The sequence below is a fragment of the Pseudomonas fluorescens genome, assembly GCF_001623525.1.
Lineage (GTDB): Bacteria > Pseudomonadota > Gammaproteobacteria > Pseudomonadales > Pseudomonadaceae > Aquipseudomonas > Aquipseudomonas fluorescens_Q.
Window position 1 is genome coordinate 6,168,863 of sequence record NZ_CP015225.1, and the last position, 115,343, is coordinate 6,284,205.

94 protein-coding genes and 4 pseudogenes (2 of these 98 running past the window's edge) are annotated in these 115,343 nt (G+C 60.8%); 48 read left to right on the forward strand and 50 right to left on the reverse strand.

Annotated elements, in window-relative coordinates; all coding sequences use genetic code 11:
* A protein-coding gene (locus TK06_RS26795) for an efflux RND transporter periplasmic adaptor subunit (protein WP_063324495.1) crosses the window boundary here: on the reverse strand, nt 1-681 show its 5' portion. Its footprint begins 477 nt before the window's first position; the window shows 681 of its 1,158 coding nt (coding positions 1-681); its start codon is at nt 679-681; its stop codon lies beyond the left edge, outside the window.
* A gap of 236 nt (nt 682-917) precedes the next feature.
* On the opposite strand from TK06_RS26795, the gene TK06_RS26800 reads away from it, so the two are divergent.
* Entirely contained in the window at nt 918-1,175 is a 258-nt protein-coding gene (locus TK06_RS26800; protein WP_063324496.1) for a hypothetical protein, read from the forward strand.
* A gap of 27 nt (nt 1,176-1,202) precedes the next feature.
* Here the strand turns inward: TK06_RS26800 and TK06_RS26805 are convergent, their stop codons facing one another.
* The gene (locus TK06_RS26805) at nt 1,203-2,171 is read right to left on the reverse strand and encodes a LysR family transcriptional regulator (protein ID WP_003205334.1); all 969 of its coding nucleotides are present in this window, start codon (nt 2,169-2,171) and stop codon (nt 1,203-1,205) included.
* Between the two features lie 316 nt (nt 2,172-2,487).
* Here TK06_RS26805 and TK06_RS26810 point away from each other — a divergent pair, with 316 nt between their 5' ends.
* Genes TK06_RS26810 through TK06_RS26825 form a run of 4 tightly spaced genes read left to right on the forward strand, consistent with a single transcriptional unit; the run spans nt 2,488 to nt 7,345 of the window.
* Nucleotides 2,488-4,053 (forward strand): efflux transporter outer membrane subunit, encoded by a 1,566-nt coding sequence (locus TK06_RS26810; RefSeq protein ID WP_238992569.1) that lies wholly within the window; start codon nt 2,488-2,490, stop codon nt 4,051-4,053.
* 11 nt (nt 4,054-4,064) lie between these two features.
* A complete protein-coding gene (locus TK06_RS26815; RefSeq protein WP_063325225.1) occupies nt 4,065-6,281 on the forward strand; it encodes an FUSC family protein in 2,217 nt (738 codons plus the stop codon).
* Nucleotides 6,271-6,471 carry a DUF1656 domain-containing protein gene (locus TK06_RS26820; protein WP_003205331.1) on the forward strand — a complete coding sequence of 67 codons (201 nt, stop codon included), beginning with the start codon at nt 6,271-6,273 and terminating at the stop codon, nt 6,469-6,471. Before TK06_RS26815 ends, TK06_RS26820 begins: the two co-directional genes overlap by 11 nt.
* Nucleotides 6,472-6,481: 10 nt before the next feature.
* Nucleotides 6,482-7,345 (forward strand): efflux RND transporter periplasmic adaptor subunit, encoded by an 864-nt coding sequence (locus tag TK06_RS26825; RefSeq protein WP_063324497.1) that lies wholly within the window; start codon nt 6,482-6,484, stop codon nt 7,343-7,345.
* Nucleotides 7,346-7,617: 272 nt separating this feature from the next.
* On the opposite strand, the gene TK06_RS26830 is transcribed toward TK06_RS26825, so the two are convergent.
* From TK06_RS26830 to yaaA, 15 genes are all read right to left on the reverse strand, one after another.
* Nucleotides 7,618-8,442: an SDR family oxidoreductase gene (locus TK06_RS26830; protein WP_063324498.1), complete on the reverse strand. Its 825-nt coding sequence runs from the start codon at nt 8,440-8,442 to the stop codon at nt 7,618-7,620.
* Between the two features lie 37 nt (nt 8,443-8,479).
* Entirely contained in the window at nt 8,480-8,944 is a 465-nt protein-coding gene (locus TK06_RS26835) for a hypothetical protein (RefSeq protein WP_063324499.1), read from the reverse strand.
* A gap of 171 nt (nt 8,945-9,115) precedes the next feature.
* Nucleotides 9,116-10,567 (reverse strand): mannose-1-phosphate guanylyltransferase/mannose-6-phosphate isomerase, encoded by a 1,452-nt coding sequence (locus TK06_RS26840; RefSeq protein ID WP_063324500.1) that lies wholly within the window; start codon nt 10,565-10,567, stop codon nt 9,116-9,118.
* A gap of 150 nt (nt 10,568-10,717) precedes the next feature.
* Nucleotides 10,718-11,383, reverse strand: coding sequence for an alginate O-acetyltransferase AlgF (locus TK06_RS26845; protein WP_063324501.1), 666 nt, complete (start codon nt 11,381-11,383; stop codon nt 10,718-10,720).
* Nucleotides 11,384-11,397: 14 nt separating this feature from the next.
* On the reverse strand, nt 11,398-12,573 hold the full coding sequence (locus TK06_RS26850; protein WP_063324502.1) for an alginate O-acetyltransferase: 1,176 nt from the start codon (nt 12,571-12,573) through the stop codon (nt 11,398-11,400).
* Nucleotides 12,574-12,584: 11 nt separating this feature from the next.
* Nucleotides 12,585-14,150, reverse strand: a complete 1,566-nt coding sequence (locus tag TK06_RS26855) for an MBOAT family O-acyltransferase (protein WP_063324503.1) — start codon at nt 14,148-14,150, stop codon at nt 12,585-12,587.
* Between the two features lie 208 nt (nt 14,151-14,358).
* Nucleotides 14,359-15,495, reverse strand: coding sequence for a mannuronate-specific alginate lyase (locus tag TK06_RS26860; protein WP_063324504.1), 1,137 nt, complete (start codon nt 15,493-15,495; stop codon nt 14,359-14,361).
* An 11-nt stretch (nt 15,496-15,506) separates the two neighbouring features.
* On the reverse strand, nt 15,507-16,955 hold the full coding sequence (locus TK06_RS26865; RefSeq protein ID WP_063324505.1) for an alginate O-acetyltransferase: 1,449 nt from the start codon (nt 16,953-16,955) through the stop codon (nt 15,507-15,509).
* 11 nt (nt 16,956-16,966) lie between these two features.
* Nucleotides 16,967-18,556 carry a mannuronan 5-epimerase AlgG gene (gene algG / locus TK06_RS26870; protein WP_063325226.1) on the reverse strand — a complete coding sequence of 530 codons (1,590 nt, stop codon included), beginning with the start codon at nt 18,554-18,556 and terminating at the stop codon, nt 16,967-16,969.
* Nucleotides 18,557-18,582: 26 nt separating this feature from the next.
* Nucleotides 18,583-20,073 (reverse strand): alginate export family protein, encoded by a 1,491-nt coding sequence (locus TK06_RS26875; protein ID WP_063325227.1) that lies wholly within the window; start codon nt 20,071-20,073, stop codon nt 18,583-18,585.
* A gap of 5 nt (nt 20,074-20,078) precedes the next feature.
* Nucleotides 20,079-21,563 carry an alginate biosynthesis TPR repeat lipoprotein AlgK gene (algK, locus tag TK06_RS26880; protein WP_086936726.1) on the reverse strand — a complete coding sequence of 495 codons (1,485 nt, stop codon included), beginning with the start codon at nt 21,561-21,563 and terminating at the stop codon, nt 20,079-20,081.
* 15 nt (nt 21,564-21,578) lie between these two features.
* Nucleotides 21,579-22,748, reverse strand: coding sequence for an alginate biosynthesis protein Alg44 (locus TK06_RS26885; RefSeq protein ID WP_063324507.1), 1,170 nt, complete (start codon nt 22,746-22,748; stop codon nt 21,579-21,581).
* A 35-nt stretch (nt 22,749-22,783) separates the two neighbouring features.
* A complete protein-coding gene (alg8, locus tag TK06_RS26890) occupies nt 22,784-24,265 on the reverse strand; it encodes a mannuronan synthase (protein ID WP_371856190.1) in 1,482 nt (493 codons plus the stop codon).
* Between the two features lie 100 nt (nt 24,266-24,365).
* Nucleotides 24,366-25,682: a nucleotide sugar dehydrogenase gene (locus TK06_RS26895; RefSeq protein ID WP_063324509.1), complete on the reverse strand. Its 1,317-nt coding sequence runs from the start codon at nt 25,680-25,682 to the stop codon at nt 24,366-24,368.
* 810 nt (nt 25,683-26,492) lie between these two features.
* Nucleotides 26,493-27,272, reverse strand: a complete 780-nt coding sequence (gene yaaA, locus TK06_RS26900) for a peroxide stress protein YaaA (RefSeq protein ID WP_014340035.1) — start codon at nt 27,270-27,272, stop codon at nt 26,493-26,495.
* A gap of 310 nt (nt 27,273-27,582) precedes the next feature.
* Between yaaA and TK06_RS26905 the strand changes: the two genes are divergently transcribed.
* The 7 genes from TK06_RS26905 (at nt 27,583) to TK06_RS26930 (ending at nt 32,814) form a co-directional block, all read left to right on the forward strand.
* Nucleotides 27,583-28,713, forward strand: coding sequence for a polysaccharide deacetylase family protein (locus TK06_RS26905; RefSeq protein ID WP_063324510.1), 1,131 nt, complete (start codon nt 27,583-27,585; stop codon nt 28,711-28,713).
* Nucleotides 28,714-28,735: 22 nt separating this feature from the next.
* Nucleotides 28,736-28,963 (forward strand): hypothetical protein, encoded by a 228-nt coding sequence (locus tag TK06_RS32605; protein WP_161951745.1) that lies wholly within the window; start codon nt 28,736-28,738, stop codon nt 28,961-28,963.
* Nucleotides 28,964-29,049: 86 nt separating this feature from the next.
* Nucleotides 29,050-30,444 (forward strand): PhoH family protein, encoded by a 1,395-nt coding sequence (locus TK06_RS26910; RefSeq protein WP_063324511.1) that lies wholly within the window; start codon nt 29,050-29,052, stop codon nt 30,442-30,444.
* A gap of 168 nt (nt 30,445-30,612) precedes the next feature.
* Nucleotides 30,613-31,086, forward strand: a complete 474-nt coding sequence (gene moaC / locus TK06_RS26915) for a cyclic pyranopterin monophosphate synthase MoaC (RefSeq protein ID WP_063324512.1) — start codon at nt 30,613-30,615, stop codon at nt 31,084-31,086.
* Nucleotides 31,083-31,325, forward strand: coding sequence for a molybdopterin converting factor subunit 1 (gene moaD / locus TK06_RS26920; protein ID WP_053189805.1), 243 nt, complete (start codon nt 31,083-31,085; stop codon nt 31,323-31,325). The genes moaC and moaD overlap by 4 nt, the downstream gene beginning before the upstream one ends.
* 3 nt (nt 31,326-31,328) lie before the next feature.
* On the forward strand, nt 31,329-31,781 hold the full coding sequence (gene moaE, locus TK06_RS26925; RefSeq protein ID WP_063324513.1) for a molybdopterin synthase catalytic subunit MoaE: 453 nt from the start codon (nt 31,329-31,331) through the stop codon (nt 31,779-31,781).
* A 283-nt stretch (nt 31,782-32,064) separates the two neighbouring features.
* A complete protein-coding gene (locus TK06_RS26930; protein WP_238992642.1) occupies nt 32,065-32,814 on the forward strand; it encodes an ABC transporter substrate-binding protein in 750 nt (249 codons plus the stop codon).
* A gap of 128 nt (nt 32,815-32,942) precedes the next feature.
* On the opposite strand, the gene TK06_RS26935 is transcribed toward TK06_RS26930, so the two are convergent.
* From TK06_RS26935 to TK06_RS26955, 5 genes and pseudogenes are all read right to left on the reverse strand, one after another.
* The gene (locus TK06_RS26935) at nt 32,943-33,569 is read right to left on the reverse strand and encodes a helix-turn-helix transcriptional regulator (protein WP_063324515.1); all 627 of its coding nucleotides are present in this window, start codon (nt 33,567-33,569) and stop codon (nt 32,943-32,945) included.
* 89 nt (nt 33,570-33,658) lie between these two features.
* Nucleotides 33,659-34,787: pseudogene (locus tag TK06_RS26940) on the reverse strand (NAD(P)/FAD-dependent oxidoreductase).
* Between the two features lie 60 nt (nt 34,788-34,847).
* A pseudogene (locus TK06_RS26945) lies at nt 34,848-35,799 on the reverse strand (ornithine cyclodeaminase family protein).
* Nucleotides 35,800-35,936: 137 nt separating this feature from the next.
* Nucleotides 35,937-37,412 (reverse strand): ATP-dependent RNA helicase RhlB, encoded by a 1,476-nt coding sequence (gene rhlB, locus TK06_RS26950; protein WP_063324516.1) that lies wholly within the window; start codon nt 37,410-37,412, stop codon nt 35,937-35,939.
* Between the two features lie 99 nt (nt 37,413-37,511).
* Entirely contained in the window at nt 37,512-38,168 is a 657-nt protein-coding gene (locus TK06_RS26955; protein ID WP_063324517.1) for an alpha/beta hydrolase, read from the reverse strand.
* Nucleotides 38,169-38,641: 473 nt separating this feature from the next.
* On the opposite strand from TK06_RS26955, the gene TK06_RS26960 reads away from it, so the two are divergent.
* The 4 genes from TK06_RS26960 (at nt 38,642) to TK06_RS26975 (ending at nt 42,804) form a co-directional block, all read left to right on the forward strand.
* On the forward strand, nt 38,642-39,673 hold the full coding sequence (locus TK06_RS26960; RefSeq protein ID WP_003205302.1) for an amino acid ABC transporter substrate-binding protein: 1,032 nt from the start codon (nt 38,642-38,644) through the stop codon (nt 39,671-39,673).
* A 65-nt stretch (nt 39,674-39,738) separates the two neighbouring features.
* Nucleotides 39,739-40,920 carry an amino acid ABC transporter permease gene (locus TK06_RS26965; protein ID WP_063324518.1) on the forward strand — a complete coding sequence of 394 codons (1,182 nt, stop codon included), beginning with the start codon at nt 39,739-39,741 and terminating at the stop codon, nt 40,918-40,920.
* 10 nt (nt 40,921-40,930) lie between these two features.
* Nucleotides 40,931-42,028, forward strand: coding sequence for an amino acid ABC transporter permease (locus TK06_RS26970; RefSeq protein WP_063324519.1), 1,098 nt, complete (start codon nt 40,931-40,933; stop codon nt 42,026-42,028).
* Nucleotides 42,029-42,039: 11 nt separating this feature from the next.
* Entirely contained in the window at nt 42,040-42,804 is a 765-nt protein-coding gene (locus tag TK06_RS26975; protein ID WP_003178331.1) for an amino acid ABC transporter ATP-binding protein, read from the forward strand.
* Nucleotides 42,805-42,863: 59 nt separating this feature from the next.
* On the opposite strand, the gene TK06_RS26980 is transcribed toward TK06_RS26975, so the two are convergent.
* The gene (locus tag TK06_RS26980; protein WP_003178333.1) at nt 42,864-43,346 is read right to left on the reverse strand and encodes a type II toxin-antitoxin system MqsA family antitoxin; all 483 of its coding nucleotides are present in this window, start codon (nt 43,344-43,346) and stop codon (nt 42,864-42,866) included.
* Nucleotides 43,343-43,654 carry a type II toxin-antitoxin system MqsR family toxin gene (locus TK06_RS26985; RefSeq protein WP_053213349.1) on the reverse strand — a complete coding sequence of 104 codons (312 nt, stop codon included), beginning with the start codon at nt 43,652-43,654 and terminating at the stop codon, nt 43,343-43,345. The genes TK06_RS26980 and TK06_RS26985 overlap by 4 nt, the downstream gene beginning before the upstream one ends.
* Nucleotides 43,655-43,818: 164 nt before the next feature.
* Between TK06_RS26985 and TK06_RS26990 the strand changes: the two genes are divergently transcribed.
* The 5 genes from TK06_RS26990 (at nt 43,819) to TK06_RS27010 (ending at nt 47,763) form a co-directional block, all read left to right on the forward strand.
* Nucleotides 43,819-44,478 (forward strand): FadR/GntR family transcriptional regulator, encoded by a 660-nt coding sequence (locus TK06_RS26990; protein ID WP_063324520.1) that lies wholly within the window; start codon nt 43,819-43,821, stop codon nt 44,476-44,478.
* Between the two features lie 43 nt (nt 44,479-44,521).
* The gene (locus TK06_RS26995; RefSeq protein WP_063324521.1) at nt 44,522-45,826 is read left to right on the forward strand and encodes a CynX/NimT family MFS transporter; all 1,305 of its coding nucleotides are present in this window, start codon (nt 44,522-44,524) and stop codon (nt 45,824-45,826) included.
* Nucleotides 45,827-45,913: 87 nt separating this feature from the next.
* A complete protein-coding gene (locus TK06_RS27000) occupies nt 45,914-46,384 on the forward strand; it encodes a nuclear transport factor 2 family protein (protein ID WP_063324522.1) in 471 nt (156 codons plus the stop codon).
* A gap of 40 nt (nt 46,385-46,424) precedes the next feature.
* Nucleotides 46,425-46,748, forward strand: a complete 324-nt coding sequence (locus tag TK06_RS27005; protein WP_063324523.1) for a GIY-YIG nuclease family protein — start codon at nt 46,425-46,427, stop codon at nt 46,746-46,748.
* A gap of 79 nt (nt 46,749-46,827) precedes the next feature.
* On the forward strand, nt 46,828-47,763 hold the full coding sequence (locus TK06_RS27010; protein WP_063324524.1) for a glutathione S-transferase family protein: 936 nt from the start codon (nt 46,828-46,830) through the stop codon (nt 47,761-47,763).
* A gap of 121 nt (nt 47,764-47,884) precedes the next feature.
* Here TK06_RS27010 and TK06_RS27015 read toward each other — a convergent pair whose 3' ends face one another.
* Entirely contained in the window at nt 47,885-48,241 is a 357-nt protein-coding gene (locus TK06_RS27015; protein WP_063324525.1) for a glutaredoxin family protein, read from the reverse strand.
* The gene (yejK, locus tag TK06_RS27020) at nt 48,241-49,245 is read right to left on the reverse strand and encodes a nucleoid-associated protein YejK (RefSeq protein ID WP_014340016.1); all 1,005 of its coding nucleotides are present in this window, start codon (nt 49,243-49,245) and stop codon (nt 48,241-48,243) included. Before yejK ends, TK06_RS27015 begins: the two co-directional genes overlap by 1 nt.
* Nucleotides 49,246-49,641: 396 nt before the next feature.
* On the opposite strand from yejK, the gene TK06_RS27025 reads away from it, so the two are divergent.
* Nucleotides 49,642-49,923, forward strand: a complete 282-nt coding sequence (locus tag TK06_RS27025; RefSeq protein ID WP_003205289.1) for an HU family DNA-binding protein — start codon at nt 49,642-49,644, stop codon at nt 49,921-49,923.
* 468 nt (nt 49,924-50,391) lie between these two features.
* Here the strand turns inward: TK06_RS27025 and rlmF are convergent, their stop codons facing one another.
* The 5 genes from rlmF to TK06_RS27050 form a co-directional block, all read right to left on the reverse strand.
* A complete protein-coding gene (gene rlmF / locus TK06_RS27030) occupies nt 50,392-51,417 on the reverse strand; it encodes a 23S rRNA (adenine(1618)-N(6))-methyltransferase RlmF (RefSeq protein ID WP_063324526.1) in 1,026 nt (341 codons plus the stop codon).
* A gap of 163 nt (nt 51,418-51,580) precedes the next feature.
* Nucleotides 51,581-54,427 (reverse strand): valine--tRNA ligase, encoded by a 2,847-nt coding sequence (locus TK06_RS27035; RefSeq protein WP_063324527.1) that lies wholly within the window; start codon nt 54,425-54,427, stop codon nt 51,581-51,583.
* A gap of 261 nt (nt 54,428-54,688) precedes the next feature.
* The gene (locus TK06_RS27040; RefSeq protein WP_027911412.1) at nt 54,689-55,054 is read right to left on the reverse strand and encodes a hypothetical protein; all 366 of its coding nucleotides are present in this window, start codon (nt 55,052-55,054) and stop codon (nt 54,689-54,691) included.
* 8 nt (nt 55,055-55,062) lie between these two features.
* On the reverse strand, nt 55,063-55,491 hold the full coding sequence (locus TK06_RS27045; RefSeq protein WP_063324528.1) for a DNA polymerase III subunit chi: 429 nt from the start codon (nt 55,489-55,491) through the stop codon (nt 55,063-55,065).
* Between the two features lie 60 nt (nt 55,492-55,551).
* The gene (locus tag TK06_RS27050) at nt 55,552-57,042 is read right to left on the reverse strand and encodes a leucyl aminopeptidase (RefSeq protein WP_063324529.1); all 1,491 of its coding nucleotides are present in this window, start codon (nt 57,040-57,042) and stop codon (nt 55,552-55,554) included.
* A gap of 530 nt (nt 57,043-57,572) precedes the next feature.
* On the opposite strand from TK06_RS27050, the gene lptF reads away from it, so the two are divergent.
* The 8 genes from lptF (at nt 57,573) to pdxJ (ending at nt 66,096) form a co-directional block, all read left to right on the forward strand.
* Entirely contained in the window at nt 57,573-58,694 is a 1,122-nt protein-coding gene (gene lptF / locus TK06_RS27055) for an LPS export ABC transporter permease LptF (protein WP_063324530.1), read from the forward strand.
* A complete protein-coding gene (gene lptG / locus TK06_RS27060) occupies nt 58,687-59,748 on the forward strand; it encodes an LPS export ABC transporter permease LptG (RefSeq protein WP_063324531.1) in 1,062 nt (353 codons plus the stop codon). Before lptF ends, lptG begins: the two co-directional genes overlap by 8 nt.
* A gap of 246 nt (nt 59,749-59,994) precedes the next feature.
* On the forward strand, nt 59,995-61,794 hold the full coding sequence (gene lepA / locus TK06_RS27065; RefSeq protein WP_063324532.1) for a translation elongation factor 4: 1,800 nt from the start codon (nt 59,995-59,997) through the stop codon (nt 61,792-61,794).
* 5 nt (nt 61,795-61,799) lie between these two features.
* On the forward strand, nt 61,800-62,654 hold the full coding sequence (gene lepB, locus TK06_RS27070) for a signal peptidase I (RefSeq protein WP_063324533.1): 855 nt from the start codon (nt 61,800-61,802) through the stop codon (nt 62,652-62,654).
* A 183-nt stretch (nt 62,655-62,837) separates the two neighbouring features.
* On the forward strand, nt 62,838-63,527 hold the full coding sequence (gene rnc / locus TK06_RS27075; protein WP_057448995.1) for a ribonuclease III: 690 nt from the start codon (nt 62,838-62,840) through the stop codon (nt 63,525-63,527).
* On the forward strand, nt 63,520-64,422 hold the full coding sequence (era, locus tag TK06_RS27080; protein ID WP_063324534.1) for a GTPase Era: 903 nt from the start codon (nt 63,520-63,522) through the stop codon (nt 64,420-64,422). Before rnc ends, era begins: the two co-directional genes overlap by 8 nt.
* Nucleotides 64,423-64,613: 191 nt before the next feature.
* A complete protein-coding gene (recO, locus tag TK06_RS27085; protein WP_063324535.1) occupies nt 64,614-65,303 on the forward strand; it encodes a DNA repair protein RecO in 690 nt (229 codons plus the stop codon).
* Nucleotides 65,304-65,352: 49 nt separating this feature from the next.
* Nucleotides 65,353-66,096 (forward strand): pyridoxine 5'-phosphate synthase, encoded by a 744-nt coding sequence (gene pdxJ, locus TK06_RS27090; RefSeq protein WP_063324536.1) that lies wholly within the window; start codon nt 65,353-65,355, stop codon nt 66,094-66,096.
* 204 nt (nt 66,097-66,300) lie between these two features.
* On the opposite strand, the gene mltF is transcribed toward pdxJ, so the two are convergent.
* The gene (gene mltF / locus TK06_RS27095; RefSeq protein WP_086936728.1) at nt 66,301-67,761 is read right to left on the reverse strand and encodes a membrane-bound lytic murein transglycosylase MltF; all 1,461 of its coding nucleotides are present in this window, start codon (nt 67,759-67,761) and stop codon (nt 66,301-66,303) included.
* 288 nt (nt 67,762-68,049) lie between these two features.
* On the opposite strand from mltF, the gene purL reads away from it, so the two are divergent.
* Nucleotides 68,050-71,946: a phosphoribosylformylglycinamidine synthase gene (gene purL, locus TK06_RS27100; protein ID WP_063324537.1), complete on the forward strand. Its 3,897-nt coding sequence runs from the start codon at nt 68,050-68,052 to the stop codon at nt 71,944-71,946.
* Between the two features lie 4 nt (nt 71,947-71,950).
* Entirely contained in the window at nt 71,951-72,262 is a 312-nt protein-coding gene (locus TK06_RS27105) for a YqfO family protein (RefSeq protein WP_063324538.1), read from the forward strand.
* A gap of 530 nt (nt 72,263-72,792) precedes the next feature.
* Here the strand turns inward: TK06_RS27105 and TK06_RS27110 are convergent.
* From TK06_RS27110 to TK06_RS27120, 3 genes are all read right to left on the reverse strand, one after another.
* A complete protein-coding gene (locus TK06_RS27110) occupies nt 72,793-73,878 on the reverse strand; it encodes a scabin-related ADP-ribosyltransferase (RefSeq protein WP_063324539.1) in 1,086 nt (361 codons plus the stop codon).
* 347 nt (nt 73,879-74,225) lie between these two features.
* Nucleotides 74,226-74,732: a L,D-transpeptidase family protein gene (locus tag TK06_RS27115; protein WP_063324540.1), complete on the reverse strand. Its 507-nt coding sequence runs from the start codon at nt 74,730-74,732 to the stop codon at nt 74,226-74,228.
* 43 nt (nt 74,733-74,775) lie between these two features.
* A complete protein-coding gene (locus TK06_RS27120; RefSeq protein WP_063324541.1) occupies nt 74,776-75,327 on the reverse strand; it encodes an NUDIX hydrolase in 552 nt (183 codons plus the stop codon).
* Between the two features lie 145 nt (nt 75,328-75,472).
* Between TK06_RS27120 and TK06_RS27125 the strand changes: the two genes are divergently transcribed.
* The 4 genes from TK06_RS27125 (at nt 75,473) to TK06_RS27140 (ending at nt 78,405) form a co-directional block, all read left to right on the forward strand.
* Nucleotides 75,473-76,072 (forward strand): CoA pyrophosphatase, encoded by a 600-nt coding sequence (locus tag TK06_RS27125; RefSeq protein ID WP_063324542.1) that lies wholly within the window; start codon nt 75,473-75,475, stop codon nt 76,070-76,072.
* Between the two features lie 16 nt (nt 76,073-76,088).
* Nucleotides 76,089-76,613: a gamma carbonic anhydrase family protein gene (locus TK06_RS27130; RefSeq protein WP_063324543.1), complete on the forward strand. Its 525-nt coding sequence runs from the start codon at nt 76,089-76,091 to the stop codon at nt 76,611-76,613.
* Complete coding sequence (locus TK06_RS27135) at nt 76,610-76,819, forward strand: DUF1289 domain-containing protein (RefSeq protein WP_063324544.1); 210 nt, start codon at nt 76,610-76,612, stop codon at nt 76,817-76,819. The genes TK06_RS27130 and TK06_RS27135 overlap by 4 nt, the downstream gene beginning before the upstream one ends.
* Before the next feature lie 317 nt (nt 76,820-77,136).
* The gene (locus TK06_RS27140) at nt 77,137-78,405 is read left to right on the forward strand and encodes an IS110 family transposase (protein WP_063320322.1); all 1,269 of its coding nucleotides are present in this window, start codon (nt 77,137-77,139) and stop codon (nt 78,403-78,405) included.
* Nucleotides 78,406-78,525: 120 nt separating this feature from the next.
* Here the strand turns inward: TK06_RS27140 and TK06_RS27145 are convergent.
* Both TK06_RS27145 and TK06_RS27150 read right to left on the reverse strand, forming a co-directional pair.
* Nucleotides 78,526-79,193, reverse strand: a pseudogene (locus tag TK06_RS27145) (Pr6Pr family membrane protein).
* A gap of 3 nt (nt 79,194-79,196) precedes the next feature.
* Nucleotides 79,197-79,427, reverse strand: coding sequence for a VF530 family DNA-binding protein (locus tag TK06_RS27150; protein WP_003205228.1), 231 nt, complete (start codon nt 79,425-79,427; stop codon nt 79,197-79,199).
* 495 nt (nt 79,428-79,922) lie between these two features.
* On the opposite strand from TK06_RS27150, the gene TK06_RS27155 reads away from it, so the two are divergent.
* Nucleotides 79,923-82,337, forward strand: a complete 2,415-nt coding sequence (locus TK06_RS27155; RefSeq protein WP_063324545.1) for a glucose/quinate/shikimate family membrane-bound PQQ-dependent dehydrogenase — start codon at nt 79,923-79,925, stop codon at nt 82,335-82,337.
* A 246-nt stretch (nt 82,338-82,583) separates the two neighbouring features.
* Here the strand turns inward: TK06_RS27155 and purT are convergent, their stop codons facing one another.
* From purT to TK06_RS27175, 4 genes are all read right to left on the reverse strand, one after another.
* Nucleotides 82,584-83,765 (reverse strand): formate-dependent phosphoribosylglycinamide formyltransferase, encoded by a 1,182-nt coding sequence (gene purT / locus TK06_RS27160; protein WP_063324546.1) that lies wholly within the window; start codon nt 83,763-83,765, stop codon nt 82,584-82,586.
* 101 nt (nt 83,766-83,866) lie between these two features.
* On the reverse strand, nt 83,867-84,334 hold the full coding sequence (locus TK06_RS27165; RefSeq protein WP_063324547.1) for a hypothetical protein: 468 nt from the start codon (nt 84,332-84,334) through the stop codon (nt 83,867-83,869).
* A gap of 233 nt (nt 84,335-84,567) precedes the next feature.
* Nucleotides 84,568-85,353, reverse strand: coding sequence for a siderophore-interacting protein (locus TK06_RS27170; protein ID WP_063324548.1), 786 nt, complete (start codon nt 85,351-85,353; stop codon nt 84,568-84,570).
* The gene (locus tag TK06_RS27175) at nt 85,350-85,913 is read right to left on the reverse strand and encodes a PadR family transcriptional regulator (protein WP_063324549.1); all 564 of its coding nucleotides are present in this window, start codon (nt 85,911-85,913) and stop codon (nt 85,350-85,352) included. Before TK06_RS27175 ends, TK06_RS27170 begins: the two co-directional genes overlap by 4 nt.
* 428 nt (nt 85,914-86,341) lie before the next feature.
* On the opposite strand from TK06_RS27175, the gene TK06_RS27180 reads away from it, so the two are divergent.
* The 7 genes from TK06_RS27180 to TK06_RS27210 all read left to right on the forward strand — a co-directional run bounded on the left by TK06_RS27180 (nt 86,342) and on the right by TK06_RS27210 (nt 95,055).
* Nucleotides 86,342-86,836 (forward strand): CS1 type fimbrial major subunit, encoded by a 495-nt coding sequence (locus TK06_RS27180; RefSeq protein WP_063324550.1) that lies wholly within the window; start codon nt 86,342-86,344, stop codon nt 86,834-86,836.
* A gap of 127 nt (nt 86,837-86,963) precedes the next feature.
* Entirely contained in the window at nt 86,964-89,486 is a 2,523-nt protein-coding gene (locus TK06_RS27185) for a TcfC E-set like domain-containing protein (RefSeq protein WP_063324551.1), read from the forward strand.
* 73 nt (nt 89,487-89,559) lie between these two features.
* Nucleotides 89,560-90,303 (forward strand): hypothetical protein, encoded by a 744-nt coding sequence (locus TK06_RS27190; protein ID WP_063324552.1) that lies wholly within the window; start codon nt 89,560-89,562, stop codon nt 90,301-90,303.
* A 45-nt stretch (nt 90,304-90,348) separates the two neighbouring features.
* Nucleotides 90,349-90,831: a CS1 type fimbrial major subunit gene (locus tag TK06_RS27195; protein ID WP_063324553.1), complete on the forward strand. Its 483-nt coding sequence runs from the start codon at nt 90,349-90,351 to the stop codon at nt 90,829-90,831.
* Nucleotides 90,832-90,886: 55 nt separating this feature from the next.
* Nucleotides 90,887-92,131: a hypothetical protein gene (locus tag TK06_RS33635; protein ID WP_063325229.1), complete on the forward strand. Its 1,245-nt coding sequence runs from the start codon at nt 90,887-90,889 to the stop codon at nt 92,129-92,131.
* A 189-nt stretch (nt 92,132-92,320) separates the two neighbouring features.
* A complete protein-coding gene (locus tag TK06_RS27205) occupies nt 92,321-93,592 on the forward strand; it encodes a hypothetical protein (protein ID WP_371856962.1) in 1,272 nt (423 codons plus the stop codon).
* A gap of 191 nt (nt 93,593-93,783) precedes the next feature.
* Nucleotides 93,784-95,055 (forward strand): hypothetical protein, encoded by a 1,272-nt coding sequence (locus tag TK06_RS27210; protein ID WP_409077386.1) that lies wholly within the window; start codon nt 93,784-93,786, stop codon nt 95,053-95,055.
* 202 nt (nt 95,056-95,257) lie between these two features.
* Here the strand turns inward: TK06_RS27210 and TK06_RS27215 are convergent, their stop codons facing one another.
* Both TK06_RS27215 and TK06_RS27220 read right to left on the reverse strand, forming a co-directional pair.
* A complete protein-coding gene (locus TK06_RS27215; protein WP_063324554.1) occupies nt 95,258-98,365 on the reverse strand; it encodes a transglycosylase domain-containing protein in 3,108 nt (1,035 codons plus the stop codon).
* Nucleotides 98,366-98,677: 312 nt separating this feature from the next.
* On the reverse strand, nt 98,678-99,139 hold the full coding sequence (locus tag TK06_RS27220) for an REP-associated tyrosine transposase (protein WP_063324555.1): 462 nt from the start codon (nt 99,137-99,139) through the stop codon (nt 98,678-98,680).
* Between the two features lie 585 nt (nt 99,140-99,724).
* Here TK06_RS27220 and TK06_RS27225 point away from each other — a divergent pair.
* The gene (locus TK06_RS27225) at nt 99,725-101,146 is read left to right on the forward strand and encodes an amino acid permease (RefSeq protein ID WP_063324556.1); all 1,422 of its coding nucleotides are present in this window, start codon (nt 99,725-99,727) and stop codon (nt 101,144-101,146) included.
* A gap of 213 nt (nt 101,147-101,359) precedes the next feature.
* The gene (locus TK06_RS27230) at nt 101,360-102,871 is read left to right on the forward strand and encodes a glucosyltransferase domain-containing protein (protein ID WP_063324557.1); all 1,512 of its coding nucleotides are present in this window, start codon (nt 101,360-101,362) and stop codon (nt 102,869-102,871) included.
* Here the strand turns inward: TK06_RS27230 and TK06_RS27235 are convergent, their stop codons facing one another.
* From TK06_RS27235 to TK06_RS27260, 7 genes and pseudogenes are all read right to left on the reverse strand, one after another.
* Complete coding sequence (locus tag TK06_RS27235) at nt 102,872-104,491, reverse strand: FMN-binding glutamate synthase family protein (protein ID WP_063324558.1); 1,620 nt, start codon at nt 104,489-104,491, stop codon at nt 102,872-102,874.
* Nucleotides 104,492-104,707: 216 nt separating this feature from the next.
* Complete coding sequence (locus TK06_RS33640; RefSeq protein ID WP_428993589.1) at nt 104,708-105,376, reverse strand: ATP-binding protein; 669 nt, start codon at nt 105,374-105,376, stop codon at nt 104,708-104,710.
* Between the two features lie 57 nt (nt 105,377-105,433).
* Nucleotides 105,434-105,520 (reverse strand): annotated as a pseudogene (locus tag TK06_RS33645) (hypothetical protein); the annotation flags it as partial.
* Nucleotides 105,521-106,110: 590 nt separating this feature from the next.
* The gene (locus TK06_RS27245) at nt 106,111-107,913 is read right to left on the reverse strand and encodes a DAHL domain-containing protein (RefSeq protein WP_063324560.1); all 1,803 of its coding nucleotides are present in this window, start codon (nt 107,911-107,913) and stop codon (nt 106,111-106,113) included.
* Nucleotides 107,910-108,869 (reverse strand): cytochrome-c peroxidase, encoded by a 960-nt coding sequence (locus tag TK06_RS27250; RefSeq protein WP_063324561.1) that lies wholly within the window; start codon nt 108,867-108,869, stop codon nt 107,910-107,912. The genes TK06_RS27245 and TK06_RS27250 overlap by 4 nt, the downstream gene beginning before the upstream one ends.
* Before the next feature lie 42 nt (nt 108,870-108,911).
* Nucleotides 108,912-110,786 (reverse strand): putative bifunctional diguanylate cyclase/phosphodiesterase, encoded by a 1,875-nt coding sequence (locus tag TK06_RS27255; RefSeq protein WP_063324562.1) that lies wholly within the window; start codon nt 110,784-110,786, stop codon nt 108,912-108,914.
* Entirely contained in the window at nt 110,783-113,074 is a 2,292-nt protein-coding gene (locus TK06_RS27260; protein WP_063324563.1) for a GGDEF/EAL domain-containing response regulator, read from the reverse strand. The genes TK06_RS27255 and TK06_RS27260 overlap by 4 nt, the downstream gene beginning before the upstream one ends.
* A 227-nt stretch (nt 113,075-113,301) precedes the next feature.
* On the opposite strand from TK06_RS27260, the gene TK06_RS27265 reads away from it, so the two are divergent.
* Together TK06_RS27265 and TK06_RS27270 are read left to right on the forward strand one after the other, a co-directional pair.
* Nucleotides 113,302-114,669: an HD domain-containing phosphohydrolase gene (locus TK06_RS27265; protein ID WP_063324564.1), complete on the forward strand. Its 1,368-nt coding sequence runs from the start codon at nt 113,302-113,304 to the stop codon at nt 114,667-114,669.
* Nucleotides 114,670-114,940: 271 nt separating this feature from the next.
* Nucleotides 114,941-115,343, forward strand: partial view of an NUDIX hydrolase gene (locus TK06_RS27270; RefSeq protein WP_063324565.1) — the 5' portion only. 14 nt of this gene lie beyond the right edge of the window; the window shows 403 of its 417 coding nt (coding positions 1-403); the start codon lies at nt 114,941-114,943; its stop codon lies off the right edge, out of view.

Below are 115,343 nucleotides of genomic sequence, written 5' to 3' on the forward strand. Positions count from 1 at the left end.
CAAGGTGGGCAGCATTTGCTGGGGCAGGGAGAACTCCACGGCGATCGGGTCGATCTGGGTCACCGTGAACAGGCCTTCGGCGTCGCTGGTGCGCAGGAAGTTGCCTTCATCCACATTGCGAATGCCGACGCGACCGCTCACCGGGGAGCGGATCTGGGTGTAGGACAGTTGCACCTGCGCCGAGTCGATGGCCGCCTGGTTACCCTGGGCGGTGGCCTTGAGCTGCTTGACCAGCGCCTGCTGCTGGTCGTAGGTCTGCTTCGAGACGCCGTCATCGACGCTCAGCAATTTGTAGCGCTTGAGATTGACCTGGGCCACCGCCAGCTGCGCCTGGCTCTCGCCGAGCTGGGCCCGGGCCTGGTCGAGGCTGGCGCGGATCGAACGATCGTCGATGGTCGCCAGCAGGTCACCTTTCTTGACCAGTTGCCCTTCCTTGACCAGCAGCCGGGTGAGGATGCCGTCGATCTGCGGCCGGATGACCACGCTGTGCAGCGACAGGACCGTACCGATGCCGCTGGCAAAGCGCGGCACATCCTTTTGCACCACGCTGACGACCCGCACCGGAACGGCGGCGGGAGCGCTGGGCTTGGCGGTCACGGGCCTGAGCACAAACCAGAGGACAAGGGCCGCCAGGGCGACCAAAAGCACGACGAGCAGGACGGTTTTCTTCTGGGTGTGCATGGATATGAAGGGCCGGTTCGGGACACAGGAGTTTGAGCTTTCTTATATAGCGTTACGAGCCGGTCAGGAAGGTGACGGCTAACTGACAGGCTTGTCAGTTTTGTCCTGGCTTGCCGTCAGATGAATGGTCGTGCCAGATGAAACTGCCCTGCGCGCGGTGATATCGGGCAGGTATACTGCCGCCTTTCGCGGCTCGCCCTTCGGGCCCGACTTGCATGCATGACCCGGAGCCTCACATGACTTCCCCCACACCTTCGCCTGCGGATGAACTCCCCGGCGGCGAACAGGCCGATTTGTCCGACAGCGATGTTTCCTGCACCGAGGACGCCAAAGCGGCGATCCCTGCCTTCAAATTCCCGTTCAAACCCGGTGAACTGGCTGCGGCCAAGGGCGCCGGCCAACAGCCGTGGTACAAGAACGGCGCGAAGAATGGCCATACCAAGACCCCGGGCGCCGCGCCTCCCGGCACGCGTCGTTCGATGGGCAAGCGCTGACATCATCCTTCACGCACGGGGGCGACTTCAGTTCGCGACCCGTGCGCCTGCCAGGCTTCCACTCAATTCGTAAGCCGCCAGCTCAGACTGGTGCGCCGCGAGGATTTCAGGCAACGAGCCTCGCAGGTACTCGACCCAGGTCTTGATCTTCGCATCCAGGTATTGGCGCGACGGGTAGATGGCATAGAGGTTCAGTTCCTGGGAGCGGTAGTTGGGCATGACCCGCACCAGCGTGCCGTTGCGCAGGCCTTCGATGGCGGCGTACACCGGCAACACCCCCACGCCCATGCCGCTGGTGATCGCGGTTTTCATCGCATCGGCGGAATTCACCAGGAACGGTGAGCTATTGATGGTGACCATCTCCTGGCCTTCCGGGCCGTCGAACACCCATTTTTCCAGCGGAATGACCGGGCTGACCAGGCGCAGGCAGGCGTGGTTGAGCAGGTCGCCGGGTTTTTGCGGGCAGCCGCTGGCTTTCACATAGGCGGGCGATGCGCAGACGATGCTGTAGGTGATCCCCAGGCGCTGGGAGACGAAGCCCGAATCCGGCAACTCGCTGGCGAGCACGATGGAGACGTCGTAGCCCTCGTCGAGGATGTCCGGCACGCGGTTGGCCAGGGTCAGGTCGAAGGTCACATCCGGATGGGTCTTGCGATAACGGGCGATGGCGTCGATCACGAAATGCTGGCCGATGCCGGTCATCGTGTGGACCTTCAACTGCCCGGCCGGTCGGGCATGGGCGTCGCTGGCCTCGGCTTCCGCTTCTTCGACATAAGCCAGGATCTGCTCGCAACGCAACAAGTAGCGTTTACCTGCCTCGGTCAGGGCAATGCGGCGAGTGGTGCGGTTGAGCAGGCGGGTTTGCAGATGGGCTTCCAGGTTGGAAACCGCGCGCGAGATGTTGGCCGTCGTGGTGTCCAGTTGCGCGGCGGCAGCGGTGAAACTGCCAGCTTCGGCAACACAACTGAACGCGCGCATGTTTTGCAAGGTGTCCATGGAGGGCTCTCTTGGGAGGTGGCAAATTGTGACACGAAGTTACAGAGCAGCGGGACCCGACTAATGGATTATCGCGTTAACGGTAACAAAGATTCACAGAAAGGTCGGCTTATCGGCGGGGAGGGCGATGCCTAGAATTGCCACCAATCCTGGGTCACTGATTCCTGTGGGAGCGAGCTTGCTCGCGATGAGACCATCACATTCAACACCTGAAGTGAATGTTCGGACGCCATCGCGAGCAAGCTCGCTCCCACAAGTTTTGCGTTAACAGGCCGCCATCCTCGTCGTCATGCTCCATCTCAGGAATTTTGCGCAAGTGCCGCGTTGCATCAGCAGAGAGCTGAAGACTCTCAGTGTTTGGGTTCTGACATTAACCATCAGCGGGTGCATCGGGACAGGCGGGATTGGGCCGCAAAGCCAGGTACTGCCGGCCAATCAACTGGCGACCGATGCCGCCATCCGCGAGGCGGCTCGCGATGCCCGCTGGCCCACCCGCCAGTGGTGGCAAGCCTATGGTGATCGGCAGTTGGATCGCTGGGTGGACCTGGCCATGCAGGACAGCCCGAGCCTGGCCATGGCCGCCGCGCGGGTGCGCCAGGCCAAGGCCATGGCCGGTGTTGCCGAGGCTGCCGAGTCGCTGCAGATCAATGGCGAGGCGACCCTCAAGCGCCATAACTGGCCCACCGATCAGTTCTATGGCCCGGGCGAGCTGGCCGACACCACGACCTGGGACAACAATGCCGCCCTGGGCTTGAGCTACGCCCTGGACCTGTGGGGCCGCGAGCGCAATGCCAGCGAACGGGCGGTTGACCTGGCCCATGTCAGTGTCGCAGAGGCGCGCCAGGCGCAACTGGAACTGCAAAGCAACATCGTGCGCGCCTACATCCAGTTTTCGCTGTACTACGCCCAGCGCGATATCGTCGCCGCGACTCTCCACCAACAAGAGCAGATTCTCGACCTTGCGCAGAAACGCCTGGACGGCGGCATCGGCACCCATTTCGAAGTCAGCCAGGCCCAGGCACCGGTGCCCGAGAGCCATCGCCAACTCGACGCGCTGGACGAAGCCATCGCCTTGAGCCGTAATCAGTTGGCGGCCCTGGCCGGCAAGGGGCCGGGAGAGGGCGCGCAATTGCACCGTCCGACCCTGGCCCTCGGCGCGCCCTTGAAGCTGCCGTCGGCCTTGCCCGCCGAACTGCTCGGCCAGCGTCCGGATGTGGTCGCCGGGCGTTGGCAAGTAGCGGCCCAGGCCCGGGGTATCGATGTGGCCCGGGCCGGCTTCTATCCCAATGTCGACCTGGTGGGTAGCCTCGGCTACATGGCCACTGGCGGTGGGGCGCTGGAGTTTTTGACGGGCAAGAAGCTCACCTACAACGTCGGGCCGGCGATCACGTTGCCGATCTTCGACGGCGGCCGCTTGCGTTCACAGCTGGGTGAGGCGGCGGCCGGTTATGACATCGCCGTGGCGCACTACAACCAGACACTGGTGAACGCCCTCAAGGGCATTTCCGACCAACTGATCCGCCGCCAATCCATGGACAAGCAGCAGGCTTTCGCTGCCGAATCGGTGGCCGCAGCCCAGCGCACCTACGACATCGCAATGGTGGCGTTCCAGCGCGGGCTCACCGACTACCTCAACGTGCTCAACGCCCAAAGCCTGTTGTTCAAGCAGCAACAGGTGCAACAGCAAGTGCAGGCGGCGCGCTTGAGCGCCCATGCCGACCTGGTGACGGCGCTGGGTGGCGGGCTTGAGGCCGGCAACGACAGCCCTGACTTGAGCCATGCCCTGTGGCAAGGGAGCTTGCTCCCGCTGGACTGCGCGGCAGTCCCCTCAAGTGGATGCTGCGCGCCCAAGCGGGAGCAAGCTCCCTCGCCACGATGCTGAGTCTTTTTCCTGTGACGTCTTTACTTGCCCCCGCACGCTGGCTGTACCGTCTTGAATGGCGCCGGGGTTTCTTCGACTGGGCCCGCAGCGACGGGGTGACCTGGGTCTATATCTTCAAGGTCCTGTTTGCCGCGTTCCTGACCTTGTGGTTGGCGATGCGCCTGGAGTTGCCGCAACCGCGCACGGCCATGATCACCGTGTTCATTGTCATGCAGCCCCAGAGCGGGCAGGTGTTCGCCAAGAGTTTCTACCGCTTCCTTGGCACCCTGGCCGGCTCGGCGGTGATGGTGGCGCTGATCGCCTTGTTTGCCCAGAACACCGAGCCGTTCCTCGCTTGCCTGGCGGTCTGGGTTGGCCTCTGTTCGGCAGGGGCGGCGCGATATCGCAACTTCCGGGCCTATGGTTTTGTGCTGGCCGGCTACACCGCGGCGATGATCGGCCTGCCGGCCCTGGCCCATCCGGAAGGTGCGTTCATGGCGGCGGTCTGGCGGGTGCTGGAGATTTCCCTGGGCATTCTCTGCTCCACCCTGGTCAGCGCCGCGATCCTGCCGCAAACCGCCAGTGCCGCCATGCGCAATGCCTTGTACCAGCGCTTTGGGGTATTTGCCCTGTTTGTCACCGATGGCCTGCGTGGGCGCAGCAAGCGCGAGACCTTCGAAGCGCGCAACGTGGGCTTCATTGCCGAGGCGGTGGGCCTGGAAAGCCTGCGCAGCGTGACCGTGTTCGAAGACCCGCACATGCGTCGGCGCAACGGCCGGCTCAGTCGCTTGAACAGCGAATTCATGGGCATCACCACCCGCTTCAACGCCTTGCACCAATTGCTGGAGCGCTTGCGCGGCAGCGCCGCGGATCATGTGGTAGACGCCATCAAGCCGGGCTTGCAAACGTTGGCCGAACTGCTCGACGGTTTCAGTGGCCGCGCCCTGACCGATGCCGATGCGGCCCGTCTGGCGGCGGCGCTGGCCGAGTACAAGGCCGAGCTGCCGGCCCAGGTGCGAAGGCTGCGGGCGCTGTTCCAGGAAACGGCGCCCAGTGATGGGCAGCAACTGGATTTCCATACCGCCTACGAGCTGCTTTATCGCTTCGTCGACGACTTGCACGGCTATGCCCTGACCCACGCCTCGCTGGCCGATCATCGCCACGAACGTGAACGCTGGGACGAACCGTTCGTGCCGCAGACCAACTGGCTGGCCGCCACGGCATCGGGTGTTCGCGCCGCCTTCATCCTGTTGGTGCTGGGCAGTTACTGGGTCGCCACGGCCTGGCCGAGCGGCGCGACCATGACGATGATCGCCGCCGCCACCGTGGGCTTGTCGGCCGCGACGCCGAACCCCAAGCGCATGGCTTTCCAGATGGCCTGCGGCACGTTGTTCGGGGCGTTGATCGGCTTTGTCGAGATGTTCTTCATCTTCCCGCTGATCGACGGCTTCCCTTTGCTCTGCGTGATGCTGGCGCCGGTGATCATGCTCGGTTCGTTCCTCAGCTCGCGGCCGAAATACGCCGGGGTCGGGCTGGGGCTGCTGATCTTTTTCAGCACCGGTTCGGTGCCGGACAACCTGACGGTCTACAACCCCTACGCCTTTATCAACGATTACATCGCGATGATCCTCGGCATGCTGGTGTGTGCCGCGGCCGGGGCAATCATCCTGCCGCCCAACAGTCGCTGGTTGTGGCGCCGGCTCGAACAGGATTTGCGCGAGCAAGTGGTGTTTGCCATCAGTGGCAAGCTCAAGGGCCTGGCATCGAGCTTCGAAAGTGGTACCCGCGACTTGCTGCATCAGGCCTACGGGCTGGCGGCGGGGCAGCCGCGGGTGCAACGGGACTTGCTGCGCTGGATGTTTGTGGTGCTGGAGGTCGGCCACGCGATTATCGAGTTGCGCAAGGAACAGGCGATTTTACCGGTGCATCCGGCGTATGCCGAACGCCAACCGTGGCGCCAGGCGATTCGTGTGATGGGGCGGGCGCTGGTGCGGTTGTTCCGCCAACCGAGCCAGAGCAATCTGGAACGTGCCCTGGTGGCGGTGGACCATGCCATCGGCCGCGTGCAGGCCACCGACGAACCCTTCGCCCCGCATTTCGACACCTCGGCCCTGCGCCGCGTGAAAAGCTACCTGCATTTCATCCGCACCTCGTTGCTGGACCCGCAATCGCCATTGGCCGGCTATGTCATACCGCATGCCATGCCGCCTGCCACACCGCTTCCCCAGGAACCTGAACATGCCCCGTGAGATCGCCTTCCATGGTGTGTACATGCCCACCATGACCTTGATGTTTTTCATCGCCGCCGGCCTGGCCTGGGCCTTGGACCGCTTCCTGTCGGGGCTGGACCTGTACCGCTTCTTCTGGCACCCGGCGTTGCTGCGCCTGAGTCTGTTTACCTGTCTGTTCGGCGCGCTGGCGCTGACGGTCTACCGTTGAGATCGATGCGATGAGAAAGTTTTTCAGCCTGCTGGCGACGCTGTTGGTTCTGGCCCTGGCGCTGTGGATCGGCCGCACGTTATGGGTCCATTACATGAACGAACCCTGGACCCGCGATGGGCGGATTCGGGCCGACATCATCAATGTGGCCGCCGATGTCAGTGGCGAGGTGGTCGAAGTGCCGGTGCGCGACAACCAATCGGTAAAAAAGGGCGACCTGTTGATGCGCATCGATCCTGAGCATTACCGCATCGCCGTGAAGCAGGCGCGCTCCCTGGTGGCGTCGCGCAAAGCCACTTGGGAGATGCGCAAGGTCAACGCCCATCGGCGTGCCGACCTGGACAGCCTGGTGATCTCCCGGGAAAACCGCGACGACGCCAGCAATATCGCCGACTCGGCCCTGGCCGATTACCAGCAGGCCCAGGCGCAATTGGAAGCCGCCGAGCTGAACCTGTCGCGCACCGAAGTCCGCGCGGCGGTGGACGGCTACGTCACCAACCTCAATGTGCACCGTGGCGACTACGCCCGCATTGGCGAGGCGAAGATGGCCGTGGTGGACATGAATTCGTTCTGGGTCTATGGCTTCTTCGAAGAGACCAAGTTGCCCAAGGTGCGGGTCGGCGATTCAGCGCAGTTGCAGTTGATGAGCGGTGAGATGCTCAAGGGGCATGTGGAAAGCATCTCCCGCGGCATCTACGATCGGGACAACCCCGAAAGCCGCGAACTGATCGCCGACGTGAACCCGACCTTCAACTGGGTTCGCCTGGCCCAGCGGGTGCCGGTGCGCATTCATCTCGATGAAGTACCCGACGGGGTGTTGCTGGCGGCGGGGATGACTTGCACGGTGGTGGTCGAGCCACAAACCGAGCGCTGAGGCGACGCTGGCAGGGGGACAAAAAGGCTTGTCGTCACCCATTCCTGTGGAAGCTGTGGGCATGAGTTCCATGTGCACCCAAATCCCTGTGGCGAGGGGATTTATCCCCGTTCGGCTGCGCAGCAGTCGTCATCTGACTGATGCGGTTTCGACTCGTACACCGTGTTGCCTGGTTTGGGGCTGCTTCGCAGCCCAGCGGGGATAAATCCCCTCGCCACAGGTGTTAACCATGTCCTCGGGACAAAGGTTTAAGCCTGTTATCCCTCCATCCCTTACAACGATCCACCCAACCCAAACCGCCTCATCAACCCCTTCTCCAGCAACCCCTTGGGCAGCCAGGTCGCCATCAACGGCAATGCCCGGCTGCCATTGCCCAGGCGCAGCAAGCGGGGTGGCTTGGGTTGTTGCACGGCCTTGAGCAGCCCGGCGGCGAACTCGCTGGCCGGGGTTGGGTTGTCCTGGGACGCCTTGGCCCGGGCGCGGATGCTGTCGCGCAGGGGCCACCAGGGCGATTGTTCGCTGATCAGCTGTTCGGCTTCGTGGCCGGCATTCTTGGCGAAGCTGGAGGCGATGGCGCCGGGTTGGACCTCCATCACGCGGATGCCGAACGGCGCCAGTTCCATGCGCAAGGCATCGCTCAAGGCATGCACCGCGGCCTTCGAGGCGCAGTAGGCCCCGGCAAACGGCGTGACCAGCACCCCGGAAACGCTGCCGATGTTCACCACCAGCCCCTTGGCCCGACGCAACACCGGGAACAGCGCGCGGGTGACCCCGACGATGGCGAACACGTTGGTTTCGAACTGACGCTGCATGGCCGGCACGCCACCGTCCAGGAGAGGGCCCATGGCGCCGTAGCCGGCATTGTTGACCAGCACATCCAGGCCTCCATGCTGCTGGTTGATCCGTTCGTTGAGTTGTTCCAGGGCCTGGCCGTCGTTGACGTCCAGTTGCACCGCGGTGAACCCGGCAGCGCTGAGCGTCGCTACGTCTTCAACCTTGCGCGCCGTGGCCCAGACTTGATAACCCGCAGTCTTGAAGGCGTCGGCGAGGGCGCGGCCAATGCCGCTGGAACATCCGGTAATCAGCGCAACAGGCATGGCGCATTCCTTGTGCAAAAAGTGGAGGGGAGAGCAATCAGTTGGAAAAGCTGCCGTGCAATCGCTCGGCGCGAAACTCCAGGGTCTGCGGGCGATAACCCGGACGCAGGGGGGGCAGGGGCAGGCAGTCTTGCCAGTCAGCGCCGGCCTGCAATTGGCCGGGGCCCCGGTAGCGCGGTGCGTCGTAGGGGGTGTCGGCCAGGTTGATGGTGTCGCCAGGCGCATAGGCCGCGACCTGCCAGCGCAGTTCGATCAGCGGCACGTCATTGGTGTTCTTCAAGTTCAGCGACAGCGGACGGTCGGCGGGGCATTGTCCGGGGGTATAGGTTATGCGCATTTCCAGGCGCTCCAATTGCCGGGTCTCGCGGTTTTCCTGCCAGAGCACCCACGCAGCGACCAGCCCGAGACCGATGAACGCCGCCAGGGAGACCGGCAAGGCCTTGGCCGGGTAGCGCAACAGCAGGATGAGCCAGGTGATGACCAGCAAGACGCCGATAAGCATGGTGGAAGCCTCCGTTACCGTAGGCACATCCTACCGAAGGGGGCGGGCAATGTTGAAGCAATGATGCCTGGCCATCACCGACTGCAAAAAAAAGCCCCCACCCAACTCACTGCGGATAGGGACGCAGTGGGCTGGATGGGGGCTTCTTGTACAACTGATCGTTGTTGCTGGTTACTGTGCGATGGTCTTCACCGAGACGCCACGTTCGATCGGGGTAGAGCGACCGTAGATGTCTTCGAAACGCTCGATGTCGTCTTCGCCCAGGTAGCTGCCGGACTGCACTTCGATGATTTCCAGTGGGATCTTGCCCGGGTTGCGCAGGCGGTGGACCGACGCGATCGGGATGTAGGTCGACTGGTTTTCGCAGAGCAGGAACACGTTCTCGTCGCAGGTCACTTCGGCGGTGCCGCTGACCACGATCCAGTGTTCGGCACGGTGGTGGTGCATCTGCAGGGACAGGCACGCGCCCGGCTTGACCGAGATGTGCTTGACCTGGAAGCGACCGCCCATGTCCACCGAGTCATAGGAACCCCACGGACGATAGACCTCGCAGTGGTTCTGGGTCTCGGTGCGGCCCTGGGCGTTGAGGGTGTTGACCATCTGCTTGACGCCTTGGACCTTGTCCTTGTGGGCAATCATCATGGCGTCCTTGGTTTCGACCACCACGATGTTTTCCAGGCCGATCACCGACACCAGCTTGCCGTTGCCGTGGATCATGCAGTTGCGGCTGTCCTGGATCACCACATCGCCCTTGGTGACGTTGCCGTTGGTGTCCTTTTCGTTGACTTCCCACAGCGACGCCCAGCAACCGACATCACTCCAGCCGGCGGCCAGGGGAACCACGCAGGCGCGCTGGGTTTTTTCCATCACGGCGTAGTCGATGGAGTTGTCCGGGCAGCAGGCGAAGGTGGCTTCGTCGAAGGTAATGGTGTCGGCCGTCTGCTCACTGCGCTCCAGGGTCAGCAGGCAGGTGTCGTAGATGTCCGGATCGTGTTTTTTCAGCTCTTCGAGGAAGCGGCTGGCGCGGAACAGGAACATGCCGCTGTTCCAGAAATAACCGCCGGCCTCCAGGAACTCGGTGGCGCGCTTGGCGTCGGGTTTTTCGACGAAGTGCGAAACCCGGCTCACACCTTCAGGCAGCAGCGCATCGTTGGTCGACTTGATGTAGCCATAGCCGGTTTCCGGCTTGGTTGGCGGAATGCCGAACAGCACCATCTCGCCACGCTCGGCAGCCACGGTAGCGAGGGCCAGGGCGCGTTGCAGGGCCTTCTGGTCTTCGATCACGTGGTCGGCCGGCAGCACCAGCATCAGCTCGTCGCGACCTTCGTTGACCAGCATCATCGCGGTCAGCGCCACGGCCGGTGCGGTGTTACGCCCGAACGGTTCCATCAGGATGCGCTGGGCTTCAAGCTTACGGTTGCTCAACTGTTCGTTGACGATGAAGCGGTGGTCTTTGTTGCAGACCACGATCGGCGTGTCCATGCCTTCGAACACCAGGCGCTCGAGGGTCTGCTGGAACAGGGTGTGTTCACCGGTCAGGGCCAGGAACTGTTTAGGGAATTGCTTGCGCGAAAGCGGCCAAAGACGTGAGCCACTACCACCTGACAAGATCACCGGAATCATGTTTGTTACTCCTTGAAGCGAAATGGTTGTTAGAGCTACTGCGTTCTGTCGTTTCACTCTCTTGTTGTTGTTCCTGCGGCAGTGGCGAGCTTCAAGCTTCAAGCTGCAAGTAAAAGCTTGCCGCTTGAAGCTAGAAGCTCGCCGCTGCTCTTATCGTGTCGACACCGGGCGTTTCACCCACACTGGCGACAGGCTGCTGCCTGAGCCTGTGACGTACAGCACAGCCGCTTCGCCGCGCTCCAGGGCCACAGGCTTGAGGTCGCCGACTTTCTTGTCGCCTTCGAACAGTGCCAGGGTCACTTTCACCGGGTTGATTTCACGCTCGCCACGGCCCTTGGCCGCGACGTTCGGCACCACTTCGGTCTTGCCATCGGCGGTCTTGAGGGTCAGGGCCTTGTCGGTGAGGTTCTGCACGCGGACCAGGGACTTCTGCTTGTTCTTGAACGGCGGTTCTTCGATCAGCTGAGGCTGGCCGGTGGCGTTGTTGACCAGGGTGTAGTAGTGATCGGGGGCCAGTTTGACCGGGACGGTCTGGCTGCCGACCTTGGCGCTGTAGTCACCGCCAGGCATGAAGCTGAAGTCGCTGCTGGCCAGTGGGGCCACGTCGTTGACGTTGGTGCTGCCGACGGTGGCGCTGACTTCGGCGTTGCTGGCGTTGTAGATACGTACGAAGCTCGAGCCTTTTGGCGCGACCGGACCGTACAGGGCCGAGTCACCGGCAAAGGCGGACAGGGAAAGGGCGCTCATGCTGGCGACGAGGGCAACGGCCTTGAAGGAGCGAGCAGCGAGACGGCGAGGAGTAGTGTTGAAAGTCATGATGGACCTCTCTTTCAGTTTTGCGCCCGGTCGGGCGTCTCGGATGGGGTGTTGGCGGCTACGTTCTGTTGGCGCGCGCCGGCTTGCTTGAGCTCTGCGACCCACTGTGGGTCGGCGTCGCCGATTTCGTTGTTCACGGGCAGATAACGTTCAGGGAACTCCCAGATCAGCACCTGTGGCGGGCTGTTCTTGAAGGCATCACTCTTGAGGTAGCTGAGCATCGGCAGGATCGGGCCATGGCCGTCCTCGGCGTAGTTGACGACGTCGCTGTGCAGGGCTTGCTTGAGTGCACCGACGAAGTTCCAGTTGGGGTTGGCGCTGTAGCTGGTGCCGATCAGGGCCACGGGCACCTGGGCGTCGGCGAACAGCGCGTCGTCGCCGGCTGGCTGGTCGTCGGCTTCGCGGGTGTTGCGCTTGACCAGCGGCTCCTGGGCGGGCATCAGGTTTTCGAACAGCGGGTCCAGGGGCAGGAACTGGCGCAGGTCACCCTTGTGGGTGATTTTTTCCGCAGGCTCAGTGACGAAGCGCTGTGGTTCGCCATTGAGCGGCGCCTTTTCCGCGATGGCCTTGGCCAGGTTCTCGGCAGCGACCTGGGCACCTTCCGGGGTCCAGTGGGTGTCGGTGCGCAGGAACACTTGCTGGCCGCCTTGCTTGGCCTGTTGCAGCGGGCCGAGCAGGTCAGGCGCGAGGATCTTGTCGGCCGCCACGCGAGCATGGAAATCCTGGTAGAGATTGGCGTGAATGCTCGATGGCTTCACGTCACCCAGGTGCTCGGGGTACAGCCGCGCCTTGGCCGGCAGGATCGCCATGACCAGGGTGATGCCTTGTTCCTTGAGCTTCTGGCGCACGCCTTCGACCAGCGCGTAGTTGCCTTGCAGGTTCAGCTCTTCGTTGACGATCGGGTTGAACTCTTCGTCGCTGTACAGCCACTGGTCACGGCCCAGGACCACGCCCTTGCGGCCTTCGTTGAACAGCTTGTAGTCCAGCGCAGCCCAGATGTTGGTGCCCAGGCGCTTGATCGGGAACTCGTCGTCGTAGTGCGTTTCCACGGCCTTGGCCCAGCGCCCGTTGAGCACGGTGGCGTCGGGGTTGGTGCTGAAGCCGAAGAAACTGCGCATCGACCACAGGCCCAGTGCTGTCAGGATCAGCATGAACAGTGCGATGTAAAAGATGCGTAATGAGCGGGTCATGTTCAGATCCCTCAGAACTGGAAGTAAAGGAACGGCGAGAAGCTTTGCGCCGAGAGTTTGAGAATCGAAGCGATGAACAGCAGCAGCACCAGGGCGCGCATCACGTAGCGCGACCAGTCCACGGTCCAGTAGGCCGGTTGCACCTGGGCTTCGACACCCACGGTGTAGCCCGGCTCATGGATCGTCGATGGGTTGTCACCCGGTACGGCCTTGATCATCCCCGGTTGTGCGGTGGCCGGGCCGTTGGCCTCGGTATTGACCTCAGGCTTGGTCTTGACCGGCGGACGGTTGGTGTAGAAGTCCCGCAGGCCGAAGAAGGCGAGGGTGATGTAGGCCACCACCAGCGTGGCGATCTGCAGGCCGGTGAGGTTGGCGCGGGTCAGTTCCGACAGCGACCAGTCGCCGAAGCTGAACATGGCAGCGTACATGCGACCGGCCACGTGCAGGTTCTCGGCCCGGAAGATCACCCAGCCCATCACCACCAGCAGGAAGGTCAGCGCCCAGCGGATCGGGTTGATGCTGCGTGGCGTGGTGTTGATGCCCACCGCTTTCTCGATGGCCAGCCACATGCCGTGCCAGGCACCCCAGATCACGTAGGTGATGTTCGCGCCGTGCCAAAGACCACCGAGCAGCATGGTCAGGAACAGGTTGCGATAGGTCATCAGCGTGCCTTTGCGGTTACCGCCCAGGGTGATGTAGAGGTAGTCGCGCAGCCAGGTGGACAGGCTGATGTGCCAGCGGCGCCAGAACTCGGTGATCGACTGGCTGATGTAGGGCTGCTTGAAGTTTTCCATGAAACGGAAACCCATCATCAGGCCCAGGCCGATGGCCATGTCGCTGTAGCCGGAGAAGTCGAAGTACAGCTGCGCGGTATAGGCCAGGGCGCCGAGCCAGGCATCGCCCGTGGTCGGGTTCTGCAAGGCGAAGCAATGGTCGGCCACCACCGCCAGGGTGTCGGCGATGAACACTTTCTTGATGAAGCCCTGCATGAAGCGGGTGCAGCCTTCGGAGAACTTGTCCAGCGTGTGGGTACGGTTGTTGAACTGGTCGGCCAGGTCGCGGAAACGCAACACAGGGCCGGCGATCAGGTGCGGGAAAATCGCCACGAACGCTGCGAAGTCGATCAGGTTGCGGGTCGCCGGCGTGTCACCGCGATAGACGTCGATGATGTAGCTGATGGACTCGAAGATGTAGAACGAGATCCCGATCGGCAACAGCACATGGGTCAGGATGAACGGGTTGAGGCCAAAGCTGGTGATGATTGCGTTGAGGCTGTCCACGCCGAAGTTGGCGTACTTGAAGTAGCCAAGGATGGCCAAATCCACGCCCACGCCGAGCAACAGCCAGCGTTGGGCCGGTTTGGTCCGCACACCGGCGGCACCGACTTTCAGGCCGATCCAGTAGTTCCACAAGGTGACGCCGGCGAACAGCGCCAGGAAGTCCACCCGCCACCAGGCATAGAACACGTAGCTGGCGATCAGCAGCAGCAGGTTGCGATAGCGTTGCCCGCTCAAGTAGTACAAGCCGAGAAAGATCGGCAAGAACAGAAACAGGAACACATTGGATGAAAATACCATCCCGATCTCTCCATGTTGAATCAACAGTCAAGGGCCAGAGCCCCCCAAACCCCCCATGAAAACCGGGTGGTTGATTACATTTCCGACACTTACCTGTGGCGAGGGAGCTTGCTCCCGCTCGGCTGCGAAGCAGTCGCATCGTCAGGCTTGGGGGCGCTACGCACCCCAGCGGGAGCAAGCTCCCTCGCCACAGGAAATGTGTTGTGAATCAGCTTCCTTTTTCACCTTTCTCCCGCGAAGGGTCGTACACCCGGGTCAAGTCACCGCCTAGGCGGAAGGTCTTGAACGGTTGCATCTCATGCTTGCGTTCCAGCACATCCTCGCTGCAGGTGTAGAGGCTGCAGAACGGTTCGAGCCAGGCGAATTTCGAATCGACCTTCAGGTCCTTCATGTCCTGTTTGTCGCCGTTCTTCTCTTCGAAGATGTCCGGGTCTTCCACCCCGGCCAGCACCCGGTCACCCAGTCGCTTGAGGGCGCCGTTGTTTTCCTGGCGCAGGTCCACGCCATTGACCTGGGCGAAACTGGCGATCATCGCCAACGGCGGCAGGGCATAGTTGTGGTAGGACAGGGCGCGTTGCTTGCGCTTGAGTTCGTTGGGCAGGAAACCGTCGGCATCGATCTGGTTGACGCCGACCTTGTATTCCTTGACGGCCCAATCGAACAGGTCGCGGCGGTTGGTTGCCACGGAGGTGGCCATCACCGACCAGGCGGCCCAGTAGGAGTGGTTGTTGGTCTTGTCCAGCGGCAGGTTGTCCCAGTCGCTGACCACCTGGTCGGCCATCCGGCTGAACCAGCTCTCGATCAGTTGCGCCTGCTCCGGGTGATTGGCCAGTGGGCGGGACTCGGAGAACTTCAGGCGCACATAGGCCGAAGCCATGCTGCCCAATGCCCATTTGCGCATGGACTTGCCAGTGTGGTTGAAGTCCTTGGACATCAGCGCATCGGCCTGGGCCCACGCGGTCAGCCAGTTGAGGGTGCATTCCAATTGTTCGGGACGGCCGTCACGCATGAATTGCATCACTTGTTTGCTGACGCCACGCTCGATCTTGGTGATGTCGGCGGTGCTGTCGCGGAAGGCTTTTTCCGACTGCACGTTCAGGGTCGCACGGGCCTTGTCGGAGCCCTCGTACTTGCTGCGAAATTGCAGGGAGCCAGTGTAGGGCGTCGGCGTGGCGTCGCAGCCTTGGGCCGCTTCGCCGGCCTTGACCTTTTCGATCGGTGCGAAGTAACCCTGTGGCGGGCGCAGCGGGGCCGCGGCCTGCGTGGCCCCGGCGAACATTGCCAGGGTCAGCAGGGAGGGCGCCAGCAGCGTTTTCAACGTTCGGGTGCGCGTGGTACTGGTCATGAGACGAGACCTCATTGTCCGATTTGAGCCGTTTGTTCGGCTTGCGGAGATACGTTGCGTTTACAGATTTTCGCTTCGATCTGCTGCGGCTCTTTACCGGCTTCGGGTCCCTGGACTTCGACAGCCAGAAGGTTTTGCGAAGCCCAGTCCTCGTCGGTGCGCAGCTGGAAGGCGAAACGTCCGTCGGTTTCGGAGGTATCCGGTTTTTCGATCTTGATATCCTCGTGGCGCCCATTCATGTACCAGAGGGTGGCTTGCAAGGTTTTCACCGAGGTGTCGGCGAAGCGGATGTCGACCTGGTGGCTGCCGTTACGCAGATCCATGTTCTTGCTATTGACCATCAATTCGTTCTTGCCCGGCTTGAGCGCGGTCTTGCTGCTCATCAATGCCGGCTTGCCTTCGCAACCGTTGTTATCCAGCAGCGCCATCATCTGGCGATAGATGGTTTCCTGGTCCAGGCGATACAGCGGCGAGAATTCCCAGATGAGGATTTTCGGCGGGCTCTTCTGGAACTCTTCGCTGCCCAGGTACTGGATCATCGCGCCCTCGAAACCGCCGCCGGGGAAGGCTACGTTGAGGATGTCGGCGCCGATGGCTTCTTCAAGGAAGCCGGCGAAGTTGTAGTTCTTGCCGCTGTGACTGGTGCCCACCAGGGTGATCTGCGGGTTCCCGGAATCGCCGAACAGATCGCCGTCACCCGCCTCGCCCTTGGGCTCGGTGGTGAACTGGTCCATGTACTGGATCGCATAGCTGGTGCCGCACAGCTGCCCGGCCATGTTGTGCAGGGTGCCGGTCTTGCCCATGCGGCCGGACTTCTTGGTCTCGAACTCACGCTTGGGGATGTCGGCGAAGGCCGGGAGCTGCTTGACCTTCTCGGCGACGATCTTGGCGGTGCGCTGGGCGCCGTAAGGTGTCCAGTGTTGGTCGCCACGGAAATAGAAATCGTGGGCCGGCAGGGTTTCGGGCAGGTTTTCGTTGGTCAGCGGCGACAGGTCCGGCACCACGTAACCCATCTGGGCGAAACGCCCGAGCATGGATTTGTAGTTGGTCAGGGCTTTCTCATAGTCGAAAGCGGCCTTTTCCTGTGGGTTGAGCTTGTTGCGGTTCACCAGGCCCCGGGTCGGCTGGTAGACGAGCACCAACTCGACGCCTTTTGCCTTGAACGCATCGTGCAACTGCTGCAGGCGCTTGTAGCCGGCCGGGGTGGTGTTGAATTCGGTACGCAGGTCTTCCTGGGTCCGGAACAGCCAGTCACCCTGGGCTTGTACCAGCGTGGTGAAGTTCTGCTGGTAGCGCGTGGTGTAGTTCTTCGCATCATGGGCCGCCGGGCACAGGTTGCAGCAGGGCTCGGCAGTGAAGCTCGGGGCCTTGATTTCATCGGCGCGGGCGCCGCTTGCAGCGGCGAGAATGCCGGCAGTCAGGGCAGACAGGCCCAGGAGTTTGATCATCTGTGGGTTCATAAAGGTCATCCTCAGTCCCGCATTTCGGTCTGGCGTTCGACAGGGTCGATCAGCACGGCTTTCTGCTGGCGCACCAGCAGGTCGAGAATTTCATCCTGGCGCTCGCCAAGGATTCCCGTGAAGCTGATGCCGCTGGATTTGGTCGGCGCGAGCATGGACACGCGGTACAGCTCGACGCTCAACGGCGAGTCGATGGACAGCGGACCGCTGCCGTTGGCAGCCAGTTCGCCGCCGACCACGATCAGCGAGACCTCGGCGTCGAACGGGTCGAGCTTGATGTCCCGGTCGGTGTCGGACAGGTCCTTGATGTGACCGTAGAGACCGGTCAGGCCGTTGGCCATGGATACGTTTTCGTAGAGGCGAATGTTCACGCTGTTACGAACCCGGATGCCGTGGCGGCGGTTGCTGATCACTTTGTTGCCCCACAGCAGGTTGTCACCACTCTCGTAAAGCGTGATGCCGTCTGTGTGGTTCTTGTAGATCTCGTTGTAGGCGATCAGGTTGTTGACGCTGTTACGGTCGATCACCAGGCCCGAGAGTTTGTTGTCGTAGCTGCGATTGTTGAAAATGAAGCTGTCGTTGACCTCACGGGAAATAATGATCCCGTGCTTCTTCTTGGTCCCGTAGACGGTGTTGTCGGCAATGATCAGCCGATGGGAACGGTCGTGGGGGTCGATGCCGTAGACGATGTTGTCTTTGTAGGTGTTGCCCTTGACCACGAAGTCGCGGGTCTCGTAGCAGTAGAAGCCGTACCACATGTCCGAGAACTCGGAACCGATGATCCAGCCGGTCGGTTCCGGGCGCTTGAGGACCTTGGCCATGTTCGGCGTGTACTGGGAAATACTCACCCCGTACGACTTACTGTTGGCGTAGCCGAAACTGGCCATCTTGGTGTTGACGATGTAGGTCTCGGTGCCACCCCAGGCCAGCAGGAATGGACGGAACTCCTTGGGCGAGCGGAACGTGGCAGGGCCGTTGTCCTTTTCGCGCCAGCCGGTGACCTTGGTGTCGCGGATGAACATCTGGCCATCGTTGACCAGGAATGAGCCGCCCTCTTGGGACAGGCGCAGTTCCTGGGTCTGTTTGTCGATTTCCAGGATGCCTTTCTGGCCGACCACGATCGGAATCTTCGCCAGGTAGACACCTGGCGAAGTTTCGATGAGGTACTTGGGCTGTTTCTTGGCCAGGTCCTTGAGGTTCATGTAGCCATCGTCGAGGAAGATGGCCTGTGGGATACCGTGCTGACGCACGACCCACTCGGCCATCTTGTTGTCGCCGCCGATGAAGTCCTTCAAGGCGTTTTCCTGCATCATCCGGCGCACGCTGACCTTGCCGGGCTTGGTGCGCACGATCTTGGCCGCGACCGCTTCGGCGGTATAGCCTTTGAGGTCGGGCAAGGTCGGCTTGGCCAGTTCCAGCGGTGCGGTCGGCGCGCTGCTGACGGTATAGGTCTTGGCTCGTTGCAGTTCCTTGGCCACGTTGCCCGGCTTGACCACCGGTTCAACGTTGGCGAACGCCGGCGAGCCGGCCAGCAGCATCGCTGCGACCAACAGGCTGATCGAACCTTTCATCGCCTGGCTGTTCCTGAGGTAGCGGTTCATTTCGGGCACTCCCATGGCCATTCGCATCAGAAGCGCCAGATCACGTCGACAAAGGCGCGATGCATGTACGAATCGACCTCTTTGCCGTAGGCGTCGCCTGGCTTGAACACGCCGCCACGAAAGCGCACCAGCGCCGACGGCTCATCAATTGACTGACTCAGCGCGGCCGGCAGCAGGCCTTGCTTGAAGTACTTGGTGACGACCAGATCGACTTCCTGGCCCAGGTCCTTGTCGCCATCACGCAGCGGCAGGGTCGAGGTGGACAGGATTGCGCCGGTCACGTCGTCGGTGTTGTTTTCCACGGCATTGATACCGTTGCTGCCCACTGGCTTGTTGCCGTCCACGCGCCAGAACTTGTGATACACAAGGCTGGCGTCGTATTCGTCACGCAGTTGCCAGGAACCGAACAGGCTGGCGCTCTGGGTGTTGGCCATTTCGCCACGGAATGCTTCGCCGAAGCGGTGGACGCGCGAACGGGTGCCGGTGAAGTTCGAACGGTTGCTTTGCAGGCCGTTCTGTTCGTAGTCCTCGCTGGCGCGAGCATAGGCCGCACCGACTTGCCATTGCGGGTCAAGGCGCAGGCGGATACCCAGGTCAGTGGCCCAGCCGTCCACATCATCGCTGTGCTTGGCTTCTGTCGGGCGGGTGCCGTCGGCATTGAGCGGGTTGACGGTGTCGCGGTCACCGGTCATGCCCGTGAGGCTCGCCCAGTAGTTGACGGTGTTGGTGTTGCGCCAGTTGTAGGCGTCGCTGTTGGCTTCCAGGCCGAGCCAGGTCAAGTCACCGTTCTCGGTCTTGTCCAGGGTATCGGTGGGCTCGCCCGGGGTCGGGTAGTCGAGGCTGCCGTTGTCATGGGAGTGGTGGGCACGGATACCGGCCCATTGGCCTGGCATCCACTGGTAACCCACGTCGCCGTAGACGTGCATGCGGTCCTTGTCCTTGGGGGACAATTCCTTGAGGTCGGTGCGGTATTCGCTGAACCGTTCGGCCACGCCGAGGTTGGCCCGCAGCAAGGTGGTGTCGAAGGTCCAGTTCAGGGCTTCGATGTTGGTGTCGCGCCATTGGCCGTCGTCGTTGCGCAGGCGCTGGCGACCGAACTTCAACTGCTCGCCCGGGTAGGGGGTCAAGCCACGGTAGCCAATCCAGAACTCGCGCATGGCCAGGTAGCTTTTCTTGGCTTCGCGGTCACCGCTGTCGGTTTGCTGGGTGCTGCCATCGGACTGTTGCAGGGTGTCGGTCTCGATGATGTCGCTGGACGTCACGGCCTGGGCCATGGCGTAGGCGCTCCAGGCGCCGCTTTCACTTTCACCGTAGACCCATGGACGCAGGTCCAGGCCGACACCGTTGACGTCGCCACCGCTCTGGGTGCCGAGATCACGGTCATCTTCGGACTGCCCGGTGATCTTCACTTCCAGGCCGAAATTCTTGCTATCGGTCAGTGCCGCCAGGGTCGGACAGGACCACAGCAGGGCAAACGACAGGCCAATACCAGCCTGCACAAAAGGGTTGAGCTTCAAAAGCTTCATAGAGGTTCCTCGCCGTCATCTTCTTTTAGGGCTTGCAGTTCCAGCGTATCGGGGCTCATTGCGCCGCGAATGGCCTGCTCTTGTTGTAGCAGGCGTTGGGCTTGTGCAAGTTGCTGCGGCGGTAATTGTGCTTCGAGGGTTTGGGCAAGCTCGATGGCTTGCGGGGTGTTCTGCGCCTTGGCCAACTGGCTGAACACATACGCGTTGACCGGGTTGGGCTTGGTGCCCTTGCCCTGGGAGAACAGCTGGGCAATGGCGAAGTCGGCGCTGTTCTGGCCGTTGCGGGCGGCCTTGAGCAGGTGGTCCAGGGCTTTTTGCGAGTACACCTGGCCCAGGTAACCGCGGCGATAGATCTGGCCGAGGTAGTAATCGGCAGCCACTTCGCGGCCAACGGCGTTCTGGAAATGCGCCTCGGCGGCCTTGGCATCGGCCGGAACCCACTTGCCTTCGTAGTACAGCTTGCCCAGCAACAGCTCGGCACGAGGCTGGTCGGCGGCGCGGCCGTTTTCCAGGTATTGCATCATCTTGTCGACGTCACCCAGTTCCGGGAAGTCGTAGAGCAGTTGCGCCAGGCTGACCCAGGCAGCGGGGTAGCCAGGGGCGATGCCTTCGAGCAACGACTGGGCGGTCTTTTCATCGGTCTTGCCCAGGCTGGCGTCGGCCAGGACACGGGCGACGCTGTCCACGCGCTGGGCGGATACGACGCCACGGGCGTGACCGTCCTGCATCTGCTTGAGCAATGCGGCCTGCTGTTCCGGCTGGCCGCGTTTCTGATAGACCGTGGCGAGTTCGACGTAGCAGATGTCCGTGGTCGCCAGCGCGGCCTTGCAGACCTTCTCGACTTCATCCAGGTGCTGGTCGTAGGTGCCCTGGGTGCGGTAGAGCAGAATCTGCGCCAGGCCCGCTTCCGGGTAGCCGGCGCTGCGCCATTGGCTGATCTGCTGCTGGGCGTTGACGTTCGGGAAGCTGTGGGGATATTGCAGGTACAGCATCGCCAGCGGGATCAGGGTGTTGCCTTCCCCGTTGGCGAAGGCTTTCTTCAACAGGCCTTCGGCTTCGTGTTTTTCCGCTTCAGTGGAACCGGGCTTGGCCACCAGCAGGCGACCCAGGCGAGCCTGGGCCCGTGGCGAGATATCGGCGGCGGCGCGGTAAGTCGCCTCGGCTTTTCTCATCTGCTCGGGGTCGCGGCTGTCCACCTGGATATCGGCCAGGCCGACCTGGGCTTCGCTGTAGCCCAGGTCTGCCAGTTGCTGATAGTTCTGCTGCGCCAGCGCCGTGTCGCCGCGCTTGAGGGCTTCGTTGGCCAGGCGCTGGTCGGGCAGGCCGGCACAACCGGCCAGGCTGACGGCCAGTGCCAGGGCACACAGTGTTCCCATGTGGGAACGAGTTTGCGGCATAGCATCCTGACCGCGTTGATCCTTTCGCGAGCAAGCTCGCTCCCACAGAGCCTGTGGGGTGTTCAGGATTTTTATAATGGTCACGGGCATATCCTCGACTTAAATACCGACGGCCATGGCTTTGTCGATCAGCCAGTTCAGGTTCGGACCACGGTCGCTGGTGACTTCTACCGGCCGGCCGGCCAGCGAGCTGTCCAGGGGTTCGTCAGGTTGGATCAGCACACGGATATCGGAGGACAGGTCGGCACTTTTCAGGCTGGTGCTGCTGACGATCTTGCCGGTACGGGTGGTGTCTTCGCCGGCGACCTGGAAGTTGACTGGCGTACCTGGGCGCACGTCGCCGAACTGGCGATAGGAGAAACGGGCTTCGACGTTGGCTTCGGTGCCCCGTGGGACCAGTTGGAAGATCACGTCACCCTTGCTGGCGTACTGGCCGTTGGCGACCAGTTGCTGGGACACGATGCAGTCGCACGGCGACGTCAGGGTGCCAGTCATTTGCTTGCCGAACAGCTCCTCGACCTTGGCCGGCTGCAACTGGTTGTCGTCCAGGTGACCTTTGAGCACGTCGAGCATGCTGGTGCTGAAGGTCGCCAGCGGGGCGCCTTTGGCAGCCACGCCGTCGGCCTTGACCAGGCTCTGCACGGTGCCGTCGCGCGGCATGGTAATGGCCATGCCCGGCACGTTCACCAGGCCGGCCTGGGCGTGGCTGACAAAGTACATGCCGTACACCGACTTGAAGATGAAACCGAACGCCGCCAGGCCAACGGCGAAGACCCCCAGGCTGAAGGTCACGGCGCGTAGGCGACCCATGGCACTCATGCCGCCGTTTTCGTCTTTCTGCTTGCGGGCCTTGGTGAAGTTGTCGCGCTGCAGGGTAGCCAGCACGTCACCGACACCGACGATGTCGCCGGCCAGGTGCGAGGTGATGATGTGACGCAGTGTCGAGATGTCCCGCGGCTCCAGGTTCTGGAACTGGCAACCGGTGCGGCCGGTCTGGCGGTCGTAGGAACGGATCTGCAACTCCACGTCCATGGCCAGGCCAAGGTTGTCGATGACGAACTGCAGGCGACCTTTGTAGGACTCCCCGGTCTTGAGGGGCATCTGGCCGGCGTTGAAGCTCAGGCCGCCGGCGGACAAGTCCAGGACCTTGACTTCCATCGGCGTACGGTCAGGGCCGAAGAAGCGCAGCTTGGCCGGGATTTTGACCCGGGCGTGTTGGCGCTGGGCTTCGGATTCATGCACTACGTTGACATTCACGGCGGTGTTCATAGGGGCGATTTCCTAGTTAATTCATTCAAGTCCGGTCAGACCATCGTCAGCAGCACGGCGACAAAGATGCTGCCGGCGGAGAAGGTCATGGTCCGAGACGACCAAGTGTTGAACCAACGTTGAAAGCTGGCGAGATCACGGGTCAGTGAGGTGGGCTGGCGGGTCCAGGACTGCTGGTCGAGGCGGAAGAACACATAGATCTTCACCAGGGCACCGACGATCTGGTTGTAATAAAGAATCGCCGGGTAGGCAGGGCCGATCTTGTGTCCGGAGCACGACAGCAACAGGGTCAGCAGCAACCGGGTGATGCCGATCCACAGCAGGTACACCAGGATGAACGCGGTGCCGTACTTGAAGCTGGCGATCAGTGCCACGGTCAGGCCCAGCAGCGACGTCCACATCGACACACGCTGGTCGAGCAGCACCACCGAGGTGAACAGGCCCAGGCGGCGCAGACCCAGGCCCAGTGCCCGGGAGTTCTGCCGCAGGTTGTTGCCGTACCAGCGGAACATCAATTTGCGGCTGGCCTTGATGAAGCTCTTCTCCGGCGGGTGTTCAACGGTGTTGATCGCCGCATCGGGCACATAGAACGTGTCGTAGCCCAGGCGCATCAGGCTGAACCAGCTCGACTTGTCATCGCCGGTCAGGAACTTGAAGCGACCCAGGCGCCAGTGTTGCAGCGAGTCGCTTTCCACGTCGGCGATGAAGTCCGGGTTGGTGACCACGGTGGCGCGGAACACCGACATGCGGCCGGTCATGGTCAGCACGCGCTTGGACAAGGCCATGGAACACATGTTGATGTGCCGCTGGGCGAAACGCAGCTTGTGCCATTCGCTCATGATGTAGCCGCCGCGCACTTCGCAGAACTCGTTGGTGGTCAGGCCGCCGACGTTGCCGAACAGCTGGAACCACGGCACGGTCTTGCGCACGACGCCTTCGGCGAGCACGGTGTCGCCATCGATCACCGCTACGACGGCGCGGTCATCCGGCAAGTGGCGGGAGATGGCGCGGAAACCGTAGGCCAGGCCGTCGCGCTTGCCGGTGCCAGGGATACGCACGAAGTCCAGCTTGACCCGCGCTGGCGGGTTCATGCGGGCCCAGAGGCTCTTGACCAGCAGTTCGTCGGACATTTCCACGATGGAGCAGACCACGGTGGTGGGCAGCCCGCATTCGATGGCCTCGCGAATCACCGAGCCGTACACCTGGGCGGTGGTCAGCGCATCGATCCGGAAGCTGGTGACCATCAGGTACACATGGGACGGATCCGCCGCCTTGCCCAGCTTGCGTACCTTGCGGCGCAGGTGCGGGTAGACGATGTACAGGAAGATCATGCCGCGCACGAAATGCGTTGCTCCCATGGAGTAACGCCAGATGCCCACGGCGCCGATCAGGAAGATGAAGTCCTTGGATTCGGAGTCGAACGTGGACGTGGGCAGCGCCATGGCGATGCCCATCAATAAACTCAAGTAAAACAGCCAACCGGCGGCCTGAAGCAGGCCGTGCTTTAGCCTGTGCATAATCTGCATCCGTCTCTATCTCGGGCGGGCCTTGTGGGCGGCCCGATGGGTTAAGGCAGGCGAAAGGCCGGCCGGAGCATGCCCCGGCCGGCAAACAGACTTACCAGCAGATGCCTTCGGTCCGGCCACTCGGGTTGGTGGCCTTGGACATGAAGCCGACCAGGTCGATGACCTGCTTGCCTTCCGGTACGTTCTCGGTCAGCGCGCGGAACTTCTCGTCGCGGTTGCCCAGGATGATGATGTCGGAGCTGTCGATCACCGAGTCGAAGTCGGAGTTGAGCAAGGACGAGACGTGAGGGATCTTCGACTCGATGTAATCCTTGTTCGCACCGTGGACGCGGGCGTATTCGACGTTGCTGTCGTAGATCTTCAGGTCGAAGCCCTTGCCGATCAGCATTTCCGCCAGTTCTACCAGTGGGCTTTCGCGCAGGTCGTCGGTACCGGCCTTGAAGCTCAGGCCCAGCAGGGCGACTTTGCGCTTGTCGTGGCTGGAAACGATGTCGAAGGCGTTCTGCACCTGGGATTCGTTGCTGCGCATCAGCGAGTTGAGCAGCGGCGCTTCCACGTCCAGGGAACCGGCGCGGTAGGTCAGGGCGCGAACGTCCTTGGGCAGGCAGGAGCCGCCGAAGGCGAAGCCTGGGCGCATGTAGTACTGGGACAGGTTCAGGGTCTTGTCCTGGCAGACCACATCCATCACTTCACGGCCATCGACGCCGACGGCCTTGGCGATGTTGCCGATCTCGTTGGCGAAGGTCACCTTGGTGGCGTGCCACACGTTGCAGGTGTACTTGATCATCTCGGCGACGGCGATGTCCTTGCGGATGATCGGCGCATCGAGCTCTTCGTACAGCGACTGCAGAACGTCACCGGAGGCGGTGTCGAACTCACCGATAACGGTCATCGGCGGCTGGTCGTAGTCCTTGATCGCGGTGCTTTCACGCAGGAATTCAGGGTTGACCGCGACACCGAAATCGACGCCGGCTTTCTTGCCGGAGCAGTCTTCCAGGATTGGGATCACAACGTTTGCCACTGTGCCCGGCAATACGGTGCTGCGAACTACGATAGTGTGGCGGGTGGTCTTGTCACGCAGGACAAAACCAATCTCGCGGCACACCGCTTCGATGTAGTTCAGTTCCAGGTCGCCGTTCTTTTTGCTCGGTGTACCGACGCAGATCATCGACAGGTCAGTATCGCGAATCGCTTCGGCGAAGTTGGTCGTGCCGCGCAGTCGACCAGTTTGAATGCCTTGCGCCAATAGCTCACCAAGACCAGGTTCAACGATTGGCGATTTGCCAGCGTTGATCATGTCGATTTTGTCTTTGGCGACATCTACGCCAACTACATCATGGCCCCGTGCAGACAGGCAACCGGCACATACTGCACCGACGTAACCCAAACCAAATATGCTAATGCGCATCGCATTTCCCTCTGTTTTTCACGCCATTAAATGGCCGGAGTTAATAGTGTTCAGCGGTCATAGTGCACTCGGAAGTGTGGAATGCAGGCGCCACAATGCCGTGTGCAGGCATACTAAGTTCCGAGTGTCTAAATAAATGCACTCAAGTTGTGCGCAATGTGGCCTAGTTGTTATGACCTGCCCTGTTATGCAGCCAGTCCTCGTTATCGGGGACGCTCGTGCAAAGGTCCTTCACTTCCGATCCCTGGCAAAAAGCCCACAAAATCAAAAGTTTGTGTGCTCGGGTGAGCACGTTATAGGGGCGCAGCCTTGGCCTTGTAGGGGATAGTAATGGTGCTTTATCTCCCATCCTTTAAGGGTGGATCCAATTAGACGACCGTTTCGCTAAGTTGTCGTGACAACTTGGTTAATCCGTTCGACGTCCTTTGTAAGTTATCTCGTACACGCTCGCCGAGAATCGTTACGGATGGTATGAGCCATGCAATTTGACATAGTTCCGATCCGCTCATCGCGATTTTCGAAATTTTTCGAAATATTATCGAAGATGGCACTGGCCTCAATATGATGGCACTTGCCGTTTTGCCCTTTATTAATGGGGAGTTAGGAGGGGTAGATAGTTTTGTGCCACTACCGATGAAAAAAATCGGTGCCACTACGCAAAAAACTGACGAGTGTCGAGTGAAAGAAAAGTTAGCGCAGGGGTGGGGCGATTTATTGGCGCCATGAAACTGGCGAGGTGGGCGATGAACTAAGATGACAAATAGGCAGATGATCGAAGCCCCCGATCAGGGGGCGGTATAGGGTCATGCCTTATTCGGGGGCGTGATCGCGCAGGAAAACCAATTTGTCCCTGCTCGACTGTTGGGCGTTGAAGCGGTAGCCCTGTACATCGAATTGGCTGAGTGCCGCAGGGTCGTTGATCCGTTCCTGAATCACGAAACGACTCATCAGGCCCCGGGCTTTCTTGGCGTAGAAGCTGATGATTTTGTACTGGCCATTTTTCAGGTCGCGGAATTCGGTATCGATGACGCGCGCTTTCAGTGCGCTGCGCTTGACCGCCGAGAAGTATTCATTGGAAGCCAGGTTCAGCAGAACGTCGTCGCCCTGGTCGGCGAGGGCTTCGTTCAGCCATTCGCTGATGCGTGTGCCCCAGAAAGCATAAAGGTCCTTGCCCCGGGCATTGGCCAGCTTCGTGCCCATTTCCAGGCGATAGGGTTGCATCAGGTCCAGTGGCCGCAGCAGGCCATAGAGGCCAGAGAGCATGCGCAGGTGTTGCTGGGCGTAGTCGAAGTCGGCGTCACCAAAGCTTTGCGCATCGAGGCCCGTATACACGTCGCCCTTGAAGGCCAGCAGCGCCTGCTTGGCATTGGCCGGAGTGAACGCCGGTGTCCAACTGCCGAATCGCGCGGCATTGAGGCCGCCGATCTTGTCGGAGACATGCATCAGCTCGCTGATCTGTGCCGGGGAGAGTTCGCGCAGTTGCTCGATCAGTTCCTGGGAATGATCCAGGTACTGTGGCTGGGTAAAACGCTCGGTGGCCGGCGGTGTTTCGTAATCGAGGGTCTTGGCGGGGGAAATCACCATCAGCATGAAATCGTCTCCTTGAGGGTGCGGCGATTCTAGGGGGTTGTCCGGGTGGACTCCAGCTATTGGGGTGATAGGTGATCGGTGGTGATGCTTTTGTGGCGAGGGAGCTTGCTCCCGCTCGGTTGCGCAGCGACCGCAAAATTTTGGGGGCCGCTTCGCAGCCCAGCGGGAGCAAGCTCCCTCGCCACAAAAAGCACTTCCACCACAAAATCCTCCAACCGCAGAAGCCGCTTTGCCATGAGGCGTTCGCCGGCAGGTATTGCACCAGGATCGGCTATGATGCCGCGCGGGTTTCGTTATGGAGACATCCCTTTTGCGTATCGCTCTTGTGTTATCGGCCTGGCTGTTGAGCCTGGGTGCCATTGCCGCGCCTGCGCCCAATGATGTCGCGACCCTGGACCGCAGCACCTGGCCGGAACAACTCACCAGCCCGACGCTGTTCGACGTGGCCTCGCGGGCCGAGATCCTGATGTTCGCCCGGGTCCTGCTGGACGTCGATGCCATGGACGAGATCGCACTCAAGCAGTACTTGGGGCTGCGCTCGGTCAACATGGTTGCGATCGATGCGCTTCGCGCCCGGCTGTGGCAGCGGTTGTTGGCCAGCTACAACTTTGCCCAACGCAGTTGCGATCAGGACGCTTCCTTCTGTTACCTGGTCGAGGACATGGCGACCCTGCGCGAAGAAGCGCGCAGGTTTCATCTGGATGACGATTCCTACTACATCAAGTGGGCCGCGCCGAGCCAGATCTTTCATACCCAATACCGCGACGAACTGCTGCGTAAAGCCGCGCTTTTTCCGCAAACCAGCAGCGAAATCGAACGTTTCGGCGATTACGAACGCAACGGCGAAGACATGAACGACCGCCTGTTCCTGCTGACCTTCGACAGCGCCGCCAACGTGGTGCCGGACAACACTGCGTGGCTAACCGAATACCTGCGCAAGGCGAACATCAATGGCACCTTCTTCGTGCTGGGCAAGGACATCCAGGCGCGGCTGCAAGAGGGCTCGGTCAACAATCTCCAGGCGTTGTATTCGAGACAATGCGTGGGCGTGCAGGGCTGGGAGTTCCGCTCCCACAGTTATTGGCAGGACTGGCAAGACTCGGTCCGGCGCAGTGTCGAGCTGGTCAAGGGCAAGCTGCCCGAAAATTATGTGCCGCTGTTTCGTCCGCCCCAGGGCCAGCGTCGTGGCGATGCACAAGCGTTCTTTGAGCAGCAGGGCTTGCAAGTGGCGCTGTGGGACATCGATCCCCAGGACAGCAACAATCGACTCAAGCCTGAGCAAAGTGCCCAGCGTGTGCTGACCCTGATGCTGCTGTGGCGCCACGGGGTGATCAATTTCAATGCCAAGCAGGATGGGGTGAAAACGGCGATGCCCTGGTTGATGACGCAGACGGCACAAAGCGGGATCGGTTGGGCGGACTGCCAGGAAGCGTTTCGCTGAAACCTGAAAAGGCCCGGAAACATTGGGCGAAGAGGAAAAATCGGCGCATATTCATGACAACCGGACTTCCGACTTTAACGGCGCAATGGTGGTACGCCAAGGGTTATTCGTCACTCTGAAAAATAAACTTCAAAAAAGCGTCAAAGTGCTTTTTCCTGTCATGGTTTTTGGAGTATCAAGAAGACAGACCGCCGAAACCTGCAACACAGGTGGCGTCTTCCAAGACCCAGATTGTGTGCAGTTCACCTGAATCGTCGCGGGTGAATTCGGTGGCTACCTCGAGGCGCAGCACTGTCACGGTATTGCGTCGAATGGCCCCCACATAGGTGACCGAGTATGGATGACCACGGACGTAGCCCTTCCTCCAACCAGCCAATCCTCTATGTACTCGATACCAACGTATTGATCCACGATCCAAACGCCCTGCTGAACTTCGAAGAACACCACGTTGCCATCCCGATGACCGTGCTTGAGGAGTTGGACAAACTCAAGAGCGGACACCACAGCGTTGCGGCCGAATGCCGGCAGGCGATCCGCCTGATCGACAAGACCCTGGGTGACGCCTCTCCGGAGGACGTTGAGCTCGGCGTGCCGATCCAGCGTGGTAAAAGTGGTCCCAAGGGCCTGCTTTCGATCCTGATGAGCAAGCGCACCGAACCCAACCTGGTGCTGCCAGAACACCTGAACGACAACATCATCATCAACCAGTTGATCGACCTGCACGCGCGCACCAAGGACCAGGCCGTGGTGCTGGTGACCAAAGACATCAACATGCGCCTCAAGGCCCGCGCCTGCGGGATTGCGGCGGAGGACTACAGCACCGACCAGTTGGTCGACGACGTCTCGCTGTTGCCCAATGGCTACCACACCATGACCGGCTCCTTCTGGGACCGTGTGAGCAAGGTCGAGACCCGCCAGGACCACGGCCGCACCTGGCACCAGGTGCAACTGATCGACAACCTGCCGGCCGTGCACATCAACGAGTTCATCATCGACGAACAAGGCTTCGTCGGCTGGATCAAGGAAATCCAGGTCGACAAGCTGCTGATCCTCGACCTGCACCAAGAGCCTTTGCTGCACCAGGAAGCCTGGGGCCTCAAGCCCCGTGACATCTACCAGAGCCTGGCGCTGTTCGCCTTGCTCGACCCGGATATCCACCTGGTCAACCTGTCCGGCGCCGCCGGTTCCGGCAAGACCATCCTGGCCCTGGCCGCTGCCATCGAGCAGACCATGGTCAGCAAACGCTACCGGCGCATCATCGCCACCCGCAGCGTGCAGGGCCTGGACCAGGAAATCGGCTTCCTGCCCGGTACCGAAGCGGAAAAAATGGAACCTTGGCTCGGCGCCATCACCGACAACCTCGAAGCCTTGCACATGGATGACGAAAGCACCCATGGCAGCGTCGACTACATCCTCAGCAAAGTGCCGTTGCAGTTCAAATCCCTCAACTACATTCGAGGCCGCAGCTTCCAGCAGAGCCTGATCCTGATCGACGAATGCCAGAACCTGACCCCGCACCAGATGAAAACCATCATCACCCGTGCCGGTGCCGGTTCCAAAGTGGTGTGCCTGGGTAACCTGGCGCAGATCGATACTCCTTATCTGTCCGCGACCAGCTCCGGGCTGACCTACCTGACGGAACGCTTCAAGGACTTCCCCAACGGGGTCCACATCACCCTGCAGGGCGTACCGCGCTCGATCCTGGCCGAATACGCCGAATCCCACCTGTAACCCCAGCCAAACCGGGCGGCCTTCTAGCCGCCCGGTTTTTATGCTGTACAAAAAAAACTGTGGTAGCGCTGACTTTCGACTCCAAGACCCAAGTGGGGTGCGACAATCGACCCTGCCGGTTTCTGACTTACGGGTTTACAATCGACACTCCCGATCAGGAGTAACCCTGTGCTGACTCATCTCGATTCCCAAGGTCGCGCCAACATGGTCGACGTGACCGACAAGGCCGTGACGTTCCGTGAAGCCACGGCCGAAGCCTTTGTGCGCATGTTGCCCGACACGCTGCAGATGATCGTCAGCGGCGGTCACCCCAAAGGCGATGTGTTCGCCGTCGCACGCATTGCCGGCATCCAGGCGGCCAAGAAAACCAGTGACCTGATTCCGCTCTGCCACCCGCTGTTGCTCACCAGCGTCAAGGTCGAGCTCACGGCCGAAGGCGAGGACCAGGTACGCATCGTCGCCCGTTGCAAACTGTCAGGGCAGACCGGCGTGGAAATGGAGGCCCTCACCGCCGCCAGCGTCGCTGCACTGACCATCTACGACATGTGCAAGGCCGTCGACCGCGGCATGACCATCGAAGGCGTGCGGGTACTGGAAAAACTCGGCGGCAAGAGCGGCCATTTCCAGGCGGATGCGTCATGAAAATCAACGTGAAGTTCTTTGCCCGTTACCGTGAAGCGCTGGGTGTGGACTCGGTAAAGGTGGAAGGCGATTTCGCCACGGTCGACGATGTGCGCGTGCTGCTTGCCCAGCGTGACGGGGCCGAGGTGCTGAAGGAACAAAACCTGATGTGCGCGCGCAATGAAGACCTGTGCCAGCTCGACGAACCGCTGGCGGACGGCGACGAAGTGGCGTTTTTCCCCACCGTGACCGGAGGCTGAACCATGGCGATTCGTGTGCAGGTCGCACCGTTCGACGCAGGGGGCGAAGTCAACGCGATGCACGCGGCCAATGTCGGCGTGGGGGCGGTGGTGAGTTTTGTCGGCTACGTGCGCGACTTCAATGACGGCCTCGATGTGTCCGGGATGTTCCTGGAGCATTATCCAGGCATGACCGAAAAAGCCCTGGGCAAGATCGCCAGCGAGGCCGAGCAGCGCTGGCCGTTGCTCAAGCTGGAGGTGCTGCACCGTATCGGCGCCCTGGAACCGGGCGAGCCGATCGTCTTCGTCGGGGCCGCCAGTGCCCATCGCCAGGCGGCATTCGACGCCTGCGCCTTTGTCATGGACTACCTCAAGACCCGAGCACCGTTCTGGAAGAAGGAAAACACTGTCGACGGCCCGCGCTGGGTTGAAGGGCGGGACAGTGATCATGCGGCAGCGGATCGCTGGAAGCAGTAAACCCCCCCGTCTTTTTTTCGCAAGCCACGAGCCCGCCATCGCGAGCAAGCTCGCTCCAACACTGGATCTTCGTTGTACACAGGTCCTTTGTGGGCGCGAGCTTGCTCGCGATGAGGCCGGCAGCCTCCCATCACTTTCCCCTGTTTCCCCAATTGACGATTTGTACATAAAAGTCCAGTATGGATTTATAAGTACATAAAAGTCATCGCCCCACCTTTCTCTGCCAAACCAACAACAACCCGCGAGAGATCGATCATGAAGAAGCTCCCCCCTCATCACCGGCCTGGCCTTGAGCCTGTTGGCCTCCAGCAGCCTGTTCGCCGCTGAGAAAACCTTGCGCATCGGCATCGAGGCGGCGTACCCGCCTTTTGCTTCCAAGACCTCGGAAGGGAAGATCGTGGGGTTCGACTACGACATCGGCAATGCCCTGTGCGCGCAGATGCAGGTCAAGTGCGAGTGGATCGAAGGTGAGTTCGACGGGCTGATTCCGGCGCTCAAGGTGAAGAAGATCGACCTGGCGCTGTCGTCCATGACCATCACCGAAGAGCGCAAGAAGTCGGTGGATTTCACCCACAAGTACTACTTCACCTCGTCGCGCCTGGTCATGAAGGAAGGGGCGGTGGTCGATGACCAGTACGTCAACCTCAAGGGCAAGACCGTCGGTGTGCAGCGGGCCACCACCACTGACCGCTACGCCACTGAAGTCCTCGAGCCCAAGGGTGTGAGCGTCAAGCGCTATAGCAACAACGAAGAAATCTACATGGACCTGGCGTCCGGTCGCCTCGACGCGATTTTTGCGGACACCATCCCCCTGGAAGACTTCCTGTCGATGCCCCGTGGCAAGGGCTACGCCTTTGTCGGCCCCGAGCTCAAGGACCCGAAATACGTCGGCGAAGGCGCCGGTATCGCGGTGCGCAAGGGCAATACCCAACTGGTGGCGGATTTGAACAAGGCCATCGATGGGATTCGCGCCAATGGGGAGTATCAGAAGATCCAGGGCAAGTATTTCAAGTCAGACATCTACGGCGACTGATACATCGCCTTCGCGAGCAAGCCCGCTCCCACATTGGATCTTCGTCGAACATAGATCTTGAGTTCAGCGTAAATCCCTTGTGGGAGCGGGCTTGCTTGCGAAGGCGTCAGCAAAGGCAACCCAAGGTCTCAGCCCTTCAACTCCTTCAAATGCTTGTACACCGTCGCCCGCCCCATATTCAGCACATTGGCCACATAGTTGGACGCGCTCTTGCCCTTGAACGCGCCTTCGGCATGCAGCGCCAGCACCAGCTCGCGTTTGTGGTCGCGAGTCAGCAGGTTCAGGCTCAATTGACGCTCGCGCATCCAGGCATGCAGGAAGGTGTTGATCCGCTCCTGCCAGTCATCGCGAAACAGTGAGTCCGGCTGGGGGATCAACTTGCTTGGCGACAGGAACAGATCCAGCGCAGCCTTGGCGTTCTCGAACAGCGAAATATTCAGGTTGATGCACAGCACCGCCAGCGGATGTCCGTCGGCGTTACGCAGTACGCTGCTGAGGCTGCGAATCTTCTGTCCATCCCAGTTCAGCTTCTCGTAGGGCCCGATATTACGTTCGCTGACGTCCTCACTGAGCATGTCTTCCAGGGACGAGTCATCGCCAATTTCACGCTTGGACAGGTTATTGGCGATGTAATCGACTTTTTGGGTGCGCAGGTCGTGCAGCACCACTTCGGCGTGGGGGTAGAACAGCGTGGCGATAGCGTCGGCGATAGTGCGGAAGTTTTCCAGCGCCGGATCGGGTGGCGAGGCAGTCATGACAGGGCTCCAGGCAGCGTCAGCGCCCCGTGGAACAGGGGCGCGGGGGAGTGTGCCGCAATCGCGGCGATGCGTCACCTCAAGGTGGCTCAGCCCAGTCGTTCGGGTGACAGCATGGCGATGCTCAGGCCGAAACGGGCCAGGGTCTCGGGCAGCGGTTCGCCACGCACCAGTGCCGCGCTGGCCTGGCCCATGGCCGGCGACGTCTGGATGCCGTAGCCACCCTGGGCCGCGACCCAGTACAGTCCGGGCACCTGTGGATCGAAGCCGGACAGCAGGTCCCCATCGTGTACGAAACTGCGCAAGCCGGCCCAGGTGCGGGTCGGGCGGCGGATGGTCAGGGTGGTGGCTTCTTCGATCTGGTAGATGCCCATGGCGATGTCCAGCTCTTCGGGCTGTACATCGTGAGGTTCCACCGGGTCGGCGTTGGCCGGCGAGCCGAGGAACATGCCGGCGTCGGGCTTCATATAGAAGGATTCGTCCAGGCTCACCAGCATCGGCCAGTCATGGATGTCCACGCCCTCGGGCCCGGCAAAAATGAATGCTGCACGCCGCTTGGGTTGCAACCCAAGCTTCCGGGCGCCGGACATCTCGGCAACGTGATCGGCCCATGCGCCGGCGGCATTGATCAGGACCGGGGCTGTGAACGTCTGGTTGGCGGTTTTCACCTGCCACAGCCCCTGATCATCGCGGCTCAATTGCTGCACTTCGCTGTCGGTGTGCACTTCACCGCCATTGCGACGAATACCGCGCAAGTAGCCCTGGTGCAGCGCATCGGTGTCGATGTCGCAGGCCGTGGGGTCGTAGATCGCTCCGTGGACCTTGTCCCGTCGCAGGATCGGCAGCCTTGCACAGGCCTCGTCGGCGCTGAGCAGTTGCATCTGCGGCACCGTGGCCTTGGCACTGAGGTACTGGTTGTTCAACTCGGCCGGGTCACCGGTGAAATCCACCGTCATTTCGCCCCGTGGGGTCAGCAAGGGGTGTTCGCAGAAACCGGCCGGCGGGGCGTCGAAAAAATCTCGGCTGGCCTGGGTCAGCGCTCGCACCTGAGGGGGGGCCGTAGGCGGCGGTATACAGCGCCGCCGAGCGTCCGGTGGAGTGATAGGCCGGATGGGATTCGCGTTCGAGCACAATTACACGGCCGTGGGGAGCGAGCCAGTAACCGGTGGATGCACCGGCAATGCCGCCGCCGATGATGATGAAGTCTGCTGAGGTCATGAAGCTCTCCTGTGGAGCACATTGCCGGGCGTTCGCGGAACCTGTGGGAATCGAGTTGTGTCAGTGGTGGTGCAATCGGTAAAGGGCATTCGCCAGTGCAACATCCTCCAGCCCCAGACCGATGGAGCGGAAGAACACGTGGCGTTGGTAGTCGGGACGCGCCACCTGTTCGCTGAGCAATTCAGGCAAATCGCCGATGATCCTCGACGCCTGCCAGCCATGCTGTTCACCGGCGATCAGCATTTCACCGGCCGAGCCTGGGGTGGTCTGACGATAGTCGCAGAACACGTCCATGTCGTTGAGGCTTTGAGGGGGGGACTTCATGGGCCTGCGGAGCGTTGGTACTGATCGAGGTGATCAGCGCCGGTTTGCCCAGGGTCTGCGGGTCGAGTACCGCTTTGGCGGACGAGGTGCAGAGCATCACCACGTCGGCGTCGTGCAGCGCCGCTTCAAGGCTGTCGGCGATGTGCAGGCGAGGGTCCAGGTCGGTGATGGAGGCAAGTTCTTGTGCCGATTTGGTCTTCAGGCCTGGCGAATAGAGGCTGATCGCTTGCCAGTCCCGCAGGCCCTTGACGTATTGCACGTGTGCCCGCGCCACGGGGCCGCTGCCAATGACCACCAGGCGCCGGGCGTTGTGTGGGGCGAGGGCATCGACGGCAACAGCCGTGGTGGCAGCGGTGCGAGCGGTGGTCAACTCGGCGGCATCGCACAGCAGCAGCGGCTGGCCGGTCTGCATCGACATCAACAAGGTCCAGGCAGTCACCAGCGGGCCTTGCTCGCGCACGATGTAGGGCGAGGTCTTGATCCCGTAGACTTGGTCTTCAGCCAGCACCCCCAGGTAGTTGATGAAGTCCCCGGCGCCCTGGGGAAACACCACCAGTTGCTGGGATGGCTGCACCGCCTGTCCGGCGGCAAGATCGCGGAACAGCTTGCGCAGGATGTGCGGCACGTCGATTTGCCCGAGCAGTTCTCGTGCCTGGGCTTGGGTCATCACATAGGGCGTGCTGGACATGGGGGCTCCGGATGCTCACGTAAACTAATTTGTCCATTATGGACTTTTAGTTTAATCGAGCAATATCCCGAGGCAAAAAAAAGCGCAGCCTGTCTTGGCTGCGCTGTTCGTTCCTACGCTCTGCGTCCGTCTCGATGCTAAGGGCGCTTGCGCTCGACCGGACGTAACAGGTGGGTCGGGGGCATTTCGCAACTGATCTTGCGGCCCAGCAACGCTTCGATCGACGGCAACTGGTAGGAGTCATCTTCGCCAGCGAAGCTGATCGAAACCCCGGCGGCCCCGGCACGACCGGTACGGCCGATGCGGTGCACGTAGTCGTCCGGCACTTCCGGCAGGGTGAAGTTGATCACGTGGCTGATGCCGTCGATGTGGATGCCGCGACCGGCCACGTCAGTGGCGACCAATACGCGGATCTTGCCTTCGCGGAAGCCTTCGAGGGTCTTGATGCGCTTGTGCTGGGGCACGTCGCCCGAGAGCTGGGCGGCGTTGACACCATCGCGCACCAGGCGTTCTTCGATGCGCCGCACTTCGTCCTTGCGGTTGGCGAACACCATCACGCGCTCCCAACCGTTGTCGTTGACCAGGTTGTAGAGCAGCTTGTACTTGTCGGCACCGGCGACTGCGTAGATATGTTGTTCGACGTTTTCGCTGGCGACGTTCTCGGCTTCGATCTCGACGATGGCCGGGTCGGTGGTCCACTGCTTGGCCAGGTTCATCACGTCCTCGGTGAAGGTGGCGGAGAACAGCAGGGTCTGGCGTTCGCTTTTCGGTGGCGTCTGGCGAATGATCTGGCGCACTTGCGGGATGAAGCCCATGTCGAGCATGCGGTCGGCTTCGTCCAGCACCATCACTTCGACCATGTCCAGGTGCACGTCGCCGCGCTGGTTGAAGTCCAGCAGGCGGCCCGGTGTGGCGACCAGGATGTCGCAGTGACGGGCTTCGAGGTGCTTGAGCTGCTTGTCGAAATCCATGCCGCCCACGAACGTCATGACGTTCAGGCCGGTGTACTTGGTCAGGTCGGCGGCGTCCTTGGCGATCTGCACTACCAGCTCGCGGGTCGGCGCGATGATCAGTGCCCGCGGTTCGCCCATGTAGCGTTCCTTGGGCGGTGGGGTCTGGAGCAGCTGGGTGATGATGGAAATCAGGAACGCGGCCGTCTTGCCGGTGCCGGTCTGGGCGCGACCGATGGCGTCTTTGCCGGCGAGGGTGTAACCGAGCACTTGCGCCTGGATCGGCGTGCAATAGGGGAAACCCAGGTCTTGGATGGCATGCATCAGTTCCGGGGCGAGCTTGAAATCGTGGAAGCGGGTCTTGCCTTCCTGGGGTTCTACGACGAAGTCCTCGAGCTTCCAGGCGACGACCGGCGGTTTCGGTGCGCGTTCGCGGCGTGGCTTGGGGGCTTCGTTGCGTGGTTTTTCCGCTGCCGGGGCGGTGACAGGCTGTGCGGTTGGCGGTGTCATCGGCTCTTTTGTCACGCCTGCAACAGGTGCGGTGCGGTGCGGTTGTTGCGCATCGGTGCGGCTCGGGCCGTGGGTCGGCGCAGTGGAGCCAGGCGCGAGTTGCTCGGCCTCGCTTTTACCGAACATCTTCTTGAGTGCTTTGAGCACGGTCATCTCATCGATTGGTTAAGGAATGTACGCCGGCCAGTGTAATGCAAGAAACGGGCGCGGCGTAGTGTGATCGTCAAAGGACCGGCGTGGCGATCGGCGCTCTTAGCGCAACCGCTCGGCCAGCCAGGTACCGATGTCGCGAATCTCCTCGGGTAACACTTCGTGGCCCATTGGGTATTCTTGCCATGTCACGGTGACACCATGCTGCTTTAAATACTCTTTCGCGGTCCGTCCCATGGGGTTGAGTACCACTTCGTCGTATTGCCCGTGCAGCGCCAGGACCGGAATGCGTTGCTGGCTGGCCGACAATTGCAGCTCATCGCTGAAAGTCGGGGCATAAGTAGACAGCGCGACCACGCCGCCCAGCGGGCCCTGCCATTTCACGAATGCCGTGTGATAGACCACCGCGCCGCCTTGGGAGAAACCCGCCAGGAAAATCCGCGAGGCGTCTATTCCGCTGGCTCGCTGGGTTTCGATCAGGTCGATGACCCGTTGTGCCGAAGCTTCGAGCTGCTGTTCGTCAATGGCCCGGGCGGGGCTCAAGGCGCGGATGTCGTACCAACTGGGCATTTCATAGCCGCCGTTGATCGTTACTGGTTGGGTCGGTGCCTGGGGCAGAACGAAACGTGTGGTAAGCAAACTTTGCTGCAACATTTCGGCGACTGGCAGGAAATCAAAACGATCGGCGCCCAGGCCGTGAAGCCAGATAACGCACGCGTCGGCAGTGCTGCTGGGCTCGAGAATCAGGGGGTCGGTCATGGTTGTGCTCCAAATCTGTGCGGGCGCGCCCAATCAGTGCGTGATTACAGTGCGTGTCCGGTGTCTCAGTTAATTAGATGTCGCAAAGTTGAAAGTTTTTGTCTTGACGTGTTTTACAAGGGCTAAGCGCAGCGGTCTGGTACGGGCTTTGCTATGGGTGTACCTGAGTGATGATTCTTACGCTGTGCGGTAACACTATCAGTTCACCGCTACGCATGGGATATCAGAAATCCGGTGATGAATGTTCGCCAGCAGCCGCTACGGGCTTCGCGAACGTGAAGGGCTACAGCCCGTTCGGCCGATTGGTGAGAGATGGGCATGACCGCTGTTTACGGACATCCTCATTATTAGACTCATAGCGAAGGTCCAGACGTCGGTTGACCCTAAAAAAAGCCAACAAGGGTCGGCAATGCCCCAAAAGGGTGCGACAGGACTCGAGCTCCGACACAACAAGAGCAAAACTGGAGGTTTGAATGAAGTTACTGAAATCCACCCTGGCCGTCATGACTGCAGCAGCGGTCCTTGGTGTCAGCGGGTTCGCTCAGGCGGGTGCAACTCTGGATGCCGTGCAGAAAAAAGGTTTTGTGCAATGTGGTGTGAGTGATGGCCTGCCGGGTTTCTCGGTGCCTGATTCGACCGGCAAGATCGTCGGTATCGACGCTGACTTCTGCCGTGCCGTGGCCGCTGCTGTATTTGGCGATGCGACCAAGGTCAAATTCAGCCAGTTGAACGCCAAGGAGCGCTTCACCGCGCTGCAATCGGGCGAAATCGACATGCTCTCGCGCAACTCCACCATGACCAGCTCCCGTGACGCGGGCATGGGCTTGAAATTCCCAGGCTTCATCACCTACTACGACGGCATCGGCTTCCTGGCGAACAACAAGCTGGGCGTCAAGAGCGCCAAGGAACTGGACGGTGCAACCATCTGCATCCAGGCCGGTACCACCACCGAGCTGAACGTTTCCGACTACTTCCGCGCCAACGGCCTGAAGTACACCCCGATCACTTTCGACACCTCCGATGAAAGCGCCAAGTCGCTGGAATCCGGTCGTTGCGACGTGCTGACCTCGGACAAATCCCAGCTGTTCGCCCAGCGCAGCAAGCTGGCTTCGCCAAAGGACTACGTGGTTCTGCCGGAAACCATTTCCAAGGAGCCCCTGGGCCCAGTCGTGCGTAACGGCGACGACGAGTGGCTGGCCATTGTCCGTTGGACTGGCTACGCCTTGCTCAACGCTGAAGAAGCGGGTGTGACCTCGAAGAACGTCGAGGCCGAAGCCAAGTCCACCAAGAACCCTGACGTCGCTCGTATGCTGGGCGCTGACGGTGAATACGGCAAAGACCTGAAACTGCCGAAAGACTGGGTTGTGCAGATCGTCAAGCAGGTCGGCAACTACGGTGAAATGTTCGAGCGCAACCTCGGCAAGGGCACTCCGCTGGAAATCGATCGCGGCTTGAACGCTCTGTGGAACGCTGGCGGCATTCAATACGCACCACCAGTGCGCTGATGGTTCTATCACCCGGTGGGCCAACCACCGGGTGATGTTCTGTTCCATTCTTTGCGGGGCACTTCATGCAAAATTCAATCGGCGCACCTAAGCAGAGGCTCAGCCTCAGCGATCCACGAGTGCGTGCGTGGGTATTTCAAGTCGTCACTGTCGTGGCGGTTATCGCGCTGGGCTGGTTTCTGTTCGATAACACACAAACCAATCTTCAGCACCGAGGCATCACCTCCGGTTTCGGCTTCCTGGAGCGCAGTGCCGGTTTCGGCATCGCCCAACACCTGATCGACTACACCGAAGCGGACAGCTATGCCCGGGTCTTTCTCATCGGGTTGCTCAACACGCTGCTGGTCACGTTCATCGGCGTGATCCTGGCAACCATCCTGGGGTTCATCATCGGCGTGGCACGGCTGTCGCAGAACTGGATCATTTCCAAGCTGGCAACCGTTTATGTCGAGGTTTTCCGTAATATCCCGCCACTGCTGCAAATCCTGTTCTGGTACTTCGCGGTATTCCTGAGCATGCCAGGACCGCGGGCCGCCCATAACTTCGGCGACACCTTCTTTGTCAGCAGCCGGGGTCTGAACATGCCTGCCGCGCTGGTGGCCGAAGGGTTCTGGCCATTCGTGATCAGCGTAGTGCTGGCGATCGTCGCCATCGTGCTGATGACGCGCTGGGCCAACAAGCGTTTCGAAGCGACAGGCGAGCCGTTTCATAAGTTCTGGGTCGGCCTGGCGTTGTTCCTGGTGATCCCTGCGTTGAGCGCGCTGCTTTTTGGTGCGCCGGTGCATTGGGAAATGCCGGAGCTCAAGGGCTTCAACTTCGTCGGTGGCTGGGTGCTGATCCCGGAACTGCTGGCCTTGACCCTGGCCTTGACCGTGTACACCGCGGCGTTCATCGCCGAGATCGTGCGCTCGGGCATCAAGTCGGTCAGCCACGGTCAGACTGAAGCCGCCCGTTCCCTGGGACTGCGCAACGGTCCGACCCTGCGCAAAGTGATCATCCCGCAGGCCCTGCGTGTGATCATTCCGCCGTTGACCAGCCAATACCTGAACCTGGCGAAAAACTCCTCCCTGGCGGCCGGTATCGGCTACCCGGAAATGGTTTCGCTGTTTGCCGGCACAGTGTTGAACCAGACGGGCCAGGCCATCGAGGTGATTGCGATCACCATGAGTGTGTACCTGGCGATCAGTATCAGCATTTCGTTGCTGATGAACTGGTACAACAAGCGCATTGCGCTGATCGAGCGGTGAGGAAACGCGCATGACGACTCATACTTTCAAACCAGACATGCCCCCGCCGGGCAGCAGCATCGGCGTGGTGGCGTGGATGCGCGCCAACATGTTCTCCAGCTGGATCAACACGCTGCTGACCCTGTTCGCGTTCTACCTGATCTACCTGATCGTGCCGCCCCTGGTGCAATGGGCGATCCTCGATGCCAACTGGGTCGGTACCACCCGTGCCGACTGCACCAAGGAAGGCGCCTGCTGGGTCTTCATCCAGCAGCGCTTCGGGCAGTTCATGTACGGCTACTACCCGGCAGACCTGCGCTGGCGCGTCGACCTGACCGTGTGGCTGGCAGTGATCGGTGTGGCGCCGTTGTTCATCTCGCGCTTCCCGCGCAAGGCAATCTACGGCCTGAGTTTCCTGGTGCTGTATCCGATCAGCGCCTGGTGCCTGCTGCACGGCGGCGTGTTCGGCCTGGACGCCGTGGCGACCAGCCAATGGGGTGGCCTGATGCTGACCCTGGTGATCGCGACCGTCGGTATTGTCGGCGCCTTGCCACTGGGCATCGTCCTGGCGCTGGGGCGACGTTCGAACATGCCGGCGATTCGCGTGGTCTGCGTGACCTTCATCGAGTTCTGGCGCGGCGTGCCGTTGATCACGGTGTTGTTCATGTCCTCGGTGATGCTGCCGCTGTTCCTGCCTGAAGGCATGAACTTCGACAAGCTGCTGCGGGCGCTGATCGGGGTGATTCTGTTCCAGTCGGCCTACATTGCCGAAGTGGTACGTGGTGGCCTGCAAGCCATTCCCAAGGGTCAATACGAGGCGGCCGCGGCGATGGGCCTGGGTTACTGGCGCAGCATGGGCCTGGTGATTCTGCCGCAAGCCCTGAAGCTGGTGATCCCGGGTATCGTCAACACCTTCATTGCGTTGTTCAAGGATACGAGCCTGGTGATCATCATCGGCCTGTTCGACCTGCTCAACAGCGTGAAACAAGCTGCCGCCGACCCGAAATGGCTGGGCATGGCCACTGAAGGCTATGTGTTCGCCGCCCTGGTGTTCTGGATTTTCTGTTTTGGTATGTCCCGCTATTCCATGCATTTGGAACGCAAGCTGGACACTGGCCACAAGCGTTAGGAGCGTAGTTTATGAGTGAAGCGATCAAACAGCCTGTGAGCCCTGAAGGCATTATTCAGATGCAGGGCGTCAATAAGTGGTACGGCCAGTTCCATGTGTTGAAAGACATCAACCTGAACGTCAAGCAGGGCGAGCGTATCGTGCTGTGCGGCCCGTCGGGCTCCGGCAAGTCCACCACCATCCGCTGCCTCAACCGCCTGGAAGAGCACCAGCAGGGTCGCATCGTGGTCGATGGCGTGGAACTGACCAACGACCTCAAACAGATCGAAGCGATCCGCCGTGAAGTCGGCATGGTGTTCCAGCACTTCAACCTGTTCCCGCACCTGACCATCCTGCAGAACTGCACCCTGGCGCCGATGTGGGTACGCAAGATGCCCAAGCGCAAGGCCGAGGAAATCGCCATGCATTACCTGGAGCGCGTACGCATTCCAGAGCAGGCGCACAAGTACCCGGGCCAGCTCTCCGGTGGTCAGCAGCAACGTGTGGCTATCGCCCGTGCCCTGTGCATGAAGCCGAAAATCATGCTGTTCGACGAGCCGACCTCGGCTCTCGACCCGGAAATGGTGAAGGAAGTACTCGACACCATGATCGGCTTGGCCGAAGACGGCATGACCATGCTCTGCGTGACCCACGAAATGGGCTTTGCCCGCACCGTGGCCAACCGCGTGATCTTCATGGACAAGGGTGAAATCGTCGAACAGGCCGCGCCGAACGACTTCTTCGACAACCCGCAGAACGACCGCACCAAGCTGTTCCTGAGCCAGATCCTGCATTGATCCGGCCTTAGGCAGTGAAACAAACCCGGACTTGTCCGGGTTTGTTTTTAATAGGCCGCTCAGCAAGCCGTGAGGGTCTCGTGTTCCTTGTGCACCGTCGTCTTGAATTGCCGCAAGTCTGCGTCTTCAGCGAAGGCATGGACATCGGCAAGCAAATGCGGATAGCGATCAAGCAGGCGCATCAGCAAGATCAACGCCTTGGGTGGCACTACCTCGCCGCGCTCGTAGCGGGAAAACGCATTGTGTCCACCGCCCGATAGCAGCAGTACCGCTTCCTTTTGCGATAGATGCAGTTTGCGCCGGACACGTTTGATCTCTTCGCCGATCATTCGCCTGGCCGCGTTGACCAGCTCATCACCTGCGTGGTCGTAGCGATCCGAGCAGCTTGAATCGAGCTCGACTTCGCCGCACATCTGACATTCCCAGCCAGACAAGTCATCGACCCGGCGTTCCAGTCCCTTGACGCTCATGGTTTCGCCGCGACCTTCGAAATGCAACATGCCCTCCGGGGCACCACAGCTGAAGCATTGCTGGTGTTTCATGAGTTTTTCTCCTTGAAGGAAATTACCGGTGGGCCTCCGCTGGGGCGGTACGTCACCTTCAGGTAAATCTGCAGACCGTGTGAATTGGCGTGGTAGACGTCATGCCAGACTCGATGATCGTCATAGGTGGTCATCGATTTGTAGAACTGTTTTCGCTCCAGCCCATGGATGACCTGCTGCATGTCCGAGACGTTTAAACCGAGCGTCCGAGCAGTGTTCTTCGCAGTGCTGGTGAACGCTTTCCCTTTAAGCCGCCTGACATCTGCCTGTATCGCCGCCAGGGCGTAGTGGGGTGTGTTCTTTTCCATGGAACGGCGTGCCTTGTCCTTAAAATTACCCTCAAAGGGTAATTTTGACTAATCGAAAATCTCGTTTCTTTACCTCCCGTTGACCCTAGGCGGTTGCCGTCCTACGCGAAGCTGACTAACATGTCAGAAAATTCATCCTATGATTGGATGAAAGGGCGAATTCTATGTCAGCTATTTCTCCACTGATGAAACGCTCCCTCGTCGACCAGGCCTTGGAACAATTGCGTCGGCGTATCAGCGATGGTGTGTGGGGCGTCGGCCAGCGCTTGCCCACCGAGCCGGAGTTGGTGGCGGAGCTGGGTATCAGCCGCAACACCGTGCGTGAAGCCATGCGTGTGCTGGCGTTTTCCGGGTTGATCGAGATCCGCCAGGGCGATGGCAGCTACGTGCGGGCGGTGGTTGATCCGCTGGATACGCTCAAGGTGCTATCCCGTTGTTCGCTGGAACAGGCCCGGGAAACCCGGCATATCCTGGAGGTGGAGGCCATTGGCCTGGCGGCGCTGCGGCGCACCGATGAGGATCTACTTGCCTTGCGCCGGGCGCTGCAAGACAGCGGCGAGCATTATCACGGCGACCTGGAGCAGTACATCGCCTGCGACCTGGTGTTCCACCGCCTCTTGGTAGATGCCGCGCACAACCCTGCGCTCAGTGAACTCTATCGCTACTTCTCCAGCGTCATCGGCGCACAGTTGCGCCAGAGCCTCAACATCGCCCCGCGTCATCAGCATGTCTTCGACCTGCACGTCGAAATCCTGGACGCCGTCGAGCAACAGGACCCGCAACGGGCCAAGTCCCTGTGTCGCCAGTTGATCAATGAACCCTGAGCGCTTGAAACCCTGAGCCCCGAACCCCGAACCCGAGCTTTCCATGTCCCGCGACCTGCTTGACCCTGCCACTTCGACGACGCCCAAACGCGCCGCCGAACTCGAAGAACTGTTGATTGATGCCGAGGCCGACGATGAGCAGGCCCAGCAGCGCCCTCCGTTGGTGCGCCGGCCCTGGCTGTTGCTGCTCGGGCTGATCCTGGTGGCGCTGAACCTGCGTCCGGCATTGTCGAGCATGGCGCCGTTGCTCAGCGAAGTGTCAAGAAGCCTCGACCTGTCGGCTGCCCAGGCCGGTTTGCTGACCACATTGCCTGTGCTTTGCCTGGGCCTGTTCGCGCCGCTGGCGCCGGTGCTGGCGCGGCGCTTCGGTGCCGAGCGCGTGGTGCTGGGGATCTTGTTGACGCTGGCGGGCGGGATTGTCTTGCGCAGCGCCTTCGGCCAGGTCGGGCTGTTTGTCGGCAGCATCCTGGCCGGCGCGAGTATCGGGGTGATCGGCGTGCTGTTGCCGGGCATCGTCAAGCGCGACTTCGCCAAGCAGGCCGGCACCATGACCGGCGTCTACACCATGGCTTTGTGCCTGGGCGCGGCGATGGCGGCCGGGGCGACCGTGCCGCTGAGCGAGCAGCTTGGCCACAGCTGGGCCTTGGGCCTGGGTTTCTGGGTGGTCCCGGCGCTGCTGGCCTCGGTGTTCTGGTTACCGCAAGTGGGCGAGAAACACGGTGCCCACCAAGTGGCTTATCGAGTCCGCGGCTTGCTGCGTGATCCCCTGGCCTGGCAAGTGACGTTGTACATGGGGCTGCAATCGTCCCTGGCCTACATCGTCTTTGGCTGGCTGCCGTCGATCCTGATTGGGCGTGGCCTGACGCCGACCCAGGCCGGGCTCGTGCTATCCGGTTCGGTCATCGTGCAGTTGATCAGTTCCCTCGCGGCGCCCTGGTTGGCAACACGTGGCAAGGACCAGCGCCTGGCCATCGTGATCGTCATGCTCATGGTCCTGGGCGGGTTGTTCGGTAGCCTCTACGCTCCGCTCGATGGCTTGTGGGGCTGGGCGATCCTGCTGGGCTTGGGACAGGGCGGATCATTCAGCCTGGCGCTCACACTGATCGTGCTGCGTTCGCGGGACGCCCACGTGGCCGCCAACCTTTCCGGCATGGCCCAGGGTTTCGGTTATACGCTGGCGTCGCTGGGGCCGTTCGCGGTGGGTGTGGTCCACGACTTGACCGGCGGCTGGAACGCCCTGGGCTGGATCTTCGGCCTGGTTGGCCTGGGGGCGATCATCGCCGGCATCGGCGCAGGCCGGGCGTTGTACGTCGGGGTCAGCAGCGAAAGGGTCACTGATCTTCGTTGATATCATTTTCATGGCGAATGACGATAGTCTTCCCGGCGGCGGCAGATTATCGTGCTGGCCTACTGAAACGTTTTTCGGAGCCTGTCCATGAGTGATGCCCACAACGCCTTGATCAGCCGTTTTTACCAGGCCTTCCAACGCCTGGACGCCGAAGCCATGAGCGCTTGCTACACCGACGACGTGCTGTTCAGCGATCCGGCGTTCGGTGAGCTGCGCGGGCGCGATGCCGGCGACATGTGGCGCATGCTGACGACCCGGGCCAAGGACTTTTCCCTGACCTTCGATAACGTGCGCAGTGATGAGCGTACCGGTGGTGCTCATTGGGTGGCGACGTACTTGTTCAGCCAGACCGGCAACGTGGTGATCAATGATATTCAGGCACGCTTCGTTTTTCGCGACGGCAAGATCTGCGAGCACCACGACAGCTTCGATCTGTGGCGCTGGTCTCGCCAGGCATTGGGTGCCAAGGGCCTGTTGCTGGGCTGGACACCACTGGTACGTAACGCTGTCAGGGCCCAGGCGCTCAAGGGGCTGCGGGCGTTCCAGGCCAGTCGCTGATAAGATCGCGGCTTGTCTTTGCCAACCTGTTGAACATCTAGTGACGATCGCCACCCCCTCTCCCGATCTGCCAGCACAAGGCCCCGCCGAACCGGACAAACCCTGGTTCGTCTACCTGGTGCGGGCGGCCAACGGTTCGCTGTACTGCGGCATCAGCGATGACCCGGTGCGGCGTTTCGCCAAGCATCAAAGTGGCAAGGGTGCACGTTTCTTCCTTTCCAGCCCGGCAGTGGCTTTGGTGTACACCGAGGCCTGTCGCGACAAGGGCGAGGCCCTGCGCCAGGAGCGGCTGATCAAAAAACTCAAGAAAAGCGCCAAGGAATGCCTGGTGGCCAGTGCGCTGTCGCTCGATCAGCCGGGCTGATAGGCCTTTATCAGGCCGGTAGGCTGTCCCGATCAGGCGCGCTAAGCTGTAGGACTTCATTCCTGCAGTGGCTAATCTCATGTCAGAGCTGATCCTTCATCATTACCCTACGTCTCCTTTCGCGGAAAAGGCCCGGCTGCTGCTGGGCTTCAAGGGGCTGTCCTGGCGTTCGGTGAGCATCCCGCCGATGATGCCCAAGCCTGACCTGACGGCGCTGACGGGTGGCTACCGCAAGACGCCGGTGTTGCAGGTCGGCGCGGATATCTATTGCGATACGTCGCTGATGGCCCGCCGCCTGGAGCAGGAAAAAGCCTCGCCGGCGCTGTTCCCCGAAGGCCGGGAAATGCTTGCCGCATCCTTTGCTGCGTGGGCCGATTCGGTGGTGTTCCAGCATGCGGTGAGCCTGGTGTTCCAGCCGGAATCGGTGGCGGTGCGGTTCGCCAAGCTATCGCCCGAAGCGATCAAGGCGTTCATCAGCGACCGCGCCGGGCTGTTCAGTGGCGGCACGACGACACGCTTGGCCGCCGAGCAGGCCAAGCACCAATGGCCGACGATCATGGCGCGTCTCGAGCAACAGTTGCAGCGCGAGGAGGGCGATTTCCTGTTGGGTGATCCGTCGATTGCCGACTTCGCCATGGCCCATCCACTGTGGTTCCTCAAGGGTACTCCGGTCACCTCGTCGCTGGTGGATGCCTATCCGGCTGTCTCGGCCTGGTTGGCGCGGGTGTTGGGTTTCGGCCATGGTGCCTCGAGCCAGATGAGTGCCGAAGAAGCCTTGGACGTTGCCCGCAACGCGACGCCGCAAGCGCTGCCGGATGAGTCGTTCGAAGAGCCGAACGGGTTCACCGCAGGGCAGCAGGTAAGCATAGCCGCGACGGACTATGGCGTTGATCCGGTGGTTGGGGAGTTACTGTTTGCTGGCCGCGAAGAATTGATCCTGCGTCGCGAAGATGAGCGTGGCGGGGTGGTGCATGTGCACTTTCCGCGGTTCGGGTTTCGGATCGAGGCGCGCTGAGCAACGAATGACCTGTGGGAGCGAGCTTGCTCGCGATGGCGGCGACACATCCAGCATTGATGCAAGCTGACCCACCGCTATCGCGAGCAAGCTCGCTCCCACAGGGGATTTGCGGCGATGACTAGATGGCAGATAACGCCTTGAGAATATGCTCCGGCTCATACCCACGCATCAACGTGCCATTCACATCGAGGATCGGAATCCCCCGGCCTCCCAACGCCTCGTAGGCCTTGCGCGCTTCGGCATCTTTCTCGATATCGAACTCGCGAAACGGCACGCCTTTCTCATCCAGGAACCGCCGGGTGGCCTTGCAGTAGCCGCACCAGTCGGTGGCATACAGCACGACGCGGGCGTTGCTGCGAATCTGCTCGGAAACCATCTGTGACGGGTTGAATACCCGCTCGATCTTGCCCCAGTTCTGGTAGGCCACCACCACCAGCAGAATCAGCAGGAATTTCTTCAGCACCCTACCGAGCATCAATTACGCCGCTTGAGCTGGTCGGTCAGCGACGTGGGCAGGCCCTTGATGATCAGCGTGCCAGCCTCTTCGTCGTACTCGATCTTGGAGCCCAGCAAGTGCGCTTCGAAGCTGATGGACAAGCCCTCGGCGCGACCAGTGAAGCGGCGGAACTGGTTGAGGGTGCGTTTATCCGCCGGGATTTCCGGCGACAACCCGTAGTCCTTGTTGCGGATGTGATCGTAGAAGGCTTTCGGTCGATCTTCGTCGATCAGCTCGGACAGTTCTTCCAGGCCCATCGGCTCGCCGAGCTTGGCCTGGCTGCTGGCGTAGTCGACCAGGGTCTTGGTCTTTTCCCGGGCATCGTCTTCCGGCAGGTCTTCACTTTCGACGAAGTCACTGAAGGCCTTGAGCAGGGTGCGGGTCTCACCGGGGCCGTCGACACCTTCCTGGCAGCCGATGAAATCACGGAAATATTCCGAGACCTTCTTGCCGTTCTTGCCCTTGATGAACGAGATGTATTGCTTCGATTGCTTGTTGTTCTGCCATTCCGACACATTGATCCGTGCCGCCAGGTGCAACTGGCCCAGGTCCAGATGGCGGGACGGGGTCACGTCCAGCTCATCGGTCACCGCCACACCTTCGCTGTGGTGCAGCAGGGCGATGGCCAGGTAGTCGGTCATGCCTTGTTGGTAATGCGCGAACAGCACGTGGCCGCCTACCGACAGGTTGGACTCTTCCATCAGTTTTTGCAGGTGTTCCACCGCCACGCGACTGAAGGCGGTGAAGTCCTTGCCGCCGTCCAGGTACTCCTTCAGCCAGCCGCTGAACGGATGCGCCCCGGACTCGGCATGGAAAAACCCCCAGGCCTTGCCTTGCTTGGCGTTATAGCTCTCGTTGAGGTCGGCGAGCATGTTCTCGATGGCCGTGGACTCTGCCAGTTCGGAGTCGCGGGCATGGAGCACAGCAGGGGTGCCGTCGGGTTTTTTGTCGATCAGGTGGACGATGCAATGACGGATCGGCATGGATTTCTCGGCTGTTGAAAGAGAGGAGGGCGCGCTCCCCGAAAAAGGGTCCAGTGTACCGCAATCACTGGTTTTGGAACCCGGCAAAGGCCCTTTCAGACCCGTCCGACATCCTATATGCATTTTTTTAACGTTTTAGCGCAAGAAAGCTGACCAAATGGGTAGCTAGAGGCGGATATTTCAGAGGCGTTGTGCTAGTTTTGCCCGGTCTTACGCGAAGTCACTGCGTTAAGCGTGCATTCAGCATCTGTCAGGTCGAACCAATCCCGGTTTTCGGCATCTATTACCCCGATCCGTCGTGGTGATTGCCGAGGGTGCCTGATCAAGAGAGATCGGGCTCGATGGCTGACACTGCACTCTGCAATCCATATGAATTTGATAGGGAAGGAACACTACATGGCTCTTACTAAAGACCAACTGATCGCTGATTTGGCTGAATCTGTAGACGCACCAAAAGCTACCGTGCGTTCGCTGCTGGACCAACTGGGCCAAGTCGTTGCCGATCAGCTGGAAAATGGCGGCGAAATCACTCTGCCAGGTGTTGGCAAGCTGAAAGTCACCGAGCGTCCTGCCCGTACCGGCCGCAACCCTTCGACTGGCGCTGCCATCGAAATCGCTGCCAAGAAAGTGATCAAGCTGGTTGTGGCCAAAGGCCTGACCGACGCGGTCAACAAGTAAGACCGCAGTAAAAAAAACCGTGCCTCGGAGCGATCCGGGCACGGTTTTTTGTTGCCTCGAAGAAAGTGGCCTGTGGCGAGGGAGCTTGCTCCCGCTGGGCTGCGCAGCAGCCCCCTCTCAAACTCACTCAATCAACCTGATCCACTGCGTCGCCGGGTTTTAGGGCCGCTTCGCGCCCCAGCGGGAGCAAGCTCCCTCGCCACGGGGGATTGGGCGCGGCGTGGGTTAAGGGAGTGTCTCGAATCAGTGTCAGTTTCACGAGCAAATCGGTTGGTCGACCGGGATGCTTTTGAGCTTTTGAGCTTTTGAGCTTTTGTGGCGAGGGAGCTTGCTCCCGCTGGGCTGCGCAGCAGCCCCCCCTCTCAAGCTCACTCAATCAACCTGATCCACCGCGTCGCCGGGTTTTAGGGCCGCTTCGCGGCCCAGCGGGAGCAAGCTCCCTCGCCACAGGCGTGGCGCTATCGCGATTCAGTCCTTACGGACCCAGCGCGCCTGGCGCCAGGCCTGTTGCTGGGCCTCGGTCTGGAAGGTCCAGGCGACGAAGCGACTCTGCTTCTGGCCCTGGGACATCTCCACCACCTGGCTGTGCAGCGCCCCGGCCTTTTTCAGAGCGGTTTGAATCGCCGGCAGGTTCGATGCTTTTGAGACCAGGGTGCTGAACCACAGCACTTGCCCGGCCAACTGCGCGCTTTCGCCGATCAGTTGCGTCACGAACCGGGCTTCCCCACCCTCGCACCACAGCTCCGCAGCCTGCCCGCCGAAATTCAGCACCGGCAGCTTGCGCTTCGGATCGGCCTTGCCCAGTGCCCGCCACTTGCGCTGGCTGCCCTTGGTGGCTTCCTCCAGGGACGCATGGAACGGCGGGTTGCACATCGTCAGGTCGAACCGTTCGGTGTCTTCCAGCAGGCCCAGGAGAATCTGCTTGCGGTTGGCTTGCTGGCGCAACTGGATGGCTTTGTTCAAGCCATTGGACTGGACGATGGCCTTGGCCGAGGCGATGGCCGTCGGGTCGATCTCCGAACCGAGGAAGTGCCAGCGGTAGTCGCTGTAGCCGATCAACGGATAGACGCAGTTGGCGCCGGTGCCAATGTCCAGCACCTTGACTGCTGCCCCGCGGGGGATTTCACCGGCGTTGTGGCTGGCGAGCAAATCGGCGAGGAAGTGCACATAGTCCGCCCGACCTGGCACCGGCGGGCACAGGTAATCGGCCGGGATATCCCAGTGGGCGATGCCATAGAAAGCTTTGAGCAGCGCCCGGTTGAACACCCGTACGGCTTCGGGGCTGGCAAAGTCGATGCTTTCCTTGCCGTAGGGGTTGATGATCACGAACTTCGCCAGTTCCGGCGTGCTCTTGATCAACGCTGGGAAGTCATAGCGGCCCTGGTGGCGGTTGCGCGGATGCAGGCTGGCCTTCTCACGCGGCGCTACGGTTTTAGCCTCTGGGGTGGACTTGGGCTTCTGACGGGCTGGTTTGGGTGTGCGGGGGGCGGTCATGGGCGGGTCGATTCGGGATGGCTCAAAAGTGGCGGGCATTGTCCCACATCCGGCCTGGTCTTGATGACTGCACAGTTCAAATGTGGGAGCGAGCAGGAGTGAGAAAGTGCCAGGCAAAAAGAAGGAGGCCACCAGGGCCTCCTCCTTCAGCGACGAACCACCGTTACAGGCTGGAGATCCGCGCGTGCTGCTCGGCCAGTTTGCCCAAGGCCTGTTCCGCCTCGGCCAGTTTGGCCCGTTCTTTCTCGATGACTTCGGCCGGCGCCTTGTCGACGAAGCCGGCGTTGGACAGCTTGCCGCCGACCCGCTGCACTTCGCCTTTGAGGCGCAGGATTTCTTTGTCCAGGCGCGCCAGTTCCGCGGCCTTGTCGATCAGGCCCGCCATTGGCACCAGCACTTCCATCTCGCCGACCAGGGCGGTGGCCGACAGTGGCGCTTCTTCGCCGGCAGCCAGGACGGTCACCGATTCCAGCTTCGCCAGTTTCTTGAGCAGCGCCTCGTTCTCGTTGAGGCGGCGCAGGTCTTCGGCGCTGGCATTCTTCAGGAACAGGGTTAGCGGCTTGCCCGGGCCGATGTTCATTTCGGCGCGGATGTTACGCAGGCCGAGCATGAAGGTCTTGAGCCATTCGATGTCGTCTTCGGCCGCCGGATCGATGCGGCTTTCGTTGGCCACAGGCCAAGGTTGCAGCATGATCGTCTTGCCTTGGGCGCCGGCCAGCGGTGCGATGCGCTGCCAGATTTCCTCGGTGATGAACGGCATGAACGGATGCGCCAGGCGCAGGGCCACTTCCAATACGCGCACCAGGGTGCGACGGGTGCCGCGCTGGCGCTCGACCGGGGCGTTTTCGTCCCACAGCACTGGCTTGGACAGCTCCAGGTACCAGTCGCAGTACTGGTTCCAGATGAACTCGTACAAGGCTTGTGCGGCCAGGTCGAAACGGAACTGATCCAACTGGCGGGTCACTTCGGCCTCGGTGCGTTGCAGCTGGGAGATGATCCAGCGATCAGCCAGGGTCAGCTCGAAGGCTTCGCCGTTCTGGCCGCAGTCTTCACCTTTATCCAGTACGTAGCGCGCGGCGTTCCAGATCTTGTTGCAGAAGTTGCGGTAGCCTTCGACGCGACCCATGTCGAACTTGATGTCGCGACCGGTGGACGCCAGCGAACAGAAGGTGAAGCGCAGGGCGTCGGTGCCGTAGCTGGCGATGCCCTCGGCGAACTCTTCGCGGGTGGCCTTCTCGATCTTCTTCGCCAGTTTTGGCTGCATCAGGCCGGAGGTGCGTTTCTGCACCAGGGTTTCCAGGTCGATGCCGTCGATGATGTCCAGCGGGTCGAGGACGTTGCCCTTGGACTTGGACATCTTCTGGCCCTGGCCATCGCGTACCAGGCCGTGGACATAGACCGTCTTGAACGGCACTTGCGGTGTGCCGTCTTCGTTCTTCACCAGGTGCATGGTCAGCATGATCATCCGGGCGACCCAGAAGAAAATGATGTCGAAACCGGTGACCAGCACGTCGGTGGAGTGGAATTTCTTCAGGAACTCGGTCTGTTGCGGCCAGCCCAGGGTGGAGAAGGTCCACAGGCCCGAACTGAACCAGGTGTCGAGGACGTCGTTGTCCTGCGCCAGGGCGACGTCCGGACCGAGGTTGTGCTTGGCGCGGACTTCGGCTTCATCGCGGCCGACATAGACCTTGCCCGACTCGTCGTACCAGGCCGGGATGCGATGGCCCCACCACAGCTGGCGGCTGATGCACCAATCCTGGATGTCGCGCATCCACGAGAAGTACATGTTTTCGTATTGCTTGGGCACGAACTGGATGCGGCCATCTTCCACGGCGGCAATCGCAGGTTCAGCCAGCGGCTTGGTGGACACGTACCACTGGTCGGTCAACCACGGCTCGATGATGGTGCCGGAGCGGTCGCCTTTCGGAACTTTCAGGGCATGATCGTCGACGCTGACCAGCAGGCCGGCGGCGTCGAACGCCGCGACGATCTGCTTGCGTGCTTCGAAACGGTCGAGGCCGGCGTATTCAGCCGGGATCTGGCCGTCGATGCTCTCGTTCAGCGTGCCGTCCAGGTTGAACACCTGGGCTGCCGGTAGGACGTTGGCGTTCTTGTCGAAGATGTTCAGCAGCGGCAGGTTGTGGCGCTTGCCGACTTCGTAGTCGTTGAAGTCGTGGGCCGGGGTGATTTTCACGCAGCCGGTGCCGAATTCCGGGTCGCAGTAGTCGTCGCCGATGATCGGGATACGACGGCCAACCAGGGGCAGTTCGACGAACTTGCCGATCAGCGCCTGGTAGCGCTCATCGTTCGGGTTCACCGCCACGGCAGAGTCGCCCAACATGGTTTCCGGACGCGTGGTGGCGACGATCAGGTAATCCTTGCCTTCGGCGGTCTTGGCGCCGTCGGCCAGTGGGTACTTCAGGTTCCACAGGAAACCTTTCTCGTCGTGGTTTTCCACTTCGAGGTCGGAAATGGCCGTGTGCAACTTGGTGTCCCAGTTGACCAGGCGCTTGCCGCGATAGATCAGCCCGTCTTCGTGCAGGCGTACAAAGGCTTCTTTCACCGCTTCGGAGAGGCCATCGTCCATGGTGAAGCGCTCGCGGCTCCAGTCTACCGACGAGCCGAGGCGACGGATCTGGCGGCTGATGTTGCCGCCGGACTCGTCTTTCCATTCCCAGACTTTCTCCAGGAATTTTTCGCGACCCAGGTCATGGCGATTCTGGCCCTGGGCTTCGAGGCGACGCTCCACCAGCATCTGCGTGGCGATACCGGCGTGGTCGGTACCCGGCTGCCACAAGGTGTTGCGACCTTGCATGCGGCGGAAACGGATCAGGGCGTCCATGATCGCGTTGTTGAAACCGTGGCCCATGTGCAGGCTGCCAGTGACGTTAGGCGGCGGGATCATGATGGTGTAGGAATCGCCCGCGCCTTGCGGAGCGAAATAATTCTCGGACTCCCAGGTGTTGTACCAGGAAGTTTCAATGGCGTGCGGCTGGTAGGTCTTATCCATGCGCGGCGGGACCCTATTGGCATTTATTCAGGAAAAGCCGGGAAGTATAGCGGGGCGAAGGACGCAGGGCGAGCCAGTACGCAGTGAGCGCGTATTAACAGGCGCAACAAATCCTGTGGCGAGGGAGCTTGCTCCCGCTGGGGCGCGAAGCGGCCCCCAAAAGTGTCAAGGTGAGTGAGAGGGGGCTGTTCGCCAGTGTTACGGCTGCTTTGCAGCCGAGCGGGAGCAAGCTCCCTCGTCACAAAAAGCGGGGGAGTGCTTTTATTCGTACTGACTGAGCAAGCGCTCCATCCGTGCATCCAGCCGCCGCTTGATCTCGGTCTCGATGTGCGGGGCGAAGTCGTCGATGACGTCTTGCATGATCAACTGCGCAGCAGCACGCAGTTCGCGGTCCAGGTGCAACAGGGCGTCGGGCCCTTTGGCTTCTGTCTTGGCAGCAGGCTTGGGTTCCGGCTGGCCGTTGATCGGGTCGAACAGCAGGGGGATCTGTTCGTCATGCACCGGCTCGTGCACGACCGTGTCGGTCAGCAGTGGCGGTTGCAGGTTGTCGTCGCCGAGCAGTTGGCGGATCGACTCGAGGTCATCCAGCAGGTGCGCGGGTTTTTGTGGCGGTTTTGGAGTGTCCATCGTAGGGCTCAGAGTCGCTGTAAACGGTGGTCTTGCAGAGGATAGCCCTGTTCGCGGTAGAAACGGAAACTCTCCCGCGCGGCTTGTCGGATGGCCGGGTCTTCGACCACCACTTCCGCCACACGGGCGAAGCGCTGGGCAAAGGCCGGAACTTTCAGGTCGAGGTTGACCAGCAGGTCCTGGTGCTGGCCGCAGTCGTCCCCCAGTCCCAGCACGATCACCCCCTCGGGTTCGCTTTCGGCCGGGCCGTGGGGCACGAAGCTCTCGCCCTTGAAAGCCCACAGGCGTGCGTCCAGGTCCTCGCGCTGGGCGGCATCGCTGCAATGCAGGTAGATGCGGTGCCCCATGCGCCAGGCTTTTTCAACGAGCTTGCAGGCGAAATCCAGCCGCGCCGACGGGGCGGCGCTGGGCAGGATATAGAAATCGACTTTGGTCATTACGGTTCCTGAGCCGCCGATGACCCCACCCGAGGGTGAGGCCAGCGACGGTCATTGGTGTCAGGCCTTGGCGCGGTCCAGCAGGTACTGGGTCAGCAGGGGCACCGGACGACCGGTGGCGCCTTTGTCCTTGCCGCCGCTGGTCCACGCCGTGCCGGCGATGTCCAGGTGCGCCCAGTTCAGGTTCTTGGTGAAGCGCGACAGGAAGCACGCCGCGGTGATGGTCCCGGCTTTCGGGCCGCCGATGTTGGCGATGTCGGCGAACGGGCTGTCCAGTTGTTCCTGGTACTCGTCGAACAGCGGCAGTTGCCAAGCGCGGTCGTCGGCTTGTTGGCCGGCGCTGAGCAGTTGGCCGATCAGCTCGTCGTTGTTGCCCAGCAGGCCCGAGGTGTGGGAGCCCAGGGCGACGATGCAGGCGCCGGTCAGGGTCGCGATGTCGATCACCGCTTGCGGCTTGAAGCGCTCGGAGTAGGTGAGGGCGTCGCACAACACCAGGCGGCCTTCGGCGTCGGTGTTGAGGATTTCAACGGTCTGGCCGCTCATGGTGGTGACGATGTCACCCGGACGCGAGGCCGTGCCGCTGGGCATGTTCTCGGCGCAGGCGAGGATGCACACCAGGTTGATCGGCAGTTGCAGTTCGAGCACGGCGCGCAGGGTGCCGAACACGCTCGCGGCGCCGCCCATGTCGTACTTCATCTCATCCATGCCAGCGCCCGGCTTGAGGCTGATGCCGCCGGTGTCGAAGGTGATGCCCTTGCCGACCAGTGCGTACGGCTTCTCGGATTTCTTGCCGCCGTTGTATTGCATGACGATCAGGCGCGGTGGTTGGGCGCTGCCCTGGCCAACGGCGTAGAACGAGCCCATGCCCAGGTCCTTGATCTTCTTCTCGTCGAAGACTTCGACCTTCAGGCCCTTGAATTCCTTGCCCAGTGCCTTGGCTTGTTCGCCGAGGAACGTCGGGTGGCAGATGTTCGGTGGCAGGTTGCCCAGGTCGCGGGTAAACGCCATGCCGTTGGCAATCGCGGTGGCGTGGGTCACGGCGCGCTGGACTTCAGCCTGGGCGGCTTTGATGGTCAGCACGGTGATTTTTTTCAGGGTGCGGGGTTCGGCTTTCTGGCTCTTGAACTGGTCGAACCGGTATTCGCCGTCCACCAGGGTTTCGGCCAGCAAGCGGTTCTTGCCGTAGCTATCGCGGCCCTTGATCACCAACTCGTCCAACGCCAGGGCGGCATCAGCGCCGCCAAGGCCCTTGAGGGTGCCCAGCACGCCGGCAATGATTTTACGGAATGGGCGATCGCCCAGTTCAGCGTCCTTGCCCACGCCCACCAGCAGCACGCGCTCGGCCTTGAGGTTGGGCAGGTTGTGCAGTAACAGGCTCTGGCCGACCTTGCCGGCCAGGTCGCCGCGCTTGAGCACGGCGCTGATGGCCCCGCCGCTCAGGGTATCGAGCTGGGTGGCGACCACGCCGAGCTTGCGGTTTTCACCGACGGCAACCACCAGCGTGGCGGTTTTCAACGTTTCTGGGCTGACGCTTTTTACAACCAGTTCCATGTCCGGATCCCTGAGTCAATGGTCAAGATGCCAGGCGCTGACTTGTGGCGAGGGAGCTTGCTCCCGCTCGGTTGCGCAGCAACCGCAAAGAAGCGGGGTCTGCTGCGCAGCCCAGCGGGAGCAAGCTCCCTCGCCACAAGTCCTGAGTGAAACGGTCACGGTCGCGCCGGCGACAAAGGCCGCAGTTTGAACCTCGGCGCCCGAGCCTGACAACCCTCGACGGCGCTAACTTTTGGCTTTAAGCACCGGCTTAAAGCGTGCGAAGTGACAGGCGCCTCCAATCACAGGATAATGCGGCTCTTTTTTCGGCGGCTCGCGTTGGCGGGCCGACTCGATACGTTTGCTTGTTTGGCCGCCTTAAGGGTTTTTATGCAAAGTCGCCGAACGGCGATCAGGCAAGGCGAAAACAGGCGAGGAAGCGGAGTTGACTGGCTGTCAATGAGCATTCCGAGCCTGTTTTCAACGCAGCATGATCGTCGCGCAGGCACTTTTCATACAAAACCCAGCCTGACAACCCTGGAGTGTCTGGTGTGATCGTCTTTCGTTATCTATCCCGTGAAGTCCTGCTGACCCTGAGCGCCGTCAGCGCCGTGCTGCTGGTCATCATCATGAGCGGGCGCTTCATCAAATACCTCGCCCAGGCGGCCTCCGGCGCCCTGGACCCGGGCTCGCTGTTCCTGATCATGGGGTTCCGCCTGCCGGGCTTCTTGCAATTGATCCTGCCGCTGGGGTTGTTCCTCGGCATCCTGCTGGCCTACGGGCGCTTGTACCTGGACAGCGAAATGACCGTGCTGTCGGCCACCGGTATGAGCCAACAGCGCCTGTTTCGCATGACGCTGTTCCCGGCCACGTTGGTGGCGTTGGTGGTGGCCTGGCTGAGCCTGAGCCTGGCCCCCCAAGGCGCCAACCAGTTCCAGTTGCTGATCAACCAGCAGGACGCCATGACCGAGTTCGACACCCTGGTGCCAGGGCGTTTCCAGGCCCTGCGCGACGGTACGCGGGTGACCTACACCGAACAGCTCTCGGACGACCGGATCGACCTGGCCGGCGTCTTCATTACCCAAAAGAACCTGTCTTCGGATACCAAGAAGGACCGTGGCATTTCCGTGCTGGTGGCCGAGAAGGGCCGGCAGGAAATCAACCCCGACGGCAACCGCTACCTGATCCTGGAAAACGGCTATCGCTATGACGGCAAGCCGGGACAGGCCGATTACCGGGCCATCAAGTACGACACCTATGGCGTGCTGTTGCCCAAGCCCGAGGTCAGCGATGAAGTCACTGATCGCGACGCGATGCCGACCGCCAGCCTGCTGGGCAACAAGGACATTCGTGCCCGTACCGAGCTGCAATGGCGCCTGTCCTTGCCGCTGCTGGTGTTCATCGTGACCCTCATGGCGGTCCCGCTGTCGCGGGTCAACCCGCGCCAGGGGCGTTTCCTCAAGCTGCTGCCGGCGATTCTTCTGTATATGGCTTACCTGACCATCCTGATTTCCGCTCGCAGTGCGTTGGAGAAAGGCAAGATCCCGCCCGCCTTGGGCCTGTGGTGGGTGCACTCGATCTTCCTGGCCATCGGCCTGGGGCTGCTCTATTGGGAGCCGCTACGCCTGAAGCTGGCCAGTCGTCGCAGCGCGCTGGAGGTGGCCCGTGGTTAAACTCGATCGCTACATCGGCAGCAGCGTGTTCATGGCGATCCTTGCGGTGCTGGGGATCATCCTCGGCCTGGCGACCCTGTTTGCCTTCATTGATGAAATGAGCGATGTCAGCGACACCTATACGCTGACGGACGTGGCGAGCTACGTGCTGCTGACGGCGCCACGGCGTTTGTACGACATGCTGCCGATGGCCGCGCTGATCGGTTGCCTGATCGGCCTGGGCAGCCTGGCCAGCAACAGCGAACTGACCATCATGCGCGCCGCCGGCGTGTCCATTGGTCGGATCGTCTGGGCGGTGATGAAGCCCATGCTGGTGTTGATGCTGGTGGGTGTGCTGATCGGCGAATACATCGCCCCGGCCACCGAAAATACTGCCCAGGCCAACCGTTCCCTGGCCCAGGGCGGCGGCGATGCGCAAAGCGCCAAGCACGGCCTGTGGCACCGCCAGGGCGACGAGTTCATCCATATCAACTCGGTCCAGCCCAACGGCATTCTGTACGGGGTGACCCGTTATCGCTTCGACGACCAGCGGCACATGCTGTCCTCGAGCTTCGCCAAGCGCGCCAAATTCGCCGAGGACCACTGGCAGTTGATCGATGTCACTACCACCTTGTTCCATGACAAGCGCACCGAGGTGGTCGCCGCCCCGCGGGAGCGTTGGGACGTGTCGATCAGCCCGCAACTGCTCAGCACCGTGGTGATGGCGCCCGAATCCCTGTCGATTACCGGCTTGTGGGGGTATATCCACTATCTGGCGGACCAGGGCTTGAATAACGGCCGCTATTGGCTGGCTTTTTGGGTCAAGGTGTTGCAGCCGTTGGTCACCGCCGCCCTGGTATTGATGGCGATTTCCTTCATTTTCGGTCCGCTGCGTTCGGTGACCCTTGGCCAGCGGGTGTTTACCGGTGTACTGGTGGGCTTCACTTTCCGCATTGCCCAGGATCTGCTGGGGCCGTCGAGCCTGGTGTTCGGCTTCTCACCGCTGTTTGCGGTGCTGGTGCCGGCCGGTGTCTGCGCGTTGGCCGGGCTTTGGCTGTTGCGTCGGGCGGGTTGACCCCAATTCTTGTGGCGAGCAGGTTTCTGTGGCGAGGGAGCTTGCTGTGGCGAGGGGATTTATCCCCGCTGGGCTGCGAAGCAGCCCCCTGCGCCCTGCCTGGCACATCGCGATGGCTGATGGATCGCGGGGTTGCTTCGCAACCCAGCGGGGATAAATCCCCTCGCCACAATGGCGTCTGTATCAGGTACAATTCCCGGCTATTTTTCGGCGGGCTATGCCTGCAGCCTTTTTGAGTGTTGATCCGTGAGTGATTTGAGTCATATCCGCAATTTCTCCATCATCGCCCACATTGACCATGGCAAGTCGACGCTGGCCGATCGCTTCATCCAGATGTGCGGCGGCCTGGCCGAGCGTGAAATGGAAGCCCAGGTCCTGGACTCCATGGACCTCGAGCGTGAACGCGGGATCACCATCAAGGCCCACAGCGTTACCCTCTACTACAAGGCCCGCGACGGCATCACCTATCAGCTGAACTTCATCGATACCCCAGGCCACGTCGACTTCACTTATGAAGTCAGCCGGTCGCTGGCGGCCTGTGAAGGTGCGCTGCTGGTGGTCGATGCCGGCCAGGGCGTCGAAGCCCAGTCGGTTGCCAACTGCTACACGGCCATCGAGCAGGGCCTGGAAGTCATGCCGGTGCTGAACAAGATCGACCTGCCCCAGGCCGATCCGGACCGCGTGAAGGAAGAAATCGAGAAAATCATCGGCATCGACGCCACCGACGCGGTCACCTGCAGCGCCAAGACCGGCCTGGGCGTGGACGAAGTGCTCGAGCGCCTGGTGCACACCATTCCCGCGCCGACCGGCAACATCGAAGATCCGCTGCAAGCGTTGATCATCGACTCCTGGTTCGACAACTACCTGGGCGTGGTGTCCCTGGTTCGCGTGCGCCATGGCCGCGTGAAGAAGGGCGACAAGATCCTGGTCAAGTCCACCGGCAAGATCCATCTGGTGGACAGCGTCGGTGTATTCAACCCGAAACACACCGCTACCGTAGACCTGAAGGCCGGTGAAGTGGGCTTCATCATCGCCGGTATCAAGGACATCCACGGGGCGCCGGTCGGCGACACCCTGACCTTGAGTTCCACCCCCGATGTCGATGTGTTGCCAGGTTTCAAACGCATCCAGCCGCAGGTTTATGCCGGCCTGTTCCCGGTTAGCTCCGACGACTTCGAGGATTTCCGCGAAGCCCTGCAGAAGCTGACCCTGAACGACTCGTCCCTGCAATACACCCCGGAAAGCTCCGATGCCCTGGGCTTCGGTTTCCGTTGCGGATTCCTGGGCATGTTGCACATGGAAATCATCCAGGAGCGCCTGGAGCGCGAATACGACCTGGACCTGATCACCACGGCACCGACGGTTATTTTCGAGCTGTTGCTCAAGAACGGCGAGACCCTCTACGTCGATAACCCGTCCAAGCTGCCGGACCTGTCGGCCATCGAAGACATGCGCGAACCGATCGTGCGGGCCAACATCCTTGTGCCTCAGGAGCACCTGGGCAACGTCATTACGTTGTGCATCGAGAAGCGTGGCGTACAACACGACATGCTGTTCCTCGGCACGCAGGTCCAGGTGACCTACGACCTGCCGATGAACGAGGTGGTACTGGACTTCTTCGACCGCCTCAAATCCACCAGTCGCGGCTATGCTTCGCTGGACTATCATTTCGATCGTTACCAATCGGCTAATCTGGTGAAGCTGGATGTGCTGATCAACGGTGAGAAAGTCGATGCCCTGGCATTGATCGTGCACCGTGACAACGCGCACTACAAAGGTCGTGCATTGACCGAGAAGATGAAGGAACTGATTCCGCGGCAGATGTTCGACGTGGCAATCCAGGCCGCCATTGGCGGGCAGATTGTGGCGCGTACAACCGTCAAGGCGCTCAGAAAGAACGTATTGGCCAAATGCTACGGTGGCGACGTCAGCCGTAAGCGCAAGCTGTTGGAAAAGCAGAAGGCCGGTAAAAAACGCATGAAGCAGGTCGGTAACGTGGAAATTCCACAGGAAGCCTTCCTTGCGGTGCTCAGGTTGGATAGTTAGGTCCTATGTCGCTAAATTTCCCGCTGTTGCTGGTTATCGCCGTGTTTGTCTGCGGCCTGTTGGCGTTGCTTGATCTGTTGTTCCTGGCGCCTCGGCGCCGGGCGGCCATCGCCTCTTATCAGGGCAGCGTCAGCCAGCCTGATGGTGTGGTGATCGAAAAGCTCAACAAGGAACCGCTGCTGGTCGAATACGGCAAGTCGTTCTTCCCGGTGTTGTTCATCGTGTTGGTGCTGCGCTCGTTCCTGGTGGAACCCTTCCAGATTCCCTCCGGCTCGATGAAGCCGACCCTGGACGTGGGCGATTTCATCCTGGTGAACAAGTTTTCCTACGGGATCCGCCTGCCGGTGATCGACAAGAAAGTCATCGAAGTCGGTGATCCGCAACGCGGCGATGTCATGGTGTTCCGCTTCCCGAGCGACCCGAACGTCAACTACATCAAGCGTGTCGTCGGCCTGCCGGGCGACACGGTTCGCTACACCGCCGACAAACGCCTGTTCGTCAATGGCGAGTCTGTAGCCGAACAGTTGCTCGGCTCCGAGCCGGGTACGCTGGGCAGTGCCGAGCTCTACCGGGAAAAACTCGGCGAGGCCGAGCACCTGATTCGCAAGGAAATGAGCCGCTACCGCGCGACACCGGACCATTCGTGGACCGTGCCGGCGGGGCACTACTTCATGATGGGAGACAACCGCGACAACTCCAACGACAGCCGGTACTGGGATGATCCGAACATTCCCAAGGACCTGCTGGGCATGGTCCCGGACCGGAACATCGTCGGCAAGGCCTTTGCGGTCTGGATGAGCTGGCCGGAACCCAAACTCAGTCACCTGCCGAATTTCTCGCGGGTTGGCCTGATCAAGTAATCACCCACGGCGCTGTTGAACACAGCGCCGAATGCTTTTCTGGAGCCTGCGCAAGGTTGCCCGAAGGCATGAAGCCAACGATAGTCAGGACGTATTTTTGAACACAGCGTTAATTGTCCCAAGCCAACGGCGCCTTGCCGCCGTGGCGGTGGAATCCAGCCACGAACTCAGCGTGGGTAAACCGTGAGCGTTTCTCTAAGCCGTCTCGAGCGTCAGCTCGGCTACACCTTCAAGGACCAGGACCTGATGCTCCTGGCCCTCACTCACCGCAGTTTTGCCGGGCGCAACAACGAACGCCTGGAATTCCTCGGTGATGCCATCCTCAACTTCGTGGCCGGTGAGGCGCTGTTCGAGCGTTTCCCGCTGGCCCGCGAAGGCCAATTGTCGCGTTTGCGCGCGCGCTTGGTAAAAGGTGAGACCCTGGCCGTACTGGCCCGTGGTTTCGACCTGGGCGACTACCTGCGCCTGGGCTCCGGCGAGCTGAAAAGTGGCGGTTTCCGTCGCGAATCTATCCTGGCCGATGCCCTGGAAGCGTTGATTGGCGCGATCTATCTGGACTCAGGCATGGAAATGGCGCGTGAACGCGTGCTGGCCTGGCTGACGTCCGAGATCGACAGCCTGACGCTGGTGGACACCAACAAGGACCCGAAGACCCGTTTGCAGGAATTCCTGCAATCGCGCAGTTGCGAGCTACCGCGCTACGAAGTCGTGGATATCCAGGGTGAGCCGCATTGCCGTACCTTCTTCGTCGAATGCGAAGTGGTCCTATTGAATGAAAAAAGCCGGGGTCAGGGTGTGAGTCGTCGTATTGCCGAACAGGTAGCGGCCGCCGCAGCATTGATTGCCCTGGGTGTGGAGAATGGCAATGACTGATACAACCGTCACCCGCTGCGGCTATGTCGCCATTGTCGGTCGGCCGAACGTGGGTAAATCCACGCTGCTGAACCACATCCTGGGCCAGAAGCTGGCGATCACCTCGCGCAAGCCCCAGACGACCCGCCACAACATGCTGGGCATCAAGACCGAAGGCGCCGTGCAGGCGATCTACGTCGACACCCCGGGCATGCACAAGGGCGGCGAAAAGGCCCTGAACCGCTACATGAACAAGACTGCCTCGGCGGCGTTGAAAGACGTCGACGTGGTGATCTTCGTGGTCGACCGCACCAAGTGGACCGACGAAGACCAGATGGTCCTCGAGCGCGTCCAGTACGTCACCGGCCCGCTGATCGTGGCGCTAAACAAGACCGATCGCATCGAAGACAAGGCGGAACTGATGCCGCACCTGTCCTGGTTGCAGGAACAGTTGCCGAACGCCCAGATCATCCCGATCTCTGCCCAGCACGGCCATAACCTCGACGCGTTGGAGCGGGTTATTGCCGAACATCTGCCGGAAAACGATCACTTCTTCCCCGAAGATCAGATCACCGACCGCAGCAGCCGTTTCCTCGCCGCGGAGCTGGTGCGCGAGAAAATCATGCGCCAGATGGGCGCCGAGCTGCCGTACCAGATCACCGTGGAGATTGAGGAGTTCAAGCAACAGGGCAAGACCCTGCACATTCATGCCTTGATCCTCGTCGAACGTGACGGCCAGAAGAAAATCATCATTGGCGACAAGGGCGAGCGCATCAAGCGCATCGGCACCGAGGCGCGCAAGGACATGGAACTGCTGTTCGACTCCAAGATCATGCTCAACCTGTGGGTCAAGGTGAAGGGTGGCTGGTCCGATGACGAGCGGGCGTTGCGGTCGTTGGGTTACGGCGACCTGTAATCCCCGGATCATGGTGGGCGGGCTCTTGTGGCGAGGGAGCTTGCTCCCGCTCGGCTGCGAAGCAGTCGTAAAATCAGGCAACTCGGTGTGTCTGGTAGATCCAAGGGGCAGCTTCGCAGCCCAGCGCGAGCAAGCTCCCTCGCCACAAGGCTCTCTTCCATAGTCGATATCTTCTGATATTCAGGCCCCTGATGTCCCCAAGCCAACCCATCGCCCAACCCGCCTACGTCCTCCACAGCCGCGCCTACCGCGAAAGCAGCGCCCTGGTGGACTTCCTCACGCCGCAAGGGCGGCTGCGGGCGGTGTTGCGTGGAGCGCGGGGCAAGGCCGGGACACTGGCGCGACCGTTCGTGCCGCTGGAAGTCGAGTTCCGTGGTCGAGGCGAGTTGAAAAATGTCGGGCGCATGGAAAGCAATGGCGTCGCGGCGTGGCTCAACGGTGAGGCGCTGTTCAGCGGCTTATACCTCAATGAACTGTTGATCCGCCTGCTGCCGGCCGAAGATCCCCATCCTGCCGTCTTCGACCACTACGCCGCCACGCTGCTGGCCCTGGCTGAAGGGCGGCCGCTGGAGCCGCTGCTGCGCTCCTTTGAGTGGCGGCTACTGGATGACCTGGGCTACGGCTTCGCTCTGAACACTGATCTGCACGGCGAACCCGTCGCGGCGGACGGTCTTTACCGCTTACAGGTGGATGCTGGCCTGGAGCAGGTCTACCTGTTGCAACCGGGGCTGTTCAATGGGGCTGAGCTGCTGGCGATGGCCGAGGCCGACTGGAGTGCGCCAGGCGCCTTGTCGGCAGCCAAGCGGCTGATGCGCCAGGCCCTGGCTGTGCACCTGGGCGGGCGGCCACTGGTCAGTCGCGAGTTGTTTCGCAAGCCCTGATCAACCCGTATGCTGTGGGCCGACTATTCGTCCATTCAGGAGCCTTTTCGTGAGCACCAGCAATCGCATTCTTCTCGGCGTGAACATCGACCATGTCGCCACCCTGCGCCAGGCCCGCGGTACGCGTTACCCGGATCCGGTCAAGGCCGCATTGGACGCGGAAGAGGCGGGCGCCGACGGCATCACCGTACACTTGCGTGAAGACCGTCGTCACATCCAGGAGCGAGATGTGCTGCTGCTCAAGGACGTGCTGCAAACCCGCATGAACTTCGAAATGGGCGTGACCGAAGAGATGATGGCGTTCGCTGAGCTCATCCGCCCGGCGCACATCTGTCTGGTGCCGGAGACTCGCCAGGAGCTGACCACCGAAGGCGGTCTCGACGTGGCGGGGCAGGAGGCGCGGATCAGCTTGGCAGTGGAGCGCTTGTCGAAGATCGGCGCCGAGGTATCGCTGTTCATTGATGCCGACGAACGGCAGATCGAGGCTTCCAAGCGTGTTGGCGCACCGGCCATCGAGCTGCACACGGGCCGTTACGCTGATGCCGAGACTCCCACGGATGTGGCCGATGAGCTGCAGCGAGTCGCTGACGGTGTCGCCTTCGGCCTGGCCAAGGGCCTGATCGTCAACGCCGGCCATGGCCTGCACTACCACAACGTCGAAGCCGTCGCGGCGATCAAGGGCATCAACGAGCTGAACATCGGCCACGCGTTGGTGGCCCATGCGTTGTTCGTCGGGTTCAAGTCGGCTGTATCGGAAATGAAAGCGCTGATCCTGGCTGCCGCCAAGTCCTGACCGCGGCCATAGACGGGCTGCTCACTTAGGGCTTGCCTGATTCATTGTGGCGAGGGAGCTTGCTCCCGCTGGGCTGCGCAGCAGCCCCTTGGATCTGCCAGACACATCGGGTTGCCAGGGAGTTACTAGGGCCGCTTCGCGCCCCAGCGGGAGCAAGCTCCCTCGCCACAATGGTTCATCACCGCATCGGGATGGTGTACAGCTTCAGAGCTGCGGGCTTTCCTGGTTAGGCTTGCTCTTGTCGACACCCGGCACGTGCAGGTTGCCCTCGGCCACCTGGTTGCCTTCGAGCTGCGGCTGCGTCACCCAGGTCAGGATGTCGTAGTAGCGACGGATGTTCGCCACGAAATGCACCGGCTCGCCGCCCCGGGCGTAGCCATAGCGGGTCTTGCTGTACCACTGTTTCTGCGACAGGCGCGGCAGGATCTTCTTCACATCCAGCCACTTGTTCGGGTTCAGCCCTTCCTTGGCCGCCAGTTTGCGCGCGTCGTCCAGGTGACCGCTGCCCACGTTATAGGCAGCGAGGGCGAACCAGGTGCGGTCGGGCTCCTGGATGCTTTCGTCCAGTTGGTCCTTCATGTAGGCCAGGTACTTGGCGCCGCCCATGATGCTCTGCTTCGGATCCAGGCGGTTGGACACGCCCATGGCCTGGGCGGTGTTCTGGGTCAGCATCATCAGGCCACGCACGCCGGTCTTGGACGTGACCGCCGGTTGCCACAGCGATTCCTGATAGCCAATCGCAGCCAGCAGGCGCCAGTCGACTTTCTCTTTCTTGGCGTAGGTCTTGAAGTGCTGTTCGTATTTGGGCAGCCGTTGCTGCAAGTGTTGGGCGAAGGTGGTGGCGCCCATGTAGCCGAGAACATCGACGTGCCCGTAATAGCGGTCTTTGAGGCGCTGCAGGGTGCCGTTCTTCTGCACTTTGTCCAGGTAGCTGTTGATCTCGTTGAGCAGGCTGTTGTCCTCACCGGGGGCGACCGCCCAACTCTGGCTGCGGGCATCACCCAGGTCGAACGCCACGCGCACGTTGGGGAAGTACACCTGGTTCATCGCCACTTCGTTGGAGTCCACCAGGGTCAGGTCGATCTGGCCCTCATCCACCATGCGTAGCAGGTCGACCACTTCAACCGCGTCGGACTCTTCGTATTCGATGCCCGGGTATTGCTGTTTAAGCTGTGCCAGTTGTTCGGCGTGAGTGCTGCCCTTGAGCACCATGATTTTTTTGCCGGCCAAAGCGGCGGCGTCGGTGGGGCGTGACTGGCCGTTGCGGTAGATGATCTGCGGGGTGACTTCCAGGTAGGAGCGGGAAAACCGTACCTGCTTCTTGCGCTGTTCGCTGCTGACCAGGCCCGCGGCCGCCAATACCGGACCGTTGGGCTTGCCGATCTGGCTGAACAGGTCGTCGAGGTTGTCGGCGGTCTCTATCTTCAGTTCCACCCCCAAATCGTCGGCGAAGCGCTTCACCAGCTCGTACTCGAAGCCGGTTTCACCGTTACGATCCTCAAAGTAGGTGGCGGGGCTGTTTCGGGTAACCACCCGCAGCACGCCATCCTCCTTTACGCGCTCCAGTGTGTTGGGTTTCTCAACACAACCACTGAGCACCAGGAAGAGTCCGGTAGCGATCAGCCATTTGGCGTACCGCGGACGCAAAGCCGTTGGGGAAAACATCTGCGCAGTATACGCAAACGGCCCCTACCGCCATATCTCGACAGTAAAAGGCCAGTCTGCTAGCCATTGCAAAACATGTCCGCAACACAGGCCGGCCGGGGCGCGCGGGGCTTTGCATCGCTGAAAAATATCTCTTCGGCAGCCTTGGCGCGGGTGTCCGATACCGTCGCGCACGCAAAGACCGACATTCGGCCAGCACTGCGCGTGCCGTTTCGGGTGCCGTTGCCGGCGGTTTAGGCTAGAATGCACGGCCTCAAAGCACACCCCCTTCCCGAGGCTGTCCCGAAGATGTTGATCCTGCGCGGCGCTCCTGCCCTTTCTGCCTTTCGCCACAGCAAACTCCTTGAGCAACTGAGCCAGAAGGTTCCGGCTGTCAGTGGCTTGTATGCTGAATTCGCTCACTTCGCCGAAGTCACCGGCGGTTTGACCGGCGACGAACAGCAGGTGCTTGCGCGCCTTCTGAAGTACGGTCCCAGTGTTCCTGTCCAGGAGCCGGCCGGTCGCCTGTTCCTGGTACTGCCGCGTTTCGGCACCATTTCGCCGTGGTCGAGCAAGGCCAGCGATATCGCCCGCAACTGCGGCCTGGCGAAAGTCCAGCGCCTGGAGCGCGGTATTGCCTTTTATGTCGCCGGTGAATTCAGCGAGGCCGAGGCCCAACTGATCGCCGACGGCCTGCATGACCGCATGACCCAGGTCGTCCTGGGCAACCTGGAGCAGGCCGCCGGCCTGTTCAGCCACGCCGAACCCAAGCCACTGACCGCCATCGACGTGTTGGGCGGCGGCCGTGCCGCGCTGGAAAAAGCCAACGCCGAGCTGGGCCTGGCCCTGGCCGAAGACGAGATCGATTACCTGGTCAACGCTTTCCAGGGCTTGAAGCGCAACCCTCACGACATCGAACTGATGATGTTCGCCCAGGCCAACTCCGAGCACTGCCGTCACAAGATCTTCAACGCCAGTTGGGACATTGACGGCCAGAGCCAGGAAAAAAGCCTGTTCGGCATGATCAAGAACACCTACCAGATGCATAACGAAGGTGTGCTGTCGGCCTACAAGGACAACGCGGCGGTGATCGTCGGCAACGTTGCCGGTCGTTTCTACCCGAACCCTGAGACCCGCCAGTACGGTGCGGTCCAGGAGCCGGTGCACATCCTGATGAAGGTCGAGACCCACAACCACCCGACCGCGATCGCCCCGTTCCCGGGCGCGTCCACCGGTTCCGGTGGCGAGATCCGCGACGAAGGCGCCACCGGGCGTGGTGCCAAGCCCAAGGCCGGCCTGACCGGCTTCACCGTGTCGAACCTGCAGATCCCGGGTTTTGAACAGCCGTGGGAAAAGCCGTACGGCAAGCCTGAGCGCATCGTCAACGCCCTGGACATCATGATCGAAGGCCCCCTGGGGGGCGCGGCGTTCAACAACGAATTCGGCCGTCCGGCCCTGACCGGCTATTTCCGTACCTTCGAACAGTCCATCACCACCCCGCGCGGTGAGGAAGTCCGTGGTTACCACAAGCCGATCATGTTGGCTGGCGGCATGGGCAACATCCGCGCCGACCACGTGCAGAAAGGCGAGATCCTGGTCGGCTCCAAGCTGATCGTCCTCGGTGGCCCGGCCATGCTGATCGGCCTGGGCGGTGGCGCCGCTTCCTCCATGGCCACCGGCACCAGCTCGGCCGACCTGGACTTTGCGTCGGTCCAGCGGGAAAACCCGGAAATGGAACGCCGTTGCCAGGAAGTCATCGACCGTTGCTGGCAGTTGGGTGAACACAACCCCATCAGCTTCATCCACGACGTCGGCGCGGGCGGCCTGTCCAACGCCTTCCCGGAACTGGTCAACGACGGTGGCCGTGGTGGCCGCTTCGAACTGCGCAACATTCCAAACGACGAGCCGGGCATGGCCCCGCACGAAATCTGGAGCAACGAATCCCAGGAGCGTTACGTCCTGGCGGTCGGCCCGGCCGACTTCGAACGTTTCCAGGCCATTTGCGAGCGTGAGCGCTGCCCGTTCGCGGTAGTGGGTGAAGCCACCGCCGAGCCGCAACTGACCGTCACCGACAGCCATTTCGGCAACAGCCCGGTGGACATGCCGCTGGAAGTGCTGCTGGGCAAGGCCCCGCGCATGCACCGTTCGGCCGTTCGCGAAGCGGAGCTGGGGGACGATTTCGATCCGTCGACTCTCGACCTCGCCGAGTCCATCGAGCGCGTGCTGCATCACCCGGCCGTGGCGAGCAAAAGCTTCCTGATCACCATTGGCGACCGCACCATCACCGGCCTCGTGGCCCGTGACCAGATGGTCGGCCCATGGCAGGTGCCGGTGGCCGACGTGGCCGTGACCGCCACCAGCTTCGACGTCTACACCGGCGAAGCCATGGCGATGGGCGAGCGCACGCCGCTGGCGCTGCTGGATGCCCCGGCCTCGGGCCGCATGGCAATCGGCGAGACCCTGACCAACATCGCGGCTTCGCGCATTGGCAAGATTTCCGACATCAAGTTGTCGGCCAACTGGATGTCCGCCGCCGGTCACCCGGGTGAAGACGCCCGCCTGTACGACACCGTCAAGGCTGTCGGCATGGAGCTGTGCCCTGAGCTGGGCATCACCATTCCGGTGGGCAAGGACTCCATGTCCATGGCCACGCGCTGGAGCGACGAAGGCGTGGACAAGAGCGTGACCTCGCCGCTGTCGCTGATCGTGACCGGTTTCGCCCCGGTCACCGACATCCGCCAGACCCTGACCCCGCAACTGCGCATGGACAAGGGCACCACCGACCTGATCCTGATCGACCTGGGCCGTGGCCAAAACCGCATGGGCGCCTCGATCCTGGCCCAGGTGCACGGCAAGCTCGGCTCGCAAGCGCCGGACGTCGACGATGCCGAAGACCTGAAAGCGTTCTTCGCCGTGATCCAGGGCCTCAACGCCGACGGTCACCTGCTGGCCTACCACGACCGCTCCGATGGCGGCTTGCTGACCACCGTGGTGGAAATGGCCTTTGCCGGTCACTGCGGCCTGAGCCTGACCCTCGACAGCGTGGCCGAGTCCAGCGCCGAAATCCCGGCCATCCTGTTCAACGAAGAGTTGGGCGCGGTGATCCAGGTTCGCCAGGACGCCACCCCGGACATCCTCGCCCAGTTCAGCGCGGCTGGCCTGGCCGACTGCGTTTCGGTGATCGGCCAGCCGATCAACAACGCCCACATCAACATCACCTTCAACGGCGACACCGTCTTCGAAGGCCAGCGCAGCCTGTTGCAGCGCCAGTGGGCGGAAACCAGCTACCAGATCCAGCGCCTGCGGGACAACGCCGACTGCGCCGAGCAGGAATTCGACGCACTGCTGGAAGAAGACAACCCGGGCCTGAGCGCCAAGCTCAGCTACGACGTCAACCACGACGTGGCCGCGCCTTACATCAAGAAAGGCATTCGCCCACAAGTGGCGGTCCTGCGCGAGCAGGGCGTCAACGGCCAGGTGGAAATGGCGGCGGCGTTCGACCGCGCCGGCTTCAACGCGATCGATGTGCACATGAGCGACATCCTCGCTGGTCGTGTCGACCTGAACGACTTCAAGGGCATGGTCGCTTGTGGCGGTTTCTCCTACGGTGACGTGTTGGGTGCCGGTGAGGGCTGGGCCAAGTCGGCGCTGTTCAACAGCCGTGCCCGCGATGCGTTCCAGGGCTTCTTCGAACGTACCGACAGCTTCACCCTTGGCGTGTGCAACGGTTGCCAGATGATGTCCAACCTGCACGAACTGATCCCGGGCAGCGAGTTCTGGCCGCACTTCGTGCGTAACCGTTCCGAGCAGTTCGAAGCGCGCGTGGCAATGGTCCAGGTGCAGGAGTCGAACTCGATCTTCCTGCAGGGCATGGCCGGTTCGCGCATGCCGATCGCCATCGCCCACGGCGAAGGCCATGCGGAATTCGAAAGCGAAGAAGCGCTGCTCGAAGCCGACCTGTCCGGTTGCGTGTCGCTGCGGTTTGTCGACAACCACGGCAAGGTCACCGAAACCTACCCGGCCAACCCGAACGGCTCGCCGCGCGGGATCACCGGCCTGACCAGCCGCGACGGCCGCGTCACGATCATGATGCCGCACCCGGAGCGGGTGTTCCGCGCGGTGCAGAACTCGTGGCGTTCGGACGACTGGAACGAAGACGCGCCATGGATGCGCATGTTCCGTAACGCGCGCGTCTGGGTGAACTAAGACGGTGTACAAGCTCTGCTTCTTCGTCCCGGCCAGCCATGTGGACGTGGTCAAAAACGCCGTATTCGCTGCCGGTGGCGGGCGAATCGGCGACTATGACCACTGCGCCTGGCAAGTCCTGGGCTTGGGCCAGTTTCGCCCGTTGGACGGCAGCCAGCCGTTCATTGGCCAGGCGGGACAGGTCGAGCAGGTCGAGGAATGGAAAGTGGAGCTTGTCGTTGCCGATGAGCTGACTCGTGGCGTGGTGGACGCGCTGAAACAGAGCCATCCCTACGAGACACCGGCGTATGAAGTGTGGCGGTTAGAGGATTTTTGATCCCGGGCCGTTGAAATGAAAAACCCGCTGATGAATCAGCGGGTTTTTTATTGGGCGCTATTTGAAGCCGATTTATCGGTGTACACGGAACCTGTGGCGAGGGAGCTTGCTCCCGCTGGGCTGCGCAGCAGCCCCCTGGATCTGCCAGACACACCGAGTTGCGAGGGAATTATTTGGGGCCGCTGCGCGCCCCAGCGGGAGCAAGCTCCCTCGCCACAGAGATAGCGGTCTGTCAGACGCACCGAAGTTTCCGACAAGTTTTTAGGGTTGTCCCTCGGAAGCGGGGGCTCTAGCCTTTGGGTGTCGCTGCCCGCGTGGGAATGCATCCCGTGACGCTCTGCGTCACCTTCCAGAAGCGGAACGCAGAGCGTCCCTGGCGGCATTCCCACGCGGGAGCGTGGGAACGATCGAGCGCGGTGTGTCAGGTCGATTGAGATTGGCTGTTTGGGTCTGCTGCGCAGCCCAGCGGGAGCAAGCTCCCTCGCCACGGGGGATGGTGTTTTGTGGCGAGGGGATTCATTCCTTGATAACTATTGGTGGAGGTTCTCAAGCCGGCACGCTTCTTTTTCGATGCCAATGCACTCGACCGGTTGGCTCACGCCTTTCTCGAAACGGCGTGCATTCATCAATAGGCCGCCTTTGATACCGCCGATGAATGCGTAGGCGCCTTCACGCGAGCCAGCGCTAGGTATCGACAAATCAACCGCCACGCTGTTGGGCCTGACCTCATATACCCAGCCGCCATTTTTTGCTTCCTGGGTTGCCCAGAGCTTGGCTTCGCTATAATCGCGAAACGCTACAACGAGCGATCGGGCCGTGGAGTCCTCCAGCCAGCGCGCCGATCTCAAACTTGGTGGCAAAGAGTTCCAGCCCCGTAGCCCGTTGCTAAGCGCATCCGCTCCCTGCACGGGGTTGATCGTCGTAGAGCCGACGGCCCAAAGGGATTGCTTGGTCGTTACCCATGCCAGCCCCTCTGGAGGCGTCAGCCGGCTCCAATTGATGGAAATCGCGGCGACGTCCTGCATCGACTCGCGGCCGGTGGGGGCTCGGTAGTTTGGGTTCGGCCTGCATTTGGCAAGATCGTCTTTGTGACAGGCCTGTTTGATGAAGTGCCCCTTGACCCCGCCCGGGAAGCTGATTTCCTGGTCTCTTGGAAAGGGCCCCCCCGATGGCACCTGATCGATTCCGTGGGGGGCAGTGAACTCGTACACCCATTCTTTGGCATAGTTTTGGGCCCAGGCCAGGCTACGCGTTGTACTGCTGAACACCGTTCCCGCGCTTCCACTCGCGTGGGTGATCCAGTCATATATCCATTCGTTTTCAGGGACGCCCACAGCTTTGGGCAACATCCCCTTCTCGAAGGCATCGAGGCCCTGTCCCGTCGTATCCCCCCGATAGAGCGTGTCCATGTCGGTACGCCAGCGCAACCAGGGCGTAGTTCTGTGAATATCCACGCTCGAATCCGCCGTAACCTGAAGCCAGGCTTGATACCACGGCTCCTCTTTACCCTCCGCAGGCGCCCCAGCCCCCCACGCGTCGCCTCCCAACTGCCAAACACTCGCCAACGCCACCACCGCAACCGCGGTCGTCCGTATAAAACTGTTATGAGTTGTCATGATTTGATGTCCATCTGGAACGGTGAAGCCCTGTCGAATCACATACGTCATGACTGCCTATGCTTCGACGTGACACGTCTCACTATGAATTCTGCGGGGCGTCGCGCCACCGCATCAGTTTTGAGGGTAGATCAAAGCTGATAAGGCGGTTGCGCTCCGCTTCCGGGACTTGTAGCAAGATGTGAGATCGACACCGTCCCTGTGGTGAGGGGATTTATCCCCGCTGGGCTGCGAAGCGGCCCCAAAACCAGACAACCCGGTGTGTCAGGCAAATTGAGTTGGCTGCCTTGGGTCTGCTGCGCAGCCCAACGGGGATAAATCCCCTCGCCACAGGAGCTGCTTCGGGGCTATGGACGAATCTCGATCATGGTGCCATCCGGCACTAGGTTCCAAACCTCGCGCATATCCACATTGCGCATGGCGATGCAGCCATCGGTCCAGTCCAAGGTGTGGAACAACTGCTCAGGGTTCTCTTCCGAATCCGGCGTGCCGTGGATCATGATCATGCCCCCCGGTTCCACGCCTTCACGGCGGGCGCGGGCGGCGTCGGTGATGTTGGGGTAGGAAATGTGCATCGACAGGTAGAAGCGGTCGCTGGTCTTGCGCCAGTCGATCCAGTAGAAACCCTCGGGGGTGCGCTTGTCGCCTTCGATCAGCTTGGGGCCTTTCTTGGCGCCCTTGCCCAGGGAGATGCGATAGGTCTTGAGCGGCTTGCCGTCGTTGATCAATTGCAATTGATGGGCGGACTTGAGCACCAGCACTTTTTCGATGGTCTTGCCGTTGTAGGTTCCCGGCGCGGAAGCCTGAGACACAGCGGTGAACGACAAGCAGAACAGGACAAGCAACCAGCGCATTGAAACGATATCCCTAGAGGTGTCGCGGCTATTAATGGGTTTTTTATGTATTGGCAGGCTGGGCCAGTGGCGGGATCGATTCGGATCGCACCGAGTAATCTTCGGCCCGGCGGTCCGCATAGAAATATTCCAGGGTGCGGCCCACCGTGCGGAACGCCAGTTCATTCCAGGGAATATCCGCTTCTTCGAACAGTTTCACTTCCAGGCTCTCGGGCCCGGCGGCGAAATCCTCATCCACCAGTTCGGCGCGGAAGAATACATGTACCTGGCTGATATGCGGTACGTCAATCAGCGTATAGATGCTCAAATTTCGCACACGGGCGCAGGCTTCCTCGGCGGTTTCGCGTACGGCGGCCTGTTCGACCGTCTCGCCGTTCTCCATGAAGCCCGCCGGCAGCGTCCAGTAACCACGCCTTGGCTCGATGGCGCGTCGGCACAACAAGACTTTACTGCCCCAGGTCGGTATGCAACCGGCGACGATGTTGGGGTTCTGGTAATGGATGGTGTGGCAGGTGTCGCAAACAAAACGCAGGCGCGAGTCGCCTTCGGGTATGCGCTGGGTCACCGGGTTACCGCACTGGCTGCAGAATTTCATGCTTGGATTCCTGAATGCTGCGCCTATCTTGGCGTGCGTGGGCCGGTGCGGCAAGTTGTCGTTTCGCGACACGACGCGGTGCGGGGGTTGGGCCGCTTGAACGATTGGTGCATGATGCAAGGTAGCGAATAAATCGAGAAGTCTCATGCTGGACGAGCTACTGCATCGAGTAAGTAACCATACCCCGCACGATCTGCAGGCTGACCGACGTTTCCCTGAAGCCGCGGTGCTGGTGCCGATTACCCGCAGCGATGAACCGGAGCTGGTACTGACCCTGCGCGCCAGCGGGCTCTCGACCCATGGCGGCGAGGTGGCGTTCCCCGGCGGGCGCCGCGACCCGGAAGACCCGGACCTGATCTTCACCGCCCTGCGCGAAGCCGAGGAAGAGATCGGCCTGCCGCCCGGCCTGGTGGAAGTGATTGGCCCCCTCAGCCCGCTGATCTCGTTGCACGGCATCAAGGTCACGCCTTATGTCGGAGTGATTCCGGACTACGTCGAATACCTGGCCAACGATGCCGAGATCGCTGCGGTATTCAGCGTGCCGCTGGAGTTTTTCCGCAAGGACCCACGCGAACACACGCACCGCATCGATTACCAGGGCCACAGTTGGTACGTGCCCAGTTATCGCTTTGGCGAATACAAGATCTGGGGACTGACGGCGATCATGATCGTCGAATTGGTCAACCTGCTGTACGACGCCGAAATCGACCTGCACAAACCGCCCAAGAGTTTCATCAATACCTGACGCCCCGAGGACTCTCATGAAATATCGCCTGGGCGATGCCCGTGTCGAAACCCACCCACAGAGCTGGGTTGCGCCCAACGCCACGCTGGTGGGCAAGGTCCGCCTCGAAGAGGGCGCCAACGTCTGGTTCAACGCCGTGCTGCGTGGTGACAACGAACTGATCCTGATCGGCAAGAACAGCAACGTACAGGACGGCACGGTGATGCACACCGACATGGGCTATCCGCTGACCATCGGCACCGGCGTGACCATCGGCCACAACGCCATGCTCCACGGCTGCACGGTGGGCGACTACAGCCTCATCGGCATCAACGCGGTGATTCTCAACGGCGCGAAGATCGGCAAGAACTGCATCATCGGCGCCAACTCGCTGATCGGCGAGGGCAAGGAAATTCCCGACGGTTCGCTGGTGATGGGCTCGCCCGGCAAGGTGGTGCGTGAACTGACCGAGGCCCAGAAGAAAATGCTCGAGGCCAGTGCGGCGCACTATGTGCACAATTCCCAGCGCTACGCCCGCGACCTGTTCGAGCAGGAACCATGAGCGCCCCTGAACGCCCGGTGCCTTCGCCCTGCGTGAACATCTGTGCGCTGGACGATGACGACATCTGCACCGGTTGCCAGCGCACCGTGGCGGAGATCACCCGTTGGAGCCGGATGGACAACGAAGAGCGACGCAGCGTCTTGGCCTTGTGTCATGACCGGGCCAAGGCCAGTGGGTTGGTGTGGATGTTGCCGGCCAGGCGGTGATGTCCACTTGCGAACACAAAACCCTGTGGCGAGGGAGCTTGCTCCCGCTGGGCTGCGATATAGGTAGTCCGTTCCTTGCTCCCCCATACTGATACTCGCTGGAGTCCGGTTGTTGCGAGGAAGGAACATGCACCTGCGAGCTACGAATAGGGCTGCAACGCATCTCGATGATTACTGCTTCACCTTCGAGCCCAGCAGGTGCGCTTGCGCCCTCTAACGAACACTCAGGGAAAGCCGGGCACGGCTCTCTATATCGCCTTCGCTGGACGCAAGCATGCATGTTCCTGCATGTACTTTAGCGTCTGTGGAGGTGTGCGATGCAAACGCTCTTGTCTCAGAAATTCACTGCTTATATCGGAATTGATTGGGCCGATACCAAACATGACGTCTGTTTGCAGGTTGCTGGGCAAGCCCAGCGGTGCTTCTCGGTCATCCGACACAACCCCGAAGCTATTGATCAATGGGCTCATGCGCTGTATCAGCGTTATGGCGGTCCTATCGCCATTGCCGTGGAGTTAGACAAAGGACCGTTGATAGCGGCCCTGCAAAAATATGATTTTTTTTGTTTGTTCCCGATCAACCCCGCCACCTTAGCCAAGCAGCGTAAGGCCTTCGTTCCCAGCGGTGCGAAGGACGATCCGAGCGATGCCCAGTGGGCACTTGAGCTATTGCTCAAGCATCCCGACAGATTTCCCCAGCAGGAGAAACAAAGTCCTGCCATACGTTCTCTGGCTAGCTTGACTGAACATCGGAGAACCTTGGTTGATGAGCGGGTAAGAATCAGTAATCGGTTGGTTTGCATGCTCAAGCAGTACTATCCGTTGGCGCTGGAGTTGTTCCACGATCATGACACACAGGTGTTCTGTGATTTCCTGGAGCGCTGGTCGACGTTGGAAACACTTAAACGTGCTCGGCCTACAAGCGTTTTGAAGTTTCTTAACGCGCATAATGTTCGCCATGCAGAACTCAATCAGCAGCGTCTGGCCTTGATCCTCAAGGCCACGCCGCTGACAGAGGATCCGGGGATTGTTAACCCTTCAGCGCTGTATGTGCGGACCCTGGCATCGCAACTGAGTGGGATGCTGGTGGCGATCAAGCAGTTTGATGCGGCGATCGAAGAAACGGCCAATACCCTGGCCGATTACAGCCTCTTCAAATCCTTGCCTGGAGCCGGGCAACAGCTTGCACCACGGCTAATGGTAGCTTTTGGTGAGCAACGTGATCGCTTCAAGGATGCTGGTGCTATGCAGCGATATGCCGGGATCGCTCCGGTTACCGAGCGCAGTGGCAAGAAGAAAATCGTTCGCTGGCGCTATCAATGTTCAACCTTTTTGCGCCAGACATTTGTCGAGTGGGCTGCCCACAGCATCAATCAATCGGTATGGGCAGGGGCGTACTATCGCCAACAGAAGGCCAAAGGCTGCTCTCATCAAGCAGCCCTGAGGGCACTGGCTTTTAAATGGATCAGGATCGTTTATCGGTGCTGGAATGCTGGATCCCAGTATGACGAGAGCGTCTATTTACAAGCCTTGGCCCGCCACGACTCGCCTTTGATAAGAGCACCGGAGGCAACGAAAGCATGTTGACGGAAGAGCTCAGGGCGTGAAGCAGCCCCAATAACGCACTGACAACTCGGTGCGTCTGGCTGATCCAAGGGGGCTGCTGCGCAGCCCAGCGGGAGCAAGCTCCCTCGCCACAAGGGCATCTCACAAGGCTTTAGTCGATCGTCGTCCAACCCACCGATCCAACCCCACCACCCCCAGCGCAATCCCGACAAACCCCAGCAATATCCCCCAGCATTGATGAAAACCTGCGGATAACCCAGGTTCGTCACATCGATGAAAGGGTAGGGGTAAGCTGCCAATAGATCCCCGCGCAGCAGGACATAGGCGAAATACATCAAGGGGTAGATCACCCACAGCTTGATGTGACCCAGGCGCAAGGTACCTTTGGGCACCCACAGCCACCAATAGGCGATGTACAGCAAGGGCACCACGTCGTGCAGTAATTCGTCGGCCACGAACTGCCAGCCTTCGGGTTGCCAGAGGTGGCGCAGCAGCAGGTTGTAGGCCAGGCCGACCAGGGCGATGCTCACGGCGATGCCGCTGCGCACGCTGGGCAGCAGGAACCAGCGTCGGGCCGCCGATTCGCCAGGGGTCAGTTCCCAGGTCAACACCACGGCTACCAGGGTGTTGGTCAGGACCGTGAAAAAACTGAAGAAACTCACCAGCCCGCCCAGCAGGCTCGCGTCCAGTTTCCAGCGACCCAGCAGGATCAGATACAACTGGATGCTCAATCCCACCCAGCCCAGCAGTGCCGTCACCGAGACAAAACGCTGTCGCAGCGTGAGGTGACGACCCTGATCACTGCCCACGGCTCAGACCGGCCGCTTGGTGCGCATCAACTTGATGTACAGGCGCTCGACTTTCTCCCGCGCCCACGGCGTCTTGCGCAGGAAGGTCAGGCTCGACTTGATGCTCGGGTCGCTTTTGAAGCAACGGATATCGATGCGCTCGGCCAGCCCCGACCATTCATAGTGCTGCACCAGGGCATTGAGAATCTGCTCCAGCGTCACGCCGTGCAGCGGGTTGTTGTTGGGTTCGGTCATGGGAGGTCTTCGCGCTAAAGGTGTAAAGCCGCGCACCTTAGCCGAGGTGCCCCTTTGGTGGAAGCATAGCCTTCATCATGGCCGCCAGCGCCAGGCGCACTGTTACCGAATCCGAGATGATTCATGTCAGCAAAAGCCCTTTCTCTATTGAGAACAGGACATTATCCTTGCCCGCTTGCTGAAACGCTTCTTCTGGCGTGCCTAAGTCTCTGCGTCCAGCTCAATCCTGCTGAAAGATCAAAGAACGCCCAGTGTTCAGATTTTGAAAGACAGCGCTGTCTTTCAGGATTTCTGTGGGAGCGAGCTTGCTCGCGATAACGATTGCACATTCAACATTGAAGCCGGCTGACACACCGCATCGCGAGCAAGCTCGCTCCCACAAGGGATCGCGGCAACCGAATTTGCCTTTTTTCAACTGAACCATGCCCCTGCAAGATCGTCATCTACAGTGACTACTTGCGCGGAACTCCTTAAAACGTCACGGAGAAACACACTATGAGCACTGAGGGTGCTTTGAGTCGAAGCCGTCTGCTACCGAGTTTGCTCGGCATTCTGCTTCTATTGATGGGCCTGGCCCTGTTGGCCGGGGGAGTCAAGCTGAGCACGCTTGGCGGCTCGTGGTATTACCTGCTGGCCGGTATCGGCCTGGCGTTGACTGGCGTGCTGCTGATCATGGCCCGCCGCGCGGCCCTGGGCCTGTACGCGCTGGTGCTGTTCGCCAGCACCGTGTGGGCGTTGTGGGAAGTGGGCCTGGATTGGTGGCAACTGGTGCCGCGCCTGGCGCTGTTGTTTGCCCTGGGCATCGTCATGTTGCTGCCGTGGTTCCGCCGCCCGCTGTTGACCGCCGATGCCTCGGCCACCGGAACCCGCGCATTGGGCGCCGCCGTGGTCATCGCCGGTGTCGCCGCCCTCGCCAGCCAGTTCACCAACCCGGGTGAGATCAAGGGCCAACTGGATCGTGACAGCGTGCCGGGTATGGCCAACACCGCACCGGCCATGCCGGAAGGCGACTGGAACTCCTACGGGCGCAGTGCCCATGGCGATCGCTATTCGCCGCTGGCACAGATCACCCCCGAGAACGTCAGCAAACTGGTGCCGGCCTGGACCTATCGTACCGGCGACCTGCCAGGGCCGAACGATCCGGGTGAAACCACTGCCGAAAACACCCCGCTGAAGGCCAACGGCATGCTTTATGTGTGCACGCCCCACAGCCAGGTGATTGCCCTGGAACCGGAAACCGGCAAGGAAATCTGGCGTTTCGATCCGAAGCTTTCCACGCAAAAAGCGGAGAACTTCAAGGGTTGGGCGCACATGACCTGCCGTGGCGTGACTTATCACGATGATGCGGTGTACGCCTCTGCCGAGCAGAGCCCGACGGGTGTCGCCAGCACCTCGCCGGCCAGCACCACTTGCCCGCGGCGGATCTTCTTGCCGACCGCCGACACCCGCCTGATCGCCCTCAACGCCGACACCGGCAAGATGTGCGAAGACTTCGGCGACAAGGGCCAGGTCGACCTGACTGCCAACATCGGCGGTTTCACGGCCGGCGGTTACTACTCCACGTCGCCACCGGCGGTCACCCAGAACCTGGTGGTGATCGGCGGCCACGTCACCGATAACGTCTCCACCGACGAGCCCAGCGGCGTCATCCGTGCCTACGACGTGCACACCGGCAAGCTGGTGTGGAACTGGGACAGCGGCAACCCGGACGACACCGCGCCGATTGCCGAGGGCAAGACCTACACCCGCAATTCGCCGAACATGTGGTCCATGTTCAGCGTCGATGAAAAACTCGGCATGCTCTACCTGCCGATGGGCAACCAGACCCCCGACCAGTTTGGTGGTTTCCGTACGCCGGAATCGGAAAAATACGCCGCTGGCCTGACGGCGCTGGACATCGCCACCGGCAAGGTGCGCTGGTACTTCCAGTTCACTCACCACGACCTGTGGGACATGGACGTCGGCGGTCAACCGACCCTGATGGACATGAAGACCGCCGATGGTGTGAAACCCGCTGTATTGGCGTCGACCAAGCAGGGCAGCATCTACGTGCTGGACCGCAGCAATGGCCAGCCGATCATCCCGATCAAGGAAATCCCGGTGCCCCAAGGCGCGGTGGAAGGTGACCACACCTCGCCGACCCAACCGATGTCCGACCTGAACTTCGTGCCGCCGGTCCTCAAGGAACGCGACATGTGGGGCGTGACCCCGTTCGACCAGATGCTCTGCCGGATCGACTTCAAGTCGCTGCGTTATGAGGGCATGTTCACGCCGCCGTCGCTGCAAGGCTCAATCGTTTACCCGGGTAACTTCGGTGTGTTCGACTGGGGCGGTATTTCGGTGGACCCGGTGCGCCAGATCGCCTTCGTCAACCCGAGCTACATGGCGTTCAAGTCCAAATTGGTGCCGGCAGCCGAAGTGGCTGGCGGTCCGGGGCGCAAGAGCGAAACCGAAGGCGTACAGCCGAACAAAGGCGCGCCGTATGGGGTGATCCTCGAAGCGCTGCTCTCGCCGATGGGCCTGCCTTGCCAGGCGCCGGCCTGGGGTTATGTGGCGGCGGTGGACCTGACCAACAACAAGACCCTGTGGAAACACAAGAACGGCACCGTGCGTGACAGCTCGCCGGTACCGATCCCGCTGAGCATGGGCGTACCGAGCCTGGGCGGCACCTTCACCACCGCCAGCGGCCTGGCGTTCCTCAGCGGCACCCTCGACCAGTACCTGCGTGCCTATGACGTGAAAAACGGCAAGCAACTGTGGGAGGGTCGCCTGCCAGCGGGGGCCCAGACCACGCCGATGACCTACACCGGCAAGGACGGCAAGCAATATGTGCTGGTCGTCGCCGGCGGCCACGGTTCCTTGGGCACCAAGCAGGGTGACTATGTGATCGCGTACAAACTGCCGGATTAAGCCAGACCGGCGGCAATGAAAAAGGCGACACCTTTGCGGGTGTCGCCTTTTTTGTAGCTTGAACACAGGCCTTTTTGGGCTTTTGGGCTTTTGAGCTTTTGTGGCGAGGGAGCTTGCTCCCGCTGGGCTGCGCAGCAGCCCCTCTCAAACTCACTCAATCAACCTGATCCACCGCGTCGCCGGGTTTTAGGGCCGCTTCGCGCCCCAGCGGGAGCAAGCTCCCTCGCCACGGGGGGGGTGCCAGCCTTACAGCTCGATCTTGACGGCCTGCGAAGCCCGGGTCGCCTTGGCGCGGGCCGCTTCGATGGATTCGTCGCGGGCCAGGGCCACGCCCAGGCGGCGCTGGCCGTTGACTTCCGGCTTGCCGAACAGGCGCAGGGCGGTGTCCGGCTCGCTCAGGGCGGCGCCGAGGTTGGCGAAAGCGGTCTGGGTCGACTGGCCTTCCACCAGGATCACCGCCGAAGCCGATGGGCCGAACTGGCGGATCAACGGAATCGGCAGGCCGAGAATGGCGCGGGCGTGCAGGGCGAATTGCGACAAGTCCTGGGAAATCAGCGTCACCAAACCAGTGTCGTGCGGACGTGGCGAGACTTCGCTGAACCACACCTGATCACCCTTGATGAACAGCTCGACGCCAAACAGGCCGCGACCACCCAGGGCCTCGGTCACTGCCTTGGCGACGCGCTCGGATTCAGCCAGGGCCACCGGGCTCATGGCTTGCGGCTGCCAGGATTCCTGGTAGTCGCCTTTCTCCTGACGATGACCGACCGGTGCACAGAACGTGGTACCGCCGACATGGCGCACGGTCAGCAAGGTGATTTCGTAGTCGAAGTCGATGAAGCCTTCGATGATTACCCGGCCTTTGCCGGCACGGCCGCCTTCCTGGGCATAGTCCCAGGCTTTCTGCACGTCGTCGGCACTGCGCAGCAGACTCTGCCCCTTGCCCGAGGAACTCATCACCGGCTTGACCACACATGGGAAGCCCAGGGTTTCGACGGCCTTGCGATAGTCTTCCACGGTGTCGGCGAAGAAATACGGCGAGGTCGGCAGGCCCAGTTCTTCGGCGGCCAGGCGACGGATGCCTTCGCGGTTCATGGTCAACTGCGCGGCGCGGGCGGTAGGGATCACGGTGAAGCCTTCGGCTTCCAGTTCCACCAGGGTGGCGGTGGCGATGGCTTCGATTTCCGGCACGATGAAATGCGGCTTCTCGGCTTCGATCACCGCACGCAGGGCGGCGCCGTCGAGCATGTTGATCACATGGCTGCGGTGGGCCACTTGCATGGCCGGCGCGTTGGCGTAGCGATCCACGGCGATCACTTCAACGCCCAGGCGCTGCAGCTCGATTACCACTTCCTTGCCCAGCTCGCCGCTGCCACACAACAAAACGCGGGTCGCGGTGGGCGACAAGGGAGTTCCGATACGGGTCATCTGAAGGTCCTCAAACAGGAGCGGTCGTCGAGGGTTGCACGCCGGGCGAGCTTCCCGTGGGGAGAAAACGCGGCATTTTACATGAACTGCGGGTTTTGGCTTCAGGTGGCGACGGTTTGCTTGCGCAAACGCCAGGCCATGATCAGCCAGACAGCCGTGACCCCGGCGAATTTCGAGGCCAGGGCGGTGATCACCACGGCAGGCGTCAGAGCGTCGATCAGGCCGAAGAAAATGAACGTGTCCAATGGAATACTCAGGGCCGAACTGATCCACAGCCGATCATGCAATGGGCGTTTGGTGATCGTGAACACCAGCCAGTCGATGCACTCGGACACGGCAAACGCCGTGGCACTGGCCAGGGCGATGGTCGGATCCGAGGTGACATAGGACAACACCAGAGCCACCAGCATCGCCGCGATAGCACCATGGCCGAAACGGGTCTGCACCATGTCCCGCAGGATAAACACCAGCCCGCCCCAGGCCGACCAGATGATGTCCAGGTGCGGCGCGGCGGAAAACGCGAAGTTGATCAGCACGACGCTGGCGATGTAGGCGATCAGGAAGAGCATGGGGGTACCTGGTGAAATGTCGTGCCAAATATTGAAGGATAGCGATATTCCCTGTGGCGAGGGAGCTTGCTCCCGCTGGGGCGCGAAGCGGCCCCAAACCAGGCAACCCGGTGGATCAGGTTAATTGAGTGGTCTTTGAGAGGGGGGCTGCTGCGCAGCCCAGCGGGAGCAAGCTCCCTCGCCACGGAGTTCTGTGTCGCTCAATGGGTAGTAGTTTAGCCGCCGCCAATAGCTCATTCCTCCTCACTCCCCTCCGCCTTCCAATACCCTACAGCCTTCACGAAATCCTGATCCAACCCTTTCTCGTCCAGCAACACCTTGCGAATCTGCCGCGACACCTTGCTCTCGGTGGCGACCCAGGCGTAGAGCTTGCCACCGGGCATATCCAACTGCTGCACGGTGGTCAACAGGTTGTCCTGGCGACCTTCGCGCAGCACCCAGATCACATGCACCTGCGCCGAGCTCTGGAGGACCTGCTGCTCGGCGCCGTTTTCCACTTCCACCACCACCAGGGCACGCCGGTTCGGCGCCAGGCCTTCGAGGCGGCGGGCGATGGCGGGGAGGGCGGTTTCGTCGCCGATCAGCAGGTAGCTGTCGAAGATGTCCGGCACGATCATCGAACCCCGTGGCCCACCGATGTCGAGGTACTGCCCCGGCGTTGCCTGGGCCGCCCAGGTCGAGGCAGGGCCGTCGCCGTGGAGCACGAAATCGATATCCATCTCCAGGGTGTCCAGGTCATAGCGGCGCGGGGTGTAGTCGCGCATTTCCGGCAGCGCGCCCGGGGCCTTGCCGGCGCTGAGGTTGAGGCTTTCCAGCGCCGCCCGTTCCTCAGCGTTCTGCGGGAAAAACAGCTTGACGTGATCATCCGTGCCCAGGCTGACGAACCCGGCCAGTTCCGGCCCACCGACGGTGATGCGGCGCATCCGCGGGGTCAGGTCCTGCACCCGCAAGACTTCCAGGCGCCGGCGTTTGACCTCGTGATTGACACGGTGAATGGTGTTTGGATCGACTTCAGTCATGGCGTTGACTCCGAAACGGGTGGACGGTCGGGGCCGTCGATGATGGCTTTGGCGGTGTCGTTGAGCAAGTCGCTTACCCGCGTGATTTCTTCCGGGCTCCAGTTCCCAGGGTGCTTTTGCAGCGCATGCCGCAGGTTATACACCGCTTCGTGGATCTCCGCGGGGCGGTCATGGCCGCGCAGCGTGCGCTTGCGTGTTTCCACGCGCTCCCGCACCTCATCCAGCGCCGCGGCCTGTTCTTCAAGGGATAGACGTCCGGCATCGGTCACGCTGTAGCATTTTTTTCCGTCGTCGACGCCGCAGGTGACCAGTGAGCTCATTTCGAGGAAGGTCAGGGTCGGGTAGATCACCCCGGGGCTGGGGCTGTAGGCGCCGTCGAACATATTTTCGATCCGACGGATCAGGTCATAGCCATGGCAAGGCTGTTCGGCAATCAGCGCCAGCAACAGCAGCTTCAGATCGCCGGAGGCGAAGACCCGTGGACCCCGGCTGCCACGCTCACGGACTGCCGTGGGTTGTTCAAGTCCATCGTTCTTGGGAAGGGAATAAGTGACTGTCATATGCGCGCTCTCCATTCTGCATAAGATAAAACTTAGATATATCTTTATTTAAAGATATATCTTTGATAAGTTTCTGGAACTAAGATGTATTTTTATTCTCAAGGTCTTACTTGGGTTTGGAAAAAACCTTACATGAAAGCTCTAGACCCGGGGTGACAAGCATACGGGCTGCATACATTTGTAATGATTGAGTAGCGTGTAGGCTGGCAATGTGGGGTGTTTCTGACAGCCAAACTTCAACTTTATAAGAAATGGCTTCTTTTTCTTCGTGCTATATGCACGAAGTACTACATGCTTATGGGAAAGTGCCTGCTTATTTTTGATTAAAGAGAGCCGATCATGCCCCGGCGTTGAAGGGGGCAGGCCAAGTGGTTATTGGCCTGCAACTTTCAACCCTTCTCTTTATGTCAAGAACAGGTGTTAACAACATGCTCAAACAATTCGTATCCGGTACTGCTCTGGTCGCTGCTGCCCTGGGTTCTTCGGCGGCGTTCGCCGCTGATGATGCGCGCTCCTCGATCCATATCACCGCGACCATTCCTACCAAGCAGTTCCATGTACTGCCGCGTAATCCGGACTTCGGTAAGGATGAGGTCATGAACTACAACCCGGTGACCAATACCCTGAGCTCTTTGCGCCAGACCTATGACGTGAAGAACACCGACGGTTCGGTTCACGCTTACATCTTGGGCGGCCAGCCTTCGCTGACCAACGGTTCGGATGCCATTCCGCTGCTGACTCAGTTCAACAATGTCACCCTTACCGAGTTCCCTCAGGAAGTGGTGACCGATGCTGCCTCCACTCCGGGCACCCAGGCCGACATGCTCATCAGGGCCTCGACCAACCCTACCGATACCCAAGTGGGCCAATACGCGGCTGACTTCACCGTGATCTTCGACGCGGTGCCACGCGTTACTCCGTGATGCCGTTCGATGCCCGATGAGTTTCACCTCATTGCACGGGCATTGCTGCAGGCCGTCCAGCGCTCCCTAGCCGGGCGGCCCGCACCTGAAAACGCCCTGATCGTTCGTTGATTATGAGAATCCGTTGATGTTTCCGATGACACCCATCGCGGGTGCCCTCGCGCTATTGCTGTGCGCGAGCGCATTGGCTGCGCCGACTGCCCCCGGTACAACGCCCAGAAGTCTGTTGTCTCAGGCCAAGGGGTTGCCGGAAGAGTTTGAAGCCCACTTTTTCGATGTGCCTCTGGCGGTTCGTGTAGAACTCGATCAACAGTACCTCGGCGAAGCCATGGTGGTGTTGACGCGGGATGATCGCATTACCTTGCTTGAATTCACCGACACCCAGGACAGCCCGGTCTCGGCTGTCGATCGCGGGCAATGGGAACAACTGCTCAAAGAAGGGCGCCCCTTGGGGGCTTGCGAAACCCGATGCACGTCGGGACTCCTGGCGGTGCATTACAGCCTCGAACATTCGCTGGTGTCGATCCTCACTCAGAATGTGGAACGTGGCGGCGCAGAGAAGCGTTTTTACGACCAGCCAGAAGAGGGCAGCCTTGGCCTGATCTTCAATAACCAACTCAATCTCAACGGTGGCCAGGAGCAGGACACCGGCGGGCGTTATGGCCTTAACGCCAGTTCCAGCCTGGGCAACTGGACCCAGTCGTTCGACTTGCAGCTTTCGCGCCTGGGTGGCCCGGACGATAAGCTCTATCACGCGGTCCATGAACTGTTCACCCAGCGAGAAATGGAGGACAGCTTTTTTCGCCTGGGTTATTTCATGCCGGGTTCCGATGGCCTGAACCGGCAGATCCGTTCGTTCGGCGCCAACCCGGACACCGCAGTGGGTGTGATGTACGGCAGTTCCGACAGCCTGGTCATCAACAATCCCAAGCCCAGTGTCTATCCGATTTATGTCACCGCCAGCCGTCAGGCTGCGGTGGAGATATACCGCAACGGCCTGCTGATCAACACCCAGGCCGTCAGCGCCGGTTTGCAGAGCCTGGACACCCGGCCATTGCCTGGCGGTATCTATGAAGTGGAGGTGCGGCTGATCGAGGACGGACAGACCACCGCCACCACTCAGGAACTGGTCTACAAACCCAACAACTGGCGCAGCGCCGACGATCGCTGGCGCTACAACCTGTTCGCCGGGCGGGAAAGCAAGTTGCTGAGCAACTGGGACGATCAGCCGTCGGGCTTCATGACCGCCGGGGTTGGCCTTAATTACCTGCTGCATCCACGGGTGGTACTGGGACTTTCCACGCGCCAGGTGCAGGACAAACTGCAATACGGCACCTCGGTGGACTGGACCCTGGCCAACAACACCAGCTTCTTTGCCAACGTCTACCAGACCGAGCAATACGGCACCGGCATGGACTTGCAAGCGCTGTACAGTTATGGGCTGGGCAGTGTGGTAGCCAGCCATAACCGCAGTTGGCTGGACACTCGCAACACCTACGAAGTCCTGCCGGACGGCACCCGAGTCCGCCAGCGCAACGTGTTCGTCGGCCAGACCAGTAACTCGTCGCTGGCGGTCAACCACCGGTTGAGCAACAAATCGTCGGTCAATGGGCGGCTGTTCTACAGCGAAGGCAACGTCGAGGGCGCCGGCCTGGACCTGGGTTGGACCCAGCGCGGCAAGCTGGGCAGCAGCGATGCCAACTGGCGGCTGTCGGTATTCGATCGCCCGGGCACCTCGAGCACCGCCGATCGGCGTAATCGCGGCTTGGACCTGAGCGTCAGCGTCGCCCTGGGCGGGCCGGGGGAGTATTGGTCGGGCAGCATCGGCACCCGCACCTCGCGGGACGGTGACCGAGACAACAATGCTTCGCTGACCTATCGCCGGGACCTGCAGGACCACGTGCTGCAAAGCGTGTCCGCCACGGCCCTGACCGACACCTACGGCATGGGGTTGTCGGGCCTGGCCAGTTTCGAAACCGATTCGTTGTATGGCGACGGTTTCGTCCAGCGTTCTTCCTACAACGGCAACCTCACCGGGGGCTTGAACCTGAGCAGTACGGTGGCCGTGGGCGGCCGGAAAGTCGCCTTCACCGGCCTGCCGCAGAATGGCGGCGCGGGGATGATCGTCGACGTGGAAACCGACCTGGACGACATCGTCCTGCTCGCCGACGACCTCACAGGCGGTACCACCACGTTGCGCCCGGGTCGCAACTTCGTGCCCATCACGGCCTACCAGAATAGTCTGGTCACCTTCGACTTCGACGGTCTTCATCCGCCAGCGGCCAACATCCAACCGGCGCGTACCCGCTATCACCTGAACAAGGGCGGCGTGGACTACCGCAAGGTCAGCGTCATGCGCAGCGTGACCGTGCTCGGCCGCCTGCTGGACGGGCAGGGCCAGCCGCTCAAGGGCCATCACGTGATCAACCACGCCAGCCGTGGGGTCAGCGAGGTGGACGGGTTCTTCTCCATGGAAATGAACGCCAGCTCGCCGACGCTGGAGGTGCGCTACGGCAACGACTTGCTCTGCCAGTTCCGCCTTGACCCGGACAACGCCAGCAGCGAGGGCGATGTGTTGATGATCGGTGATTTGCGCTGCACGCCGGACACCCTGGCCGGCAACGGCAATCAGCTCGAGGCGGCGGGTTGAGCCTGACGGTTTTAACAACAGTGTTGCGTGAAGCGGTCGCCATCGGCCGCCTTCGATAGATGAGGTTTTGGTTATGAAGCGTTTTTTGGCTCTGTGTGGTTTGGCGTTGGTTTCCACGGTGGCCCAGGCCGGGCCGCAGATTAATGTCGGGGTGGTCTACGACTACCTCGACGGCGACAAGAGCACCTACATGAAGCGGGTGTTCAACGGCGGGACGTCCACCGCGTTCGTCAAGGTCGACATCCTGGAGATCCTCTACAACGAGGATGGCAGCTATCAGGAGGTGGCGCTGCAAGATCAGGAAGGCGCGCTCGCCAAGAACGGCCTGATGGCGAGCCCGGCGCGGATGATCGTTCCGGCCAACGGTATGCAGGGGACGCGTCTGCTGTTCATGGGTGAGCGCAGCAAGGAACGCTACTTCCGGGTTCGCTTCGTACCGGTAGTACCGGAGGCCGAGGACGAATTCGCGATCAGCGCCGAGGAGCGCGAGGAGTACAAGAAAGAGCGCATCGCGGCTGGGGTCAAGGTGCTGGCTGGCTTTGGCACGGTGTTTTTCGTGCGGCCCAAGGAAACCCGCTTCGACACGGTCATCGATAACAGCGCCAACCGTTATGTGCTGCGCAATAACGGCAACAGCGTGGTGGTGATCGACGAATTCAAGGACTGTGCGGCGAAGAAAGACAACGATTGCCGGCCGACCATGAAGCATCACGTCATGGTTGGACGCTCCTTTTCGTTCGACAAGGAGCCCGGCCGTGAGTATCGCTTCAACCTGGTCGAAGGCCGCGACGAGAAAGCCATCGAGATCAAAGGCTGACGGCGCGCCGTCGCTGAATCGCCGTTGACGCCACAGGTAATCATCATGTTCAAGACATCGCTGCACACCCTGATCTTCACCACCCTGGCGCTGCCGAGTCTTGCGGCGTGGGGGGCGGTGGAGCGGGAAACGTTCGAACTCTTCGTCACCATCCCGACCACCGAATTCCATGTGTTACCGGTTGACCCGCAACTGGTCGAACGCGAACAGCCGATGCTGTTCAGCACCTTGACCTCGGGACTGCTTCCGCTGCGGGCGAATTACGAAGTGAAGAACATCAACGGGGCCATTGGTGCCCGCCTGGGCGAAGAGGCATACCTGTCCAATGGCCGGGAGCGCATTGACCTGCAGGTGCGGTTCAACAACGTCCAACTGACGTTGGATTCGGCCCAGGTAGTCTCGGCCGCCGAGGCTCGGCCGGGTCGGCGCGTGGGGTTGGAAATCATCGCCGTCAAGACGGCTGAGGAATATGCGCCAGGGGATTACTTCGGCACCGTGCACATGGTGTTTGATGCCATTGCGCCGTAGTTCATTGGAGCGGGTTTATATGAGTCATCCAGCGATCTTGAAACGGGGTGTTTCGATGTACCGCGCAATCATGGTGCTTGCCTGGTTGTTTGCAGGTTTGGCGACGGCCGATGCTGCTACCAGGGAAATCAGCGCGGTTTTTCGGCCTGATCCCGCGAAGCCCATGGACAACAAATTCGTCAATACCACGCCGGTTACGGGATTTTGTAATCACTGGCCAGCACACTGTGCGGCTGCGGATATATTCAGTCTTACCATTCCCCTTACTTTTGCCTCGTCCAGTGCCATTCAGGCCAATCACCCAGATAACCGGCAAGGCGCCATGTTCATAATTCCCGGCAATTGGCGGACGATGCAGGTCATTAATTCGTCCACGGGTGAAAGTGAAGAGGTTTCAGTACGAATTGCCGGCTTGGGCGGGATGTATCGACTCAGTGAGAGTGCCATGGACTTGGTTGGGGGAGGAGTGAGCCTCTTTGAGGCCCACCGAAAGCTATGGGCGGGTGGTAATTGGAGTAGGCCTCCCCAGCCGTGTAGAGCTACTCCTGTTGAAGCCCACTCTGGCTTTAACGGTTTCTATTTTTTCTGGCTGGCGCCGCATCAAGATGTTGCGTGCGCGAAGCAGGCAAAATACCTGATTCCGGGGCTCCAAGTTGTATACATGGACCTTGCCTACGAATTGCGTACTCCTAACCCTTTGAAAATGTCGACCGGTCACTACACGGGGTCGTTGAACTATACCGTCGGGCCGGGGCAGGACATTGACATGGGCGATGTCATGTTGCCGAACGATTCATTGCTGACGCTCAATTTCAATCTCGAAGTCCAACACACGCTCAAAGTCGAAGTGCCTCCTGGCGGCAACAAAGTCGTACTCGAACCCCAAGGCGGCTGGCAGGCCTGGTTGAACCAAGGACAAAAGCCGACGCGCTTGTTCCGTGACCAGACCTTCCATCTCTGGGCTTCGTCGCGTTTCAAGATGCGCCTGGAGTGCCAGTTCGCTGATGCCGACGACAACACCTGCCTGCTGTGGGCACCCAGCACCGGTTATTTGATACCGGTGGACATCAGCGTGACCCTCCCCAACGGCCTGACGGACGCTGCCGGCCAACCCGTCAATCGCCGCCGGCTCTATCTCGATGGCAGTGGTACCGAACTGTTCCAGCCGGGGCACTACGTCGACCGCAAGCCGGGCACGCTGCATTTCGAAGTGGGCCGTAGCCAGGTGGAGGAAATGCTGGCGGGAGACGCTAAGCACTACAGCGGCAATGTCACGGTGATCTGGGATTCGGAGGTCTAGCGGCTTACCACCCATACCCTATGGGAGCGAGCTCGCTCGCGATTACGGTGGGCCAGTCAACACTTTATCAACTGACCCTCCGCTATCGCGAGCAAGCTCGCTCCCACAGGGGAATGTGGTGATTTGCTGGATCACCACCCACGGCCGGCCTTCGATACCACCGCGCCGTCGCAGTTATTTGGAGTAATTATGAGTCATTCAAACACCCTCGGACGTGGACTTTCGTTATGCAGGGCAGCCACGGTTTTTGCCTTGTTGCTTGCGGGCATGCCGACGGCCAATGCCCTGACCCAGGAAATCAGCGCGCGCTTTCGGCCTGATCCTGCAAAACCCACAGAAAATACGTTTACCAATACCACGCCCGTGAGCGGTTACTGCACCAGCTTTCCGGTGCAATGTGCCGCCGTACGCATGTTCAGTATCCGCATGCCCATCAGCTTTAATTCGTCCCGGGCTATTCAAGCTAATCACAGCGACTATCGGCAGGGCGCTACGTTTAAAGTGCCTTCTAATTGGCGTACGGCAAACGTTGTCAATTCAAACACTGGCGAAAGTGAAGTGGTTGAAGTGCGGGTGTCCGGTATAGGTTCTCAATATCGACTCACTACTAGCCCCATTGATCTTGTGGGCGGCGGCGTCGGTCTCCAAGCGGCTCATAACATGCTTTGGGGCAGCAGTTGGGTCACTGCCCCTTCGCCCTGCCGTACCGGTGGTGTAGGTGCTTACACGACTCTCACGTATGCTTTTTTCTGGACCACTCCGCAGGGAAGCACCTGTAATAAACGGGCCAGATATTTAGTCCCGGAAATGAGGTACCACTATCTGGATTTTGCCTATGAGTTACGAACGCCCAACCCCTTAAGGATGTCGGTTGGTCACTACACGGGTTCATTGACCTATACCGTCGGGCCAGGCCAAGACTTCGACCTTGGTGATGTCATGCTCCCGAACGATTCGTTAATCACGCTCAACTTCAATCTCGAAGTCCAACACACCCTCAAAGTCGAAGTGCCTCCTGGCGGCAACAAGGTCGTGCTTGAACCCCAAGGCGGCTGGCAAGCCTGGCTGAACCAGGGGCAAAAACCGATGCGGTTGTTCCGTGACCAGACCTTCCACATCTCGGCTTCATCACGTTTCAAGATGCGCATGGAATGCCAGTTCGCCGATGCGGCCAACAACACCTGCCTGCTCTGGGCGCCCAGTACCGGGCACATGGTGCCGGTGAACGTCAGCGTGAGCCTGCCCGACGGCCTGACGGACGCCGCCGGCCAACCGGTCAACCGCCGACGGCTGTATCGGGACGGCAGCGGGACGGAGTTGTTCCAGCCTGGGCACTACGTCGACCGCAAGCCCGGCACCCTGCATTTCGAAGTGGGCCGTAGCCAGGTGGAGGAAATGCTGGCGGGAGACGCTAAGCACTACAGCGGCAACGTCACGGTGATCTGGGATTCGGAGGTCTAGCGGTTTACCACCCATACCCTGTGGAAGCGAGCTCGCTCGCGATTACGGTGGGCCAGTCAACGCTTTATCAACTGACCCTCCGCTATCGCGAGCCCGCTCGTTCCCTCTGGGGAATGTGGTGATTTGCTGGATCACCACCAACGGCCAGTTTTCGATACCACCGCACCGCCCGCAGTTTATTTGGAGTCACTATGAGTCGTTCAAACACCTTCGGACGCGGCGCTTCGTTGTGCCGCGCAGCCACGGTTCTTGCCTTGTTGTTTGCAGGCATGCCGACGGCGAGTGCCCTGACCCAGGAGATCAGCGCGCGTTTTCGGCCTGATCCTGCGAAGCCTACAGAGAACAAGTTCACCAATACCACGCCGGTGAGTGGGTATTGCGCCTCACACCCAAGGGAATGCGAAATCGCGGGTATGTTCAGTATCCGCATGCCCATCGTCTTCAATTCGTCCGGTCCAATCCAGGCCAATCACACCGATAGCCGACAAGGCGCCATGTTCAAGGTGCCCGCGAATTGGCGTCCGGTCACCGTGGTCAATTTGGACACTGGCGAAAGTGAGATGGTTGAAGTCCGCGTGTCCGGTATCGGTTCGAAGTATCGACTCAGCGTTAATCCCATCGAGTTGGTGGGGGGCGGCGTGGATCTTGTCACGGCACATTTCCGATTATGGGGGGGCAGTTGGGTGTATGCGCCTTCACCCTGCCTTTACAGCGGGGTTGGCACTTACAGCTGGAACGAGTACGCCTTTTTCTGGAAAACGCCGCAAGAACGTGCCTGTACTAAACAAGCCAAATACCAAGTGCCGGACTTTAGATACAACTATCTGGATTTTGCCTACGAATTGCGCACCCCCAACCCATTGAATATGTCGGCCGGACACTACACGGGAACGTTGAACTATACCGTCGGGCCAGGCCAAGACTTCGACCTGGGCGATGTCATGCTCCCGAACGATTCGTTAATCACGCTCAACTTCAATCTCGACGTCCAACACACCCTCAAAGTCGAAGTGCCTCCTGGTGGCAATAAGGTCGTGCTCGAGCCCCAGGGCGGTTGGCAGGCCTGGCTGAACCAGGGGCAAAAACCGACGCGGTTGTTCCGTGACCAGACCTTCCACATCTCGGCTTCATCACGTTTCAAGATGCGTATGGAATGCCAGTTCGCCGATACGGCCAACAACACCTGCCTGCTCTGGGCGCCCAGTTCCGGCCAGATGGTCCCGGTGAACGTCAGCGTGAGCCTGCCTGACGGCCTGATGGACGCCGCCGGCCAACCGGTCAACCGCCGACGGCTGTATCGGGATGGCAGTGGGACGGAGTTGTTCCAGCCGGAGCACTACGTCGACCGCAAGCCCGGCACCCTGCATTTCGAAGTGGGCCGTAGCCAGGTGGAGGAAATGCTGGCCGGTGAGGCCAAGCATTACAGTGGCGATGTGACGGTGATCTGGGATTCGGAGGTCTAGGCTATTTCGTATCGCAGCCCAGACGCATCAGGCGGATCACTACCCCTGTGGCGAGGGAGCTTGCTCCCGCTGGGCTGCGAAGCGGCCCCAATGCAGGCAACTCGATTATCCAGGCATACCGGGGTTGCAGTTGGGGGCTGCTACGCAGCCCAGCGGGAGCAAGCGCCCTCGCCACATGTGTCTGCCCCCACACTGCTGTAACTCATTGCCGTGCCACCAGCGGCTTGCACTGGGTATGACTGCCCGGCTGCAAGTAGGGCGATAGAAACGGCGCCATGCCCTTGAGCACTTGCACCGGCAGGGCCGAGGTGAATTTGAAGTTCTGTGCCGAGGCCCCCGGGACAAAGGCGGTGAGTGTGCCGAAATGGCTGTCGCCGATGTAGAACACAAAAGTGGCGGTGCGGTTGATCGATTTGGAGCTGATCACCCGCCCACCCGAGCCGATGGCTTCGATGCGGTTGTCGCCGGTGCCGGTCTTGCCGCCCATGGCCAGCGGTGTGCCGTCGGCCAGTTTGAAACTGCCGGCCACGCGTTTCGCGGTGCCGGCATCCACCACCTGGGACAGCGCGCCGCGCAGGGCCCGGGCCACTTCCACCGGCATCACGCGCTTGCCGTTATCCGGGTTGCTCACCAGCCGCGTCTCGTAAGGCGTATCGACGGCGAAATCCAGGCTGTCGACGCGCAACGCCGGTTGGCGGATGCCGTCGTTGAGAATGGTGCCCACCAGCTCGGCAAGGGCGGCAGGGCGGTCGCCGGAGCTGCCGATGGCGGTGGCCAGCGACGGCACCAGGTGATCGAACGGGTAGCCGACTTTCTGCCAGCGCTGGTGAATATCCAGGAAGGCTTCGATCTCCAGCATGGTGCGGATGCGGCTGTCGCGGGCGCTCTTGTGCCGGCTCTTGAACAGCCAGCTGTAGACTTCCTGGCGCTCGAACTCGCTGGCCTTGACGATCTGGCTGAACTTGGCGTCGGGGTTATTCAGCAGGTAGCCCATCAACCATAAATCCAGTGGATGGACCTTGGCGATGAAACCCTGGTCCGGCAGGTCATAGGCACCGGGGCCGTAGCTCTGGTAGAGCCGTTCCAGGCGTTCGTCGGTGAGCTTCTCGGGGTTCTTGACCGACTTGAGGTGCGAGCGCACGAACAGGTTGAAGCTTTCCTGGCTGTCGCCAGGAAAGAAGTAGCGGTGCACCGCCGCCAGGCGGATCGCCGTGGGACGCATGCCGTCGAGGAAGGTTTCCAGGCGTTGGCTGGTGTCCTTTTTCTGATACTTCTTCCAGAACCTGAGCAGGAACGAAGTGCCTTCGCGGTCGGCGAACTGGGCCAGGTATTCCTGGCGGCGCGGGTCCTTATCGTCCTTGAGCAGCTCGGAACTGTTATTGGGGCCGGCATAGGTGGCGTAGCGCACCAGGTCGCGCATCAGGCGAATGAACGGCAGGTTGATCGACTCGCGCAGGGCGTCGCGCAGGGTCGGGTTGCGGCCGTTGTCCTCGTTGCGGAAGTTGTGGAAGGTGTGCAGGCCGCCACCGGTGAAAAACGCCTCGCCGGGGCTGGCGGAATAGGTGCGGTCCAGGGCCGCCTCCAACATCTTCGGCAGGCTGCGGTCGGTGTTCTGGATCAAATAGTCGACGGCCCAGCGCGAGAGGCGATCCTGTTCGGCGATATCGGCCTTCTTCAACGCCGCCGGGGTCTGCTCGGCATACCGCTCGTGCAGCTCGGCGATGATCTGCAGGTACGTGGTGAGGACTCGCAACTTGGCGGTGGAGCCCAGTTCCAGTTTGCTGCCTTCATTGATGTCGAAGGGTTGGTCGGTACTGTCGGTTTGCACCCGTACCCGCGAGCCGTCGGGGGTCAGTTCCAGCAGGGTGAAGCTGTAGCGCACCTGGGTGGTGCTGGTGGGGGTCAGCAAGCGTTCGCCCATCAGGCCGATCTCGGCAGCGAACGCCGGGTCGGCCAAGCGCTTGAGGTACTCGGTGGCCTGGGCCTGCAAGTCGCTTTGCAAGGTGCTGGTGGCGGAGAGGTCCAGGCGATCGAGGTCGTACAGCGGGCGATTGAGCAGCGTGGCAAGGCGACTGCGGGCGGCGCTGATGCCTTTGTTGGTTTCGTTGGGTTGCACGGTCGGGTCCTGGACCCAGTCGCGATAGCTGACCTGGCTCGCCAGGGCCGCCTCCGACAGTGCCGCATCGATCACGCCGTTCTGCGCCAACAGCCGGATATGGCTGTCGGTCAGGCGCGCCAGCTCTTCGTGCCCCTTGGATAGGTAATGGGACGGGCGGCGCTGGGCGATCATCAACGACAGCATTTCCCGCAGGGCCAGGCCTTTTTCCGCCAGACTCTTGGGGTCGTTGGCGGCACTGGACAGGCGTTCATTGGCCCGCTTGAAATCGGCGCCGTACCAAACCCGCAAGCCCTCCGCCATGCCGTGGACTTCACCGTGCCCCGGCACGGCCGAGAGCGGTACGCTGTTGAGGTAGTCGCGGATGATCCGCTGCCGCGCCTCGAGGGTTTGCGGGCCGGCCTGATAGGCCCGTACGCTGGCGGAAATCATCTGGCGGATTTTCTCCCCGCCCGACACGGTTAGGCCCTCGGGGGAGTGACGGTATTTTTCCAGCTGCGTCGCCAACGTGCTGCCGCCGGCGGATTGCCCCGGCAGGCTCAACAGCTTGGCGACTTGCGACCAGGCCGCCATGGCGAAACGCGGCCAGTCCACCGCCGGGTTGGCCAAGGGCTGCTTGGGGTCGAGCAGGAAACGGTTCTCGATGAACAACAGGCTTTGCACCACTACCGGTGGGATCGCATCGAAATTGGCGTACAACTGCTGCGGATACTTGAACTGATACACCGGCGCGGCGCGGCAGTCAGTGATGGTCAGCCCGGCCTGGATTTTTTCGGCGTAGGGCACGAACAGGCCTTTTTCGACGTAATCCATCAAGGCCGGTGAGAAACGGGCCTGGGCCTGGATAACGTAGTCGCGCTTGAGCAACCGCGGTAAAAACTCCCCCAGCGAGCTGTAGCCCAACCGCCGATCGAACGGGCCTGCACCCGGGTAGATGATGGCATCGCTGGGCCCTGGTTGCACCGAATAGCTCAGCGACGCGGCGTACTTGCTGATTTCTTGGGCCTGGAAGCGCGAGGTGCGCATTTCCTTGGCCACCGCCAGGCCGACCACCACGACGATAATCAGCAACAACAACCAGAACGCCCGCCAGCCATGACGGGCGCGGCGTTTTTTTTGAGGTAAAGGCGCTTCTTCCATACGTTCAGTCGGGACCACAGGTTCATTCGAATCGGTTTGCCACAAAGCGCCCATAGTCGACTGATCCATTCACGCAGATTGATCGGACTTGCTTGAAGCTTAGACGGTGGTTGGCGTGGGGGGAGGGGAAATTGTGGGCTGACGTCATTGCCGAGCTGACTGACTGATCAACTGGCTGACGGCTCTTGTGGCGAGGGAGCTTGCTCCCGCTCGGCTGCGCAGCAGACGCCACTGTCGCCGGGCTGGAACATCTTCAGTGGTTGGGAAAAACGGGGGCGGCTGCGCCACCCAGCGGGAGCAAGCTCCCTCGCCACAGGTGCTCGGTGGCTTCAAGAGTGGGGGCGTCAGCCTTGGCTCAACAAACGATCAGATCCATGCAGTATCCCAATGCGGGTAGTCGCCAATATGCTCCACCAGCCCAGCGCGAATAGGATTGGCGGTGATGTAGTCGGCAGCGGGGCGAAGGGATTGGTTGTCGCGAATCGCGCAGTCGTGGAAGCCGCTTTGCCAAAAGGCGCCGGTTCTGTTCATGGCTCGATTGATTGTAAGGGTGCTGCGGGATTTGATCGTCTGCATGACCCGAGAGAGTTGGGCTCGTTCCAGTTGCACCAACCAATGCAGATGGTCCGGCATCACAACCCAGGCGAGCGAATTGACCTGGCCTTGCTCATGAGCCAGACGCATTTCTGCAATCAATAAGCGACCCAGTCGCAAGTCCTTGAAGATAGGCATGCGTTGATGAACGACCGCAGTGACGAGATAACCTCGTCCACGTTCCGAAAAGCGTCCATGACGCAGGCGATGAGAGTTTGGACGTTGAGGACGCATTCCTTGGCTTCCTGTGGTTGGGGTGTCCACTTATCGTAGTTTCGCCCACGATAATCCGACGCGCTGATGACCGAACGACTTTTCTGAAAACGATGTAGTACCCCGTGGCGAGGGAGCTTGCTCCCGCTCGGCTGCGCAGCAGACGCAACGGTGGCACGGCTGAGGCGTCTGCTTTGAGATGAAAAAGCGGGGGCGGCTGCGCCACCCAGCGGGAGCAAGCTCCCTCGCCACGGTGGGGCGGTGGTGTCTGTAAGACCTGTGCTAGAGCCATCCAGCCATGCCCAGGCATGACGCTGCACCCTCCCTGTGCAATACTCGGCGGCGCTTTCGGAAAGGTCTGTCGTCCAGATAATGCATCTCCGAAAACAGGGTCTCTACTGAGGTTTCTCCCTGAATTTCCCCGGTTTTACAGTGAATCTCTCTATCCCTGGCTTTTTATACTGCACGGCCCGCTGATCCTGAGGGCGCTGTTCACAGGACGGTCTGTCCACGAAACAGACCGGTTTCGGCAAAGTGGCAGGTTCATCGACCTGCGGCTTTGGAGACTCGGTGGTCAATCCAATAACAAGACGAGGTTGTATCCCTATGGCTGTCGGCAATCATCTGCCCCATGGCGAGACCGCTCAGGGTGGTCCGCTCAAACGTGAGCTCGGTGAGCGGCACATCCGCCTGATGGCGCTTGGCGCCTGCATCGGCGTCGGGCTGTTTCTCGGCTCGGCCAAGGCCATTGAAATGGCCGGCCCGGCGATCATGCTGTCCTACATCATTGGCGGCCTGGCGATCCTGGTGATCATGCGCGCCCTCGGCGAGATGGCCGTGCACAACCCGGTGGCCGGCTCGTTCAGCCGTTATGCCCAGGACTACCTCGGCCCGCTGGCCGGTTTCCTGACCGGTTGGAACTACTGGTTCCTGTGGCTGGTGACCTGCGTGGCGGAGATCACCGCGGTGGCGGTGTACATGGGCATCTGGTTTCCCGATGTGCCCCGCTGGATCTGGGCCCTGGCCGCCTTGGTCAGCATGGGCTCGATCAACCTGATCGCGGTCAAGGCCTTCGGTGAGTTCGAATTCTGGTTCGCCCTGATCAAGATCGTCACCATCATCGCCATGGTCATCGGCGGCGTCGGCATCATCGCCTTCGGGTTCGGCAACGATGGCGTGGCCTTGGGCATTTCCAACCTCTGGACCCACGGCGGTTTCATGCCCAACGGCGTGCAGGGTGTGTTGATGTCCCTGCAAATGGTGATGTTCGCCTACTTGGGCGTGGAGATGATTGGCCTGACCGCCGGCGAAGCGAAGAACCCACAGAAAACCATCCCCAACGCCATCGGCTCGGTGTTCTGGCGGATCCTGCTGTTCTACGTCGGCGCGTTGTTCGTGATCCTGTCGATCTACCCGTGGAACGAGATCGGCACCCAGGGCAGCCCGTTCGTGATGACCTTCGAGCGCCTGGGCATCAAGACCGCCGCCGGCATCATCAACTTCGTGGTGATCACCGCCGCGCTGTCGTCCTGTAACGGCGGCATCTTCAGCACCGGGCGGATGCTCTACAGCCTGGCGCAGAATGGCCAGGCCCCGGCCGGTTTTGCCACCACTTCGGCCAACGGCGTGCCGCGCCGTGCCTTGCTGTTGTCCATCGCCGCGTTGCTGCTGGGCGTGCTGCTCAATTACCTGGTGCCGGAAAAGGTCTTCGTCTGGGTGACCTCCATCGCCACCTTCGGCGCGATCTGGACCTGGGTGATGATCCTGCTGGCCCAGCTCAAATTCCGCAAAAGCTTGAGTGCTTCGGAGCGTGCGGCCTTGAAGTACCGGATGTGGCTGTACCCGGTCAGCTCGTACCTGGCGTTGGCATTTTTGGTGCTGGTGGTGGGGCTGATGGCGTACTTCCCTGATACACGGGTGGCGTTGTATGTCGGTCCGGCGTTCCTGGTGTTGTTGACGGTGTTGTTTTATGTATTCAAGTTGCAGCCGACGGGCGAAACCCACGGCTCGGTGCGGTCAGTGTCGTAAATTAACCGCGATATAAAAGAAAGCCCCGGTCAGTGACTGGGGCTTTTTCATTGAGCTGTGATTGACCGTCCGTCGAAGACTGTAGCTGACCTGTAAGTTCTGACAGTAGACCCGCATCGGACCGCAGTCTAGCTTGGAAGCTTGCCAACAGGGAATGGCAAGGCACCAAGATGAAAGATCTATCTGCACTGTTGGCGATTGCACGAGTAACCTATGCGAATAACGAAGGTACTTAGCAAAAAAGAGGTGCTATTGTTTTTTACGGTAGCTTCTTTTGTGTACGTATACCCTATTGTTCATGCCGATTACGCCTATGTAGACGATAGTTGGCGGGAAATATTGGCGATCGATGACTGGTGGAGAATTCACGGCAGAGTGCTGGCTGAAGTGGTTACGAAGCTTATGGCGTTTAACAATGCAACCATTAATATTTTCCCGCTTCCATTGTTAATTGCTACTTTTGCATTTGCATGTGCGATGACTAGGCTGACGTTATGGTATTTTCCTCGCCCCGAGTGGACAGCGTGTCTCGTGGTGCTCCCACTGCTCTGTAATCCTTTTTTTTTAGGTAACATTAGTTTTCAATATGATGGGCCGGGTATGATGTTAGCAGTTGTGGCTGCTGTTTTTTCTATAACCTGTCATGTTCGCAATAGTTACCTGCGCGGGTGCGTGTCGGCTATTTTAATAGCGGTGCTGCTAAGTATTTATCAATTGGTGATTACAGTTTTTATTGGGTTGTGCTGTATGGAGTGTTTGTGGAATGTTAGAAATGGAAAGCCGGCGCAGGAAGTGTTGAGAGAAATTGGGTTGCGTGGTTTACAGCTTTTTTTTGGGGGGGGTTTTTATTATTTTACCGCTTTCAAACTGACGAGCGATAGGCGCGGTTCGCTGGCAGAGTTCGATTCGCACTGGCTTGGAGAGGTCGTTAGAAAGTTTAAGTTCTCTATGGAAAAAGTGTTCGAGTTGATCAACGCCGGAAATGGATTTTTTTCTATTTTAATGGTGATCGTAGCCGGCGTGGGATATGTCCTAGTCATTAAGAATGTTTTAGCACTGGCCGGTGGTAGGGGCGAAAAAATTTTAGTTTTAGGGGCCTGTCTATGCGTACCGCCTGTGCTGATAGTTTGTGTCCCCGGTCCGATGTTATTCGTGCTGGATCCTAATTTGGAAGCGCGGAACTATCTGGGGTTTTCTGTAGTATTGTTTTTTTTGCTGCTGATGAGTCGTGAAGTTTTGGGGCGTGCTGGGTTGCGAATGCTTTTGGTGATACCAGTTTTGGCGATGTATTCGTTTAGTTACGGCTATGGGCAAGTTCTTATCGCAAAAAAAGAGCTTGAGACGGCCATGGCAATGTTTATAGCTTATGACATTATTGCAACAAAAGAATTTCTCAATTCCCCTGTGCTTTATTATATTGAGCCCCCTATTAATGGGAAGTGGTTGCCCAAAGCGCAGGGTGCCATAAATTATATGCCGGCGTTGCGCTACCTTTTGAGCAGCTCCAGTATGGTGCTCCGCCCAAATACTTTACCTCAGTACGGTATTAATAATGTGGTTTCAGAGGGGCGCGCCGCTTTTGATGCGGCGACGGCTGAGGGCAAGACTTATAGGCGGGTGGTAGACAGGAAGTTCTATTCATTTTATGTCACTGAGTCAGGTGATTTTATTGTCATGAAAGATTTAACAGGTTCCGAAGGGTACATTAGGGGATGGTGGCGATAGTTACGCCGCCACTATTTTCTCCGGCTCAAAACTATCCGCCCGAGCCATCTGCCACATCCGCGAATAAAACGCCCCATTCACCTCACCCGTCAGCAATTCCCCCGGCTTCAAAAACACATGCAACTGCGAAAACAGCTTGATCTCAGTCGCTGACATCCGCCGAACCAAATGCTTGGGCTGCAACTGCGAAGGATGCTCAAGCCCGGCAGCGGCGAGCATTTCGGCCAGGGCCTTGAGGGTGTTGCGGTGGAAGTTGTAGACCCGCTGGGCCTTGTCCGGGACGACCAGGGCGCGCTGGCGCAGGGTGTCTTGGGTGGCGACGCCGGTGGGGCATTTGTTGGTGTGGCAGCTTTGGGATTGGATGCAGCCGATGGCGAACATGAAGCCGCGCGCGGCGTTGGCCCAGTCGGCGCCGATGGCCAGGACGCTGGCGATGTCGAAGGCGCTGACGATCTTGCCGCTGGCGCCGAGCTTGATCTTGTCCCGCAGGTTCAGGCCCACCAGGGTGTTGTGCACGAACAGCAGGCCCTCGCGCAGCGGCACGCCGATGTGGTCGGTGAATTCCACTGGCGCCGCGCCCGTGCCGCCTTCCTTGCCGTCGACCACGATGAAATCGGGGAGGATTCCGGTTTCCAGCATGGCCTTGGCGATGCCCATGAATTCCCAGGGATGGCCCAGGCAGAATTTGAAGCCCACCGGTTTGCCACCGGACAGTTCGCGCAGTTGCTGGACGAACTGCATCAGTTCGATCGGCGTGGAAAACGCGCTGTGGCGTGACGGCGAAACACAATCCTCGCCCATGAGGATGCCCCGGGTCTCGGCGATTTCCCGGGTGACCTTGTGCTTGGGCAGGATCCCGCCATGGCCGGGTTTGGCGCCCTGGCTCATCTTGATTTCAATCATCCGCACTTGCGGGTTCTGCGCCTGGGCGGCGAAGCGCTCCGGGTCGAAGCGCCCGTCGCTGGTGCGGCAGCCGAAATAACCGCTGCCCAGTTCCCAGGTCAGGTCGCCGCCGTGTTCGCGGTGGTAGGGGCTGATGCTGCCTTCACCGGTGTCGTGGGCGAAGTTGCCCAACTTGGCGCCTTGGTTCAACGCCCGGATCGCATTGGCGCTCAGGGAGCCGAAACTCATCGCCGAGATGTTGAACACTGATGCTGAGTACGGCTGGGTGCACTGCGGGCCACCGACCGTCACGCGAAAACCGCTGGGATCGCTCAACGGTGCCGGACGCATGGAATGGCCGATGAATTCGAAGCCGGTCTGGTAGACGTCGATCAGGGTGCCGAAGGGTTTGTCGGCGCTTTCGTTCTTGGCCCGGGAGTACACCAGCGAACGTTGGGCCCGGGAGAAGGGCAGGGCCTCGCTGTCGGATTCGAGCAGGTACTGGCGGATTTCCGGTCGGATGCCTTCGACCAGGTAGCGGATGTTGCCCAGGATCGGATAGTTGCGCCGCACCGCATGGCGGCTTTGCAGCAGGTCGAACAGCCCCAGCAGGCTTAACAGCCCCGTCACCAATGCCATCGGCCAGAGCCAGTCGTGTTGCAGGAACGGCAGGCTGACGAGGGTGAAGATGACACAGCCGGCGAAGAAGGCGTAACGGCTCAGCAGCGACAGGCTCATGCGGTTTCCTTGGGGGGCGATTTGGCGAGACATTAGCTTGGAATACAGGCCGTGGCGAGGGAGCTTGCTCCCGCTGGGCTGCGAAGCGGCCCCAATTGGATCACTGCGATCATTCAGGTAGACCGCGTCAGGCGTTTTGCGACGGCTGCGCCGCCGAGCGGGAGCAAGCTCCCTCGCCACAAGAGCCTGCTCGCTGCTGTTAGGCGATACAGTTGCTCAGCCCGCCTGCTTCATCTGCCGCAACGGTAATTCCACGCGGAAGGTGGTGCCGACGCCGACTTCGCTGCGTACCGTGATTTCGCCGTGGTGTTTTTTCACGATGCCGTAGGACAACGACAGCCCGAGCCCTGTGCCCTGGCCGATGGGTTTGGTGGTGAAGAACGGGTCGAAGATTTTCTGCAGGGTATCGGGGGGGATGCCCGAGCCGTTGTCGGCGACTTCGATCCATACGGTTTCTTCACCAACGCCGTTGCGCAGGGTGATGGTGCCGCGCTCGGGGCCGATGGCCTGGGCGGCGTTGACGATCAGGTTCATGATCACCTGGTTGATCTGCGACGGCAGGCATTCCACTTCCGGCAACGGCGTGTACTCCTTGACCACGTCGGCCTTGTATTTGATTTCATTGGCGACGATGTTCAACGTCGAATCCATGCCGTGCTGCAAATTGGCCATCTGCCATTCCTGGCTGGAATCGACGCGAGAGAAATCCTTCAGGTCCTTGACGATCTGCCCGACCCGGCCAATGCCATCCTTGGACTCCTTGATCAGCAGGGGAATGTCCTCGACGAGAAAGTCCAGCTCCACCTGTTCGCGCAGCTTGCGCAATTGCACCACCAGCTCCGGCGAGGCGATGGCCCCCTCGGCGCTGCCGTAGGCGCTGAGCATTTCCTGGAGTTTGCCGAAGTAGCCGTCCAATGCACCCAGGTTGGAAGAAATGAAACCGATCGGGTTGTTGATTTCGTGGGCCACCCCAGCCGCCAACTGTCCCAGCGAGGCGAGCTTTTCCGATTGCACCAGTTGGGTTTCCAGCATCTTGCGTTCGTCGATTTCCATTTGCAGCAGCTCGCTGGCCTGTTTGAACGCCTGGGTGCGTTGTTCCACCAGGTCTTCGAGCTTGTTCATTTTCAGTTGCGCGCGGGAGGTCATTTCCCATTTGGTGGTCAGGGTGTTGGCCATCTGCTGGACTTCGATGTTGTCGAACGGCTTTTTCAGGATCAGCAAACGGTCGTGGCCGTTCAGACGGTCGAGCAGTTCATCCCAGGAATAATCCGAATAGGCGGTGCAGACCACCACTTGCAACTGCGGGTCGCGCTTCCAGAGTTCTTCGATGGTCTTGGCGCCATCCCAGCCTTCGGGCATGCGCATGTCGACAAAGGCCAGGGCATAAGGACGCCCTTTTGCCGCTGCCTCCAGCAACTTGTTCAGGCCTTCCATCCCGCCATAGGCCGAGTCGAGTTCGAACACGGTGGCAGCAGGTTTGGGTGCTTCGCCGAACAGCGCGCTTTCCATGTCCAGCAAGTCAGCGTTGCTGTCATCCTCCGGGGTGAGGATCTTGCGGAAATCTTCATGAATGGCGGGTGTATCGTCGATCAACAGGATGCGGCGGTTACTCATGCTATTCATGGCTCACCTTCTGCAAGTTTCAGGGGCAGTTGCAGTTGGAACGTCGCCCCCCTGCCTGGCCCCTCACTGTGGGCGGTGAGGCGGCCTTCCATTTCAATGGCCGCCAATGCGCAACTGTGCAGGCCAAAGCCGTGGCCTTCCTTACGCGTGGTAAAACCGTGGGCGAAGATGCGCGTCATGTTTTCCTCCGGAATACCTTCGCCTTCGTCCTTGACGCTGATTTGCAGGGTCTGGCCATCGACGACGGCAGCCTTCAGGGTCATGTTTCGCGCATGATTGGAAACCCCCGCCATGGCGTATTTGGCATTGCTGATCAGGTTGATCAGGATCAACAGCAAGCGGTGTTTGTCACCCATGATCCGCGGCACATCGCCGTATTCCTTGATCACCGTAACATGGTGACGGGTCAGGGCGCCCGAATTCATGCGCAAGGCATCTTCGAGCAGTTCGCTGACCACCAAGGGTTCCAGCAGGCTGTTGGCGCCGGCATAGGATTGCTGGGTGGAAACGATGTCCTTGATGTGGTCCACGCTCTTGCTCAACTGGGCCAGTTCGTCGGTCAGGCCCTGTTGCTCGAGCGCGATGGCCTCGACCAGTTGGTTGAGGTAACCGGGCAGCAGCTTGCCTTTGGCGTCTTCGGTGAGAAAGTGGCCGAGGTCATCGGCGTGTTCGTTGATCAGTTGCATCGCCTTGCCCAGCCCCTGGGCCTTGCTACTGCGCAGTTTGCGGCTGACCAGGTCGGCGGAGATGTTCACGCTGTTGAGGACGTTGCCGACGTTGTGCAACACGTTGGTGGCGATTTCCGCCATGCCGGCCTGGCGGGCGGTGTCCATCAATTCGCTCTGGGTGTCCTTGAGCTGGCGCGTCCGCTCTTCAACCCGCTGTTCCAGTTCATCGTTGGCGCTTTGCAGCGCGTTGTTGACCCTTTTGATCTCGGCGAAGCTGCGTACCAGCCGGATCGCCAGCCAGATCAGTATCAAGACCAGGAGCGTGGCGAACACCAGCAGGTAGACGTGGTTACGTTCGTACTTGGCCGCGGCTTTGCTCTGGTCTTTCTCCAACAGGTGAGTAATGGTGTCCAGGTGTCCGGACACGGGGATCGCTTCGATGGCCGCTAACAGCTCATTGACCCGCGGTTGTTCGCGCAGGATCAGCGCGATGTGCCTGCTCAGGATGTCAACGGGGCCTTGGAGCCCCTGGGGCATGCGCTCCTTGTTGATGTCCAGCCGGTTCAGGCCCAGCAGCACCTCGGCGGCTACCTCGCTGGTGCTCAACTGGGCGAACTCCATGCTGCTGAGCAACAGGTCGTAGGTGTCGATGGCGACGTTTTGCAGTTGCAGCCGCTCCGTGTCGGGCAGCCGGGCGAACTGGGCCTGGATGTCGTCCTCGGCGGCGGGCAGGAAGGCCATGGAGTTGCGCAGCACTGCGTTGTGGGATTTGAACTGTTCCACCAACCGGGTCTTTTCCTTGACCGCCTTGAGGTACTCGTCGCGCTGGGCTTCCCAGAGTGACGGCTTGTGGCGTCCGGGCTCCGATTCGATGGCGTCGAGACGCTGCCACAGGCGCGCCATTTCATGCAGGGGCGTGACCAGGGGATCGTAGTCGTGGGTCAGGGCGATCCGCGACTTGAGCACCTCGTTGTCCCAGATGGCGTCTTGCTGCTTGAGCAGGCGAATCAGGTCCCGGGACTCAATGTACGAGGCGGCCTGCTGGGCCCCTGAATTGATGTACATGAACAGCAGGACCGATGCCAGCAACAGACCGATGAACGCAAGGCCGAGGCGACGGAGAGTGGTCATAGGGGCTTGCCCTCCGATTCACCGGTCAGCGTCTTGAGGAACTCGACGATCAGGGTCGTATCGTTCTTGAGGGGCTCACGCCCCAGTTGGTACTTGAACATGACCTCCACCGCGCGTTCCAGGGTCGGTGCCGACGCGTCATGGAAATACGGGGCGGTGACGGCCACATTGCGCAGGCTGGGCACCTTGAAGACCTGGCGGTCGGCTTCATCGCCGGTGATGTTGAAGCGTCCCTCGTCGGCTCGGGTAGGGTTGCCCCGATCCTTGATGTAGTCGCCCATGACCCCGAACTTCTGGAACATGTTGCCGCCGATGTTCACGCCTTGGTGGCAGGCGATGCAGCCGTACTCCTTGAAGCGCTGGTAACCGAACTTTTCCCGGGGCGTGAGGATGTCGGTATTGCCCAGCAGGTATTGGTCGAAGCGCGAATTGGGTGTCTGCAAGGTGCGCTCGTAATCCGCCAGTGCGCCCTGGATATTGGGCTTGGTCACGCCGTCGGGATACGCGTCCTTGAAGTCCTTGGCATAACCGGGGTCATCGGCGATGCGCTTGACGACCGATTCCCAGGTGCTGCCCATTTCCGCCGGGCTGGTCACGACTGCGTGGACCTGTTCTTCCAACGTGTCGACACGACCATCCCAGAACTGGTGGAAGTTCAGGCCGGCATTGAACACGGTCGGCGTATTGACCTCCACCGGCTTGCCGTCGAAGCCCAGGGAGAACGGCTTGTCGTCGGCACCGCCCTTGTCCAGGCGATGGCAACTGGCACAGGACAGGGTGTTGTTGACCGACAGCCGCGGGTCATTGAACAGCCGCAACCCCAGTTGGACGCGCTTGGGGTCCAGGGCCGGAGCCGCTGGCAGGGGTTTGAGGGGTTCGTCCAGTGGCTCGGCGTGAGCGGTCACGCTTGATCCCACGAGCAGGCCGAGAGCCAGAATCAGTCCATGTAACGCCATGGGATGCTTTCCTTGAAACTTTGGTTGATAACACTCAGGTGTTCACGAAAACGGGTTCTGGCGTTTTTCCCACTCGGTCATCCAGTCGGCGAAGGCCTGCGGTTCGACGGCCTTGCTGAAGTAATAACCCTGGACCTCCTCGCAATGGTGCTTCTTGAGAAATTCCAACTGTTCGAGGGTTTCCACACCTTCGGCAATGATGTGCAGGTTCAGGCTCTTGCCCAGGCTGATGATGGTGCTCACCAGCTTGGCGTCGTTGCTGTCGATGCTCAGGTCACCGACGAACGACTGGTCGATCTTCAACACATCCACCGGAAATTTCTGCAGGTAGCTCAGGCTCGAATAGCCGGTGCCGAAGTCGTCGATGGCCAGGCGAATGCCTAGCTGCTTGATGGCCTTGAGGATGGCTACCGTGGTATCGACGTTCTGCATCAGTACACTTTCGGTGATCTCCAGTTCCAACTGTGTCGGAGCCAGGCCGGTTTCCTTGAGGGTGCGGGCGATACCTTCGACGAAGCCGCGCTGGCGAAAATCGATGGCCGAGACGTTCACCGACAGGTACAGCGGGCGCATGCCCTGGGCTTGCCAGCGACACGCCTGCTGGCAGGCTTCCTGAAGCACCCATTGGCTCAGCGGAACGATCAGGCCGCTGTCCTCGGCCACCGGAATGAAATCCGACGGATAGACCAGGCCATGATCCGGCCTGTTCCAGCGCACCAGCGCCTCGACACCGACCACCTTGCCGCTCTTGAGGTCGAGCTTGGGTTGGTAATGCAGCACGAACTCCTTGCGTTGCAGGCCCAGGCGCAGGCCCGATTCGATGGTCTGTTGCTGCCGTGCCCGGCGGTTCATGTCTTCGGTGAAAAACCGGTAGTCGTTGGGGCCGGTCTCCTTGACGTTGCGCATCGCTGTCTCGGCTTTCTTGATCAGCGCCACGGCGTCGAAACCGTCGGAGGGGTACACGCTGATGCCCAGGCTCGCGGTGACGGTCAGGTCATGGCCGTCGATGGGTTGCGGGGAACTGATGGCCGCCAGCAGTTTGTCGGCCACGCCTTTGGTCTGCTGCGGGTCGACGATGTCTCCCAGCACCACCACGAACTCATCGGAACCGTAGCGAAACACCGAATCGGATTCACGCACCACGGTCGCCAGTGCCCGGGCCACTCGCTTGAGCATTTCATCGCCCACGGGATGGCCCAGCGCGTTATTGATGCGCTTGAAGCGGTCCAGGCCAATGAACATCACCGCCAGTTGCCGGTCGTGCCGGCGGCACTGGGCCATGGCCTGGGTCAGGCGATCGCCGAGCAACATGCTGTTGGGCAACTCGGTGAGCACGTCGTATTGCAGCAGGTGGGATACCTTGAGCAATTCCTGGACGCGTTCTTCGATCGTGCGCTCCAGGCTGCGCATTTTCCTCGCCGCATCCTGGGCCAGCTGCCACTTCCAAGTCATGGCGCTGGCCATCTGGCGGATTTCCAGGGTGTCGAAGGGTTTCTTGAGGATCAGTAACTGATCGTCGAACTCGATCCGTTCGGACATGGTTTCCCAGGAGTAATCCGAGAACGCCGTGCACAGGGCGATTTGCAGGCGCGGGTCGGCTTCCCACAGCCGCTCGATGGTTTGCAGGCCGTCCCAGCCCGGTGGCATGCGCATGTCAGCGAACACCAGCGCATAGGGCTGGCCTTCGGCCTGGGCGCGCTTGACCAGTTCCAGCGCCTCTTCGCCCTGGTAGGCCGAGTCGATCTGAAATTGCAGCCGGCTGACCTGTGGGGTGCCGAACAGCAGGCTCTCGGTGTCGTCCAGTGAGTCATCGCTGCCGGCGCTGGGGCTGAGGATCTTGCGAAAGTCCTGGTGGATCGCCGGTGTGTCGTCCACCACCAGGATTCGCCGGTTGGCAGGTACCGACATCGGGTTCATGGATTGCTCTCCGATAGCTCGCTCGCTGGTCGGGTCCAGTGGTCTGTCGCCGGAACGATGGTGCCGGCCTTGAGCAGTTCGGCGGCCTGGCCGCTGTCGACCACGGTGCTGAAGTAATGCCCCTGGGCCTGCATCGCGCCGCCGCTGGACATCAGCGTGGTGCGTTGCTCCTGGGTTTCGACGCCCTCGGCAATGATCCCGATGCCCACGTCCCGGGCGAAGTTGATGATCGCCCGCAACGTCGTGGCATTCTCGGGATCGGCGTTGGCGCTGTCGAGGAAACGCTGGGCGAGCTTGAGGTGATTGACCCGGTAGGTCTTGAGGTAATCGAACGAAGAGTACTCGGTGCCGAAGTCATCGATGGCGATCTGCACGCCCAACTCGCAGAGGCGCGGCAGCACGTCGTTGTGGGTCCACTTGGTCTGGGCCAGGGTGGCTTCGGTGACGTCGAAGCGCAGGTCCCAGGGCGCCAGTTCCCAGCGTGCGGTGGTGCGCAGCACGTCGTAGATTAGTTCCGGACCGGTCTTGAGCTGGGTCAGGGACAGGTCGATGGCGATTACGGGGGGCGCCATGCCCTGGTCGCGCCACTGGCGCATTTGTTGGCAAGCCTGGTCCAGCACCCAATGCCCGAGGCCAATGATGATCCCGGTTTTCTCGGCGGCAGGCATGAAGACCGCCGGCTCCAGCCAGCCACGTTGGGGATGGTTCCAGCGCACTTGCACGCCCATGCCGAGGATCTTGCCGGAGCCGAGGTCGACTTCCGGCAGGTAGTGCAGGTGCAGTTCCTGGTTTTCGATGGCTTGGCGCAGATCGTTGGCCAGGGCGACCCGGTCGGTGACTTCCTGGTTAATTTCCTCGTTATGGAAATGGTACTGGTTGCGGCCCTTTTCCTTGGAGCGGTACAGGGCCATGTCGGACTGCGCCATCAGGCTGTCGGCACTCAGGCTCTGCGGGGTGTACAGGGCGATGCCGATGCTCACCGAGATCCGCACGTCGTTGCCGTCCAGGGAGTACGGTGCCACCAGCGCATCGCGGATCTTGCCCGCCAGCGCGGCGCAATGGGTCGCTTCATGGACGTCCAGTTGCAGGAGGGCGAACTCGTCGCCGCCCAGGCGCGCCACCACGTCGTTTTCCCGGGTGCAGGCCTTGATCCGTGTGGCGACTTCCTGCAATAGCAGGTCGCCGATGGGGTGACCCAGGGTGTCGTTGATCCGTTTGAAGTGGTCCAGGTCCAGGTAGAACATCGCAAACGGCGCCGCACCCCGACGAGCGGCGGCGAAGGCCTGGTGCAGGCGCTCGATCATGGTGGCGCGGTTGGCCAGCCCGGTCAGGCCGTCGGTGCGGGCCAGCAGGGCGATTTTCTCTTCGGCCAGCTTGCGCTCGGTAATGTCGAGGATGATGCCTTCTATTTCCAGCAACAGGCCTTGCTCGTTGCGCACCGGGATGTAGCGGTTCTCTACCCAGCGGTACGTGTCGTCGCCGGTGCGCATGCGGAACTCGATGGACGCCCCTGCGGTGTCGCGGTCCAGAACGCGGACCATGGCCTCATGGACTTTCTCCTGGTCATCGGGGTGGATCAGGGTTTGCGCCCAGTCCGGCGAGTTGGTCAGTTGCGCTGCGGAATGGCCGAACTTGGTGATGTTGTGGGAGATGTACATCAATGCGAACGGCGGCTCGCCCCGCAGGCGATAGAGAATGGTCGGGCTGTTCTGCACGATGATGTTGGCGTCGGCCAGTTCGCGGGTGCGTTCCTCGACTGCGCGCTCGAGCATGTCCATTTTCAGCGCCGCGTCTTCGGTCATTTGCCATTTGACGGTCAAGGTACTGGCCATCTGGCGGATCTCGATGGCGTCGAAGGGTTTTTTCAGGATGAGCAGGCGGTCGCCCAGTTCAAGGCGATCGGCAATGTCTTCCCAGGAATAGTCCGAGTAAGCGGTGCACAGGGCCACTTGCAGCTTGGGGTCGGCGCGCCACAGCCGCTCGATGGTTTCCAGGCCGTCCCAGCCCGGCGGCATGCGCATGTCGATGAACGCCATGGCGAAGGGTTGCCCCTGGGCCAGCGCCGTTTCGACCTTGTTCAGGGCTTCCATGCCCTGGAATGCCGAATCGAGCACGAAACTCGTACCAGAAACCGCCACGGGCGAGCCGAACAAGGCCTCTTCGGCGCTGCTCAGGCTGTCACTGGCGTTCGCCTGGGGGCTGAGGATCTTGCGAAAATCCTCATGGATAGTCGGCGTGTCGTCGACGATCAGGATTCGCCGATTAGTTTTATCCAACGGCAGGCTCATGGCCGTGCACCGTTTTGATGCTGACTATAGAACCCTGGAAACATCTGATATCCCTTTCGCTGGCATGAGTATTCGGCCTGTACATGGCCCTTCATGGGATACAGCATAGTCGTCTCATCGGGATACGCTCGGTCAGTGATGGCAAATGTGTCTAAATGTTCGCAATCTACTAGCCTGTATTTCGGGGGTAAGGTAGAACGGTTGTCGTGAATAGGAGGGGGTTTCAAATGGAAGATCAATCGCCGGATGTTCCGGTAAGGAAGCCATCGGTGCTGTTGGTCGATGACGAAGAGTCGATCCTCAATAGCCTGCGTCGGCTATTACGCAGCCAGCCGTACGAGATCCTGCTGGCCGACAGTGGCGCCAAGGCCCTGGAAATTCTCAAGGAGCGGCCGGTCGACCTGGTGATGACCGATGCACGCATGCCGAACATGGATGGCGCCACGCTGCTGGCCGAGATCCGCAAGCTGTACCCATCGACCTTGCGCATCCTGCTCACCGGATATGCCGATGTGGACATGATGACCAAGGCCATCAACGAGGGGCAGCTCTATCGCTACCTCAGCAAACCCTGGAACGATGAGGAACTGGTGCAGGCCTTGCGCCAGGCCCTGTCCCACCAGCATTCCGAAAGCGAGCGCCAGCGCCTCGAAGCGCTGAACCGCGAGCAGAACCAGCAACTCAAGACCCTTAACGCCACCCTGGAAAAACGCGTGGCGTCGCGCACCTCCGAGCTGCAGCAGACCGCCGACATGCTCGATTTGGCCTATGACGAGCTCAAGCGCAGTTATGTGACCAGCACCGAAGTGTTTTCGCTGATCGCCAACCTGCGCCTGCCCAAGGCCAAGCAGACCAACCGGCAGATCATCGAGTTGATCAGGGTCTATAGCCGGCTGCATTTCCTCGATGAGTCCACCGACCGCGACCTGACCATGGCCGCGGCGCTCTACAACATCGGCAAGCTGAGCTGGACCGACAACATGATGGTCACGCCCGCCGACTTGCTGCACCACAACGAACTTGAGCTCTATCGGGCCTATCCGAAGCAGAGCGAATCGCTGCTGATGACCCTGGACCCGATGAAGGATGCGGCGCGGATCATTCGCCATCACCAGGAGCGTTGGGACGGCAGTGGTTTCCCCGAGCACCTCAGGGGCGAGGCCATTCCGTTCGGTTCGCGGCTGTTGAAACTGGCGGTGGACTTCATCGAGCTGCAGCGCGGGTTGATCCTGGAGCGGCAGATGAACAGCGACGAAGCGCTGGTCTACATCCGCAAGTACGCCGGCAAACTGTACGACCCGGACATGGTCGAGGATTTCATCAAGGCCTGTGGCGAGTACCTGGAAGACGTGACCCTGTCCGACCCGACGGTAGAGGTCAAGACCACCCGCGAACTGACGCCCGGCATGATCCTGGCCCGCAACCTCAACGCTGACAACGGCATGCTGCTGCTCAACGCCGGCAAGGTCCTGAGCGGGCCGCTGGTGGAAAAGCTCATCGCCTTCGAAGCGATGGAAGGGGCCCGGTACAGCGTGTTCGTCAAGATCCCCGAAGAGCAGGCCGACCCTTCGGCGCCGAAGCCGATTTTGGGGTGATCGGGCTCTGGCAGGCTCCTGAGCTGTTGTTCGCTTGAGGTTTGTCAGATTCATTGTGGCGAGGGAGCTTGCTCCCGCTGGACTGCGCAGCAGGCCCATTTTTGTGAGTGCTTCGCACTCAAGCGGGAGCAAGCTCCCTCGCCACGGGGCATCTACTTTTATGCCTTCCATAGGGGAATGTGCGGATTCTGAAACAGGAATCCGGCTTTGCTCCCTGCCACCGTGGTCTGTAATCTCCCTGGCATTTTTCTGCCCAAGGCTTTGACTCATCATGACCACTTCCCTCATCCGCATCGCCGCCGCCCTGTTGCTCGGGCCGGACGGGCGAACCCTGCTGGTGCGCAAGCGCGGCACCCGGGCCTTCATGCAGCCGGGCGGCAAGATCGAGGCCCATGAACAGCCGATGCAGGCGCTGGCCCGGGAGCTGGAAGAGGAGCTTGGGTTACAGATCGACCCGGCACAGGCTCGTTACCTGGGCGTGTTCAGCGCTCCGGCGGCCAACGAGCCGGGGTTTATCGTGCAGGCCGAGGTATTTTTGCTGAGCATCGATGCCCCGGTTTCGCCGGCAGCCGAAATTGAAGAGGTGTGCTGGATCGACCCGGCCGGCGCCAGCAATCTTTTGCTGGCACCGTTGACAGGCGAGGTGATCCTGCCGTTTTATCGAACGACACTTC

Excerpts from the sequence above, each read along its gene's own strand:
- TK06_RS26800 (WP_063324496.1), top strand. The coding sequence starts at position 918 with ATGACTTCCCCCACACCTTCGCCTGCGGATGAACTCCCCGGCGGCGAA.
- TK06_RS26805 (WP_003205334.1), bottom strand. The coding sequence starts at position 2,171 with ATGGACACCTTGCAAAACATGCGCGCGTTCAGTTGTGTTGCCGAAGCT.
- TK06_RS26820 (WP_003205331.1), top strand. The coding sequence starts at position 6,271 with ATGCCCCGTGAGATCGCCTTCCATGGTGTGTACATGCCCACCATGACC.
- TK06_RS26825 (WP_063324497.1), top strand. The coding sequence starts at position 6,482 with ATGAGAAAGTTTTTCAGCCTGCTGGCGACGCTGTTGGTTCTGGCCCTG.
- TK06_RS26830 (WP_063324498.1), bottom strand. The coding sequence starts at position 8,442 with ATGCCTGTTGCGCTGATTACCGGATGTTCCAGCGGCATTGGCCGCGCC.
- TK06_RS26835 (WP_063324499.1), bottom strand. The coding sequence starts at position 8,944 with ATGCTTATCGGCGTCTTGCTGGTCATCACCTGGCTCATCCTGCTGTTG.
- TK06_RS26840 (WP_063324500.1), bottom strand. The coding sequence starts at position 10,567 with ATGATTCCGGTGATCTTGTCAGGTGGTAGTGGCTCACGTCTTTGGCCG.
- TK06_RS26845 (WP_063324501.1), bottom strand. The coding sequence starts at position 11,383 with ATGACTTTCAACACTACTCCTCGCCGTCTCGCTGCTCGCTCCTTCAAG.
- TK06_RS26850 (WP_063324502.1), bottom strand. The coding sequence starts at position 12,573 with ATGACCCGCTCATTACGCATCTTTTACATCGCACTGTTCATGCTGATC.
- TK06_RS26855 (WP_063324503.1), bottom strand. The coding sequence starts at position 14,150 with ATGGTATTTTCATCCAATGTGTTCCTGTTTCTGTTCTTGCCGATCTTT.
- TK06_RS26860 (WP_063324504.1), bottom strand. The coding sequence starts at position 15,495 with ATGACCAGTACCACGCGCACCCGAACGTTGAAAACGCTGCTGGCGCCC.
- TK06_RS26865 (WP_063324505.1), bottom strand. The coding sequence starts at position 16,955 with ATGAACCCACAGATGATCAAACTCCTGGGCCTGTCTGCCCTGACTGCC.
- algG (WP_063325226.1), bottom strand. The coding sequence starts at position 18,556 with ATGAACCGCTACCTCAGGAACAGCCAGGCGATGAAAGGTTCGATCAGC.
- TK06_RS26885 (WP_063324507.1), bottom strand. The coding sequence starts at position 22,748 with ATGAACACCGCCGTGAATGTCAACGTAGTGCATGAATCCGAAGCCCAG.
- alg8 (WP_371856190.1), bottom strand. The coding sequence starts at position 24,265 with ATGCACAGGCTAAAGCACGGCCTGCTTCAGGCCGCCGGTTGGCTGTTT.
- TK06_RS26895 (WP_063324509.1), bottom strand. The coding sequence starts at position 25,682 with ATGCGCATTAGCATATTTGGTTTGGGTTACGTCGGTGCAGTATGTGCC.
- yaaA (WP_014340035.1), bottom strand. The coding sequence starts at position 27,272 with ATGCTGATGGTGATTTCCCCCGCCAAGACCCTCGATTACGAAACACCG.
- TK06_RS26910 (WP_063324511.1), top strand. The coding sequence starts at position 29,050 with ATGGATGACCACGGACGTAGCCCTTCCTCCAACCAGCCAATCCTCTAT.
- moaD (WP_053189805.1), top strand. The coding sequence starts at position 31,083 with ATGAAAATCAACGTGAAGTTCTTTGCCCGTTACCGTGAAGCGCTGGGT.
- moaE (WP_063324513.1), top strand. The coding sequence starts at position 31,329 with ATGGCGATTCGTGTGCAGGTCGCACCGTTCGACGCAGGGGGCGAAGTC.
- TK06_RS26935 (WP_063324515.1), bottom strand. The coding sequence starts at position 33,569 with ATGACTGCCTCGCCACCCGATCCGGCGCTGGAAAACTTCCGCACTATC.
- rhlB (WP_063324516.1), bottom strand. The coding sequence starts at position 37,412 with ATGACCGTGCTCAAAGCACTCAAGAAGATGTTCGGTAAAAGCGAGGCC.
- TK06_RS26955 (WP_063324517.1), bottom strand. The coding sequence starts at position 38,168 with ATGACCGACCCCCTGATTCTCGAGCCCAGCAGCACTGCCGACGCGTGC.
- TK06_RS26960 (WP_003205302.1), top strand. The coding sequence starts at position 38,642 with ATGAAGTTACTGAAATCCACCCTGGCCGTCATGACTGCAGCAGCGGTC.
- TK06_RS26965 (WP_063324518.1), top strand. The coding sequence starts at position 39,739 with ATGCAAAATTCAATCGGCGCACCTAAGCAGAGGCTCAGCCTCAGCGAT.
- TK06_RS26970 (WP_063324519.1), top strand. The coding sequence starts at position 40,931 with ATGACGACTCATACTTTCAAACCAGACATGCCCCCGCCGGGCAGCAGC.
- TK06_RS26975 (WP_003178331.1), top strand. The coding sequence starts at position 42,040 with ATGAGTGAAGCGATCAAACAGCCTGTGAGCCCTGAAGGCATTATTCAG.
- TK06_RS26980 (WP_003178333.1), bottom strand. The coding sequence starts at position 43,346 with ATGAAACACCAGCAATGCTTCAGCTGTGGTGCCCCGGAGGGCATGTTG.
- TK06_RS26985 (WP_053213349.1), bottom strand. The coding sequence starts at position 43,654 with ATGGAAAAGAACACACCCCACTACGCCCTGGCGGCGATACAGGCAGAT.
- TK06_RS26990 (WP_063324520.1), top strand. The coding sequence starts at position 43,819 with ATGTCAGCTATTTCTCCACTGATGAAACGCTCCCTCGTCGACCAGGCC.
- TK06_RS26995 (WP_063324521.1), top strand. The coding sequence starts at position 44,522 with ATGTCCCGCGACCTGCTTGACCCTGCCACTTCGACGACGCCCAAACGC.
- TK06_RS27000 (WP_063324522.1), top strand. The coding sequence starts at position 45,914 with ATGAGTGATGCCCACAACGCCTTGATCAGCCGTTTTTACCAGGCCTTC.
- TK06_RS27010 (WP_063324524.1), top strand. The coding sequence starts at position 46,828 with ATGTCAGAGCTGATCCTTCATCATTACCCTACGTCTCCTTTCGCGGAA.
- TK06_RS27015 (WP_063324525.1), bottom strand. The coding sequence starts at position 48,241 with ATGCTCGGTAGGGTGCTGAAGAAATTCCTGCTGATTCTGCTGGTGGTG.
- yejK (WP_014340016.1), bottom strand. The coding sequence starts at position 49,245 with ATGCCGATCCGTCATTGCATCGTCCACCTGATCGACAAAAAACCCGAC.
- TK06_RS27025 (WP_003205289.1), top strand. The coding sequence starts at position 49,642 with ATGGCTCTTACTAAAGACCAACTGATCGCTGATTTGGCTGAATCTGTA.
- rlmF (WP_063324526.1), bottom strand. The coding sequence starts at position 51,417 with ATGACCGCCCCCCGCACACCCAAACCAGCCCGTCAGAAGCCCAAGTCC.
- TK06_RS27035 (WP_063324527.1), bottom strand. The coding sequence starts at position 54,427 with ATGGATAAGACCTACCAGCCGCACGCCATTGAAACTTCCTGGTACAAC.
- TK06_RS27040 (WP_027911412.1), bottom strand. The coding sequence starts at position 55,054 with ATGGACACTCCAAAACCGCCACAAAAACCCGCGCACCTGCTGGATGAC.
- TK06_RS27045 (WP_063324528.1), bottom strand. The coding sequence starts at position 55,491 with ATGACCAAAGTCGATTTCTATATCCTGCCCAGCGCCGCCCCGTCGGCG.
- TK06_RS27050 (WP_063324529.1), bottom strand. The coding sequence starts at position 57,042 with ATGGAACTGGTTGTAAAAAGCGTCAGCCCAGAAACGTTGAAAACCGCC.
- lepB (WP_063324533.1), top strand. The coding sequence starts at position 61,800 with ATGTCGCTAAATTTCCCGCTGTTGCTGGTTATCGCCGTGTTTGTCTGC.
- era (WP_063324534.1), top strand. The coding sequence starts at position 63,520 with ATGACTGATACAACCGTCACCCGCTGCGGCTATGTCGCCATTGTCGGT.
- recO (WP_063324535.1), top strand. The coding sequence starts at position 64,614 with ATGTCCCCAAGCCAACCCATCGCCCAACCCGCCTACGTCCTCCACAGC.
- mltF (WP_086936728.1), bottom strand. The coding sequence starts at position 67,761 with ATGTTTTCCCCAACGGCTTTGCGTCCGCGGTACGCCAAATGGCTGATC.
- purL (WP_063324537.1), top strand. The coding sequence starts at position 68,050 with ATGTTGATCCTGCGCGGCGCTCCTGCCCTTTCTGCCTTTCGCCACAGC.
- TK06_RS27110 (WP_063324539.1), bottom strand. The coding sequence starts at position 73,878 with ATGACAACTCATAACAGTTTTATACGGACGACCGCGGTTGCGGTGGTG.
- TK06_RS27115 (WP_063324540.1), bottom strand. The coding sequence starts at position 74,732 with ATGCGCTGGTTGCTTGTCCTGTTCTGCTTGTCGTTCACCGCTGTGTCT.
- TK06_RS27120 (WP_063324541.1), bottom strand. The coding sequence starts at position 75,327 with ATGAAATTCTGCAGCCAGTGCGGTAACCCGGTGACCCAGCGCATACCC.
- TK06_RS27125 (WP_063324542.1), top strand. The coding sequence starts at position 75,473 with ATGCTGGACGAGCTACTGCATCGAGTAAGTAACCATACCCCGCACGAT.
- TK06_RS27130 (WP_063324543.1), top strand. The coding sequence starts at position 76,089 with ATGAAATATCGCCTGGGCGATGCCCGTGTCGAAACCCACCCACAGAGC.
- TK06_RS27135 (WP_063324544.1), top strand. The coding sequence starts at position 76,610 with ATGAGCGCCCCTGAACGCCCGGTGCCTTCGCCCTGCGTGAACATCTGT.
- TK06_RS27140 (WP_063320322.1), top strand. The coding sequence starts at position 77,137 with ATGCAAACGCTCTTGTCTCAGAAATTCACTGCTTATATCGGAATTGAT.
- TK06_RS27150 (WP_003205228.1), bottom strand. The coding sequence starts at position 79,427 with ATGACCGAACCCAACAACAACCCGCTGCACGGCGTGACGCTGGAGCAG.
- TK06_RS27155 (WP_063324545.1), top strand. The coding sequence starts at position 79,923 with ATGAGCACTGAGGGTGCTTTGAGTCGAAGCCGTCTGCTACCGAGTTTG.
- purT (WP_063324546.1), bottom strand. The coding sequence starts at position 83,765 with ATGACCCGTATCGGAACTCCCTTGTCGCCCACCGCGACCCGCGTTTTG.
- TK06_RS27165 (WP_063324547.1), bottom strand. The coding sequence starts at position 84,334 with ATGCTCTTCCTGATCGCCTACATCGCCAGCGTCGTGCTGATCAACTTC.
- TK06_RS27170 (WP_063324548.1), bottom strand. The coding sequence starts at position 85,353 with ATGACTGAAGTCGATCCAAACACCATTCACCGTGTCAATCACGAGGTC.
- TK06_RS27175 (WP_063324549.1), bottom strand. The coding sequence starts at position 85,913 with ATGACAGTCACTTATTCCCTTCCCAAGAACGATGGACTTGAACAACCC.
- TK06_RS27180 (WP_063324550.1), top strand. The coding sequence starts at position 86,342 with ATGCTCAAACAATTCGTATCCGGTACTGCTCTGGTCGCTGCTGCCCTG.
- TK06_RS27185 (WP_063324551.1), top strand. The coding sequence starts at position 86,964 with ATGTTTCCGATGACACCCATCGCGGGTGCCCTCGCGCTATTGCTGTGC.
- TK06_RS27190 (WP_063324552.1), top strand. The coding sequence starts at position 89,560 with ATGAAGCGTTTTTTGGCTCTGTGTGGTTTGGCGTTGGTTTCCACGGTG.
- TK06_RS27195 (WP_063324553.1), top strand. The coding sequence starts at position 90,349 with ATGTTCAAGACATCGCTGCACACCCTGATCTTCACCACCCTGGCGCTG.
- TK06_RS33635 (WP_063325229.1), top strand. The coding sequence starts at position 90,887 with ATGTACCGCGCAATCATGGTGCTTGCCTGGTTGTTTGCAGGTTTGGCG.
- TK06_RS27205 (WP_371856962.1), top strand. The coding sequence starts at position 92,321 with ATGAGTCATTCAAACACCCTCGGACGTGGACTTTCGTTATGCAGGGCA.
- TK06_RS27210 (WP_409077386.1), top strand. The coding sequence starts at position 93,784 with ATGAGTCGTTCAAACACCTTCGGACGCGGCGCTTCGTTGTGCCGCGCA.
- TK06_RS27215 (WP_063324554.1), bottom strand. The coding sequence starts at position 98,365 with ATGGGCGCTTTGTGGCAAACCGATTCGAATGAACCTGTGGTCCCGACT.
- TK06_RS27220 (WP_063324555.1), bottom strand. The coding sequence starts at position 99,139 with ATGCGTCCTCAACGTCCAAACTCTCATCGCCTGCGTCATGGACGCTTT.
- TK06_RS27225 (WP_063324556.1), top strand. The coding sequence starts at position 99,725 with ATGGCTGTCGGCAATCATCTGCCCCATGGCGAGACCGCTCAGGGTGGT.
- TK06_RS27230 (WP_063324557.1), top strand. The coding sequence starts at position 101,360 with ATGCGAATAACGAAGGTACTTAGCAAAAAAGAGGTGCTATTGTTTTTT.
- TK06_RS27235 (WP_063324558.1), bottom strand. The coding sequence starts at position 104,491 with ATGAGCCTGTCGCTGCTGAGCCGTTACGCCTTCTTCGCCGGCTGTGTC.
- TK06_RS33640 (WP_428993589.1), bottom strand. The coding sequence starts at position 105,376 with ATGCTCAGCGCCTACGGCAGCGCCGAGGGGGCCATCGCCTCGCCGGAG.
- TK06_RS27245 (WP_063324560.1), bottom strand. The coding sequence starts at position 107,913 with ATGACCACTCTCCGTCGCCTCGGCCTTGCGTTCATCGGTCTGTTGCTG.
- TK06_RS27250 (WP_063324561.1), bottom strand. The coding sequence starts at position 108,869 with ATGGCGTTACATGGACTGATTCTGGCTCTCGGCCTGCTCGTGGGATCA.
- TK06_RS27255 (WP_063324562.1), bottom strand. The coding sequence starts at position 110,786 with ATGAACCCGATGTCGGTACCTGCCAACCGGCGAATCCTGGTGGTGGAC.
- TK06_RS27260 (WP_063324563.1), bottom strand. The coding sequence starts at position 113,074 with ATGAGCCTGCCGTTGGATAAAACTAATCGGCGAATCCTGATCGTCGAC.
- TK06_RS27265 (WP_063324564.1), top strand. The coding sequence starts at position 113,302 with ATGGAAGATCAATCGCCGGATGTTCCGGTAAGGAAGCCATCGGTGCTG.